Here is a 115,343-nt window from a genome sequence, read left to right as displayed (position 1 = left end):
AGCATACCGGGGTGATCTGATTCAGTATTTTTCCTTTCTTCTGCACCATTTCAGGCTTGATGACCTGAACGGTTTTGCCCTCGAACAGGTTAAGGCTGTAGATGTGAGGCTTTTTATGGGAGCTCTGATAGAGAGAGGAGTCAAGCCCCGATCAATTGCACGAAAACTTGCTTCGGTCAAAAGTTTCTATCGCTATCAGCAGGAGAGGGGTGAGATAACGGGCTCGGTCTTTTCCTTTATAGCAACACCCCGTTATCCGAAGCGTGTTCCGGCCTTTTTAACCGAACAGCAGACAGAGAAGCTTTTTAATGAAGAGCTCTCTTCCGGAGCCGCACCATTCCGGCAGAGTGAAAAGAGCCCGATCGAGGAGGCGTTTGTCTCGGAGCGTGACCGGAGCATTCTTGAGCTGCTTTACAGTTGTGGCCTCCGGGTCTCGGAACTTACCGGGCTGACAACCGACCGGCTTGATCTTGACGGTGGATATGTGAAACTCACTGGCAAAGGGCGCAAGCAGCGGATTGTTCCCGTCGGGGGAGCTGCGCTTCAGGCACTCAAAAAATATTTTGAAGTCCGGCGAAACTTCTTTAGAATATCTCTGAAGGGGAGAGCTGAATCGATAAACTATGTATTTGTAACAAAAAAGGGTAAACAGCTGTATCCCATGCTTGTCCAGCGATTGACCAGAAAATATCTTGTTTCGGTCACAGAGCAGAAACAGAAAAATCCACATATACTGCGTCACAGTTTTGCCACACACCTGCTGAACAGCGGGGCTGACCTTACCAGCGTCAGTGAAATGCTCGGTCACAGTAATCTTTCGACAACTGAGATATATACGCATGTTACCTTTGATCGCCTGAAGGAGGTATACCGCAAAGCGCATCCCAGGGCATAGATTATTCCAGCTCCGGTTTACTCCAGAAACCAGGGGCGTGTTCCTTCTTTACGTTCACCATATATTTAACGGAGGTTGTTATGACAAAAGTTGTTGCCAATGAACCGCTCAATGTTAAGGTTACCCTGCGCCATTCCAATAATCACACGACTATAGAGGAGTATGCCCGCAATGCCGTGCTTCCGCTTTCCCGGATTTTCCCCGGAATAATCAGCTGTCATGTTATTCTGGATCATCAGAAGAATGACTTTGAAAAGAACAAGCTTGCTGAGATAACGGTGAATGTTCCGCAGCATGTGCTTGTTGCCAAGGATGCGGGAGTTGCCTACGAACAGTGTATCGATAACTGCGTTGAAGCAATGAGCCGTCAGCTGCTCAAATACAAGGAAAAACAGTCATAACACGCTCTTATTGACTATTGCGGGGTCTTTTATGGATTGGCCCCGCAGTTTTTTTTCACACCTCCATTGCCAAACCCATGAATCTTGATCAGAAAGGATTAAAAAAGCGATCGATAACGGTCGCCTATTTTTTTAATACGATCGGCAAGAAGCACGATATCAAGTTGCGGCGTCTGAACAATGTTGATGAGGAGAAGCGCCGGATTTTTGAGCGCGATCTTCACCGTCCAGGACTTGCTCTTGCCGGATTTACCAATCTCTTTACCTACAAGCGGGTACAGATTCTGGGAAATACGGAGACGAGGTTTCTCAATCATCTGGATGAGGATGAGCGCAAGCGGGTGTTTGAAAATCTTGTGCGATTCAAGATGCCCTGCATTATTTTAACCAGCAACAACAAACTGCCTCCGGAGCTGCTCAACATGGCAACCAGGGCGGGAATTCCGGTTTACATTACCCGCCACTCTTCAACGAAAACCGTCTATCTTGTTACCGGCTTTCTTGATGAACAGTTTTCACTCTATCAGCAGTATCACGGCTCGATGGTTGATGTATACGGGGTCGGTGTTCTGTTGACCGGCAAGAGCGGCCTCGGAAAGTCCGAAATAGCCCTTGATCTTGTTGAACGTGGTCACGGGCTGGTGGCCGACGATGTTGTTGTTATTCATCGAAAGGGTGAATCCATGGTGCTGAGTGCCAAACGAAACAATATTGTTGATCATTTCATGGAAATTCGCGGGCTCGGAGTCGTTGATGTCAAGGCGACCTTCGGTATTCGCGCTATTCGTGATGTCAAGGAGGTGCTGGTGGTGGTTGAGCTGCTGGAGTGGAACAAGGAGATGGGCTACGAACGGCTGGGGCTTGATACCAAATTCACTAAAATTCTCGGTGTCGATGTTCCGCTTGTACAATTGCCTATATTTCCGGGTAAAAATATTACGGTTATCATTGAGGTTGTTGCCCTTAATTTCCTGCTGAAGCGATACTCGAATTATGTTGCAGCTGAAGCCCTGACCGAGCGGATAAAACAAGTAATCAATAATGACAGAATACAGGAAAATTTTGAAGAGTGAGCTCCCCTGCGGGCGCTCTTTGCCTTTGTCAGGGTTGGTGTTTAGCCTGCTCCTGGCCCTCTCTGTTTTCGCCATGAGTGGCTGCAACCGGAGTAACGGGGGTACCGAGCATTCAGCAATGGGACAGGCGGCAATGGATTCTACCCTTGTCATTGCCATGCTTGGCGATGCTGATTATCTGAATCCCGTACTCGGCAGTACGGTCACATCCGGCAATATCATGGGTTTGATCTATCCTTCGCTCCTTCAGACAGAGTTTGATACGTCGACCGGACTGCTCAACTACATGGCGCTCGAAAAAAAGCTGCGTGAGGTTGCATCGGGTCAGGCAAAAAAAACACCCCGGGCCGCAGTTGCCAGGAGCTGGCAGATGTCTGCGGATCATAAATCCATAACCTATACGCTCAGAAATGATGCATTCTGGAATGACGGCAAGCGGATTGTATCGGGCGATTTCAAGTTTTCCTATAAACTCTATGGCAATCCGGTCATTGCCAGTGCCCGTCAGCAGTATCTTGCAGAACTGGTCGGAGCTGACAAAGGCCGGATAGATTTTGACAGGGCAATAGAGACCCCGGATGATACAACACTGATTTTCAGGTTTTACAAACCAGTTGCGGAGCATCTTGCCCTTTATCATACCTCGCTGACACCTCTGCCCATGCACCTCTGGAAAGATGTCAAACCTGAAGAGTTCCGTCACTCACCGCTCAATCTGGAACCGCTTGGTGCCGGTCCCTACAAGCTGAAGAGATGGCAGCAGCAGCAGCAGATGATTCTGGTTTCAAGCCGGAACTCCAATCTTCCCAAACCGGGAAATATTCCTGCTCTTGCGTTCAGAGTGGTGCCGGATTATACGGTGCGACTGACGCAGCTGCAGACCGGTGCGGTTGATGTTGTTGAAAATATCAAACCCGAGGATTTTACCGCCCTCATGAAGGCAAACAGGCAGATTGATATCAAAACAGTCGGACTCAGAGCCTATGACTATGTCGGATGGTCCAATATTGATCAGGAGGAGTACCGCAGAAGCGGAAAAGTGAAACCTCATCCGCTCTTCGGCTCGCCAAAGGTAAGGCTTGCCCTGACTCTTGCAATAGATCGTGAGTCAATCATTGACGGCTATCTCAAAGCATATGGTGTGATCTGCAATAACGATATTTCTCCATCCCTGAAATGGGCATACAATAACCGGATAACACCGCATCCAATGGATCCTGCCAGAGCCTCCGCTCTCCTCAGGGCTGAAGGGTGGCTTCCAGGGCCTGACGGTATACTGCAGAAGCAGGGCCGGAAATTCAGTTTTGTGCTCTATACCAATGCGGGCAATGCACGCAGAAACTACGCCAGTACGATCATTCAGCAGAACCTGCGTGCGATCGGCATTGACTGCAAGCTTGACGTCCAGGAGAGTAATGTCTTTTTCGAGAATCTTCAGGAGAGAAAGCTTGATGCATGGATGGCCGGATGGTCGATAGGTCTGGAGATCGATCCTCTTGATGTCTGGGGTTCGGATCTCAAAAAGAGCCGGTTTAATTTTACCGGATATGTCAATCCGCGAATTGATCAGCTCTGTGAACTTGCCAAACAGAAAATGGATCCGACAGGAGCAAAAGCTTACTGGCAGGAGTATCAGGAGATTCTGCACAGGGATCAGCCTATCACCTTCCTTTACTGGATCAAGGAGACCCAGGGGTTCAGCAAGAGGATTGAGGGCGAGGAGCTCAATATTTCCGGAACTTTTTACAATCTTGACGACTGGAAGCTTCGGCCTTCAGCTGCAGTTACCCAATAGGATGTCATGCTGATCTATATTCTCAAACGCATTCTGATAGCTGTACCGCTTATTTTCGGCGTGCTGACCCTGACTTTTTTCATTATCAGGCTTGCTCCCGGTGATCCGGCGGCCTTTTTTATACAACCGGGAATCAGCCCGAATGTTGCCGAGCAGATCAGGGCGCAGTATGGCCTTAACGATCCCCTTCCGGTGCAGTATGTCAAGTGGCTTGCCAATGTATTGCAGGGTGATTTCGGTCGCAGTTTCAGCCGTGCCCAGCAGCCTGTTTTTGATGTCATTGCCGAGGCGCTGCCGATTACGGTAACCATCGCGGCTCTTACGCTTGTTGCGAATTTTACCTTTGGCATTCTTATCGGTATTATTTCGGCAGTTCGCCAGAACAGTTTTATTGATCGCTTTCTGACGGTGACCGCACTCTTTTTTTATTCCATGCCGGAGTTCTGGTTTGCCCTCATGATGATTATACTCTTTGCTCTGAAGTTTCCTCTTTTTCCCGCTTCGGGGCTGAACGAGATCGGGGCGGAGAGTTTTGGCCCGCTGGGCTTTCTCATGGATCGTTTCTGGCATCTGGTTCTGCCGGTAACCGTCCTCAGCATTAACGGGGCGGCAGGTATCGCACGCTATGTCAGGGGCAGCATGCTTGAGGTGATCCGTCAGGACTATATCCGAACCGCAAGAGCGAAGGGATTGCCGGAAAATGTGGTTATTTTCAAACATGCGCTTCGCAACGCCCTGCTACCGGTCGTTACCCTTATGGGGAGTTCACTCCCCTTTATTTTCAGCGGAGCTCTCTTTATCGAAGTGATTTTTGCATTCCCCGGTATGGGAAGGGTGACGGTAGAGGCGATCTTTGCCAGGGATTATCCGCTGATCATCGCCAATACCTTCATTTCAGGCTCCCTGATCGTACTTGGCAATCTTGTTTCTGATGTGCTCTATGCAGTTGTGGATCCACGCATAAAGCTCTGAAGGTGCTCATCAACCTGAAACGCTCTCTGCTGTGAGAATAGAACTGCTCAATACACCACCCGATGCCGTTGAAACAAGGTTTGAGGAGCAGATACGTCCGCTTCGGATGGGTGATTTTGCCGGGCAGCAACGATTGACCGATAACCTGAAGGTATTTATATCCGCGGCCAAAATCCGGGGAGATGCACTCGACCATGTTTTGCTGTCAGGACCTCCGGGTCTTGGTAAAACAACACTTGCCTATATTATTGCCTCTGAAATGGGGGGAAGCATCAAGGCTACCTCCGGGCCTCTGCTCGACAAGGCGGGCAATCTTGCCGGTCTGCTGACCGGTCTGCAGAAGGGTGATGTCCTCTTTATTGATGAGATCCATCGCATGCCGCCGGCGGTTGAGGAGTATCTCTATTCGGCGATGGAGGATTTCCGCATCGATATCATGCTTGACAGCGGCCCCTCTGCACGTGCCGTACAGCTTCGCATTGAACCCTTTACCCTTGTCGGAGCCACAACCCGTTCCGGTCTTCTGACCTCACCGCTCAGGGCACGCTTCGGCATCAACAGCCGTTTTGACTACTATTCGCCGGATCTTCTTGAAAAAATCATTGTCAGGGCCTCTGGTATTCTCGGTATCGGTATTGATGGTGAAGCGGCAAAGGAGATTGCCGGTCGCTCCCGGGGTACTCCCCGTATAGCCAACAGACTGCTCCGGCGGGCGAGGGATTTTGCCCAGGTTGATTCCGAAGCGCTCATTAACCGCTCCATAGCCATGAAGACCCTTGAATGTCTCGAAATAGACGAGGAGGGACTTGATGATATGGATAAAAAAATCATGGAGACCATTGTCAACAAATTTAACGGCGGCCCCGTCGGTATAGCCTCTCTGGCCGTGTCAGTGGGGGAGGAGCAGAATACCATTGAAGAGGTTTATGAGCCCTACCTGATTCAGGCGGGCTATCTGACAAGAACGCCGAGGGGAAGGGTAGCGACCCTGCAGGCGCATCTGCGATTTTCAACAGGAGTGGAGAGGAGTGAAGGTCCTCTTTTCAATGCGTAGCCTGTGCGGAGCTATACCGGCGGTGCGGCATGCTGTGCATTTCATGCTGCTGTTTTCGGCTTTTTTGGCGATCACCCTTTCAGGCTGTTCTTCAGAGCCGGTTGTTGCGGGAAGGAGCCTCAAGGCTGACTCTCTTTCCGAATCGAAGAGAAGGGAGTTTGTAGCAGCACTGCTGTTAAATGTAAAAGGGGAGCACAGGGCGGCTGTTGATCGCTATAGGGCTCTTCTGCAGAGCGATGCTTCATCTCCTGCTATCAATTATGCCCTTTCACGATCATTTTACGGTATTGGTGTTTCCGATTCCGCCCGATTTTACAGCGAAAAGAGCGTAAAGCTCGATCCCTCCAATACCTATTACCTGCGATATCTTGCAGAGCTTTCCCATCAGATGACTGATTACACCTATGCGGCCGGGCTCTACCAGCGCCTTGTCACGCTTGAACCCGGTCGTCCGGAGAACCTCTCTCTGCTTGCCCTCGAATATCTTTCTGCCGATCAACCGGAAAAAGCTCTTGCCGTCTTTCAGGAGATTCTTCGTATTGATCCGAAGAATGAAACAACCCAGGCCCAGGTGCTGCTGCTTGAAATAAAGCTTCGTCACTATCAGAATGCAATCGGTACCCTTAACGAGCTGGTTGAACAGGGAAATGGTAAAGAGAAGCTGCGCCTGACCCTTGGCGAGCTCTATCTGCAGACCGGTCAATATGAATCGGCATTCAAGTCGTTTCGGGACGTTATCAATGACAATCCTCTCTATGTTCCGGCCTGGCTCGCGCTGTTTGAAGTCTCTGTACAGTCGGGAAACCGGGAGACTTTTTTGAACGATCTTCACCGGTTTCACCTGCTCGGTCGTATTGGTGCTGATCAGAAGATTGCGGTTGCCCGTCTCTTTCTTATCCGATCATTGAAGGACAGCGCCTACGAGGCACCTGCCCAGGTTATGATTTCAGAACTGAACAGGCATTATCCCCGCAATGGCAGTGTTTATCTGCTCAGAGGGCAGTCTCTGCTTCAGCGGCAGGATGCACAGGGAGCGGAGCGTTATTTTCGCAAGGCACGCTCTTTTGTGCCGGGGAATCCGGTTATTGATGAGGCTCTGGTTTCCGCCTATATCATGCAGAAAGCGTATCATAAAGCGTCATCGATCATCGTGCGGGCAAAAAAACGATATCCCGTTCTGGCGATGAGATTCCGGGTTATGGAAGGGGATCTTCTCTATCAGGAGGGAAAGCTCGACCGTGCTGTTTTGCTGCTTGAAAACGTGATGCAGTCGATCAATGTTAAAACAGAGAAAGACCTTTACCTTCAGGCTGCAGGTATTCTTGCCTTATGCTATGACAGGCAGGGTTTATCCGTCAAAAGCATCAGACTTTATGAGGAGGTTTTGCAGCTTGATCCCGGAAATGCGCTTGCCATGAACAATATTGCCTACATGCTTGCCGAGCAGGGCAAAGATCTGTCGAGAGCCAAAACGCTTGCCATGAAAGCGGTAGCAGCGGAGCCGCTCAGTGCAAGTTATCTTGATACGCTCGGCTGGATACTCTACAGGATGGGCGAATATGACAAATCGAGGGAGTTACTGGAAAAAGCCGCAGGGCTCAATGCACAGGAAGCTGAAATATTCGACCATCTTGCCCAGGTATATGACAAACTCGGAAACATGCAGAAGGCCGCTGAAACTCGTGACAAGCTGCGGAAGCTGAAGGGGAAGCCTTGAAGAGATTCTGAATTATGGATTGAGCTCCAGAGGAAAGCGATATTGGTAGAAAGTGATTGATGTTTCTCTTCGTCCTTGATGTCCTTTCACTCAAACAAAAAACGGCGGGTGTTATACCGCCGTTTTTTATTGCTTTCTTTTACTCAGGCTGACTTCTCTTTCAGCTCATCAAAGGTTCTGGCTGCAAGGTATTCGTAATGGGCCCACCGTGCGTCCACCTCTTTCTGGATTGCGGTAAAATAGCCCTCTGCAAGAGCCGGATGGCTCTTCTTGAGCATTCTGAAGCGGTTCTCCATGTTGAGGAACTGGGCAACCGGGATTTTCGGTTTTTTCGAATCAAGAATAAGCGGATTTTTACCCTCTTTCAATCTGTCCGGATTGAAGCGGTAGAGCAGCCAGTGTCCGGAATCCACAGCGGCTTTCTGGTTGTCCAGCGCTGTCCCCATGTCGATACCATGAGCGATACAGTGCGAGTAGGCAATGATGATCGATGGGCCATCGTAAGCTTCAGCTTCAAGGAACGCCTTGAGTGTCTGCTCATCACGCGCTCCAAAAGCCACCGAGGCGACATAGGCATTGTTATAGCTCATGGAGATCATGCCGAGATCCTTTTTCGTTACCGTGCGGCCGGCAGCGGCAAATTTTGCAACCGCGGCTTTCGGGGTTGCCTTCGATGCCTGACCACCGGTGTTTGAATAGACCTCGGTATCAAGTACCAGAAGGTTGATGTTCTTGTCACCTGCCGTGATATGGTCAACGCCGCCGTAACCGATATCATAGGCCCAGCCATCGCCGCCCACGCCCCATACACTCTTTTTGACCAGCATATCGGCTATCGAGAGCAGGTTTTTTGCGTCGGGTGAATCCAGTTGGCGAAGTTTCTCCTTGAGTATCGCCACCCGTTTTCTCTGCTCGAAGATCTCAGGTTCAGTGAGCTCTTTTGCTTCAAGGATCTCCCGTGTCAGGGTCTCACCGATCTGGGAGCCGATTCTCAGCAGAATCTCGCTGGCGTATTCACGCTGCTTGTCAATTGATATCCTGAAACCGAGAGCAAACTCTGCGGTATCCTCGAAAAGAGAGTTTGACCATGTCGGCCCGAGACCCTGAGCATTGGTGGTGTAAGGTGTTGTCGGAAGATTACCGCCATAAATCGATGAACATCCGGTGGCATTGCCTATAACAAGGCGGTCTCCGAAGAGCTGTGTCATGAGTTTGATGTAGGGTGTTTCACCGCACCCTGCGCAGGCTCCCGAAAATTCGAAGAGAGGCTCCTGAAGCTGCTGTTCCTTGATCAGCTTGGTATTGATTTTGTTGCGATCAAACTCCGGAATGTTGAGATAGTAGTTCCAGTTGTCAATCTCGGTCTCTCGAAGCGGAAGCTGCGGCTCCATGTTGAGTGCATGGCGTTCCGGATTGCTCTTGTCCCTTCCGGGGCATACATGAGCGCAGACGATACATCCGGTACAATCCTCAGGCGCTACCTGGATGGTATAGTTCATCCCCTCCCAGCTTGCACCCTTTGCCTGTATGGATTTGAAGGTACGGGGTGCGTTTTCAATGTATTTGGGGTCATAGACCTTGGCGCGGATAGCCGCATGAGGGCAGACCATGGCGCATTTGCCGCACTGGATGCAGAGATGGGGTTCCCATACCGGGATTTCGTCAGCAAGATTGCGTTTTTCGAATTTAGCTGTGCCGGTTGGATAGGTGCCGTCATCGGGAAGATCGCTGACAGGAATGTCGTCACCGTCACCGGCAATAACTTTTGCCAGTACATTACAGAAGAATCCGCTTGCCTCTCCGACAATACAGGAGCGCAGATCCTGTTTGCTGTCGGCAACCGTGCCGATCGTTACCTGGTGCAGATTGGTAAGGGTATTATCTACAGCCTGTATGTTCTGCTTGACGACCTCATCACCCTTTTTACCATAGGTATATTTTATAGCACTCTTGATTTTTTCAATCGCCTCTTCACGTGGAAGTACTCCGGAGATGGCAAAAAAGCAGGCCTGCATGATGGTGTTGATGCGCTGGCCCATCCCGCTTGCACTGGCGACCTTGTATGCATCTATGGTGTAGAGTTTTGCCTCTTTGCGGATCAGGTGTTCCTGGACGGTTTTCGGAAGTTTATCCCATATCTCTTCCGGAGTGAATTGAGAGTTCAGGAGCAGTGTTCCGCCCTTTTTCAGATTTTTAACCAGATCAATCATGTCAAGGAAGATCCAGTGGTGACAGCCGATGAACTGGGCTTCGGTAATCAGGTATTGTGAACGAATCTCATGAGGACCGAACCGCAAGTGTGAAGTGGTGATTGATCCTGATTTTTTGGAGTCATAGACAAAATAGCCCTGGGCGAAGTTCGGCGTGTTTTCACCGATGATCTTGATGCTGTTTTTGTTGGCACCAACCGTACCGTCGGAACCAAGGCCGTAAAAGAGGGCGCGGAACATTTCGTCCGGCTCAATCGAGAAGGTCCGGTCATAGTCGAGGCTCAGGTGGGTGACATCATCATTGATGCCGATCGTGAAATGGTTTTTCGGTGCGGCTGTTGCCATATTGTCGTAAATGGCTTTAACCATTGCCGGCGTAAACTCCTTGGAGGAAAGACCGTATCTTCCGCCGGTAATGTTCGGCAGCCCTTTCAAGAGCCCTTTCTGCACACCTTCAAAGAGAGCGTTGACGATATCAAGGTAGAGCGGTTCTCCGGCGCTTCCTGGCTCCTTCATCCGGTCAAGAATGGAGATCGATTTGATTGTGGAGGGCAGTGCCCTGACAAGACGCTCAACATCGAACGGACGGAAGAGGCGGGCATTGATAACGCCGACTTTTTCACCGCTGTTGTTGAGATATTCAACGGTTTCACGGACGGTTTCAACGCCGGAGCCCATCATGATGATAACCCTCTCTGCATCAGGAGCACCGTAGTACTGGTAGAGTTTATAGTGCCGTCCGGTAAGCTCACCGAATTGTGCCATCACCTTTTCTGTGATATCCGCACAGGCATTGTAGTAGCTGTTGACGGTCTCGCGAGCCTGGAAATAGACATCCGGATTCTGTGATGTTCCCCGGATAATCGGGGCATCAGGGCTCATGCGCCGGTTGCGGTGCGCAATGACAAGATCATCGCTGATCAGTGCTTTTATGGTTGTATCGGGAATGACCTCGATTTTTGCTATTTCATGCGATGTCCTGAATCCATCAAAGAAGTGAAGGAATGGAATTCTTGATTCAAGGGTTGCCGCTGCCGAGATAAGCGCCATATCCATGGCTTCCTGAACAGAACTGGATGCAAGCATGGCAAAACCTGTTCCCCGAACCGACATGACGTCACCATGGTCGCCGAAGATCGAAAGTGCCTGACCGGCAAGGGCACGAGCCGATACGTGAATCACGCAGGGGGTGAGTTCACCGGCAATTTTATACATATTCGGAATCATCAGGAGAAGACCCTGTGATGCCGTAAAAGTGGTTGTCAGAGAACCGGTCTGCAGCGCGCCGTGGACCGCTGCAGCTGCACCAGCCTCACTCTGCAGTTCATCAATTTTGGGAACGGTGCCCCAGATATTCTTTTTTCCTTCGGCAGACCAGGCATCGGAATACTCGCCCATCGGGGAGGCCGGAGTAATCGGGTATATACAGATAACTTCACTTGTACGATAAGAGATATGAGCAACAGCTTCATTTCCCTCCATGGTTTTAAATATCCGGCTCATACTGGCAGTCCATGAATTTGTATTGATGAAAGGTATGTACAGGGGGAGCACGATCCAGGAACCCCGAAGGAGCTGAAAACGTTATGATCGTAATTAATTCGAGACGATTGGAAAGATATTAAAAAAATCGATTTTTGATAAATTTAATTACATTCTGCTTTGCTCCCCGCAACAGGCTGCCGGTCTCTCTTTACCGGGATCCGGAGCTTACCTTATTAATCTGCAAGAGAGGGTATGAACGTTTATGGATGTTGAACATTCAGAAAATATTGTTTACGGCCGAAATGCTGTACTTGAGCTGCTCCAGCAGAAGCCCGAGAGCATCGAGAAGATCTATTTCCAGTTCAATACTACGCACCCCAAGCTCAAGGAGATCATCATTGGCGCAAGGCGGCAGAAGATTGTTACCGGCAAGGCCAGACTCGAAAAACTCTCCCTGATTGCAGGAACAACGAAGCACCAGGGTGTGTGCGCACTCATCAGCACGGTTACCTACTACTCGCTGGACGAGGTTCTGGCCTCCCCCCGCAACAGCTCTCCGCTTCTGGTCGTTCTGCAGGGTCTGGATGATCCGCATAATATCGGAGCCATTATAAGGACAGCTGAGGCCGTGGCGGCTGACGCTGTTGTGCTTGTGGAAGGAAAGGGTTCTCCGGTCAACGCCGTGGTTCACAAGGCATCCGCCGGAGCGCTCTCCCATATGCGGATCTGCAAGGTGAAGAGCCTTGTTCGAGCTCTTGAATATCTGCACGAAAAGGATATTCAGGTGATTGCGGCCGATATGGATGCGGAACTCAACTATACCGACGCCGATATGAAGCGAGCGACAGCCATAGTGCTTGGCATGGAGGGGAGCGGGATTGCCCCGGAAGCGCTCAAATTCTGTGATCATGTTGTCCGTATTCCCATGGCCGGTTGTGTGGAATCCCTGAATGTCAGTGTGACGGCAGGGGTACTGCTTTATGAGTCGATGCGGCAGCGTCTTTCATAGGGGCACCTCTATTAATTTGTTCCGAAACCCGATTACTGCGTTGGGCGGTGCTCGAAATCTTCATGAACTCTCGTGTACACTCCGGTTTCTCTGGCTCCGTCCGCCTCGCCCATAAACCGCATATGACGATGTACTAGAAGTGCCATACAAGCTGATTGTCCCGATCCTGCCGGAATTGAAAACATTTCTCATATATCTTTTTTTGATTGATTTAACCGGGATTCTTTTTCCGCGTTCTTTCAGCACTTTCAAAAAAATATTACCTTGCCTGTCATATACAGTTACTGCTCCGGAAAACTCCAACAACACTCATACGCGCTATCATGACTATTCCTGAAGATCTTCTTTATACCAAAGACCATGAATGGATCAAACTGCTTGCAGACGGCAGCACCGCCCTGGTCGGCATTACTGATTTCGCCCAGCACGAACTTGGTGATATTGTTTTTGTGGAGCTGAAGTCTGCCGGAACGGTACTCAAGCAGCATGAGGTGTTCGGTACCGTTGAGGCGGTCAAGACGGTTGCCGATCTTTTTGCTCCGGTTGCCGGCGAGATTCTTGAACTCAACCCGTCGCTCGACAGTGCCGAAATTGTCAATCAGGATGCCTATGGCGAAGGGTGGCTGATCAAGCTGAACGTTGCAGGCCCTTCAGCTCTTGAGGGACTTCTTGACGCTGCGGCATACCGTCAGTTGACAGGAGAGTAACCTATGCCCTTCATTATCAATACTCCGGAAGAGAGGGAGGAGATGCTCCGGGCGATAGGTGCAGCTTCCTTTGAGGATCTTATCAAGGATATTCCTGAAGAGATCCGGCTTAAAAAAACCCTTGATCTTTTTGCAGCTTCGGATGAACCGCAGGCGCGGAAACTGCTCGAAACCCTTGCTTCTGCGAACCGGAGCACTTCCGATTATGTGAGTTTTCTTGGCGGAGGAGCATACGATCACTTTATTCCCGCCGCGATCAAGACTATTGTCTCACGCAGCGAATTCTATACAGCCTATACCCCCTACCAGGCGGAGGTTTCCCAGGGTACCCTGCAGGCGATTTACGAATACCAGAGCCTGATTTGCCGTCTCTATGAGATGGATGTAGCCAATGCCTCCATGTATGACGGAGCTACAGCACTTGCCGAAGCGGTTCTGATGGCCATGAACGTCACCGGCCGCTCACAGGTTGTGGTTGCCGGCAAGCTGCATCCCTACAACAGCGCTGTTCTGAAAACCTATCTTGAAGCATCCGGTCATAATGCGGTCATCCAGAATGAACTTGCAGATGGTGCCGGATCTCTCGCTTCACTTGAGACACTGGTCAATGAGAGTGTCGCGGCCGTTGTTGTTCAACAGCCGAATTTTTACGGCTCTCTTGAAGATGTTGAAGCGATACGCGACAGCGCACATGCAAAAGGAGCTCTCTTTATTGTTTCAGCCGATCCGCTCTCGCTCGGCGTGCTTGCAGCACCCGGAAGTTACGGTGCCGATATCGCAGTCGGAGAGGGCCAGCCGCTTGGTAACCCGCAGAATTTCGGCGGTCCCTATCTTGGTATCTTTACGGTCAGGCAGGAGCTTGTCCGCAAGATTCCCGGCCGACTGGTCGGTATGACCAAAGACCGCGATGGCGAGGATGGCTTTATTCTTACCCTGCAGACCCGCGAGCAGCATATCCGCCGGGAAAAAGCAACATCCAATATCTGCAGCAACCAGGCGCTCAATGCATTGCAGGCCGCCGTTTACCTTTCGCTGCTCGGCAAAGAGGGTATCCGGCAGGTTGCCGCACAATCCACCCGGAATGCGCACTATCTGGCAGCAAAAATTGATGCACTGCCGGGGTTCTCACTGAAGTATCAGACTCCGTTTTTCAAGGAGTTTGTTGTTGAAACTCCGCTTCCAGCAGCGGAAATTATCAACGCCATGCTTGAAAAGAGGGTGTTTGCCGGTTACGACCTTGCTGCTCACCACGATACCGGCCTGTTGATAGCCGTAACCGAAAAGAGGACAAAGGAGGAGCTTGACAGCTTTGCGGAGAGCCTTGAGGCTTTTATTGCGTAAACTGGAAGAAGGGAGTTATAAATCAAAAGGGCTGCATGTGATCATCATGCAGCCCTTTTGATTTGAAGAGAGAGCTAAATGAGGCCGAGTGAAGCCAGTTCCGCATCCATGATCAGCTTGTTTTCTGCTGTCATCGGCACAAGCGGCAGCCGGTAGATCTCCTCAATCATTCCCATCCGTGCGAGGGCATATTTTACCGGCACCGGGTTGCTCTCAATAAAGTTCAGTTTAAAGAGCTTTCTGTAGGTACTGTTCAATGAGCGTGCTTCATCAAGATTACCCTCCTTGACCGCATTGACCAGGCTTTTGACCTGTGAAGGCACCTGGTTTGCCGCTACGGAAATCACTCCGTCTCCTCCCATGGCAATAAAGGGGAGTATCATGGAGTCCTCTCCCGTGAGAACCGACAGATGTTCCGGGCGCTCCTCTATAAGCTCCATGATCTGACCGATATTTTCCGAAGCCTCCTTGACTGCTGTGATGTTGCCAAACTCACGTGCAAGCCTGAGTATGGTTGACGCAGCCACATTGCATCCGGTTCTTCCGGGAACATTGTAGATAATGACCGGCACAGAGACAGCTTGAGCTATATGGCGGTAGTGCTGGTAGATACCCTCCTGCGAAGGTTTGTTGTAATAGGGTGCAACGGAAAGAATTGCTTCAGCACCGGCCTTTTCGGCGTGCTGTGCAAGTTCAACAGCGTGCTCGGTTGAGTTGGTGCCAGCACCGGCGGCCACAATGATCTTGCGATCAGCTTCTTCCTTTACGGTGCGGATGATGGCAAACTGCTCTGCTCCGGAGAGGGTCGGTGACTCACCGGTTGTTCCGCAGGGTATGATAATATCGGTTCCCGCCGCGATATGAAACTGCACAAGCCGCCTTAACGCATCGGTATCGACGGATCTGTCGTGCCGGAAAGGAGTGACCAGCGCAACGGCAGATCCTGAAAGGTATCGTGTGGACATACTCGTTAAAATCCTCTTGTTATTACTAATGGTTTTATTCCGCTAAAACTATAAGATAAAATAGTATAGCCGAAAAAGAACTGCCTGAAAACACCCTCTGTTTTAACAGGTTTTCCGGGAACTTCAGTTTCCGGTTCTTCCCTGGTTTCACTCTTCAGAAAGATAGAAGATAAATAAAGAAACCAAATTTGCTCTTTCAGAAATATTTTCACTCTCCGGTACTCTTGATGCACGCTCTTTTTTGCACTCATTCAGTGCCGCTTCCGGAGCGGCTACTTCTGTTTCCATTCTGCGGGGTCAACCGTCATCAGCCATTTGAGAGTCCTTCTGATCCCTTCGTCCAGAGCGATCTGTGGCGACCATCCAAGGATCCTGCGGGCTTTTGATGCATCAATAACTGCACGGGAGGCAAGCAAAACAACTGCCTGACGGGTAAGGAGGGGCCGTTTTGCGTGTTTGATCATCCGGTAGAGCGACTCCATTGCTCCTGCAAGCAGATAGACAAAGCGGTAGGGCAGATAGCGTGATGGCGGTGGAGCATGAATTCCTTTGGCTATCCTTGTGCACAACTCCTCGAGGGTTATCCGGTCGCCATCACTTGCCAGAAACCCTTCATTGCAGGCATCGGGGTGGAGTGCTGCAAGCATCAGGAGATCAACAAGGTTATCAATATAGATAAGGCTCATACGGGCATTACGAGCCCAGTAAAAGAGCTGACGGCGACGAATACTATCAGCCAGTAACGGGAACAGGGTTCGGTCATCAGGCCCGTAAACCCAAACGGGATAAACAATAGTGGCATTCAATCCCATACCGGCATATTCCAGTACCGTTCTGGTTCCCCCTATTTTTGTATCGGCATAGCTCTGATTTCTGATGGCGAAGGGAGTCTGTTCATCAATCCGCTCAAATCGGGAATGATTGAAGCATTCAAATGAACTGATGTACACCACTCTTTTTACATGCTCCCTGAGCGCCGCTTCGCAGAGGTGCCGTGTACCGCCGACATTGATATTCCTGAACTCGCGGAGATCGCCCCAGTCAGAGGTGAGGGCTGCTGCATGAAAAACGAGATCACACCCGTTAACCGCTCTTTTTACCGCTTCGGCGTCACGGATATCACCTTCGACCACATCGACGCCATCGCTCTCTAACCCGGCAATCGCGCCATTGCCTTTACGAACGAGAGCTCTGACGGGATATCCCTCCCGGATGCATCTCCTGACCAGATGAGAGCCGATAAATCCCGATGCACCGGTGACCAGAACTACTGTCATTGCAGGATGATGAATGATGGTAACTGTTTTTTCGACCAGGTCATATAATGGATGTGCAGGAGCACTTCAGTGACGAACCATTGATTCCGCTCCGGCAACCAGCTCGGCGGCAAGCGTGAGTGACGATACTGAAATCCGGTTTCCGCTGATGAGTGCGGCAATGGCCTGAATACGGCTTTCCCGGTCGAGAACGGTTACCTCGGTTACCGTTCTCTCTGCCAGCACAGATTTCTCTACAGAGAGGTGCAGATCGGCCATAGCGGCTATCTGCGGGAGGTGGGTGATGGCGATAATCTGGTGAAGCCGGGAGAGGGTTTTCAGGCTTTTTCCGACGGCATCGGCAATCCGACCGCTGATACCGGTATCAATTTCATCAAAAACAAGAATCGGCAGATCAGCGGATGCAGCGAGCGCACTTTTCAGGGCGAGCATGATTCTTGAGATCTCGCCACCGGATGCCACCTTAACGAGAGGTCTTGGTTTTTCACCCGGATTGGTAGAGATCAGGAACTCTATACGGTCATAACCGTTCGGCAGTGCGGTATATGTTTTCCCTTCAAGTGCAATCTCGCCATTCTCCTGCTCCTCATGCACCATGCTCACGATGAAGGTGGCATTCGGTATGCCGAGATCTGCGAGTTGCCGCTGAATGATGCTTTCAAGGCGGAAGGCCTCCTTCTGCCGTTTGAGGGAGAGTCTCTCTGCATCAACGGAGAGTCTCTCTTTCTGCTGCATGATCTCACCTTCAATTCGGGAGATCTCCTCTTCAAGATTGTTTTCAAGAGCTATTCTTGTGTCAAGTTCATCCCTCAGTTCGATAAGCTCCTGCAGCGTTCGACCATATTTTTTGCTGATACGCTGGAGCTGGAGCTGGCGTTCACGAAGTTCTTCCAGTCGCGAGGGATTGAAATCAATAGCAGCAGCGTAGCTGCGGCTGAACCGGGCAAGTTCGTCAACAATGCTTTTTGCCGTGCGGGTCTCCTCAAGATGAATAGCAAACTGTTTGTCAATAGCAGAAAGCTTCTCAAGGGTATGGATAGCCGTGCTCAGGACGGAGTAAGCCGAATGCTCACACTCATAGAGCAGATCGCTGAGTGCTGTACTGAGGGTAAAGAGGGTTTCTGCGTTTTCCAGAAGTGTGATTTCAGTTTCGGCAGACTCTTCTTCACCCCGTTTAAGGTTGAGCATATTGAGCTCGTTGAGCTGGAAGTCAAGCAGCTCTTTTTTATCGCGAATTTCAGCCACCTCTTTATTGAGTCGTGCTATCTCAAGCTGGAAATTCCGGAGCCTTGTGCGGGTTGTTCTGTAGGCGGTCACTTCCGGCAGGGTCCCTGCAAAGTCATCAAGAAGCGTTTCGTGGGTTTCGGCGCGCAAAAGGAGCTGGTGTTCATGCTGGCCGTGCAGATCAATCAGCAGCTCCCCGATCTGCTTGAGGAGCCCTGCAGTGCAGGGTGTATCATTGATGAAGCAGCGCGATTGACCGGTTGAAGAGAGCTCCCTGCGGAGAATAAGCTCCCCGGCCGGTTCGATATCAGCGTCATGCAGAAGGGTGTCAATTTTCTCACTTCCTGCCTCTTTCAGAACCGCTTCTATAACAGCTTTGTTAGCGCCCGAGCGGACAAGGTCACTGCTTGCCCGTTCTCCGAGAACAATGTTCAGGGCACCCATCAGAATCGATTTCCCTGCACCTGTTTCACCGGTGATAATAGTCAGTCCGGGCCTGAACTCAACCGTTAGCTCCTGGATCAGAGCGAAATTTCTGATATAAAGGCTGAATAGCATATCCGGGGTTTCTTGATCTGTGCAGTCAACTGCAAAGATAACGCTAAAAAAAGAAAAAGGTACTATCCTGTCCATTTTACAGCAGTGCTCATGCCGTGCCGTTTTGACAGATCAAGGGAGTGAAGGCTCTTGTGGATGTTCAAAAAGCCCTGGCAAGGGCTTTTTGAAATGAGGGTTATGGCTTGCAGCGAGTCAAACGGTTGTCGATTTATCCTTTTTCGGGGTTTCATCGGCAGCTTTGTTGAACTCCTCTTCGATATCATTCTGGGCCTTCTTGAACTCTCTCATCCCCTTTCCCAGACCTTTTGCCAGCTCGGGAAGTTTTTTTGCACCGAACAACAGCAGAATGATCAGCAGAATAAGAATGAGTTCCTGTCCACCTAATCCAAACATCGCAACTCCTCCGGAGATGATAAAATGATATAATGCTACTCAATGATAATTATATAAGGAATAAGCATTCCGAAACCAACATTTTTCAGTATCTCGCCAGGATGGTCCGGCCTGCGACTGATTTCTGGCCAACCTGAACCTCAACGGTTGCCCCGGGAGGAAGGGTGAGATCCACTCTTGAGCCGAACTTTATCATGCCGAACCGGTTGCCTATGGTAACCTGCTCATCTTTTTGAAGCGGACAGACAATTCTCCGGGCCAGAAATCCTGAGACCTGGCTGAAGAGCACCCTGATCTCACCATTGTCAATACCGATCTCCATTTTTTCATTACTCTCCATACTCCGGTTGTCAAATGCCATAAGGAACTGACCGGGTTTGTAGTTTACTTTTGTGACTCTGCCGCTGATGGGGATCCGGTTGACATGAACATTGAAGGGTGACATGAATATGCTGACCAGCGTACTCTCTTCCTGCTTCTGAACCAGAAGGATGCTGCCGTCTGCCGGTGCAAGGATTATACGCTGTTCATTCGGGACTTTTCGTTCAGGGTCACGGAAAAAGTAGAGGGTAAAGAGGCTGAAGGAGGCTGTGGCAATGAGCAGTGCAATTTTGACTCCCGGTGGAAAAAATAGGGCGGCACCGCTGCAGAGCATACAGATCAGTAAAGCTTTTATCATGGTGCTGTAACCGTAGGGAGTAAACATAGGTTTTTGTCGAGGAGCGGTTTGTGATGGTAAGCGTACCAAACATGATAATTATTTATCTTGTACCTGAAAAAACAGGGTAAAGATTTTCGGTTTGTTTTGCAACTATTGTTCGTTGTAATGGTTAGCGAGTCTGATCAGGAACACTCTCTTCCCGTTGTTGTGAAAACGAAGCAGGGGTTGCTTCTTGCGGGAAAAACGATAATGAGCGGGGAACAGTGAATGCTTTAGAGAAAAAGTTTCTCAGTCAGATAAAGGCAAGGAGGCTTGTTGACAAAGGTGAAAGGGTTCTTGTTGCTCTTTCCGGAGGTCCGGATTCAATGGCCATGCTCTCCCTTTTCACGGCACTGCGTCCGGTGCTGCATCTTCAGCTTGCTGTAGCTCACTGCAACTTCCTGCTCCGTGGCAGAGAGAGTGACGGTGATGAGGATTTCGTGCGTGAGGCGGCTCTCAGGCTCGGTATGGAGTGCTTTGTGGAGCGATTTGATACCCGGCTTCATGCCTTGAAGCTGAAAAAGTCTCTTGAAGAAACCGCACGAATTCTCCGTTACGGTTTTTTTGACAAGGTGCTTGAGGAGCAAGGATTCTCGAAGGTTGCCACTGCTCATCATGTCAGCGATAATGCCGAGACTATTCTTTTTAATCTCTTCAGGGGAACTTCTCTTCCTGCTCTCAAGGGGATCAGAGCCCGAAATGACCGGATCATCCGGCCGATGCTGCTGCTTCATAAGACCGAAATCAAAGACTACCTGAAAGAGAAGGGCATTGCGAGCCGGATTGACAGCAGTAACAGTTCCGATGACTACGACCGGAATTTTATCAGGAACCGCGTCATTCCGCTGATCGAGGAGCGGTTTGCCCATAAACTGATGCCATCGCTCCAGAGAGTGTCGGAACAGGCAGGGGAGCTTGAAGAGTTTCTTGAACTCTATTTTGAAAACCTTGCTGAATGCGAACCTGGACTTTCACTTGTTGATGGCAGGCTTGAGATCGGTGCGCTCAGGAAGCTGACGGTTTTCGAACAGAAAGAGATTTTCAAAAGAGCTCTGCGCGAAATGGATGCGCCGGTTGACGGCCAGGCACTTCAGAAGCTGGTTGATCTACTGAACTCCCGGCCGGGAAAAGTGGTGATGGCCGGCAGAGGGCTGCAGGTTATCTGGAAAGGCAGAGTGCTCTGTTTTCTGCGGGATCCGCTCTCTTCTCCTGGCAGCCCGGACTCTGTGGAGAGGTAACCGGGCAGTTACTTTTTCTCTTTGGCCTGCTGGAAGAGTTCGATGGGAAGCTTCGTATGAATAATCACTGATTCATAGTTCTGCTGAATATCAAGCTTTTCAAGCAGTTTTTTCGCCTGGTCGGATGTTCTTGTACCGGCGAGCTCCGAAAGCTTGATTGCCCCCCAGAGAAAGGTTGAGGAGAAATAGGCTGCCCGTCTGGTTGTATAGACCCATTCGCTCTCTGCTTCAATCCCGTCATTGAGTTTCAGGGAGAGAGCCATACTCCGGATACGGTTCAGGTTTCCGAGGGTTTTCATGTCCCGGTTAGCCGACGTGAGGCTTTGCAGTGCGCCTGTGGTCCATGATGCGGAAGGAAGAGCAAACCAGAGATGTGATTTGTATACAGCCTTGTCAATAAGGGTTGTTGTGAGTGAGTCCCGCGTGTAAAAGCTTCCGGTTGGAACGAGGAACTCCTGAAGCATACTCCTGCTGTTGGCAAAAGCTATACGTTTCGGATCAAGCTGACAGATCCAGAGTGTACTGTCGAGAGCGTAACATTGCCGGCCCCCTATTTTTTCAGAGAGGCTGCTGTTTGATTTGAGAAATGATTCGGGAAGCTTTTTTGAAAATGGGCCCCAGGCAACGCCTATAAAGTGCTGCTCTTTGTATCCCCTTCGCCTGAAACTGATCAAGAGGGTGTCAATATCCTCAGTGGGGTTGATCCGTGAAGCTTTTATGATTGCCTCGACCCTTCCTTTTGGCTGGAAGAGCGGTGCCTTTTTCAGCGAATCAGGAATGATCTCCTTCCAGATACGGCTCTGGCGGATATCTTTCAGTCCAATGTAGATAAGGGCATCTGATTTCCCGGGAATCCTGTCAACCAGACCCTTGATCTCCGGGTTTAACGGTTCCGGCTGCACTCTTGTTTTCGGCCAGTTGATCCAGACTACTATGGCAAGAAAGCAGATCATGCTGAATGTGCTGATCAACAGGAGGAGCCCCGCCCCCTTTTTGAAGGAGCGTTTTTTCTCTCTTGTGTCAGGTCCGGTTTTCCTCGGCATACAGCAACTGGTTATGGATGTTTTTTTATGGCTTCCCGTGCCAACACGTCGCAGCGATTGTTGTAGGGATTGTCGCTGTGGCCCTTCACCTTATGAAAGGTAACCTCATGCAATCTAATCAACTTCAGGATTTTTTGCCACAGATCCGGATTCTCGACATTTTTTTTTGCTGCCGTTTTCCAGTTATTGACAACCCATCGTTTCAGCCACCCCTCATTGATGGCGTTGACGAGATAGCTTGAGTCGCTGTAGAGATCAACCTTGCAGGGCTCCTTGAGTGCTTCGAGCGCTTCTATTGCCGCAGTAAGCTCCATACGGTTATTGGTTGTCGCCGGAGAGTATCCTGATAGTTCGCGGGTTGAAGGACCGTACATCAACAGTGCTCCCCAGCCACCGGGCCCCGGATTTCCGCTGCACGCGCCGTCAGTGTATATGATCAGTTTTTTTTGCATAGACAAAAAAAGGCTCAACCGTTGATGATTGAGCCTTTATAAAACATTGAAAATCTTGAGTGCCCTTATGGATCCGGACGCTCTTATACCAGTTTGGCGAGCTCTGCGGTACCGGTTTTAGCGATAATTCTCATGGCTTTTGCAGAAAGCTTGACTTTGACAAACCGCTTTTCCTCTTCAATCCAGACTTTTTTTGTGTGGAGGTTCGGCTCAAAACGGGTACGGACATGGTTGTTCGCATGGGATACCGTATTACCATATATAGGCTTTTTACCGGTCAGAAGACAAACTTTTGGCATGGTGCAATCAATTGGTGTTAAAAAAACGAAATTGAATATAACAATAGTTTTGTAAACCCGAAACCGATTATTGTCGCTAAGGCAGGTCAATACATCGTCGGAACAACGAAGCAATCAAATTGCGGAACAGAGTTATCAAACGCTCGTTATGGGCGGATGCCGACGGCGCACACCATCATCGACAGTACATAGAGCAGGGTTCCGAATGCGTTGTACCATACCGCTTTTTCGAGGGGTTTGGCAATCAGGATTTTCTGCATCGGCAACTGGGCAACAAGCAAAAAAAGAGCAATCACGGTTGTTGTCATGGAGCCTTTGTAGACAAGAATGGCAATGGCGGCAAGCTGGGCAAGATCCATAAGAATTGCGGCCAGAACTGCTGCTTTTTTCTCTCCGAGCTGGACCGGGATGGAGGCAACCTTGCGGATACGGTCACCGACAACCGATTTGAAGTCGTTGAGCGTCATGATGCCGTGTGCACCGATTGAAAAAATAATTGCAAGTGCAATGGTCTCCATTGATGGAACGCCCTGGGTAATGGCAAAACTGCCGGTCAGCCATGCAACACCCTCATAGGCCAGACCGACGATGAGATTGCCGAACCAGCCGTTTCGTTTAGCCCTGATTGGCGGGCCGGAATAGGCGTGTGACATCAGTACCCCGACAAAGGCGATGGCGACGACATAGGGGTGGATGGAGAGGGCTACGAGAAAGCCGCTGACAATCAGGCCGAAGGTAATCAGCCAGCTTGCAGATTTTGATATTTTCCCTGCCGGGATAGGTCTGTCGGGCTCATTGATAGCGTCAACTTCGCGGTCGAAGTAGTCGTTCATGGTCTGCGACATGGCGCACATAAGCGGACCGGCAAGGAGAACTCCCCGAAGAAGTATGTCCCAGTTGGCAGCTACACCTTCACCGGTTGATACCACACCACAGGCAAAGGCCCACATCGGGGGGAACCAGGTGACCGGCTTCATGAGCGGCAGGATAGCTGAAGGGTCGATCCTGAAGCCGGGCTTGTTGACATTTTCAAGTGCCTGCCGGATGATCTTCTGACGGTCGTCGCTCACTCCTGACTGACGAAGCTTTTCATTGATGCTGTGCTGCATCTCAGGATTTAGCGTTTCGCTTCCGTTCATGGGTGTAATGATTCTCGCTTCGGCTTAAAAACAAGGGAAACAGTATACAAGTTTTTTGGCATAAAGATAAGCATTTAGTTTACGCCCGACCTGTATTTCTCGGTGAGCTGAGTGTTTATTTTCAGAATCTCATTGAATTTTTTCTCTGCACGGCCACTTTTAAGAGCATCTGCAGCTGCACTGAACCCTTCATTAATGGATGATGCTTTTCCTGAAACAAAACAGGCCATGGCAGCGGTGAAGATGCTTGCATCAAGATGAGCCTGCGGAGCGGAACCGTCAAGGATGTTGCGGATAATGGATGCGTTTTCATCTTTGGTTCCTCCCTTGATATCCGACAGGGCATGGCGGCCAAGGCCGAAATCTTCAGGATAGATGGTTTTGCGCCGCACTGAGTGGTGCAGAATCTCGATAACATACGTTGGCCCGTTAAGGCTCGGTTCATCAAGAGCAATACCCTCTTCAGTCATGGAGTGAACCACAAGCGCATGCCGCGCCCCGGTCTGCAGGAGAACCTCGGTATAGAGCTCCATGAGCTCCTGGTTGAATACGCCGACAAGCTGCCTTTTTGCCCGAGCCGGGTTGATAAGGGGGCCGAGAATGTTGAATATTGTTCTGATACCCATCTCCCTGCGGATACCGGCTACCCGTTTCATCGACGGGTGGTAGAGGGGGGCAAAGAGAAAGGCAAACCCTGTTGCTTCAAACAGCTCCTTTGTCGCATCAGGAGGAAGATCAATCGTAAATCCGAGGGCTTCGAGCACATCGGCACTGCCACAACTGCTCGTTACCGAACGGTTTCCGTGCTTGGCGATGGGGACTCCCGCACTGTTGGCAATAATTGATGCAGTGGTCGAAATGTTGAAGGTGCCGGCATGATCTCCGCCGGTACCGCAGGTATCAACAGCATCTTCATCAAGGGATATGCAGTTGGCTTTTGCCATCAGGCTCTGATAGGCTCCGACAGCCTCCGCAGCCTTCACCCCTTTCTTTTGCAGGAGCGCAAGCAGTGCCGCGATGACAACATCGGAAAACACCCCGTCCATGATGCTGTTCATGCAGTAGGTCATCTCTTCCTGTGAAAAATCCTCCCCTGTGAGCAGCTTTTGCAGTAACTTCTTTTGCGGCATATATCGGATTGGTTGGCAAATGAGTTCGAATATTCGTAAATGTAAATAATAATGAGAATTGATATAAATCTAAATAATCAGAGCTGATTCAGAGCTTATGGATAACGTATACCGGGAAGCTGCCCTGAAGATGGTTCTTGGCAAAATGATGGCCCAGGCTCTTGATGCCTGTATTGTTACCGATCTTTCGGTTATCCGGTGGCTTACCGGTTTCAGCGGCTCCAGCGCCAGAATGATTGTTACCAGGGAAAAAAGCTGGCTTTTTACCGATTTTCGCTATAAGGAGCAGGCGGCCCGTGAGGTGGTTGTGGCTGAAACGGTGATTTCAACCGAAGGGTTTGATGCCGAGCTTGCTTCGGGCCGATACGCCCTTGGAGAGAGCGTTGCCCTGCAGTCGGATAATATTACCTGGCACGAAGCAACACGACTGATCGAACGGCTTCACGGACGGCAGCGGGTTATTCCTGTTCATGCTTTTTTTGATGAGTTCAGGATGGTCAAACATGAGACCGAACTGATGAAGATGCGCCGTGCGGCAGAGATCAGTGAAGCGGTACTGGAAGCTGTGCTTCCCCTCATCACGCCTGTGGCTACGGAGCTTGATATTGCGGCTGAGATTTCATACCAGCATAAAAAACTCGGAGCAGAAAAAGACTCTTTTGACCCGATTGTTGCCGGAGGTCCCCGTTCTGCCATGCCTCATGCAAAACCTTCATCAAACCCGTTCAAGCCCGGAGAGCTGATTGTTATCGATATGGGTTGTGTCTATGAGGGGTACGCCTCCGACCAGACAAGAACCCTCTCACTTGGTACGGCTTCAGAGGAGGCCCGCACTGTTTACCGTATTGTCCGGGAGGCTCAGGAGCTCGGCATAGCCTCGGCGACGTGCGGCATGACCGGCAAGGAGCTTGACAGGATAGTGCGTGGATATATTGCCGGTCACGGCTACTCGGATGAGTTTGGTCATGGTCTCGGCCACGGTGTTGGTTTCGAAGTGCATGAAGAGCCGAGAATCAGCCCGAAAGGGGAGCTGGTGCTTCGGGAGAATATGGTTTTTACCATTGAACCGGGAATTTACCTGCCCGGCAGATTCGGCGTGCGCATTGAGGATACGGTGGTACTCGGAGCGCACGGCGCCGAGCCTTTGCAGCGTTTCAGCAAGGAACTTATTGAACTGTAATCTTATTGCCCCGGAGATCATGAAAAGCGATTATTGCATGGTTATCACCACGGCCCCTGACCGGATGGAAGCCGAAAATCTTGCCGAGGGTATTCTGGAAAACCATCTTGCTGCCTGTGTACAGATGGCTGATATCCGGAGCTTTTTTATCTGGGAGGGAGCGCTGCAGAAAGAGGATGAAGTTGCGCTCTCCATCAAAACCACCGAAGCCCGCTACACTGCCCTTGAGGCCTATATTTTGGAGTATCATCCCTACGATGTGCCGGAAATTATCAAGCTTCCCGTAACCGGAGGTCTTCCCGGTTATCTCAACTGGCTTGACTCCACGACCGGGGATAGGAAAAATATAGACTCCGAGGGCCCAAAGGACCAGGAGATGCTGTAGTACCTCTTTTTACGTTTCCTTGCGGTCCCTGTTGTCCTTTTGGTCCTTTTCGGAAATTCTCCTCAAAGCCTTTCAGGCCCGTTGCAGCAGGCGGCGGATTTCGGAGGTATAGGAGGCCATGACGAGGAGCGGACTGGCGTTGCGTTCGATGGTGCGGATCGCCTCTTCGGTGAGGGTTGAGATGGTGAAGAAATCCGCATGGGGGAAGTTCCGGGCAAAACGGTCAATCGAGTCGGTAATGTCGGGGTTGTTGAGTTCCGCGAACTCCGGCACAATTTTGCGGTGGTTGATGTCCTGAAAGAAGAGCAGGAGCGCGCCAAGAAAGAGCGTCAGCTCACTGCGCGTCAGGTTTCGGGCACACTCTTCAGCGGCCATAATAGCTTCATGGAAGCGGTTCGGCGTGAGCACCTTGCGCAAATAGTCGAGCGCCTGGTTGCGCAGGAGCATGGTTGGCGTCTCAGCTCCATTGCTGTTACGGTTGTTGATCAGCTCCCATGCAAGCCTGAGGTTTCCCCTTGAAAAACTGATAATAAAGCTCAGTTCGGGCTCCACAATTTCGGGGCGGTTTTCCATCAGCCAGAGGCGCAGTTCCCGGGCGGTTACTTTTGAGAAGCGGAGAGCCTGGCATCGTGAGCGTATGGTCGGAAGGAGCCCGTCCGGCCTTGAGGTTACCAGAATAAACAGCACATGAGCAGGCGGTTCCTCAAGCAGTTTCAGCAGCTTGTTTGCTGCCGAGGGGTGCAGGCGGTCAGCCTGCGAAATAATGAAGATCTTTTTGCTTCCCTCACCCGGCATAAAGGAGGCTTTATGCTGAAGCGCGATAATCTGTTCGGTCAGAATGCCCATGGAGCGCTCCATGGCGGGAGAGAAGTAGGGATTCTCTTTTTTTTGTTCAAGCAGCGCTTCGTAGCGTTCCCTGGCCTCGGTAAACTTTTTGTTCTCTTTTTTTGCCCCCTCCCCGGTGTCAAGCAGGGCTGATTCGACAGGAAAGAGATACTCAATATTCTGGTGCATGAAGGAGCGAACCTGCATACAGTCAGGGCAGGTTTCGCATGAGCCCTCCCCGTTCTGAAGTGACGCTGTGCGGCAGTTGAGAATTGAGGCGAGTTCAAAGGCAACGGACTCTTTTCCCGACCCTTCCGGGCCGGTAAAAAGGTAGGCATGAGCAAAGCGGTCTGTTTCAAGAGCTTTCTGCAGAACACGGATCTGCTGTTTCTGACCGATAATGTTTTTCCAGCTCATGCCTTCTCTGTCACCGTCATATAAAGGTCAGCCAGTTGTAGGGATCTTCGCCGGTCTGAACGATTTTCAGGTAGTGGTGCTGCAGTGCTTCGGTAATCGGACCGCGCCGTTCATTGCCGATCGGATATTTGTCGATGCTTCTGACCGGGGTGATCTCTGCCGCCGTACCGGTCAGAAAGACCTCATCGGCAACATAGAGCGCTTCGCGGGGAATAAGGGTTTCACGAACCTCGTAACCAAGCTCTTTTGCGATGTGCATCACGGCGAAGCGGGTAAAGCCGGGCAGAATTGACTGACCGGACATGGGGGTATAGATAATGCCATCCCGGACGACGAAAATATTCTCGCCGCTCCCTTCGGAAACATAACCGTTGACGTCAAGCGCAACGCCTTCGGCATAGTCGTCCATCAGGGCTTCCATTTTGATGAGCTGCGAATTCAGATAGTTTCCTCCGGCCTTGGCCCATGAGGGCAGAGTGTTCGGCGCCGGACGGGTCCAGGATGAGATCCGGACGTCAACACCGGTTTCAAGAACATCCTCTCCAAGATAGGTGCCCCACTCCCAGGTGGCAATGGCAACTTCGATGGATGCACGGTGAGGGTTTACTCCGACTGCCCCCTGTCCGCGGTAGACCAGCGGACGGATGTAGCAGGCTTTCTGACTGTTGGCGTGGATGGTGGTGATGACCGCATCTTTCAGCTCCTTTTCGGAGTATGGAATTTCAATACGGTATATTTTCGACGAGTCCCTGAGCCGTTTGATATGTTCGTCAAGAAAGAGCACCGCCGAGCCTTTGAGGGTCTCATAGCAACGGATCCCTTCAAATGTGGATGAACCGTAGTGGACAACATGTGACAGGATGTGGATTTTGGCGTCATTCCAGTCAATCAGTTCGCCGTTCATCCAGATTTTAGCAGACTTGTTCATGATGCGGGTATTGGATGTTAAATCGTTACCGGTCTAAAACTCAAAGATATATTGTTTTGAGTTTTTTGAAAGTAAATGGAGCTGTTTTTCTGTAGTGTACGGGTAGATAATCTACTTTATCATCCGGTTCATGCAGCCGGATGTAATGCGGAAGAGGTGCGAGAGGAAACAGCAAACCCGCATGGTATTGCGGGTCTGCTGATCTTGAATTGGTAACGCTCAGTAGATTCTTTCGTAAACGCCGTCCACTTCACGAAGTATCGGCTCATAGAGGCTGGCTTTTCGTCCGAAGCAGATGCCGAGCGCTTCATACATGGCGACATGGTCAAGATCGACATGGCGCTGGACAATAGCTTTGCTCGATTCAATGTATTCAATTTTACGACCCCTGACTTTGGATATTGTCACTCCTGTTTTGCCGTCAAGAAGGAGCAGTATCGCCGCCGCTCCGGCTTCGAAGCCGAAGTTGACATCGTAAGCCGAAGAGCTGCCTGAACGGACAAGGTGGCCGGGATGGACTTCACGCACTTCGGGAATCTCGTAGATTCCTTCAACGAACATACCGGTCTCTTTCATAAAAATCGGCATGGCCGGGTCGGTTTTCATTCTTTTCTGGATCTGCTGGCAGGTGAATTTGCCTGCACCGGCCAGTTTCTTGTGGCCGAAAGCATCAACGCCGGCTGATTCATCAACAATGTCGCTGCCATCTGCATTTTTAATGCCTTCGGCAACCACAATGGTATAGGTTCCGCTGTTGACATCGCTCTCCCTGATTCTGCGGGTAAAGCGCTCCTTAAGGTGTTCGTAGACGACATCCCAGTCTGCCGGAATTTCCGGAATGAGAATACAGTCGGCTTCGGCCGCGACGCCACTGCGGAAAGCGGTATGTCCGGCATACCGGCCGAATACCTCGGTTACGAGTACACGGTTGTGGGTTCTGCCGGTGGTTTTCAGGTCATGGACAAACTGCGCAATGCGGTTGATCGTGGAGTCTCCGCCAACCGAGTAGGTCTGGAGGTCCAGATCCATGGTTTTCGGCGCATGGATGCACTGTATGCCATTCTGGTTGAGGTCAACCATAACGCTTCCGGAGTCGTCACCGCCGCTGATGACAAGAGCGTCAAGGTCAAATTTTTTCATGCCGGCCTTGATGCGGTTGTACTTTTCCGGATTGCTTATTGCCTTGATTTTAACTCTCGAATGACCGGCTTCGGATCCCGCAAAACTGGCATCGAACAGGTCAAGTCGACTCTGGTCAAGACGGACGATAGATGGCTGATCAATGAGGTTGTAGAGTCCGGCGTAGCCGTTTGGAATGATATAGAGTTCGAGGTCTTTTGACAGAGCCATCATTGCTGCGCCCTTAAGCACTGCATTGAGTCCACCACAATCTCCTCCGCTGGTCAGTATGCCTATTTTTTTCACGGTACTCTTCTCCTTGAATGCTCGGGTTAGTTTTTAATGGCCGAATTTAGTTATTTAACTGAGGAACTTGTTGCTCCTGCTTCTGGCAATCAAGATAGATTTTTTGTCTGATTTTTCAACGCAAAGCTGCAAAATTTAAATAGGTGAGGATGCTTCCCTTAATGCCAGAATTGCTCATTATTTCATGAATTATCTGGACCAGGCAAGGATTGCTTTCGTGCATCTCAGGGAGAGAAAGCGCCAGACACTCCTGACCGCTCTTGGTGTTGCTGTCGGTTCAGCCATGCTTGTGACTACTATTTCGGTGGCTCGGGGTTCTTCGTCGAATGTCATAGCCAAGGTCATTGATACCATGCCGCATGTTATGGTGACAGCCGAGAGAGTGGTGCCGCTTATTCCGGACAATATCATCGGTCAGAACTCCCGGCGGATTGCCATGGTGACGAAAAATATCACACCGGACAAGCAGGAGGTTATCAAGAATTATGCCGGGGTTGTTGAGAGTATTCGTTCAGTCAAGGAGCTGCAGAGTATTTCACCGTATGTTCTCAGCAAACTCCTTGCCCGCAACAAAACACGATTTACACCCTGCGTTGCCCGCGGGGTTGTACCGCAGCTTGAAGGGGAGATTGCCGGTCTTAAAAAGAATCTGATTGAAAAAAATGCTCTTGAAGAGCTCTCCTATACTCCGAATGGTATTCTTGTTGGAGATCTTCTGGCGAAAAAACTCAATGCAGGCTATCACTCAAGAGTTGTGCTGGTGACAAAAAACAGCGAGGAGTTCCCGGTAACGCTGGTGGGCCGCTTCAGCAGCGGCTTCAATGCCAAGGATGAGCGGGAAGCCTATGTCAATCTTGCCCTTGCCCAGAGAATGGAGGGAATTGCCTCGAACTCGGTGACCGGAATCGGGATGAGAACGGAGCATGTTGAGCGTGCTGCAGAGACGGCTGCAGAGGTGCAGAGACTGAGCGGTTATAAAAGTGAGAGCTGGGATGAGACCAACCGGAATGTCATTGAGTTCTATAACCGGAATGCCCTGATTACCCTTGTGCTTGTCGGTTTTGTCTTTATTGTTGCAGGCCTCGGTGTCTCTTCGGTTATGACCACTGTGGTACTGCAGAAGGTGAAGGATATTGCCATCATGCGCTCAATGGGTATGCCTGCGGGGAACATAACCCGGATATTCATGCTTGAAGGGTTGATGATCGGGATTCTCGGGGTGCTCATCGGAAGCCCGATGGGCCATGTGATATGCCACTTTGTCTCTTCCATCCGCTTTGAGGCCAGTACGGCAGGCGTGCTGAAAAGTGACCGGATCAATCTGATAGAAACGCCGGACGCGCACCTTATTGTGATTGTTTTCGGCATCCTGATTGCCGTGCTCTCCTCCATGAGCCCGGCGCGAAAGGCAACACGCTATCAGCCGGTCCGTATTCTCAGGGGCGAGGTAGGCGCTTAGGGTTATGACCGGGAGTCCGGATGCTCAGGAGCAGTGTACTCAGATTTTTTTGATGATGCAGACAGCATGTGCGGCCGCACCCTCTTCGCGTCCGATATAGCCGAGTTTTTCGTTTGTTGTGGCTTTGACCGAGACCGTTCCGATCTCCATATTGAGACAGCGGGCAATGTTTTTACGCATGACGGTGATGTAGGGAGCTATTTTCGGCGCTTCAAGCAGCAGCATGGCATCAACATTGACCGTCCGGTAGCCGTTTTTCTCAAGCAGTTTTCCCACATGCTTCAACAGGATCATGCTGTCGATATCCTTGAATTCCATGCTGGTGTTGGGGAAGTGCAGACCGATATCTCCCAGTGCCGCAGCACCAAGCAGTGCGTCACTGACCGCATGGAGTAAAACATCGGCATCGCTGTGGCCTTCAAGTCCTTTTTCAGCAGCAATTTCAACACCGCCGATAACCAGTTTCCGGCCCTCTGCAAAAGGGTGTACATCAATACCGATTCCAATACGCATGGTCATAGAGAGTTTAAAGGGTTATGTCAGCAGGGTCTAAAGATAGAATAAATCATGAATATTTGGAACTGGGAGGCTTGTTGATGGGCAGTAACGCCTGAAAACAGCGTTGATTTTGCCTGATTTGAACTTTTACCGCCCCCTTTTCTATGAAATGAAGAAGATATTCCGGAAATTTCCTTAACAAGTGGCGCCAGAGAGATCAATGAGCGTGCATAGGAGTACCATGACCTTTTCCCGATTACAGCGTTTTTTCTGGATCTGCTCCGGAACTCCGGTTTCAGTGATTGAAAAATATCCGACCGAGCACAGCAAATATATCGGTATAGGGGCAACCATATTTTTCACTGCGTTTTTTGCCGGTCTTTCCGGTGGATACGCGCTCTATTTTGTTTTTGCCGGTTCTGCTTTTGCCTGGTTGTGGGCTCTCCTTTTCGGCTTTATCTGGGGGCTGGCGATTTTCAATCTCGACCGGTACATTGTTTCAGGCATCAACAAAAGCTCCAAAGGGCTGAAACAGTTCTACCAGGCATCCCCCCGTCTGATATTTGCCGTACTGATAGCCCTGGTCATTGCCCGACCCCTCGAACTGAAAATATTTGACAAGGAGATCCGCGAGCAGCTTCGTCTTCGTTATCTCTCGGATCAAAGGGAGATGATAGGAAAGGTCCAGAGCTCATTCAGGGAGAAATATGCTCTTGAACTCGGCCAGATTGCTGCCTATCAGAAAGAGTATGACACTCTGAGCAGCGAAGTGAACCGGTTGCGGGAGGAGCTTAAAGCAGAGGTGTTCGGTTCCCATACCGCCACGACTTCCGGTGTGGAGGGGTATGGTACCTATGCGAGAAACAAGGAGCTTGTTGTGAAGGCTAAACAGACAAGACTTGAATTTCTTGCGGCTCAGCTTGCCGGACTTCAGGAGTATATGAACCGCCAGAAAGCCGCAGAGGGGATCAACTCTCAATCGATACAGAATGAAAAAGAGATGGATCAGGCCATCGCTGTTGCCGGTTTTGCCGACAGAAACTGGGCACTTGGCGAGTTGACCCACTCGGCAAACGATGTGAGCCGCTCTTCGGCAAATGCGGTTACCTTTATCACTCTGCTCTTTATTGCCTTCGAATGTGCGCCGCTCATTGTCAAGCTACTCTCCGATATCGGACCTTCTGATGTGGATATCAGGGAGTCGGAGTCCAGAATTATTTCGCAGTTGACCAGCAGCACATTTCTCTCACGCACCCGGATTGTCCGCGAGTACCGGACTCCAGGCTCCAAAAAAGGGGGGCGGCGGGCAAAGCGGTATCTCTCGAACAAGAGGTGGTAGAACGAGAGCGCTGGCTAACCGGTAACAAGACTTCCGCTGTACTCTCTGATGGGTATCGCTCCCGGCGCAGAGAAATGCTGTTCTATGGCTGCCGCCACCTTTTCGCTGATGTCCGGGTAGACAAAGTTCATGGTGCCGATCTGAATCGCCCGCGCTCCGGTGACGAGAAATTCCATCGCGTCTTCAAATCCGGCAATACCACCCATACCGACCACCGGAATTTTGACGGCATTATAGACCTCCCAAACCTTTGCGAGTGCGATCGGCTTGATAGCCGGTCCGGAGAGTCCTCCGGTGATGTTTTTCAACAGCGGCTTGCGGGTTTTGTAGTCCACCGCCATGCCGACAACGGTATTGATGAGTGAAACCGAGTCTGCACCGGCCTCTTCAGCAGCAAGTGCGATTGAGCTGATCGAGGTGACATTTGGTGTCAGCTTGATCATGAGGTGACGGTGGGTTATTTTTCGCAGTTCCGAAACGATTTCAAAGGTCGCGTTCGGGCTGACACCCATAATCATGCACTCCCCCTTGACGTTGGGGCATGAAAGATTAATTTCATAGCCGTCAAGTCCGTCAACCCGGTCCAGTTTCGAGACAACTTCACCGTACTCATCGATCGAGCGGCCGGCAATATTGACAATAACGGCCGTATCAAGGGTTCTGAGAAACGGAACCTTCTCCTCTATGAAGCGTTCAATGCCGACATTGGCCAGTCCGATGGCGTTGATCATGCCCGAAGGGGTCTCTGCAATCCGTCGCGGGCGGTTGCCTGCCCGGGGTTCGAGGGAGATTGCCTTGGTAACGATGCCGCCTATTGTAGAGAGGTCACAGAGCCGGCTGAGCTCTTCGCCATAGGATACGGTACCTGATGCAAGGAGCACCGGAGATTTCAACTCCAGTCCCCGGCCAAGGGAGACCGATGCGCATGTGGCCGGTTTGGCGCTACCGTGTTGGCTCATGATGGTCAGTGCTTGTTTCGGCACTCTCCTGAACCGGACTTGATGATGATGCAATCAGTCCGGTTCAGGATGCGCAGAGTGAGTATCGTTTACTTTTACGTTACTTGTTCAGATAGTAGCGGGTTGCGTAATCCCTGACCATTCTGTGGGTGTTGTATTCCGGTGCAATGGTGGCAATGGCGTTCCGGATTTTTTTGATCCACTCGGTCGGAATATTCTCTGCGTTTCGATTGTAGTATGCAGGAATGATCTGGTTTTCCAGTGTCGAGTACATCTTTTCGGCATCGAAACGGTCCTGTTCCTCATGATTTTCGAAGAATTCACCGTTGCCTATTGCAAAGCCGTTCTCGCCGTTATAGGCTTCAGGCCACCAGCCGTCCAGCACACTGAAATTCAGCCCGCCATGCAGTACGGTTTTCTCGCCCGATGTTCCGCTTGCCTCCATCGGCCTGACCGGGGTGTTCAGCCAGATATCAACGCCGGAAACCATCCGTTTTGCCACACCGAGATTGTAGTTCTCCAGGAAGATAACCTTGCCGGTAAACTGCGGACGGCGCGAGTGATGAACAATCTGGCGGATATAGTCCTTTCCTGCATCGTCATGCGGATGGGCTTTTCCTGCAAAGACAATCTGCAACGGCATATCCGCATGATTGATGATCCGGTCGAGACGGTCAAGATCACTGAAAATTAGCGGTGCCCGCTTGTACGTAGCAAATCGTCTTGCAAAACCTATGGTCAGCACGTCCGGAGAGAAGGTGTTTTTCGGAGAGCGCATCACATCGTACTCGTTGTAGAAGGTATTGGAGTGCTGGTGAAACAGCTGGTTAGCCAGGTAGCGGTCGATAAAGTCGAACAGATTGCGCTTCAGGCTGTAACGCAGAGACCAGAGTTCGGAATCGGAGACTGTTGCAAGAGCAGCTTCAGCCGCTTCACGTGAAAGGGTCATCTCGTCGATACTGCCGGCATGGTTTTTCCAGAAACTGTCGGTCAAACCGCATGTCCAGCTGCTGGCGTGCACGCCGTTGGTGATATGACCGATCGGCACATCCGCAACCGCTTTGTCTTTATAGAGGTGCTGCCACATGGTGCGAGAGACCTCTCCATGCAGTTTTGATACTCCGTTTGCCGCCCTCGACAGATTGAGTGCAAGCACCGTCATGGTGAAGAGGCCATAGATATTATTCCGGTCTTCGGAGCCGAGCAGCATTAGATCATCGAACGTAATGCCTGTAGTGGCCAGGTACTTGTCGAAGGTGTAGTGCATCATCTCTCTTGAGAATCGGTCATGACCGGCAGGAACCGGTGTGTGCGTAGTGAAAACGCAACGCGAACGGACACTTGCCTTTGCCTCCTCTTGTGTAGCTCCTTTTGCATGCTCCATGGCCAGCAGCTCAAGGGTGAGAAATGCCGAGTGCCCTTCGTTCATGTGATAGACTGCGGGTTTTTCACCAAGCTCTTCAAGCAGCTTGACGCCGCCGATTCCGAGGACGATCTCCTGGTTGATACGCATGTTCTGGTCACCGCCATAGACACGGCAGCAGATATCGCGGTAGTGGGATTCATTTTCCGCAATATTGGTGTCAAGCAGGTAGAGTGTTGCCCGGCCGACCTTTAAACGCCATGCCTGTGCAAAAACTTCGCTTTGTGCTATATTAACGGAGATGACAAGATCACTGCCGTCAGCCCGTTTTACTTTTTCAACCGGAAGATGTTCAGGGTGCTGAAGCGGGTAGTCTTCCATCTGCCATCCATCGTGATTGAGGTACTGGCGGAAGTATCCCTCCCTGTAGAACAGGGTGATGCCGATAAAGTTGATGCCAAGGTCACTGGCCGATTTGATGTGATCTCCGGCAAGAACCCCGAGTCCTCCTGAATAGATCCTGACACTTTCATGGATACCGAACTCCGCGCTGAAGTAGGCTACAGGACGCTCAACAAGTTCCGGAGCGTTTTTTGCCGCCCAGGTCTCTTTATCGTTCATGTAGGCAGTAAAGCGGTCGTGTGCGGCATCTATTTTTTTGCCGAAATCGCCATAACTGCGAGCTTCCAGTTCATCCTGGGAGATATGCCGAAGCAGTTCTACCGGATTGTGGTTGTTCCGTTCCCAGAGCAGAGGAGAGAGTTCCTCAAAAATCTGTTTTGCTTCTGTATCCCAGGACCACCAGAGATTTCTTGTGAGTTCGTTAAGAGAGACTATTTTTTTTTGCATAATGAATTATGAAATGCTTTGCTTTGCTGTAGCAGGTTGAATGAGAGGCAGAATCTTACAGCATTAAGAGACTTTTGCGGCTTTTGACGTTTGCCCTTGTGAATGAAAATATGGCTCAATTTACTGTTTTAGAATAAAAAACCGCAAACATAACGATTTGAATACAGGAGAGGTGAAAATAGCGCACCTGTCGGACCTTCATGTTTCCGGCAGGAGGGATCGCCGCCAGCTCGAAGATCTTGATCGTATGTTCGATCATCTCAATACCGCAGGCTTTGATCATCTGGTCATTTCCGGGGACCTCAGCAATACAGCAAATTCCGGTGACTGGGGGGTGGTGAAAGAGAAACTGGAGAAGCATGGTCGCTACCATTGGGAGAAGACCACTGTTATTGCCGGTAACCATGATTTGATCAATCTTGAAGAGGAGATGCGTTTTTATAACGCCCTGAATCCCTTGCCGCTTCTCAGAAAAAAAGCATTTGATCGCAAGCTCGCTAATTTCTGCCGGTATTTCCGGGAGTTGATTACCGGAGAAGAGGGCGGATCTCCGATCTATCCGTTTGTCAAGATCATCAACTATCCTTCGGTCAGAATTGCCATTGCCGCATTCAATTCAGTTTTCCCCTGGTATCCGGCTGATAATCCTTTAGGGGCAAGAGGTGAAGTTGATCAGAAGCAGCTTGATGCATTTTCCTCGGAGAGCCTTCTCTCGACGCTCCGGGAGTGTTTTGTGATCGGGCTCTGCCATCATGCCTACAGGGTATACGGTACCGATTCGCTGATTGATCAGGCTTTTGACTGGACCATGGAGCTGAAAAACCGGGATGAGTTTCTCGATCTGATGATGGCCCTGCATGCAAAACTGGTACTGCACGGCCATTTTCACCGTTTTCAGTCCTATATGGTTAAAGATCTGACCTTTATTAACGGGGGAAGTTTTCGCATCATGCCAAAGCAGTACAGTGAGCTGATCGTGGACGGGCAGGGGGGATTCACTCAGCGCTTTATCATGCTGCCGTGATACCGTTCTTAACGGCACTACCGTTTATTCCGGGTTCTGCTGCTGTTCCCGCAGATTCGCAATCGCGGTGATCAGCCTATCCGGTTTGTTTTCATGTAGCTGCGGATTCTTTCGGCATGATCGCGATCCTCCTGGTTGAGCTGCTTGAAAATATTTGAGGAGTAGGAGTGTGTCGGGCTGTCGAGAAAGTGCTGAAAATGGGACTCTCCGGCGGCCAGTTCAATGTCAAGTGCGGCCTGAAATGCTGCTGTTCTTGAAGGCGGTACGGACGAATAGGCTGCTATGAGAGCCGAAATTTTTTCGTTGGTATCAATAAGGGACTGAAGGTCTTTGGAGAGCAGATTGTCCGGAAAGAACTCCATCGGCTGAGGCTGTTTTTTTTCCTGCTGAAGGAGTGATGCGTGCCCTCTCTCCTCCATGGCGAGCTGCCACCAGAAATCCTCGTCTTCGGAGAGCTGGTCATGCAACAGCGTGTAGAGTTTTGCCAGGCTCAGCTCAAGTTTTATTGACTCGTCAAGGTGTTTCAGAAGTGTAGCGGGCATGGGTAAAAACGTTTGGTTTTGGTTCAGTGCAGGCGAACGGCTGCTCCGGCATCGGGACAATCTTCTGACCGTAAATATAACCGAGATATTATTTCCTTCAGGCCATTATTTTCATGAAGAGGGAAAAAGTTCTCTGCTTACCTGATCCCATTGAGCTTTTTAGTGCTTGTGCTTGCCATTGATGAACACGATTAAACCGGAAAAAGTTTGTGGCAATGGGAGGAGAATTCGACAGAGCCTATGCTCTTCACATGCAGGGCCGTTTTGAGGATGCATTCGCTCTTTACCAGAGTGTACTGAGTCGGAATCCCCTTCATTTCGATGCGTTGCATCTTTCGGGAGTGATTGCCGCCCAGACCGGTGACCTCCTTCGGGCAGCAGAGTTGATCAAACGGGCATTGGAAATAGATCCCCGGCATATCGATGCCTTGAACAACCTCGGCTATGTATTCAGGGGGCTTGGTCGCATGGAATCGGCGATCGAAATGCATGACAGGGCACTTCTGCTCGAACCTGCACATGCAGATCACTGGTATAACCGCGCTCTTGCCCTTCATGATCTTGCCCGCTTTGAAGAGGCTGTCGGGAGCTTCCGGAAGGCACTCTCCCTGAAGCCGGACTTCGCCGATGCATGGAATATGCTCGGGGCGACTCTCAATGCTCTGAAGAGTCATGAGGCAGCTCTGGAGTGTTATGAGCGGTCGATTGCACTGAACCCGTCAACTCCGGCAGCCCATAACAACAGGGGGGTTGCATTGAACGATCTCGAACGGTTTGCCGAAGGGCTGAGAAGTTGTGAGCAGGCTCTTGCTCTGCATGCAGGGGATGTTACCGCCTGGAATAACAGGGCAATCTCCCTGATGGGCCTTGATCGTCATGAGGAGGCACTTGCAAGTTGCATGAAGGCTATTGAACTGGATCAGGGGAGTGCTGAAGCGTGGACGCTTCTTGGCGTGGCGTTGAACTATCTGAAGCGCTACGGGGAGGCGATTGAGGCTCATGACCGTGCCTTGCGGTTGAAACCGGGAAATGCAAAGGTATACAACAATTTGTCGGTGGCATTGAATGGCCTGAACCGTTTCCCGGAAGCCCTTTCAAGCTGCACGAAGGCTATTGCACTTAACCCGGACTACAGCGGGGCATATATCAACAGCGGTAACGCATTGAATGGGCTCGGACGCTATAACGAAGCGATTGCATGCTATAGCAGGGCACTTGAAAAAGAGCCTGACAGTATTGATGCCCGCTGGAACATCGGTTTCAATCAGCTTCTTGTCGGTAATTTCCGGGAGGGTTGGCAGAACTATGAGTGGCGATGGAAAAAGAGAGAGATGAAGGGTAATGTCAGGGAGTTTTCTCGGCCCGAATGGAATGGAAAGGATTCACTGGATGGCCGAACCATTCTTCTCTACAGTGAGCAGGGTCTTGGCGATACGATCCAGTTCTGTCGCTATGCAGGAGTTGTCAGGGATATGGGGGCAACGGTCACTCTTCAGGTGCAGGATGCACTTGCAGTGCTGTTAGCAGGCACTCTTGAAGGGGTAACGATTATCAGTGAAGATGCGGAAGTTCCTCCCTGTGACTTTCATCTTTCACTTATGAGTCTTCCCGGGGTTTTCAATACCGTTGAGCAAACCATTCCTGCCGATAAAAACGGTTATATCAATGCTGATCAAATAAAAGTTAAGAAATGGCAGGAAGTTCTTGGCCCTCGTTCAATACCACGTGTTGGTATTGTCTGGAGTGGATGCTTAACCCATGGCAATGATCATAACCGGAGCATTCCGCTCTCTGAATTCGTCAGCCTGCTGCCGGAAGGATTCGAATATATAAGCCTCCAGAAAGAGGTGCGCGAGAGTGATAGAGAGGTGCTGCGCGAGCATCCAGGAATAGTGCATTTTGGTGAACAGCTTGCTGATTTTGCTGATACAGCGGCTCTCTGTGAGCTGGTCGATCTGGTGGTGAGTGTTGATACAAGTGTGGCGCATCTGGCAGGAGCGATGGGCCGACCGGTCTGGATTCTTCTGCCGTTCAATCCCGACTGGCGATGGCTGCTTAAGCGAGATGACAGCCCGTGGTACCCCACCGCCCGTCTTTTCCGTCAGGAGTCTCCCGGTGAATGGGAGCGTGTGATGATTGCTGTCAGGGAGGAGCTGCTTAAAAGATTTTCCGGATGCTGAAACAAAGAAGCCCGCGATGTGCGGGCTTCTTTGCGTATAACGTGGTGTTACTTGTTGCGGTAGGCGGCGTACTCCTGGAGGCTTTTGACGCCGAACTCCTGATGACGGATACAATCTATCGCCTGTACCGATGCTTCGGCTGCCTCAATGGTTGTGACAAACGGAACATTGTTCAAAACTGATGCAGCGCCGATAGCCTCCTCATCATGCAGGGCTTTTTCGCCTCTCGGTGTGTTGATGACAAAGTTGATCTTGCCGTGCTTGATAATGTCGAAGATGTTCGGTCGTCCCTCTTCTCCCACCTTGAACACCTTTTTGCACTCAATGCCGTTCTCTCTCAGGAAGCTGTAGGTTCCGGCAGTGGCAACAAGATCGAAATCCATGCGGTAGAGCGCTTTGGCAATAGCGATGATCCTCTGGTTTTTATCCTGGTCATTGACGCTGATGAAGACTGCTCCGGAGAGGGGCAGGTGCATGTTTGCCGCCTGATAGGCCTTTGCAAAGGCTTCAGGGAAGTTGTCGGCAAGGCTCATGGCTTCACCGGTTGAACGCATTTCAGGGCCGAGATAAACCCCTGATTTTGCAAACTTTGAGAAAGGAAAAACCGGTTCCTTGATCGAAATGTGGGTCATACCGAGTTCATCGCAATCTTTCAGGTCATACTCCTTGCGCAGATCGCTGAGCTTTTCTCCGAGCATAACACGTGTTGCAATTTTTACAACCGGAATTGCTGTAGCCTTGCCGACAAAAGGAACCGTACGGCTTGCTCTCGGATTCACCTCAATGACATAGACACTCTCATTCTGAACGGCATACTGTATGTTCATCAGTCCCACAACCTTGAGGTTTTTTGCAAGGGTGCGCGTATATCCCTTCATGGTCTCTATGGCCTTCGGACTGATGTTGTGATAGGGCAGAATTGAGGTGGAGTCACCGCTGTGTATGCCTGCTGCTTCAACATGCTGCATGATACCGCTGATGACGCAGTCCGAGCTGTCGGCAATGGCATCTATGTCGAACTCAACCGCTGTTTCCAGAAAACGGTCGATCAGGAGCGGATATTTTTCGGTAATGAAGAGCGCCTGATCGATATACTCCTTGAGCGAGTCGTCATTGTAGACAATCTTCATTGCCCGTCCGCCGAGAACGTAACTCGGGCGAACCAGTGCAGGGTAGCCTATTCTGCGGGTAATCTCCTTTGCCTCCTCAAAGCTGATGGCTGTGCCGTATTCGGGATGGGGAATCTCAAGCTCTTCGAGAAGCGCTCCGAATTTTTTACGGTCTTCAGCAAGGTCTATCCCTTTTGAAGAGGTTCCGAGAATGGTGACGCCGGCTTCATGCAGCTTGGTCGAGAGTTTGAGGGGTGTCTGGCCGCCAAAGCTGACAATAACGCCGAGCGGCTTTTCATGCTCTATGATACGGATGGTATCTTCAAAGGTGAGCGGCTCAAAGTAGAGTTTATCGGCAATATCGTAGTCTGTCGAAACGGTTTCAGGGTTACAGTTCACCATGATGGTCTCATAACCGGCCTCCCTGAGAGCAAAAACAGCCTGGACACAACAGTAGTCAAACTCGATACCCTGGCCGATCCGGTTGGGGCCGCCTCCGAGGATTATGACTTTCTTCCTGTCAGAGGAGATTGATTCGTTTTCCTCCTCGTAAGTTGAGTAGTGGTAGGGTGTTTTTGCATCGAATTCAGCCGCGCAGGTATCGACGGTTTTGAAGACGGATTCAACACGGTAATGTTTTCTGAGAGCCCGGATTGCGGGTTCGGAACTGTTGAAGATATTGGCAAGTTGAAAATCGGAAAAGCCGTGCTGTTTTGCTTTCAGAAGCTGCTCTTTCGGGAATTTCCGGGAAAGGTCAGTAACCTCCTGCGGCAGGTCGGAAGCTTGAGTGGTCATGCAGTCTCAGTAGTTTTGAAAAAGCTTCAGGATTCGACAGTGTAAAGGTAATAATTCACCTCTTTATATAAAAACCGGTGCATTATACAAAAATGCCCATGCTTCTCAAAGCCGCCCGTTTGAGCTTCCCTCTCTTCTTTTTCTGCAGCCTGAAAATGGAACGGGAATTTTTTTACATTACAATGTTTTCGTGTAATATCTGCTTTCGAAAAAAGGTGTAACAAAACGTATGGATAAGTCGAATTTTGACTCAATTGAAGCTGCTCTTGAGGATATCCGCCAGGGCAAACTGGTGATTGTTATTGATGACGAGGATCGTGAGGATGAAGGCGATTTTATTGCTGCGGCTGATCTGGTGACCACCGAGATGGTCAATTTTATCACCAGAGAGGCGCGGGGCCTGCTTTGCGTGGCCATAACCATGGCGAGGGCAAAGGAGCTGCAGCTTGATCCGATGGTTCAGAGAAATACCTCCCAGCACGAAACCAATTTTACCGTCTCTGTCGATGCCATTGCCGAAGGTGTGACGACCGGTATTTCGGTTTTTGACCGGGCAACAACGATCAAAATGCTTGGAGATCCATCCTCGAGCGCCGATGATTTTTCCCGTCCCGGCCATATTTTCCCTCTCCGGGCCATGGATGGAGGAGTGCTTCGCCGGGTAGGTCATACCGAGGCCGCCGTTGATCTTGCCCGTCTTGCCGGGTGCAGCCCTGTCGGTCTGCTCTGTGAAATCCTGCATGAAGACGGCAGCATGGCGCGGCTTCCCGAGCTGATCAAGCTGAAGAAAAAATTCGGACTGAAACTTATTACCATCAAGGAGCTTGTTGCCTATCAGATGCAGCGCAACAAGCTGGTGAACCGGGCGGTTGAATCAAGACTTCCGACGGCATACGGCGAGTTCAGGTTGATCGCCTATGAAACGTTTGCCGACCAGCAGAACCATATGGCGATTGTGAAAGGGGATATCACCAGTGACGAACCGGTGCTGGTCAGGGTTCATTCGCAGTGCGCTACCGGTGATACCTTTGCCTCTCTTCGCTGCGACTGCGGCAACCAGCTTGCATCAGCCCTTTCCAAGATTGAAAAAGAGGGACGCGGTGTACTGATCTATCTGATGCAGGAGGGTCGGGGTATCGGTCTTATCAATAAGCTCAAAGCCTATAATCTTCAGGATGAGGGGTTTGATACGGTCGAAGCCAATGAGAAGCTCGGTTTCAAGGCTGACCTGCGTGACTATGGTATCGGAGCCCAGATTCTGAAGGATCTTGGGGTCAGGAAAATGAAGCTCATGACCAACAATCCCAAAAAAGTGGTTGGTCTTGAAGGGTACGGCCTGGAAATTGTCGAACGTATTCCGCTTGAAATCGCTCCGAATCCCATGAATCAGAGCTATCTGGATACCAAGCGTGACAAGCTCGGTCATATGATCGGATGTTCATGCGGCTCCGAGGGGCGTACGAACCGCTGAGAGAAGAGAGAGAACAAAATCACAACAAGTAAACTTCCATAAGGAAAAGGAACGACTCGCGATGGATACCGACATTCTTCAACTGCAGGATAGAGAGGTCTTTGAGGCTATAGCCAATGAGACGACCCGGCAGACTGAAACACTTGAACTCATTGCTTCGGAGAATTTTACCAGCCGTGCCGTCATGCAGGCATGCGGCTCGGTGATGACCAATAAATATGCCGAGGGCTATCCCGGCAAGCGCTACTATGGCGGGTGCGAATTTGTTGATGTTGCCGAGAATCTTGCCCGCGATCGGGCTAAAAAGCTTTTTAAATGCGACTATGTCAATGTACAGCCGCACTCCGGTTCAAGCGCCAACATGGCGGTTCTTTTTTCAGTGCTGAAGCCCGGCGACACCATCATGGGGCTCGACCTCTCGCATGGCGGTCACTTGACACACGGCAGCTCGGTCAACTTTTCCGGCCAGATGTATGATGCGCACTCCTATGGTGTGAATCGCGAGAGCGGTTGTATTGATATGAACAAGGTTGAGGAGCTTGCCCTCAAGGTCCGTCCCCGACTGATTATTGCCGGAGCAAGCGCCTATTCGCAGGGATTTGATCTGAAGGCATTCAGAGCGATTGCCGACAAGGTCGGCGCCTTTTTGATGGCCGATATCGCTCATCCTGCAGGACTCATTGCCGCAGGTCTTCTGGGCGATCCCATGCCGCACTGTCATTTTGTGACCACCACGACGCATAAAACCCTTCGCGGACCCAGAGGCGGTATGATCATGATGGGGAGTGACTTTGAGAATCCCATGGGAATTACCATCAAAACCAAAACCGGCTCGCGCGTGAAAATGATGTCCGAAGTGATGGATGCAGAGGTTATGCCCGGTATCCAGGGCGGACCGCTTATGCATGTCATTGCAGGCAAGGCTGTGGCTTTCGGTGAGGCACTGAAGCCGGAGTTCAGGGAGTATGCCATTCAGGTCAGAAAGAATGCTGCTGCGATGGCGGACAAGTTCACATCACTCGGTTATAATATTGTCAGCGGCGGTACCAAAAACCACCTCATGCTGCTTGATTTGCGCAACAAGAACGTTACCGGCAAGGTTGCCGAGAACCTGCTGCACGATGCCGGTATTACGGTCAACAAGAACATGGTTCCTTTTGATGACAAGTCACCCTTTGTCACCAGCGGCATCCGTATCGGTACACCGGCCATGACGACCAGAGGTATGGTTGAAGCGGACAGTATCGCTGTCGCTGAACTGATTGACCGGGTTATTACTGCGGCTGAAAAGCCTGATGTGGCGAAGGTTTGTCAGGGTGTCAGAGAGGAGATCAAGGCACTCTGCCTTCGCAACCCGCTTGTCGGGTATGTGTAAGATTTCCTGAGTCGGTTTATCTTTTTTTCAAGCCCGTCAAAACCATCTGACGGGCTTTTTTATTGAATGGGGTGAGGCGCTCAGAGGTTTTCGAGAATATTCTTTTTTGTTGCTTTTAAATCTTTAGTGGTTTTACTGATTTTAGTAGTCAGAGCCTTATGTTCTTCCTGAAGAGCAATCTCTTTATCTGTGTCGATTTCATGCAGAATTTTTTCCGTTATTTTGGTTTTCTGGCGGAGCAGAGGATCAAGAATAAGGTTTGTGAACGCATCAATGAACATCTCCAGGCACTGTTTTGCGCGTTCGGCATGTATGTCGGTCTGTTCGTGCCATTTATTGCTGACCGGCTGGTCCATCATCAGTCCGGAAGCAAGATCTCTGGACTCGGGAGTGCTGAACTGACTGATCTCGGATGCGATATCGATCCGCTCTTCCGGATTCCCTGAGATCTCGTGGTAGCGGCGGATCATATGGGTGAAGATCTGCTGCGCTGCCGGATGTGAAAGCTCAAGCATCTCTTCATGAGAAGCGGCAAATTCCAGAACCGCATTGCCATAGCCGGTGCTTTCAAGCAATGCTTTTAAAAAAGTTTTTTCAAGCACGGAGAGCTCTTTATTCACCCTTTTCGGTACGTTTACCTCTGTTCGCCGTTCTTGTGAAACGCTTTTTTTTCCTTCCGCTTCGAGTTGCTTTCCGAGCAGTTCAAGGAGTGCCGAGTGACTGATGGAGAGTTTTTCTGCTAACTCCTGAAGGTAGAGCTCCTGCTGTATACGGTCTGGAATCAGCGCTATCGTATGCACCATTGAGCGTATGGACCTTGATTTTTCCTCCGGTTGTTCGAAATCGCCGGATTCCGAGAAAAAACGGATTTGAAACTCCAGAAATTGCAGTTTTTCCGCTTCAGTAAATTGCAGGAACTTTTCCCGCCCTTCCCGGCGAATAAAGCTGTCGGGATCGTCTCCCGAAGGAAGCATGACAACAAAAGGAGTGATACCCTCTGCAAGAAGGGTTTCGATACCCGTTATCATTGACTTCAGGCCTGCAGGATCAGCATCATAGATAAAGAGTACCCGCCGGGTGTAGCGTTGCAGGATTTTTGCCTGATAGCGTGTCAGTGAGGTGCCACATGAAGCGACAGCATTGGTTATACCGGCCTGGTGAAGGGCAAGGACATCCATGTAGCCTTCAACAAGGATGGCACTCTCCATCCGGCGGATCTCGTTTTTGGCGGCGTGAAGACCATAGAGCAGTTTTGACTTTTCAAACAGCGCACTCTCCGGAGAGTTCAGGTATTTTGGCGCATGCGGATCATTGCCGAGCGTGCGTCCTCCGAAACCGACAACCTGCCCTCCAACCGAAAAGACCGGAAAGATCACCCGGTTACGGAAGGTGTCATACCATGAGTTTCTCTGCTTGTTGTGGGTTATGAGTCCGAGATCAACCAGGTGCTCCTGGGGAATTGCCGAACGTTTGGCTGCGTTGAAGAGATGCTCCCAGGATTCAGGCGCATAACCCAGGCCGAAGCTCCGGATGGTTTTTTCCGATAGCCCTCTCTCTGTTCCGAGATAGGCAGAGGCGGTTTTTCCTTCGCTGCCCTGAAGCGTCTGGTGAAAAAACTTTGCCGCCCAGCGGAGAGTTTCAGTCCGGCTCTCTTCTCCCGGCGTTTCACGCTCTTTCTTTTCGGTAAATCGGCTGATATCCACTCCGGCTCGCTTGGCAACCAGTTCGACCGCTTCGGGAAATGAGACTTTTTCCATCTCCATGATGAAGGAGAAGACATTGCCGCCCTTGCCGGTTGAAAAACACTTGTAGATCTGTTTTTCGGGTGAAACCACAAATGAGGGAGTTTTCTCCCTGGTAAAAGGGGAGAGGGCCTTGTAGTTTCGTCCCGAAGGCTGAAGGGTAAGGTAATCGGAGATAATATCGACAATGTCTGCAGCCTGACGGACATCATCAATGGCTGTATGAGGGATCATCTATCGGTACCCGGTTATAAAAATTATTGCTGGAATACGTCTATTTCTCTTTTTCGGATCGATTAGTATTTAAAAATCGCAAGCTTATTTACTAAATTCAGCTCTACTGTAGTAGGTTTTTTGCATCGATTTCCACCACAGTATAGCAAATTACAAAGTGCTTTATCACACCGGTGTTATTTGCCGGAGAGACAAAAATAAAAAACAGTCTATGAAACAGGGTTTATTTACGGGTTTACTCATTGTCGTAACCTACTTGGTTTCTTTAGGGTTTTATGTCTGGATGGGCACGAACCCTCCTGAGTCGATGTTTCATGCCGTATGGAAGGGCGGACCGGTTGTGTCGGTGCTTATGGCGCTGATTCTTATGGTTATTGCCTACGTTGTAGAACGGATCATTGCCCTCAACAAGGCTTCCGGAAAAGGCAATATTCCCGAGTTTGTGCATCTGCTTAAACAGGATATTGACAACGGGGATATTGATCAGGCAATTCTGAAATGTGATGATCATCAAAGCTCACTGGCGGCTGTGCTTCGTTCAGTGCTTGAGCGCTATAAAAAACTCGCCCAGTTCAATGTGACTGATCGTGAGAAAAAGATCAGCGAGATGGAGAAGGCGGTGGAGGAGGCTACGATTATGGAGATGCCGCTTCTGGAGAAAAATCTTGTCGCGATCTCCACGATTGCATCGATTTCCACCATGGTCGGACTTCTTGGAACAACGCTTGGCATGATTCGCGCTTTTGCCGCCATGGCTACAAGCGGAGCTCCTGACGCGGTCCAGCTCTCTCTTGGTATCTCCGAGGCACTCTTCAATACCGCGCTTGGTATTTGTGGCGGTATCATGGGTATTGTTGCCTACAATATCTTTACCAGCAGGGTGGATCGTTTCAACTATACGATTGATGAAGCGGCCTTTTATATCATTCATACTCTCGGAACCGGAAAATCGGATAACTGATGTCGAGAATCAAGGCTAAACGGGTTGGTTTTCGACTTGATATGACGCCGATGGTGGATGTTGCGTTTCTCCTCCTGACGTTTTTTATGCTGACAACCAAATTCCGTCCTCCGGAAGTTGTCCGGATTGACCTCCCCTCTTCTCATTCGGACCTGAAGCTTCCCGAGTCGGATGTGCTGACGGTGACCGTGAGCGGAGATAATACATTTTTTATGGGGGTCTCATCCCAGCAGTCGAGGGAGAAAATTTTTAACTCCGTTGTGAAGCAGAAGCTGATAGCTGCAAAGTTTTCATCAGCGGCTGTACAGGATTCACTGAAACACTTCAAACTTGCCGACAGCTTTCCTGTCGAGCGCGATGAGCTTGACCGGTTTGTGGTTATGGCTCGATTTGCCGACCAGAAACTTCGACCGGTTGTCCGGGCGGATTCAGATGCGAGTTTTGATGCGGTAAACCATGTGATCAAGGTTTATAAAAAGGCAAATCTTCTCACCTTCAATCTGGTTACGGTATTTGAAAAGGAGGGTCGCTGACAATGGGTGTTGTTGATTCTCCAAATGGCCGCCGGGGTCCCGGTAAAAAGAAACGGCATTCAAAAAGAATAGGGTTTCATCTCGATATGACCCCGATGGTGGACGTGGCATTTCTGCTGTTGACCTTTTTCATGCTGACAACGACCTTTTCGAAATCAAATACGATGGAGATCAACCTTCCTCCGGAAATGACCGAAGTGAAGGTTGCCGAAAATAATGTCATGACACTCAGAATTGCTGATGACGCTATGGCATACTGTTCTCTGGGCAATGAGGCACCCCGGCGTATTCCCCTTTACGATACCCAGGACAGCCATCGGCATGTACTGAGCACGCCGTTGCGTCAACTGATCAGGCAGCAGGCGAAAGCCAACGAGAAGACGGTCATTGTCGTTAAAATCAGCGACAAAGCCAGGTACAAGCAGCTTGTTGATATTATCGATGAGCTGAACCTTATGAAAATAGACCGGTTCAGTCTTGATGACTTTACCGAGCAGGATGCGCTGGAAATTAAAAGAGCTGTTTAAGCTTGTAATCAGCAAAGGAGTTCATTCAGGTGTCTTCAAAGTTAAAAAAAGTCCATCAGGAAACCTATCAGCGTAAAGCGCTCACCTGGTCTTTCGGTGATGAGTTTCTTGATACTGAAACTCTGCGCAAGCTGCATTACGGCAATCTTGTTCTCCGCCGGCAGGCCCATCTTTTTCTGAGCCACGGAGTTATTACCGCTGTCGTGCTTCTCTCTCTGTTCTGGCTTGTGACGGCCAACTGGAAGCTTATCTCTTCATTGACCGGCTTGTTTGCCGATGACAAGGCCCCGATGGTTGAGTGCTATGAAGTTGTGACCAGTGTTACGCAGCTTCCTCCTCCGCCACCGCTCAATGCTCCCGAGCCGGTTCCCGTGACCCCTTCAGCGGCGGTTCCAGCGCCTCCGAATGTCGGTAAAATCAAACAGGTGAGTCAGGCGGAAGTGCCTCTTCAGCAGACAGTTGCTACCCAGAAGGAGCTTAAACAGGCAATACAGACCACCGGTGCAGGTTCGGGATCGGGAACCGGTTCAGGTGATGAGGTTCCGATGTATGTTCCCTGTGAGAAGCTGCCCGGTTTTCTTGACCAGAAAAAACCGCTCTATCCGGAAATGGCAAAAATTGCCGGAATTACGGGGAAGGTATTTGTCAGTGTGCTGATCGGTGAAGATGGCCGGCCCATCAAGGCGAAGGTTATGAAGCGTATTCCGGCGGACTGCACCGTCTTTGATGCCGTGACCATCAAGTCTTTGATGGAGTCGAAATACTACCCTGCGATGCAGAACGGCAGCCCGATAAAGGTGTGGTTTACCGTGCCGGTTAAGTTCCAGCTCGACTGATTTTTCAGCTGTTTTTTTTTGGTTTCGGTCGATAGAGCACGGCAAAGGCAATGCCTGCATAGGCCGCCGTCAGGGTGACGGGGCTGACGAAGAGTGCGAAAACCCCGTCCACATCCTTCTCAAGGAACATTATTCCAAAACTGGCAGCTATGACAAGCGTCCCGAGAGCAATCAGGATATAATTGACTCTCCCGAGGGGCATTGCGGCTGTTTTTGCGGCAGGGGGTTTACCCTGCGCTCTCTTCGCTGAAGATTTCATCAAGGGTATCGATACAGTGTTGAGCCTCCTCTCTGGTGATGCAGAGCGGGGGGAGAAGCCTTATGACGTTCACGCTGGTGGCGTTGACAAGCACCCCTTTCTGCAGGGCCTGTTCAACATAATATTTGGCCTCCTTGTCCACGGTAATGCCGATCATCAGCCCATACTGCCGAATCTCAAGGATTTGCGGGTGTTTTGCGGCCAGTAGCTGAAGCTTGTCGTGAATATAGCTGCCGATTGCTGAAGCATTTTCCATGAGCTTGTCCTCATCAATGGCATTGATCATGGCAATTCCCGCAGCACAGGCGACCGGATTGCCACCGAAGGTAGTGCCGTGATTGCCGTAGGAGAGAACATCAGCTACCTTTTCGCTGCCGATCACGGCAGAGAGCGGTAGTCCGCCGCCGAGAGGTTTGGCCAGACAGACCAGATCAGGATCGGCATTGAGCTGGGTATAGCTGAAAAACGTTCCGGTCCTGCCGCATCCCGCCTGAATTTCATCGGCAACAATCAAAAAGTTGTACTGCTGCCGCAGCTCTTTCAAGCGGTCAATAAATGGCTGGGAAATCCGGTGAATTCCGCCTTCGCCCTGTACCACTTCAATGAACACGGCGGCGGTTTTTACGGAAACTTTTGTTTCGAGATCTGCAATGTCATTGAAGGTTATCATCCCTGTTTCGGGGAGCAGCGGTTCAAAACCATCACTGTATTTGGCTTTTGCCGTGAGCGACAGTGCGCCGTAGGTTCTGCCGTGAAAACAGTTGCTCAGCGAGAGCACCTCTTTTTTATGCTGGTCGCCCGATTGGGCAGCCCATTTTCTTGCCATCTTGATGGCCGCCTCAATGGCTTCCGTGCCGCTATTGGCAAAAAAGAGCTTCGAGAGCCCGGAGAGTTCAAGCAGCTTTTCGGCCAGTTCAAACTGAGGCTGCATCATGAAGAGGTTCGAAGCATGGATAAGCTTTGCAGCCTGCGTGCTTATGGCTTCAACAAGCCGTTTGTCGCCATATCCGAGTGCATTGACACCGATTCCTGAAAGCATATCGAGATAACGGGTGCCGTCATCACCGACCAGCCACATCCCTTCGCCATGCGACACGGCAATCGGCAGCCGGGCGTAGTTATGAAAAAAAAGTTGCTGTTCGGTTTCCCGTGTGATGGGCAGGTGTTTCATGTGTACTCAAAAGATGGTAGTTCAAATGGGCATCCGGCGGTACCCTTATAATTCATTGGTTGATTATAATGATCAAATCCGATGCTTTCAAACATTTTCTTCGGCATCCTTCCATGCCAGCCAGACCCGTACAAGCCGCCAGATGCCGTAAGCACCGGTCAGGAGCGCATAAAGCCGGAGATCATCCCTGGATGCCGCAGGAATAGTGCCGGGAAAGAAGAGAAGATAGAGGGCAATACCGATAAAGCACAGCGCCAGCAGTGTGCCGATGATCATCGCCACAGAGATGCGCCTGCTCACTCCTCTTCATCGTTAACGGAGCTGCTTGAACATGCTTCCGGATAGAAGCGCCACTCCCGGTTGACGATCAGACGTGCGCCATAGCTGAAGGTGAAGTATGACCATCCCCACTGCATGAGCACAAAGACCCGGTGACGGAAGCTGGTGAGAAAGTAGATATGAACCAGCAGCCAGGTAAACCAGGCAAAAATGCCGTCAAATTTCAGACTGCCGAATTCAACGATCGCCTTGTTTTTGCCGATGGTCGCCATCTGGCCTTTGTCGTGATAGCGGAAGAGCTTTCTTGTTTTACCCTTCAGGTCGAGCAGAATATTTTTGCCTATGGCGCGTCCCTGCTGCAGGGCAACGGGAGCAAGCCCCGGAAGCGTTTTGCCATCCTCAAGCTGAAAATGGGCAAGGTCACCGCCGACAAATATTTCGGGATGCTGCGGAATGCTGAGGTCTTCATCAACAATGATCCTTCCTATGCGGTCGGTATCGACATCCATGGTCTTTCCGATGCCGGTAGCCGTAACGCCTGCGGCCCAAAGCACGGTAGCCGCTTCTATGCGTTCATTGCCGATCTGTACGCCGTTTTCATCAACGTTGCTTACCATGCTGTTTGTCCAGACCTGCACGCCGAGTTTCTCAAGGGAGCGGGTTGCCTTGCTGGCCAGATCAGGGGAAAAAGAGCCGAGAATGCGCGGCGCGGCTTCAACGATGAAAATCCGGGTAAGCTTCGGATCGATGTTACGGTAAAATTTAGAGAGGGTGTAGCGGCTCATCTCACCGATGGAACCGGCAAGTTCAACTCCGGTGGGACCTCCTCCAACTATGATGAAGGTGAGCAGTTTTTTTCGTTCAACGAAATCGGTTGTCCGTTCGGCACGTTCATAGGCCTCCATAACCCGGCGCCGGATCTCTTTTGCCTGCGCAAGGGTTTTCAGCCCCGGTGCAAACTCCTCCCACTGGTTGTTGCCGAAATAGTGGTGCTGTACACCGCAGGCAAGAATGAGGTAGTCGTAGGTAATCTCCCGGAAGTCAGTGACGATGGTTTTCTTCCCTATATCGACGCTTCTGACGATGCCCTTGAAGACGGTTATGTTGCTGTAGTTCGCCAGCATGTTCCGAAGAGGTGCGGCAATATCCCCCTCTCCAAGCGCGGCCATGGCCACCTGGTAGAGGAGCGGCTGGAAGAGGTGGTAGTTTTTCCGGTCAATGATGGTGATCTCGATATCCGGTTTGTTGCCAAGCACCTTGGCTGCATTGATCCCGGCAAATCCTCCGCCTACTATAACAACATGCTTTTTCATGAACACCAATCTCTTCTGTTAGTCTCTCTTCGCTTCATTCTATAACCCGTTTGAAAGTAATAAAAAAGAGATAAAATTCCACGATTTCCCGATTTCGCCGTGAGTTACGGCAGATAATGGACTCTTTGCATCTGCACAGAGATTGCCTGAATCGATGGTATTACGCAAAATATTCGGTTTTCTGTGCCTGTTTTTGTGATAAATAGCGTAAAATATAAGTGAAAAACAGTATATCTCTCTGCGAGCCTGTTGTTCGGGGAGCGCAAACCTTTTCGGCAGAGCGGCACACCCATGAACAAGCGAAACTTGTCAATTATACTGCTTCTTGCTGTGATCTCCGATAAGAGCGCTGACGGGGCGGTTTTTACGGTCAGCAATTCCGGTGACAGCGGATACGGAACCTTTAACCAGGCGATTCTTAATCTGAACAGTGCCGGGGCCGGAGCGAATGCAATCGAATTTACTGCAACTGATCCTGAAATAACTCTTTTTTCAACGCCGGAATTCATAAAAAAACCGGCGGTGATCATGACCAATAATGGCGGGGCTCCCTTACAGGTAAACCACGTGACGGCGACAGCAAATGCCAGGACCCTGAAGGTGACTACGAACGTGCAGGTTTCTCTATCGGATGAGATGCTGACACTTGGTATGCAGAGCAGTAATACCGGAAGTGTCACACTCTACTCTGCCGACAATCTCATCATTTCAGGAAATCTTGGCAGTAATCTGCTCAACACGTCAACCAGCAGTTCGGCTTATGGAGTATATGCCGGTGGATCACTCTCTGTATCAGGGGAGGTTTCAAGAGGAACAACGATCTCTTCACAAGCTACCGGAAGTGTCTACGCGCTCTATTCGGTTGGAAATATTTCAGTAAGTGGCGAGCTGTCCGGTTCTGTTTCGGCAAACGCAACGAGCGGCGGAACCGCTTACGGGATCAGGAGCGGAATGTCGAAAACAACGACACTGAATCTCGGCGGCGGAGTCACGTCATCAGCCACTATCACGGCAACGGCAGTCAATACCGTAAATAATTCGGATAGCACTGTTTATGGTATCTATTCCGGTGGCACGATCATTATCGGTCAACGTGGCCAAACAACAGGTATCAGTGGTACAATATCTGCAACAGCGGGATATGATACGGTTTATGGCGTTCGGGGTAATACCGTTACCGTTCATGGAGGAGTCACCCGGACGGGGAGAATAACCGCATCGGCAGGCCGGAATAATGCTTTTGCTCTGGATGCTACCACAACGCTTGATATTGTCGGTAATCTGTGGGGCGATATCAGTGCTACGGCCATGACCGGTGGAACAGCTTATGCCCTGAATGCCGGGAGTGCGCTCACCATTACCGGCGATATTGCTGCATCATCTACTATTACAGCCTCAGCAGGGAGTTCAAAAGCGTATGCGATCTTTGCTGAGGATGGTCCAGTTGTCATAAACGGATCCGTGAGCGGTAGCCTCTCTGCTACAACAGGGACGACAAGTGCTTATGGTATCTCTGCGGGCTCTTCACTCGATATCACGGGAGATATATCGGAAGGTTCGACAGTGACGGCGAGTGCAGGAACCGGTATCGCGTATGGTATGCATGGCTGGACAGGGTTGACTATTGGTGGTAGAATCGGCGGGGAGGTTATTGCGAAAACAACGAAGAGCGGCGGCCGGGTATATGGATTGTATGGGGGGAGTGATGAGGGGAGCAGCCTCACCATAACTGGGGGAATAGCTGAAAGCGGAAGTATCATGGCGGAGGGTGTCAGCGGATCGACAGCCTGTGGTATTTATTCAGCAGGAAGCGTGACGATAGGACGGAGTGGCGGTACGACAGGGATCAGTGGATTGATAGTTGCGGATGCGGGCCTGGACGATGCGTACGGAATCAGCGGGAATGCGGTTACACTCTACGGAGGAGTAAGAGCGACAGGAAGTATAAGAGCTGAGGCGGCAGAGTCGGGCGCCTGGGGTATCTATTCCGCCTCCACCCTTGAAGTCACAGGTGACATTGCTGCTTCATCCTCAATTTCAGCATCATCAGGGACAACGAAAGCGGCTGCTCTGTATGCTGAGGGAGGAGATCTGACAATCAGGGGCTCAGTCGGAGGAGAGCTGCTTGCCACAGCAGGCACCTCCGGAGCCTATGGTATCTATTCCGGCTCATCGCTCACCCTTGTCGGTGATCTTTCCGGCAGGATCGATGTTTCTTCAAGGAAAGGATCAAAAGCTCATGCCCTGCATGCAGGTTCATCACTGATCATTACCGGCAATATCGCCGAATCTGCAAAGATCATTGCTTCAGCAGCCACGACAGAAGCCTATGCTCTTTACGCCGGGAGCGGCGTAATTTCAGTCAGAGGAGAGCTTTCAGGCGAAGTGAGTGCGACAACCGGAAGTAATAACGCCGCCGGGATCTATGCAAAAGCAGGTATTCATGGAACAACAGAAAGAGATGCATTGACCGTTTCAGGGATGGTTACGGCTGTGGCAAAAGGAGCTGCTGCGGGTATTATGAGTGAAGGCCCGATGAATATTTTTGTTTCCGGTACACTCTCCGGTGTCGATAACAAAAACGGAACTCTTGGGTATGCCATCTATTCAGGAGGGTTTGCCGGAAGCGGGGAGTTTTCGGACTCTCTTGCTTCTGACGACAGCGTTGTTGTGGCTGAAAGCGGGATGCTTTTTGGTAACGTCTCTCTTGGAGCGGGCAGTGATATGATGACGATGCGTGATTCGGGAAGTGTAACGGGTGATCTGGATTTCGGGGAGAACAATGATGCTTTGTGGATGAGCGGCTTCTCCTCAGTAACGGGGAGTATTGTTATGGGGTCAGGCAGTGATTCCCTGATCATGACGGGAGGCTCAATGGTAAACGGATCGATCAATTTCGGCGAAGGCAGTGATCTGCTGCATCTTATGGAGAACGCAAGGGTAACGGGCGATATTGATTTCGGGACAGGAGATGATACGCTGAGTCTGGACAACGGCACTGTTCTGGCTTCAACGGTCAGGTTCGACAAAGGGGATGACCGGATTGAGCTGAGCGGTGATGTTGATATTTCCCGATCGCCACTCATCGATGGCGGGAGCGGAGATGAGTCGGCAGGTGACAGGATTGTGCTCTCCTCCTGGAACGGGGTTATCACTGATGCGTTTAAAGGATGGGAACGGATTGAAGTGGCTGGAGCATCCTGCGTCAATCTGGATCTTGATGATCTTCTGCGTCTTGCACCCTCTTACGGTCAGCAGCTTACCTTTATGATCGAAGCCGGATCAACCGTAATGGCTACCGGAAACTCGCCGGGAAGGTATGAGATTACCGGTAATCTTGAAAACAGCGGACTGCTCGATCTGCGCGATGGTGAAGCTAATGACCGGGTGACGGTAAGTGCAACCTATACTGGAGGTGGCGGTTCGCTTGGGCTTGATCTGGCATTGGGAGGCGGAAGCCAGAACAACCAGGATGCGCTTGATCTCCTTTCGGTTGGCCGGGTCAGTGTGGCTGGAAGCGGGACTGTACTTGGTTCAACCGCTCTTCTGGTGAGAAATATCTCCGAGAAAGGAAAAATTAAAATGACAACAGGAGGCAATGGTATTCTTGTTGCAAAGGTCTATGGAACAAGCAGTTCGAATGCCTTCTCCGTGGATGGTTCATCCCCGGTTTTTCGCGGTGCCAATGTAAGAGTGGTTAAGGTCGGAAGAGACTGGTATCTGCAGATTCTGAGCGCTCCGAATGTTGATACGACCACCGATCTTTCAGATGAAGAGTTATCAGATTATTCCATTGACACTTCTGTTGAGGCTATCGAGAGTTCAGGGATTCCGGAAGAGCACCGGGTAATACAGGCGATTGTCCCGATGCTTGAGCGTCATGGAGCGGAGTCGGTTCCACGGTTCCGTGACCGTCAGATCTATTACTGGTCTCGGGGGGATCATGGAGGGCAGGAATCATGGTGGATTCGCACAACCGGAAGCCGATTTCTCTTTCGTGCAGAGAGTGGCGGTCAGCCAGCAGAGACGGGAGGCTATCGCAGTGCCATGCAGATAGGCAGCGATCTTAAGGCGTTCAGATTCAGTAACGGTATGCTTCGACACGGTCTTTATGCCGGAACCGGGTATGTGAAGTCTGATATCATGGAAGAGGGTGGGGTGAGTGCCGGAAAAGTCGATGCGTTTACGATGAATATTGGCGGGTATTCGAGTGTTGAACTCTCCGGAACAACTTTTCTTGAAGGGGTTGTGCAGGCGACCAGATATGATATTGATGCGTCGTTCAAAGGGGGAGCAAAGAGCAGCGGGAGATTCTGGGGGTTTAGTGCCTCGCTTGAAAGCGGGTCAAGGATTGGAATTGCCGGATCATTTTTTCTTGAACCCCGGGCTCAGCTGATCTTGATGCGTCTTGGCGGGTTCGGGATGGAAACTCCGGCAGGAGGAGTAGATCTGCATGAAAAGAGTACTTTACTTGGTCGTGCAGGTCTGATCGGGAAATTCGAGCCTGAAGGGCTCTCATTCTCACCTTTTTTCGAAGTCAATACCGAGAGGGATTCAGGCGCATCATCACAAGTTACCTATAAAGAGAGTGGCCGAAGCCTGAGGGTTGATGCGGATCGGATTCATGTCGGGGGAGCTGTAGGGATCATCAGCCGGAATGTAAAGCGGAGCGGCATGGAGTACTCAGTCAGGACAGGTGTCAATTTAGGCCTGAGCGGTTATGGGTCGCGGGAGTATCAGCTCGGCGTTGCATTGCGCAAAAGCTGGTAGAGCGGTCAGGTGAGGCGCTCAATGACCGGTTTTTTGCCGGGGAACTGCTTCAGCAACAGTGACCGGTTGGCAAATGAAAAGTCACGGAAATCAAATCCGGGTGCTACAACGCAGCTTACCAGCGCATAGCTTTCGCTCTCGGGGTTGGCAAGTTCGGCTCCGAACCAGCTCATAGCCGGAACAAACTCCTGAAATACCTGACCTTCATCAGCAGAAGTGCCAAGCGTAAACGAAGAGGGTTCTCCGGTTTCAGGAAAAACATGCACCGTGAGCGGATCACCGGCATGGAAGAACCAGAGCTCATCGGAGTGAATCCTGTGCAGCTTTGAGCAATCGCTGTTTCTCAGGAGATAGTAGATTGCCGTTGCACAGGAGCGGGAGCCCTCGAATGGGGCGTTACCGGTGAAGGAGTAAGAGGCGCTGCTCCGGTAGGTTTCGCGGTAGAAGCCGCCTTCAGGGTGGGGGAGAAGCTGAAGGTGATCTATCCAGTACTCAGCCTTTTGCATGCAGTTTTTCCCTGATTTTCGCGGTTTTCTGGCGCGAAGCATCAGCAAGTTTATTGCGGAACTCAATGAGTGCGGCCATCAGTGGTTCATCGGAGAGCGCAAGAATCTGGATGGCAAGCAGTGCCGCGTTACGGGCATTGTCGATCCCGACGGTCGCAACCGGAATGCCTGCAGGCATCTGGACGATAGAGTAGAGTGAGTCCTGCCCGTTAAGTTTTTTGCTGAAAATCGGTACGCCGATTACCGGAAGTACGGTCATGGCTGCCGTAACGCCGGGAAGGTGCGCTGCACCGCCGGCTCCGGCAATAATGACTTTAAGGCCGCGCTCTATGGCAGACGTTGCATACTCTTCGAGGTCGTGGGGAGTGCGGTGGGCTGAAATGACGGAGATCTCCGAAGAGATTCCGAACTCATCAAAAACCAGTGAGGCCTCCCTCATGATTTCGAAATCGGAGTCCGAACCCATCAGTATGCCGACAACCGGTGAGGAGGAGTGCAGTGCTGTTTCTTTTGTCATAAAAAAAGGATAGTTGACGACCGGTCCTGTGCCGCCTGTTTTATAGGCCAAATGATGGCTATTGATTTATGAAATTGCCGAGTTTTATGTATTTTCACGAGAGTGAATTTAAAAAAATAATACTTGTTGAGGAAGATAACAATGGCAACTAATCTCGCAGTAAAGTACAGTAATCCCGGTCCCCGTTACACCAGTTATCCCACAATTCCCTCATGGAGCACCGACGGTGTAACCCAGGAAGAGTGGAAAGAGGCTATGGTCAAAGGGTTCAATGACAGCAACGAGACCACAGGAATCAGTCTGTACATTCATATTCCCTACTGTGAGAACCACTGTTACTTCTGCGGCTGCAATGCTCACCGCACCCAGGATCACTCCTACGAGACCCCCTATCTTGAGGCTCTGCTTAAAGAGTGGAAGATGTACACCGATGTTTTTCCGGGCCGTCTCAATGTCAAGGAGATGCACATTGGCGGCGGTACGCCAACCTTTTTCAGTCCCGAGAATCTTACCCGCCTTATTGACGGTATCTGTAAAAACGTCAACAAGATGGATAATTATATGTTCAGCTTTGAGACCAACCCGAAGTCAACCTCAAGGGAGCACCTTGAGGCGCTCTACAGCGTCGGCTTCCGCCGCATGAGCTTCGGAATTCAGGATTTTGACCCGATTGTACAGCAGGAGATCAACCGTATCCAGTCATTTGAGCTGGTCAAGGAGAAGATTGACCTGGCTCGTGAGATTGGATTCACCTCAATCAATTTTGACCTTGTCTACGGTTTGCCGAAGCAGACGCTTGCCACCATTACCGATACCATCCAGAAGGTTATGGAGCTGAAGCCCGATCGTCTGGCTTTTTATGCCTATGGCCACAACCCGCACATGTACGAAGGTCAGCGGAAGTTCAAGGAGGAGGATCTGCCGGTTGGGGACGTGAAGCAGGAGCTCTACGACAAGGGAAGCGCCATGCTTGAGTCCATCGGTTATCATGAAATCGGCATGGACCACTTCGCCATTGAAGGAGATGCGCTCTACATTGCCGCCAAAAATGGCACCCTGCACCGTAACTTCATGGGCTATACGGAAAATACCACCCAGATGATGCTTGCTCTCGGCTCATCATCCATCAGCGACACCTGGTACGCTTTTGCTCAGAACGAGCGTGACGATACCTCCTACATCAAGGCAGTGAACGAAGATCGTTTCCCGCTTCATCGCGGTCATCTTTTGACTGACGAAGATCTGGTGCTTCGCCGTCACATTCTTAACCTGATGTGCAAACAGGAGACCTCATGGGCTGATCCGAAGCTCTACACCGAAGAGCTTGATATTGCGCTCTACCGCCTTGAAGATATGGAGAATGACGGTCTGGTTGTGCTGGGTGACAAAAGTGTGCGTGTTACCGAGGTTGGCATACCCTTCCTCCGCAACATCTGCATGGCCTTTGACGCAAGGCTCTGGAGCTCCGACAGCCTCTCGAAGGCATACAATGTCTCCCGCGATATCCAGAAAACCTACATCGAAAAAGCCCGCCTCGCAAAAGAAGCGCAGCAGGTTAGCTGAGCTGCATTTTTCAGTTTGAACAGCAATACAAAAGGGTGACCGCGGTCACCCTTTTTTTATCTCCCCCATTCTTTTCATGTCATTGCCGAATCCCTTCTGAACTCCGGCCAAGTTTTGTAATCGGCCAGCCCCTCAATTTGAATGTTACCACATGCAAATACAAGTTGTGTGCCATTGCCACACTGCACACATTGTGATAAATTGTCGAGATGAAAAGAATCACAATTGGAACACGGAAAAGAGCTTGGCACTCAAAGCATCACGGGGAATCTGTTTCGAAGATGTGGTTTTTTTGTTGAAAGGGGTGAGATATTGGACGATTATCTACATCCCAACCAGGAGGTATACCCTGGACAACGAATCATGGTCATTGGTATGGCCAATTACGCATATCTCGTACAAAACCATTATCCCGAGCAGGAAGGCCACTCAGCAATATTTTGGAGAAAAACATGAAAGCTAAACTGACCAAAGAAGAGAAGGACATACTGGATAGTTTTGAAAAAGGTGAATGGGTTCCTGTTACCGACCTTTCAAAAAGAAGAAAAGAGTTGGCCGAGTACGCTGGTCATTCTTTAAAAAAGGGTAAGAGGCTGAATATTCGAATTTCTGAAAGAGACCTCACTGAGTTACAAAGCAAGGCCATCAAAGAAGGTTTGCCATACCAGACTTATGTAGCAAGTATTATTCACAAGTTCATTAATGGAACACTGGTTGATGGAGCCGCAAAACAGTGACACACCAGAGGATGATGATTTACCCGGCGGAGCTTCGATGATGTTCGCAATTTCAGCGCCAGCATCCAGTCGGACTAAGAAAGGGATATGGTTGCCACAAACGCTTGAACACTAATAGCTGAAAATACGCCATAAAACGTGGATTCCTCAAAATCCCTGCGTACATTAAATCTTATACCTATTTTTCTGAACAGGGCATAAAGATGTACTGACCTCTTCCGGAGGTAGCCCCTTAAAGCTGTAATACTTGGATGTAGAAAAAATGATCCACAAACTGCTCAACGAATTTCGTCGAACTGATCGAGACATTGATAGACTGTCATATGTATTGTTGAGTCTTCTTGTAGTTTTGGCATGTCGTGTAACATTCCTTGTGTACGGAGGTCAGTTCGACCAGCTTTGGTCGCCACTTGCGTTATCCATTCCAGTGATTGCAGCCCTCCTTGTTGCACGAGTCGCTAATCGACTTATCATTAACGACAATATTGTTCGCGAAGAAAAGCGAAGAACGGATATTGTTCGGACTACGCACCACCTTATTGCGATAACCAAAGATCTAAAGGGCCGAGTTGAGTATGTGAAAAAACTGTTGAGTGAAGATAGTGTTCCTTTGCTACCACTCTTGCAAATTGCTCCAACTATTGAAGGCCGTTACGAAGCTTTGCTCGATCGGGAGGCATACAATCTACTACCGGGAAAATGCGTTGATCTCATAGTTAAGATGTCCGGAAGAATTTTCGGCATTAGTCGTCTCCTCCCCGCAGGAACACAAATAGCAGCTAACCCACCGTTCGCTCTTCAAAGCCTGCCAAACAAGGTCTCGAACTTACCAGCTCTCGGCCTAGCTGAGTTGATTACCGACATCCAGGAGCTGATTGACGAGCTATTTCTATTACGCGATTCACTCGACGAAGGAGGTAAGCGTTCATGAGCCCTAACCATTCGTTCAAGAGGGGCGCTACGCAGGCCAACTGGCTTCGCACCACTCAAATCAAACGTTAGCCAGACACGATTAACGCGATGATCATGAATGAACTTGAATCGGTCAAGTTGTACTGCGGCTTGATGGAGGACGTGAAAAGTCGAGTCGCCTTGATTCGGCGTTTCACTTCTGGTGAAGTCCAAGTTGGTTCGGAGCAATTCGCATACGAGTGCGTCTCAGTGCAGCTTCGCAAGGTGTTGGAACTGATCGCGTTTGCATCCTTGTGCGCCAACAAGGAGAAATACTCCGAGGCTTACTCGGGTTTCGCAAAGCACTGGAGAGCGAAGGCCCTTCTTGACGCGATCGGGCACCTTCATCCGGGGTTCTATCCGCAGCCAATGCGGCCTCCAGTCGCCAGTCCAGACGGAACGAAGCACCTCGATCGGGTAGCGGACGGATTCTTGACACAGCCAGAGTTCGTTGTACTGTACGACAAGTGCAGCGAAGTCATTCACACGCGCAACCCATTCTCGACGTCCGAGCCCAGGATCGATTTTGTTCACTCCGTCGACAACTGGCTATATAAGATAACGAGCTTGCTTAATCTGCACCTGATGGTGCTCGCAGGGCGTTCCCAGGTATGGTTGGTGTCGATGCACGAGCCGTCAGATGGCCGGGTGCACGCCTATATTGCAAATCCAAATGCTGGCTAACCTCCGCTAGCGGGATGAGGGGACAACATATTCATTGCTGTCAGTTCGAGCTTGATCTACTGCTGAACACCTATACCCCATTCTGGACTCCGGGTTGTTGTTCCGAAAGTGAAGAGGAATGCATCCGAAGCGGAAATTATTGACTATCACTGAAATGAAAGAACTGAGAAATATTCATCCGGGAGAGGTTTTGATGGAAGAGTTTTTAATTCCGTTGGAGATCTCGGCATACAGACTTTCAAAAGATATCGGGATCCCTCAGACCCGGATATCCGAAATCGTAAAGGGAAGCGGGGAGTAACGGCAGACACGGCATTGCGCCTTTCGCAATATTTCGGAAACTCCGCAAAATTCTGGTTAGGCATGCAGGATGACTATGATATTGAAGAAGGCTTGCAGATCAAGAGCACAGAAATAAAATCCATTCTTCGCCATACGAGCCACGTCTTATAATCTCCGTTACAGCGTACCATATCCTCCGCTCCACCTCGACTCGTCGGAGTGCCCTTCTGCTTTGTTATGCCGATTTCCCGATACCGTTAAAAACCCGCCTTTTCGTCAGGCTTATCTGTGCTTGACATGCAGGGATGTGCCTTTTTAGTTAAAACAATATAATCGCCTTATATATTATGAATAACTATGCTATTTTGCCTTAAAATTTCAGAAGTACGCGTGCGCAGGAGAGGTGTTCAACGGCTGGAAATGCAGAAAACGCTTTACCCTGAAAAAACAGAATTTTGCATTTGAGTTGTGAAGTTGTTCCTTTGTCTGGCGGCTTGTTATCTTTGCAAAGGATTGAAAAATATGAATATAGTTTGAGGGAATGGAGCAGAAAAAAATAAAAATAGGGTTTATCGGAAGCGGATGGGCGAGAATTGCACAGGCACCGGCCTTTTCAATGCTGGGTGATGTGGAGCTTGCCGCTGTGGCGAGTCCTACCGAGCTGCATCGTCAGAAGTTTATGAAGATGTTTGGCATGACCCGGGGCTTTGCGGACTGGCGTGACATGCTGCAATGTGATCTTGATCTTGTCTGTGTTACTACACCGACGTACCTGCACAGGGAGATGGTGACCGGAGTACTTGAGAGCGGCAAGAGCGTGCTCTGCGAGAAGCCCTTTGCGCTTGATGTTGCCGATGCAACCGGCATGGTGGAAGCTGTCGCAGCAGCCCCAGGGTTTGCGCTCATTGATCATCAGCTCCGGTTTCATCCTGCGGTCCGATGCATGAAGCAGATGATTGACGGCGGTGAAATTGGTAAAGTGTATGAAGTTCGTGCGGTGGTTAATCTTGCTACCCGGAACAGGCCCGATATGCCGTGGTCGTGGTGGTGCGATGCAGAGCAAGGCGGAGGCGCGCTTTACGCTATAGGTTCCCATCTTATTGACCTGAACCGGTTTCTGGTCGGCGAAATTTCGTCGGTCTCCTGCAATCTTGCTACCAGTATTCCCTATCGTCCCGACAGAACGGGGAAACCATGCAGGGTTACTTCTGACGACCATTTTGCCATGATGATGAAGTTTGGCGCCTCATCCGTTGCCCTTGGCAGCTCCTCCCTGATGCATGTTACCACGGTTGGCGCCTATACATGGTTCTCCTTTGAAGTTGTCGGCAGTCATAAAACCATTCGTCTTGACGGTGCAGGGCGGCTGTGGGAGGTTGAAAATGACAATGCAAAAGTGGGACGCAGTCTTATTGATGCTCCCCGATGGAAACTGGTTGAACCGATGCTTGCGTGGGACGAACTGGTGCTTCAGGAGCAGATTCGGCACTCATCATTGGCTGTTCATGGTATATTTGCTGTAGGGTTCGCCTTTTATGCCTACCGGATGGTCAAGGCACTCAAAAATGGTGAGAAGCGGTTGCATGATGCCGCTGGATTTAACGATGGTCTTATGATCCAGAGAGTCTTGCAGGCAGCCAGAAAATCGGATAAGATGCAGCGATGGGCTAAAATATAACAGGGGCATCCAAATTTTTGACAATCGGGCGCCGCCCAACGAAGTAATCGGGTTTCGGAACAAATAAACAGAGGTGACCAATCCTTTATCTCATTACTTATGGCATGGATCTATCTTGTTATTGCCGGTTGTCTGGAGTGCGGCTGGGCCATTGGCATCAAATACACCCAGGGCTTTTCCCGGCCGATCCCTTCGCTCCTGACGGCTGTGGCCATGATCGCAAGTTTCTGGCTTCTCTCGCTTGCCATGAAAACCATTCCGGTCGGAACGGCCTATGCGGTCTGGACCGGTATCGGTGCGGCGGGGGTTGCCATCATGGGGATGCTGCTGTTTGATGAATCCGCTGATCTTGCCCGCATCATCTCTCTCCTGCTCATCATTTCCGGTGTTGTCGGACTCCGGGTGTTTTCCGGCGGAATTCATCCATAAGGCGGTCTGCAATCCAAGTCACACCTGCGTATTTTCTTTTCCTCCAGCATATACATTACCTCTGGTCAGCCATATTTGAAGGCGGGGGAAAAAGTGGTAGATTATAATGCAATGCGCCCTTAATGCTTCAGGTTACCGATACCTGAACCTGTTTTTGGCGGTAATGGAAAGAGTGCACTCCTCCTTGACCATTCAGAACAGGTTATTGGAGAGGGAGAGTTGCTGGGCCATTATCCCGGATCGGATGATTATTTTGTTTGGTATGCAAGGAGATCAACCTCGTTATTGAACAGTTCATGGAGGCTCTGAATACACAGTCACCCGGTTCAACGAAAAAAAGCTATATCCCGATACTGCTTTTAGGCCTCCTTTTTCTGTGCGGCTCTTTTTTTGCGTGGAGGGCAGTTGTGCACGCTGATCGTCAGATGCATGACCAGCTGCTCCGGCAGGTGCTTATAGCTGCCCAGGGCATCGATATGGAGCAGCTCAAAGCGCTTGAAGGTTCGCCGTCCGACATGGAAAAAACGGCCTATGTGAAACTTAAGGAACAGCTTTCCAGAACCAGAGGTGCCGTTTCAAAGTCCCGTTTTGTCTATTTGCTGGGCAGGACCGGCAGCGGAACGGTTTTCTTTTATGTCGATTCCGAACCTTCAAGTTCACCGGAATCCTCTCCTGCGGGTCAGGTATATGGTGAGGCGACCGATATTCTTCAGAATGTCTTCCTGAGAAACGCACCGGATACCGAAGGACCTGTTGCCGACCGCTGGGGAACATGGGTCAGTGGTTTTGTTCCCCTTGTTGACCCCCAGAGCGGCAAGGCCATTGCAGTAATTGGCATGGATATTGATGCTTCCGAGTGGACATGGGATCTTGTCGCCCGCTCAGCAATTCCTGTCGGCTTTATCATGGTAAGCCTTATTGTGCTTACCAGTATTTATCTCGTTTCGCGCAGGGAGGAAGCCCGCCCGGGTCTGGTACTGCGACGTCTCATGCCTCCGCTTGCTGCGCTGATCTCCATACTTATCATCACACTCGGCCTCCTGCTCTGGTGGCAGCAGCAGCAGCGTCTGGAGGAGGATGTTCACCGTTCTGAAGATGAGGTTGCCGAGGCGTTGCGCCAAAGCATTGATGTGTCAAAGGAGGGCTTTATTGTTACGCTTGAGGCAATAAGCCACAACAGCTCGCTCTATGATGCATTGCGCAACCACGACAAAAACCGCCTCTACTCACTCAGTGCACCGCTCTACAAAAGGCTTGAGCGTTACTATGGCATAACACACTTCAATTTCATTGACACTGCTCGCAACTGCATTCTTCGGGTGCATAATCCCTCAAGGAGCGGAGACAGGATCAACCGGTTTACTGCACGTGAGGCACAACGCACCGGAAAGCTTTCATGCGGTATCGAGCTTGGTCCGCAGGGTACCCTGATTCTGAGTGCGGTCATTCCTGTTGAGGATAACGGCAGGCTGATCGGGTACATTGAAATCGGCCGAGAGGTTGACAGTATTCTTAAGGGATTGCATCTTGAGTCGGGGCGGGGAGTGGCGGTCTTCATCAACAAGAAGCTGCTCCAGCAATCAGGATGGGAAGAGGGGATCAAAATCTTCAAGCGGTACCGTGACTGGAATCGATTCAGCAGTGATGTGCTGGTATTCTCTTCTTTCGGTCGTTTTCCCGGGGAGTTCAATGCCGTGCTCTCCAGGGGTTTATCGGAAAGCATGCAGACCGACTGGGAGGGGAGACCCTGGCGGGTTACGGCTAAATCCTTCAAGGAGGTTTCAGGCCGCATTACCGGGAAGATCATCATCATGCAGGATATTTCGGCTTACAATGACCGAGTTTACCGTCTTGTCTCGATTGCCGTTATCTCTGTTATCGTCATTTTCACCTTTCTCTACAGCTTTCTTGTTGTTGTTCTCAGTCGGACGGACAGGAGTGTGAGGCGTCGTGAACAGGAGCTGATTCTGAGCCGCGAGCAGTATATGCTTGCTGTCAACGGCAGTAATGATGGCATCTGGGACTGGAATATCCGGGATAACAGCCTCTATCTCTCTCCACGGTGGAAAAAGATGATCGGTTATGAAGACCATGAACTTCCCAATATCTACGCCACGTTTGAAGATCGGGTGCATCCTGATGATCTGCCGGAGTATAAAATCTGTCTGGAGCGATACCTTAAAGGTGAGGTTCCGGTTTTCAGTGTTGAATTCCGCTTCAGGCACCGAAACGGCGAGTATCTGTGGCTACTTGCGAAAGGGGAAGCTCTTCGGGACAAAGATGGTCTTCCCTACCGGATGGCCGGTTCTCACAGCGACATCTCCGGAAGCAAAAAGATAGAAGAGGAGCTCAAACGACGGTCGGCTTTCCAGCTTGTGCTTATGGATCTCGCAATCGGATTTATCAATAACCCGATTGAAGATCTTGATAACTCTATAAACAGTGCTCTTGCGCTGGTTGGTGAGTTTGCCCGGGTTGACCGTGTGTATCTGTTCAGCTATGACTTTGAAAAGAGATCAATGAGCAATACCCATGAGTGGTGTGCTCCGGGTATCAATGCTGAAATTCAGAACCTTCAGAATCTGCCCAATGCAGCAATGCCGGAACTGGTTGATTCTCACCGGCAGGGGAGGATTGTGCACATTCCGGATGTGAAGGAGTTGCCGGAAAAGAGTGCTTTTCGTGCCCTGCTTGAGCCTCAGGGGATTCAGTCGCTTATTACCATCCCATTGAATTATGGTGAACAGTGCTTCGGCTTTGTCGGCTTTGATGCCGTGCGCACCCTGAAAATCTGGGCGGATGATGATCTCTCCCTGCTCAGGGTCCTTGCCGAACTGTTTACCAATGCAGAGGTTCGTCACCGCCATGAAACCGCTCTTGTTGAAGCCCGCTTTACCTCTGAATCGGCCAACAGGGCGAAGAGCGAATTTCTGGCAAATATGAGCCATGAAATCCGTACTCCCATGAACGGTGTTATTGGTATGACCGGGCTTCTTCTTGACACGCCACTCAGTGATGAACAGCGTGGATATGCCCAGGCAGTCATGGAAAGCGCGGATTTTCTGCTGGGTCTAATCAACGATATTCTTGATTTTTCAAAGATTGAGGCTGGCAAATTTGAACTTGAAACTCTTGATTTTGATCTGCGAAATGTGCTGGATGATGTCTCCTCAATCATGGCTGTGCGGGCGCGGGATAAGGAGCTTGAGTTTATCTGTGCGGCATCTCCTGATGTCACTCCTTTTCTTCGTGGTGATCCGGGGCGGCTCTATCAGGTACTGAGCAATCTTGCCGGTAATGCCATCAAGTTTACGCATCAGGGTGAGGTTTCGGTCTCGGTCGCGCTTGTTTCAACTTCAGATCATGAGGATTTGCTGCGTTTTTCGGTCAGGGATACAGGCATAGGAATTCCTGAACAGAAAATTCCCATCCTTTTTTCGAGCTTTACCCAGGTTGACGCTTCGACAACACGGAGGTTCGGAGGGACAGGTCTGGGGCTGGCAATTTCCCGTCAGCTTGTGGAGCTGATGGGAGGAGAGATAGGCATGAACAGCCGGGAAAACGAAGGCTCCGAGTTCTGGTTCTCCATTCCATTCAAAAAGCAGCAGCCGAAGCTAAACGGCGGAAGGTATTCAAAGGATGCGATTGCCGGAACCCGCATACTTATTGTTGATGACAATGCCACCAACCGCACCGTTCTGCGACGGCAGTTTTTGTCATGGGGAGCCGTTGTTAAGGAGCTGTCGGGTGGAGCGCAGGTTGTTGAGGAGCTCAAACGCGCAATTGAAAGCGGGGAGCCCTATCGCCTTGCCCTGATCGATATGCAGATGCCCGATATGGATGGAGCAACGCTTTGCCGATCGATAAAGGATGATGAAAAACTCGCGGCGACTGTTCTTGTTATGATGAGCGCCCTTGGCAGCAAGTGCTCCCAGGAGGATCTCAAGCGTATGGGGTGCACCGCATGCCTTTCGAAACCGATTCTCCAGTCCGACCTGTTTGATACGTTTGCGGCTATTATTTTTGCCGATACCGAACCGGGAGGGAGCTCAATGACTGCCGGTGAGAGCCTGCAGGAGAGTCAGCCGCAAAAAAAAGATGGTCGGGGAGAAGGAGTCCGGTTACTGCTTGCTGAAGACACCAGCATCAACCAGAAGGTTGTGATCGGTATTCTGGGCAAGCTCGGTTATCATATCGACGTGGTCGTCAATGGCGCCGAAGCGGTCAGGGCACTTGAGACTACCTCTTATGATCTTGTCATCATGGATCTCCAGATGCCTGAAATGGATGGTCTGGAGGCTACCCGTATCATCCGCAGTCCTGATTCCGCAGTACTCAATCACCGTATCCCGGTGATTGCTCTTACCGCACATACCATGCAGGGCGATCGTGAGCTCTGTATGCATGCAGGGATGACCGATTACGTTTCGAAACCGATTGACCCTGCCATTCTGGTTGAAACCATCAGGAAGTGGCTGTAGAGCATCGCTGATGATCCCGATACGTTCGGGGCTCACGACAATTTATAGCGGTGACCTTAAGCAGAGATCACTTCCCACTCGGCAAACAGCAGATTCAGTTCTGCGCAGAGTTTATGGTAGCCGTCAAGGATGCTGTCGGTCTCCTTCTGACTCTTTTTATAGAAATCCTCGGTTGCCATAACAGTTTCAATCGACTCTTTCTGCTGCTCCAGCCGGTTGATTTTCTGCTCAATCTCTTCGATTCTCTTTTTGTCCTTTTTTGCTGCGGCACTCTTTTTCGCCTGCTCTTTATCCTTTTCGGAGATTGTTTGTGTGGAGGTCTGGCTTTTCTGACGTCCGGCGGCTTCCAGTTTGCGTTCGGCTTCAATGGCTTTTTCCGCTTTCTCAAGATATTCAGCGTAGGTGCCGAGGTGAAGCTGCATGTTGCCGTTTTTGATCTCTATCACCTTGTTGACCAGGCTGTCGAGAAAATAGCGGTCGTGACTGACGAGCAGAAGGGTTCCGCTGTAGTTTTCAAGCGACTCGATCAGCATCTCTTTTGAACGCATGTCAAGATGGTTGGTCGGTTCATCCATGATCAGCAGGTTAGAGGCCTGCAGGAGGATTTTGGCCAACGCTACCCTTGATTTTTCCCCTCCCGAGAGCACCCTGATTTTTTTATTGATGGCATCTCCGCTGAAGAGAAAACAGCCGAGAATATCCCGAACCCTTTTCTGGGCTTCAGAATTGGGTGCGGAGTCGAGCATTTCGTTATAGATGCTTTTTTCCGGCGAAAGGCTTTCCGTCTGATGCTGTCCGAAGTAGTTCAGTGAGACATTGTGACCCATGGTGAGCTTGCCTTCAAAATCGAGCTGTCCGGCAATGATTTTGCAGAAGGTGCTTTTTCCTGCGCCGTTAGAGCCGACAATAGCGATCCGGTCTCCTCGCATCACCTCCAGATCAAGTCCCTTAAGAACCGGCTTTATTGTTCCGTCCGGCAGGGTGTAAGCTTTTTTTACGCCTTCAAGCCGCATCACCTCTCGACCGGATGGCATAGCTTTCGGAAAGCGGAAGGAGATTCGCGAGAGGTCCTCCTCGGGAGACTCTATCTGGCTTTCAAGCTTCTCCATCTGCTTCAGACGACTCTGTGCCTGGCGTGCCTTGGTTGCCTTGTAGCGGAATCGGTCGACAAAGGCGCGGAGCTCCTCCATTTTTTTGAGATCATTGGCATATTTGCCCATCATCAGTTCATAGCGCTCTGCCTTCTCCTTTTCGTAATAGGAGTAGTTCCCCTTGTACTCATGAATGCGTGCAAATGCAATTTCAAGGGTCTTTTTTGTGAGTTTGTCAAGAAAAAACCGGTCATGGGAGACGATGATATAGCTGTGCTCGTAGTTTACCAGATAGTTCTCCAGCCACCGGAGTGAATCTATATCAAGGTGGTTGGTCGGCTCGTCAAGCAACAGGAGTGTAGGGTTCTGCAGGAGCAGTTTGGTGAGATGGAGGCGCATCTGCCATCCACCGGAAAAAGCCTTGACTTTTTTGTGGAAATCTATCTCGCTGAAGCCGAGTCCTGCCAGCACCTTTTCGGCATCGGACTGCATGGTGTAGCCTCCCAGATGTTCAAACTCATGCATGGCATCGGAAAAGCGTTCTATAAGCTGGTGGTAGGATTCACTCTCATAATCCTGTTCCGGAAGGGCGAGCTCGTGCTCCATGCGGGTGATTTTTTCCGATAGAACGCAAAGCCGTTCGTTCGCCAGGAGAGCATACTGCAGGGCGGTTTTTTCCAGATCCGCATCAAAGTTGATCTCCTGCGGCAGGTAGCCGATGGTTGTTTCCGCTGATTTGAGCAGCTGCCCGCTGGTCATGAGCCCGCTGTCATAGGTCGTTCCGCTGATATGGCGGAGAAGGGTCGATTTGCCAGTACCGTTAAGGCCTACAAGTGCGACATGGTCAGTGTCGCCGACCCGGAACGATGTGTCGACGAGGAGCTCTTTGGTTCCGACGGTAAGAGAGAGGTTTCTGGCTTCAAGCATGATTGACTGGACTTATAGAGATGATCGGCATCAGGGCACCACGAATACCCTCTTCTGCAGGTTGATTGCTTCGCTTGGCGGTGCTCATCATTGAATAATAATTTTTATACGGTGGAAAATACAATATTTCATGAAAGCATCATGACCGGAATGCATCTCTGCGGTCAACCATCCGTTTTTCCGGTTTGGAGGGCATCCGTCAAGAGCTTCAGGGCAGTTGCGATAGCGGGCTGCTTGCCCGATCGGTCTGAATTTCACTAACTTACAGGGGGTCTGCCTCCTCTACTGTTAACAGATTGTTTTATGAAACATATTGTCATAACCGGGAGTACCCGTGGTATCGGCTTCGGACTTGCCGAGCGGTTTCTTCAAAAAGGGCACAGGGTTACGCTTAACGGATCTCATCAGGAGCGTCTTGATGAAGCGTTATGCCGTTTGAACAAGTACAGGGAGCGGGTGTATGGTGTTGAGGGAGATGTTGCCGACAGGGAGAGCATGGAACGGTTGTTTCATTCGGCAGCAAACCGCTTCGGCAAGGTTGATATCTGGGTGAACAATGCCGGTATCGGTCAGCAGCAGAAAAGGCTTTGGGAACTTGATGATAGAGCGGTAAAACAGCTGCTTGCGGTCAACCTGCTCGGGGTGATCAACGGTACCGTTGCGGCATTCAACGGTATGAAGCTGCAGGGGTACGGCAGGATATTCAATATGGAGGGTCATGGAAGCAAAGGCGCAATTATTGACGGAATGAGTATGTATGGAACGTCAAAAAGTGCCGTGCACTATTTTACCAGAGCATTTGCCCATGAGGCCGGAAAGTCCGGTATTCAGTTCGGAGAGGTGAGTCCAGGTATGGTAATAACCGCTCTTCTCCTCGACACGGTGAGCGAACCATCCGAAGAGAGCCGGAAATGGAAAGGATTTTATAATCTTCTGGCTGATGAAGTTGACTCTGTTACGGAATTTCTGGTGAAGAGAATGCTTGCAGCGACAAGAACCTATGAGCGTATTGAGTGGCTGACAAAGAGAAAAGTCCTGTTCAGACTGCTCTTCGGTGTTTTTCGGAAGCGGGATTTTTTTGCATCATGAACAATATGCTGTCAATTTTCTTCTCTCTGCCTGAATTAATTATCGTTATAAACCGAAAGGTTTTAATGAAATGAACGTCAAACTTGAAAGTGGTGTTAAGAGTACATTGTTCATAGTATCGCAAGCAACAGAAACAGGTTTCAATGAGAGCAAAATTTTATCATTTTCTGATATTAGTGCTGCTTTTCACCGCATCTCCGCTTCAGGCAGCAGAAACGTTGACATGGCAGCAGTGTGTAAGTGAAGCCAGGCAAGCTCATCCTGACCTCTATTCCGCTCTTGCAGTTATCCAGCAGGCTGAAGCTGACAAGCAGATTGCTGCAGGTTCCTGTTTTCCCCAGCTCAGTGTAACCGTAAGCTCCCAGGAGAGAACCGGCACCGCAAAAGCAACACGCACCGCTTCATCGTTCAGCTACTCTCTGGCTGCACAGCAACTGCTTTTCGACGGTCACAAGACATCGAAACAGATCAGGAGTGCTCTTGAATCGATCAATGCCGCAAAATACAATTACAGTTCCGTGTCGGCCGATCTGCGCTTTGCTCTCCGGTCGGCCTATACTGAACTGCTCAAAGCACAGGATTTTGTAGCTCTTGCCCGGGAGATAGCCGAGAGGCGCCGCAATAATGTCCGGTTGATCAATTTGCGTTATCAGGGCGGCAGGGAGCATATCGGATCGTTTCGACAAGCTGAAGCCGATCAGGCACAGGCGAATTTTGAGGTATCCCAGTCAGAACGGGCGCTTCTTGTTGCCCAGGCAAAACTCGCCTCTGCGCTTGGACGGGATCAGCATAACCCGATAAGGGTTGTGGGGGCATTTACTGTGGCGTTGTCAGCTTCCGGCAAGCCGGATATGGCAATCCTGGCCAGAAATAATCCGCTCTTTCAGCAGCTTGATGCCCAAAGCAAAGCTGCCCGCTATGATCTTGATGCCGCCCGGAGTGCTTTTTTTCCACAAATCTATCTCACCTCAACCATAGGGCGAAGTGCCACTGACCGGTTGCCGATGGATGCTGTAGACTGGAATTCCGGTGTTACCGTTTCAATCCCGATCTATGAGGGCGGAAGTGGCCGTGCGAGGGTGTCGCGTGCGATGGCGGTGGTGAGCGGGCACAATGCGGCACAGAAAAGTGGTTATTTGCAGCTTTACGATAACCTTGAAGAGAGCTGGAAGAGCTTTCAGGATGCGCGGCAACTGGTTACCGTACGCAAGAAGTTTCTTGATGCGGCAATGGAGCGCTCCTCGATTGCCAATGCGCAGTACTCGAATGGTCTGGTGACCTTCAACGAGTGGGTGATTATTGAAAACAATCTTGTCAGTGCAAAAAAAGAGTTTCTTAATGCCGGGGCAGATCTCCTGATTGCCGAGGCTAAATGGATACAGGCAAAAGGGGGAGGAGTTGATGGTGAAGAGAAATAAGATCATTGCAGCGGTTCTTGCTGTTGTTATTGTTGCCGGGGTCACCGGGTTTCTGTTGTTCAGGGGCGCCAAAAGTTCCGGTCAGCGATTTGAAGAGATTCGTCCCACACGAGGCAGCATAAGTTCATCGGTATCGACTACCGGTGCGGTTGAGCCCGAGAACCGGGTTAAAATCAAGTCTTCGGTCGGCGGAAGAGTCGAGGAGGTTCTTGTTGATGAAGGTCAGTTTGTCAGCAAAGGGACGGTACTTGCCATGCTCAGTTCGACCGAGAGAGCAGCTCTGCTTGATGCCGCCAGGCTTCAGGGCAAAAGCGAACAGAGTTACTGGAACAATGTCTATAAAAAAACTGCTGTTATAGCTCCGATGGATGGTCAGGTTATTGTGCGGAGCGTCAATCCCGGACAGACCGTTACAACAAGTGACTCGTTGTTTGTGCTCTCCGACCATCTTATTGTCAAAGCCTACGTTGATGAAACCGATATCGGACGGGTAAAAACAGGCCAGAAGGCGGTTATCGGCCTGGATGCCTATCCTGAAATCAGGGTGAACGGGGTGGTTGAACACATTTACTATGAGTCCCGTTTGCAGAACAATGTGAGTATCTACAATGTTGATGTGATTCCGGATCGTATACCGGAAGTGTTCCGTTCCGGTATGAGTGCCAACATCCGGATTATTGTACAGGAGAACAGTCGTGCGCTGCTCTTGCCACTGAGGGCGGTGCAGAGCAGGAACAGCAGTCAGGTAGTGATGCAGAAAAAAAGAGGCCAGGATGGCGGGCAGCGCTATACAAGGGTGAAAACCGGGTTGCAGGATGACGGCAAAATAGAGATTCTTTCCGGCATTACTGACAGCTCTGTTGTTCTTCTGCCGGACTCCTCGTTTGTACTGCCGAAAAACAACGGCGGGACCAATCCCTTTACCCCGCAAAGGAGCCGGAGGTGAGTGTGCAACATCTGCTTGAACTTGTCGATGTTCACCGGACCTACCAGATCGGGGAGAGCACCGTTCAGGCACTGCGCGGAGTTTCAGTGACCATAGAGCAGGGTGAGTTTGTTGCCATTATGGGTGCTTCCGGATCGGGCAAATCCTCCCTGATGCAGATACTTGGTCTGCTTGACACTCCCGACAAGGGCAACTACCTGCTGCTCGGCCAGAATGTCAATACCCTGAGTGAAGATGAGCTGTCAGGGCTCCGCAACAATGTTGCCGGGTTTGTTTTTCAGCAGTTTCACCTGCTCAAGCGCATGAGCATTGTGGAGAATGTGCGCCTGCCGCACATCTACAGCGGCATAAAAGGGGATTTCCGTAAAGAGGCCATAGAGCGGCTCCGTCAGGTTGGTCTTGCCGAGCGAGTTGATCACACACCCAATCAGCTCTCCGGCGGTGAGCAGCAGCGGGTAGCTATTGCACGGGCGCTGGTGCGCGATCCATTGATTATTTTTGCCGATGAACCGACCGGAAATCTTGATACGAAAAACTCGGCCGAGATCATGAAGATCTTCAAAGGACTTCATGAAGAGGGTAAAACCATTGTTATGGTGACCCATGAAAAAGAGATAGCCGACTATGCAGGGAGGGTCATCACCATGAGAGATGGTGTTATCATATCCGATGAACAGCGGACGGGGAGTGTGCCGGTAAGCTCTGCTGAGCGTCTCGCGGGTTTTGAGATCCATGGATCCGCAAAGGTCTCGTTATGGCAGGACGGGCGCTTTATCGGTTTTATGGCACAGGCTTTCCAGGCGATTCTTGCCAACAAGATGCGCTCATTTCTTTCAGTACTCGGAATATTTGTCGGGGTAGCCTCTGTGATTGCCATGATGGCACTTGGCGAGGGTGCCAAGGCCGCCATGCAGGAGCAGCTTAAATCCATGGGCTCCAACATGCTCTCAATCAGGGGTGGATCGGCCAAGATCCGCGGTGCTGCCCAGGGTGCAGGTGCTGTTGCCCGTTTTACCGCCATTGATGTGGAAGATATTGCCGAGCTTACCACACTGGTAAAAAATGCCACCGGTGTCGTCAACGGCAGCGCACGAATGGTCTACGGCAACAAAAACTGGAGCTCAAGCCTGACCGGTGTCGGCTATGATTACGGAACCATGCGGGCCTCAACGCCAACTGTCGGCAGGTGGTTTACGCGGGAGGAGATACAGAAGCGTGAAAAAGTGGCCATTATCGGTGTTACGGTGGTCAAGGAGCTATTCGGAAACACCAACCCGATAGGAGGTACCATAAAGATTAACAGGATTAATTTTACGGTCATAGGGATCGCTCCGGCAAAAGGGTTTTCAGGTCCGCAGGATGAGGATGATGTGGTGCTTATTCCGGTGACGACGGCCATGTACCGGGTGCTCGGCAAGGATTATCTCAGCGGTATTTTTGTTGAAGTTACCTCTCCAACCCTTATTGAGCAGGCAAAGAGTACGATCAGTGAACTTATCCGGAAAAGGCACCGGCTTCAAGCCGATGACGACTCCTTCAATATCCGGGATATGACCGAGATACAGAAGATGCTCAGCAGTACAACCCAGACCATGAGTGTTCTGCTTGGTTCCATAGCTGCTATTTCGCTTGTCGTAGGCGGTATCGGCATCATGAATATCATGCTGGTCTCGGTAACCGAGCGCACCAGGGAGATCGGGTTGCGCAAGGCGATCGGGGCACGAAAGGGAGACATCATGCTGCAGTTTCTCGTAGAGTCTGTCGGGTTAACCATAAGCGGAGGTTTGATCGGGATAGTTGCCGGTATCGGGGTCTCTTTTATGCTTGCCATTTTTGCCGGATGGGCCGTTAAAACCTCTGTTGTTTCGGTTGTTGTGGCTACCGTGTTCTCTGCCCTTATCGGTATTTTTTTCGGACTCTGGCCCGCCCGAAAAGCTGCGGAACTCAAGCCTCTCGAGGCGCTCCGTTACGAGTAGCATCTGCCCGGGATGGATCTATTGTTTAAAAGTTTTTTCCGCCGACTGAGCTTACTTTACATTTTTTTGTGCAGGATTCTGCCTCAAAGCGCGTCATACTTTGTGAGGGGAGTTACCTGTCTCTCCGGAATGGTTTCAACAACAGGTCCGCTCTTGAGTCAGTTGCATGATGATGATGATGCAGGAACGCAAAGATGAGTGATGATTGAGATGACAGGGACGGGCAGGTTGTTGCTTTGGACAGCGGAGGGGAAGTTGTTTCTCTTCGCTGTTTTTTTTTTCAGGTTTCAGGCTTCAAGGCCGTACTCCTCAAGAATGGTGTATACATGGCGGGGAACCAGTCGTTCAAGGTGCTGCGGATAGTTGAATTTTACAAAGTAGTAGTGTTTTATAAGGTGATGGTCCACAGAAAAATGTGCGAATCCAATGCCCCTTGGTCCTGTACGGAACAGGAGTTCCGAGATCAGGTGGCCTGCTGCAACCGGGATTTTACGGGTTGTGCTGAACTCCTTTTTTTGGCATTTCATACTTTCGGCAGAACTTTTTGCCGCAGCCGCTACAAATTTAAAGCACTCCCACTCTCCTGATTCCGGAAAGGTTTCCAGTTCATCAGCGATCAGATTGTTAAGCACAGCGCCTTTTTCTGTGCGGACCAGTACCCACTGTAACGTGCCTCTTTTTTTGAACGGCGCGGCCAGATATCCCACCGTTATATCAGCAAGTCCATTCAGGTAATCGAAACAGCTCAGGCATGAGTGCGGAAAGATTTCCGGGTTGGTCAACTCTTCCGGCAGGCTGAAAAAAGGGATTTTCTCAAGGTGACCGTCGAGATGTTTGACGTGTACCCGGTAGTCCGGCATGAATTCAATATGGCGGGCTGTTGCCGGTGATTTTGAAATTCTTTCAAGAATCCACGGCCACTTTTTTTCGTTTGCATTATCGACGCAGGGAATGCCGATGGTATAGATTTCCATATTGCGCAGATAGTCGAATCGCCGATGAAAGTCACGCAGTGCATGAATATGACATGCGGCACCTATAACGAGGAGTCGTTTCAGCCCTTTGGTGTGAGCCTCTTCAAGGGAACGGAGCACGGGCGAAAGGACGGGAATACTTCCCTTTGCCTTGTAGATGGATGGTTCAGACTCAGCAAGAACCGGTATTGGTTTGAAATAATTGTTTTCATCACGGTGCAGGGTTACCACACCCTCAACAAGTTTGCTGTTTAAAGCTTTTTCAGCTAATCGGGTTATGATGCCTGACCATTGGGCGCCCGGAAGCGCTGTCCGGAGCCGTGCTACAAAGCGTGAACGGGTTATTCCGAAGCGTGATTCTTCCGGATCGAGAGGGTCTCTTTGGCGCCCGAAAAGGGCGGTTTCATGCTCTCCGAGCCATCCGGTATTGAAAACACAGCTTTGCAGGCTTTCGGAGGAGGGCCATTTTTTTATCGAGCAGAGCCCGCATGAACTGCAAAGAGGTTTCGGCATAGATGCACTGAAAAAAAACACCCCGCAGATTGAATATGCGGGGTGAATGGTTTTTACCTTACAGAGAGCTCTTCATGAGTCAGGCCATGGAGAGTGCCTTGTTGACCTTCTGGGCCGCATCGCGAAGGCCGTTGGCTGAAATGAGATTCAGCCCCGAGTCATCAAGCATTTTCTGGGCTATTGGGGCGTTGGTGCCCTCAAGGCGCACAATGACCGGCAGATGCAGGCCGATTTTTGTTGCGGCTTCAATAATGCCGCCCGCTACACGGTCGCAACGGACAATGCCGCCGAAAATATTGACGAGTATTGCTTTGACATTTTTGTCGCTCAGAATGATCTTGAACCCCTCTTCTACCGTCTGGGGGCTTGCCGAACCACCTACATCAAGGAAGTTTGCAGGTTTTCCTCCGGCAAGCTGGATCATGTCCATGGTTGCCATGGCAAGGCCTGCGCCGTTGACCATACAGCCTACATTGCCGTCAAGGCGTACATAGTTGAGATTGGATTTTGAAGCTTCAACTTCAAACGGATCCTCTTCGCTGATATCGCGCAGTTCAATAAACTCTTTATGGCGGTAGAGTGCATTGTCATCAAAATTGATCTTTGCGTCAAGTGCGAGTACCTTACCCTCTTTGGTAACAACGAGCGGGTTTATTTCAGCAATTGCCGCATCAATCGAGGTGTAGGCCTTGTAGAGTGCCGATATAAAGTTGACCGCATTGCGGAACTGCTCGCCTTCAAGTCCAAGGAAAAATGCAGCCTCACGTGCCTGGAATCCCTGCATACCGTAAAGCGGGTCAATCTGGATTTTCAGGAGTTTTTCAGGGGTCTCTTCGGCAACTTTCTCGATCTCCATACCACCCTCGGTTGAAACCATCAGAACATTCTGCGATGTTGCGCGGTCAAGGGTAATGCCGACATAAAACTCCTTTTCAATATTCATACCCTCTTCAACAAGCAGCCTTCTGACCTCTTTTCCCTCGGGTCCGGTCTGATGGGTGACCAGTGTCAGTCCGATCAGCTGCTGTGCTATGTCAAATGCCTCTTCTGCTGACTTGGCAAGTTTGACTCCTCCGGCCTTACCTCTTCCGCCTGCATGAATCTGTGCTTTTACAACAACCACCGGACAACTCAACTCCTCAAAGAGCTGCTCGGCAGCGGTTTTTGCTTCTTCCGGGGAATAGGCAACAATTCCTTTCGGTACGGCAACCCCGAATTTTCTCAGGATATCCTTGCCTTGATATTCATGAATGTTCATATTTTTAGGTCTTGGGTTACGGACAATAGTTCACACGAGTAATGCAGGGAAATCGAAAATTGCGCAAAGAGCAATAGTATAACGAAAATTACGTTTACGGTAAAACCTGTGAACGCTCAACACATCAATATTTACACAAATAGTATGCTCGATTTTACCTGGTGTATGGAACTTGCGTTCCGTGAGGCGATCAAAGCGTTTGAAAAGAAGGAAGTTCCTGTCGGAGCGGTGATCATTGACAGTAACGGTCACATTATCGGAAGGGGATACAATCAGGTGGAATCACTTTGTGATGCAACCGCGCATGCTGAAATGATTGCCCTGACCTCGGCTATGGCTACGATAGGAAACAAGTACCTTGAAGATTGTACTCTTGCCGTTACCATGGAGCCCTGCCCCATGTGTGCGGGAGCTATTGTCAATGCAAAGGTAGGGAGAGTTGTTTTCGGGGCCTATGACCCGAAAATGGGTGCATCCGGTACGGTGATGAATATAACAGGATGTCAGCAACTTAATCATCAACCGGAAGTTTACGGCGGGATTATGGAGAACAAGTGCCGAACCCTCCTGCAGGATTTTTTCAGGGAGCTGCGTAAAAAGCCCTAATCATCATCATGATCCTGCGAAATATTCTCCCTGATGATGTTTTTCAGGGAGCTTGCAAGGTGGGAAACAATATCCTGGGCTATACCACTTCCGCTTGATGGCTGAACGGTGTCAAGGCTTTCGATTCCTGCCTGTTTGACCGCTTTGCTGATGGTAACCGATAACAGGGGGTTGCACTCCCTGACGATCTCCTTGAGCATGAATGAAGCTTCAAACATGCTCTGCTGAATAACCTCTTTTTCGTCTTCTTCAGTTATAACCTGACAATGACGGGTGGCGATGATTCCGGCAAGACAGGTAAGGTAGGTGTTGGTTGCACCGGCAAGGAAAAGGTTCATAAAAAAAGGGGTCAGCAGGTTGCCTGCAGGCAGCAGTGAAGAGAGGGTGTTGCTGAACGCGGACTGGATAATCGGCTTGATATGGGCAGGGATCTCCTCTTTTTTAAAGTCGGCAAGCGGGAGATACTCATAGACGGAACGGACCAGCAGAATAAACTCTCTGAGATGCTGTTCGCGGTTGTGAAGAATATAAATGGCCCAGACCATTTTAATGTTATTCAAAAGGGTGGTCGTTGTGCCGTAAGAGGTGTTCTGGGCGAGGGCACCTACAAAAAAATTTTTGGTCGCAAACTGCTTGATATCGTTGAGCGAGTCGACTTCAAGGAATTTGAGATTGGTGCGGACCCATCGAAGGTCTTTCAGCTTCTTTGAAGCATCAGGATGCTTTGAGTGAACAGGCATCCGTTTTGCCAGATAACCGGAGTAGGCGGCCATCTGCCTGGAATTTTCATTATCCGGCAGATCGGGTTTGATTGGAAGCGAAAAGAGCCGGATCCCGCTGTACAGCGCAGTGGCGAGAAGCGCACAGCTGAACAAAAGAAAAAGCGTTCCTGTATTGGGATAGAGCGCATCGAGCAGCGTTGCCGCACTGCTCAACTGATTGACCGTAAAGACAACCAGAAGGAGTATGACCGCAAGAAGGGCGGTAAAGAAGAAAAATGAGGCTTTTCTTTTCATGGCAGCTGCATGTTCTACTCTTATTCAGGCCTTCGCAGGAAATTGTGAACACACCGGATGCGGCTCTCTTTTTGCAACAGCTTCTTTATGCCAAAGGTTCCGGTTCCGGCAGCCTTATGGAGTGGTCACGACTGAACTGATAGTCGAGAAAAATATCCTCAGCTTTTGGAATCTGCCACTTGCCATTATCGAGGCGGTTTGTTGTCTCCTTCAGCCGGTAGGTGGTGTGCCCGCAGGTCCAGCAGTCATAGTTGGCCATGCCGGTACAGAGGCAGGTTTTCTCTTTGACAACTATCGGTTCACCGGGCTTTCTTTCGGCAAGAGCGTGGTAGTAAGCATCGATATAGCTGCATTTTCCGCCGTTTTCAAGCAGGTATCCGAGTCCCTCGCAGTTCGGTTTTATGGCATAGCGAAGGGTTGGAGAGTTAATGAGCATCCTCATCGGATAACCTGTGGTTGAGGCCATATTGATGACAATATCCTCTTCTCGCGCGTTGAGATAGTGTTGTTTTACCTCATTTGGCAGGCCGGACTCTTTGGTAATGGTAAACCGTGTGGCAACCTGTACGGCACCGGCACCCATCCTGAGGTAATCGACGGCATCGGTACCGGTAAAGATTCCTCCTGCAGGGATAACCGGAATGTTCAGCTCCTCTTTTTTCATGAAGTCGAGTACTTCAATGAAAATTGTCTTGAGATCAAAGGTATGCCAGTCATCGGGTCCAAAGCCGAGGTGACCTCCGGCAAGCGGACCTTCAACAATAATATAATCCGGCAGTCGGTTAAGGCGAACCGCCCGTTTCAGGAAAATGGAGAGTGCCCTTACCGAGGAGATGATCAGGCCGATTTTAACATCCCGGAACCGGGGATGATCCTGGATCAGATCAAGCGTTCGGAGATTAAGGCCGGCAGCGAGGGTCAAACCGTCGATTCCGGCATCCATAGCAGCAGAAAGTCTGACCTTCAGTGTCTCGGAGGCGTTGTTCATGGTCAATTTTTCCATGCAATTAAGAAAAATCGCCCCTTTGCCGGTTTTTTTTGAGACCGTATGTTCGATATATAATTTTTGCGCTTTGGCTACCTCTTCAAGATCGAAGAGGACTTCCGATTTGTCAGGATTGTTGATGAATCCGGCGTATTTTTTGCGTTTCTGACTGACAAATGAAGTTTTCAATATCCTGTCGCAGACATAGCCGTTTTCAGCATCGGAAATATGTCCGATGCCGCCGAGTTTCTCAGCCACAAGCGCAAGTTCGGTTGTGGAAATATTGACCCCCATGCCACCGATAATGATTGGCACATACTCTTTTCCGCCTAACTGTAATCTGAAATTGTCTACGTTCATTGTCTTTTTATCGGTATAAATAGCATTTACAGATCCTCTTTGCCCCTGAGGTCAGGGGGTCGGCAATACGAAACCCACAAACAGCCGCAAAAATTAAAATTATTTAAGATATCATATTTCGTTTTATAAATCTACTGACAATTCTCTAAATCACTCCTTCTCCGGTAACTATCATACGCCTTCCCTGCTATTCTTTCCTTCCCGGAGCGGATGAAGTTTGAGAAAAGAGGTGGAGAATATTAAATTGCAGGCCATAACAGAGAGCACCTCGGATTTCCGGCATCAAAAAATATTCTGAAAGGGGGAAAGAGCAATATGATTAAACTCGTCTTGTTACGTCATGGTGAGAGCCAGTGGAACCGTGAAAATCGCTTTACCGGCTGGTATGATATTGATCTTTCCGAACAGGGAAGAAAAGAGGCGGCCAATGCCGGAAAATTGCTCCGGGAAGCAGGATTTGTTTTTGATGTTGCCTATACCTCTGTTTTGAAGCGTGCCATAAGGACGCTCTGGACAGTACTTGATGAGATGGATCTGATGTGGATTCCTGTGTTCAAGAGCTGGAGGCTCAACGAACGGCACTACGGTGCCCTGCAGGGTCTTAACAAGTCGGAGACCTCCCAGAAGTATGGTGATGAACAGGTTCTTGTATGGCGTCGGAGCTATGATACCCCTCCTCCAATGCTTGAAAAAAGTGATGAGCGTTATCCTGGATCAGATCCCCGTTATGCAGCTCTTGCTGAAGAACAGATTCCTTTGAGTGAATGTCTGAAGGATACGGTGGAGAGGTTTCTGCCGTTGTGGCATGACACAATAGCTCCTGAAATTCGTAAAGGGAAAAACGTGATCATTGCAGCGCATGGAAACTCCCTGCGAGCCCTGGTCAAATACCTTGACCACATCTCTGAAGAGGATATTGTCGGCTTGAATATTCCGACCGGGATTCCTCTGGTCTACGAACTCGATGATGAGCTCAAGCCCCTGAAAAGCTACTACCTCGGTGACCAGGAAGCCTTGAAGAAGGCTGTAGAGGCGGTTGCCGGTCAGGCAAAAGCATAGCCTTTCCGGGAGTGATGCGATCGTGGAATATTTTGTTAAATAACTTATATTCTGCACTCTGAATTGTTGATCGCCTTTTTTTTGAAACTATTTGAAAAGTTGTGCCTGAAAATATGAATGTTACAAGAAAAGCGGGGCTCTATGATCCTCAGTTTGAGCATGACGCCTGCGGTGTTGGATTTGTTGCCAATATCAAGGGTGTCAAGTCCCATAATATTGTAGAGCAGGGACTGCAAATCAACGAGAATCTGAAACATCGCGGAGCCTGCGGGTGTGAAAAGAATACCGGTGATGGTGCGGGAATTCTTATCCAGGTTCCCGACAAGTTTCTGCGCAGGGTCTGTGCGGAAAAAAATATTGAACTTCCGGCGGCAAGCCAGTACGGAGTGGGGATGGTTTTTCTTCCTCCGGATATATCGCAGCGTCGTGCTATAGAGGATATCTGTCGTTTGATGATACAGGCTGAAGGGCAGAAGTTTCTTGGTTTCAGAAAAGTCCCGACCGTCAATGACACCCTCGGCGCGACCGCCCGCTCTGAAGAGCCTGTGGTCAAGCAGCTTTTTGTCGGCTGGGGCAAGGATATCTCCTCCGAGCTTGAATTTGAAAGAAAGCTCTATATCATCCGCCGCCGCATTACCAAGAGGGTTAAATACACCGCAGGGCTTCTCGGCAGCAGTTATTTCTATATATCAAGTCTCTCCTGCCGCACGATTGTCTACAAGGGGATGTTGCTTCCCGAACAGGTCGGGGAGTTCTATCCCGAGTTGCACGATCCCGACATGGAGAGCGCTATAGCAATGGTACACTCCCGTTTCAGTACCAATACTTTCCCGAGCTGGGATCGCGCGCATCCCTACCGCTATCTGAGTCATAATGGCGAAATCAATACCCTGAAGGGAAACGTCAACTGGATGAAGGCCAGGGAGAAGAATGTGCAATCGAAGGTGTTTGGTGATGCCCTTGAAGATATAAAGCCGGTTATTCTTGAGGACGGCAGCGACTCTGCCATTCTTGATAATTCATTTGAGTTTCTTGTTCTTTCAGGCCGTTCGCTTGCTCATGCGGCGATGATGTTCATTCCTGAACCATGGTCAGGAAACCAGACCATGTCTGAAGAGAAAAAAGCTTTCTACGAATACCACAGCTGCCTTATGGAGCCGTGGGACGGACCTGCCTCTGTAGTCTTTACCGACGGTGTACAGATCGGAGCGGTGCTTGATCGTAACGGACTTCGCCCTTCACGCTACTATATTACCAGGGATGACCTCGTTATCATGGCCTCCGAGGTTGGTGTGCTTGATATTGCTCCCGAAAGGATTCTCAGGAAAGACCGTCTTCAGCCGGGTAGAATGTTTCTCGTTGATACTGCCGAGGGCCGTATTATTTCTGATGAAGAGATCAAGAGTACCATTGCCTCCGAGCAGCCTTATGGCAAGTGGATTGAGCGGAATGTTATTGATCTTGATGCCCTTCCGGATCATCCCCAGTTAAAAAATCCCGATGAAGAGAAGTACAGTCTTACCGCCCGTCAGAAGGTGTTCGGCTATACCCAGGAGGATATCGCCCTTCAGATAAAGGCGATGAGTGAAAAAGGGGTGGAGCTTGTCGGATCGATGGGTAACGATACCCCGCTTGCAGCGCTTTCCAATAAGCCGAAGATGCTCTATGATTATTTCAAACAGCTCTTTGCCCAGGTGACCAATCCTCCTATTGACTCGCTCAGGGAGGAGCTTATCACCTCGACGACGGTCATGCTTGGAACCGAAGGGGACCTGCTTGAGCCAACAGAGGTTAATTGCCGTCGCATAAGGTTGCCGCATCCTATCTTGACCAATCAGGCTCTCGAAAAGATCCGTGGTATTGATAAACCCGGTTTCCGTGCCATTACGCTCCCTATTTTTTACAATGTGGAGCGAGGAGGAAAGGGTATAGAGGTTGCCATGCAGGATCTCTACCGTCAGGCTGAAAAGGCTGCCGGCAAGGGCGTCAATATTATTATTCTCTCCGACAAGGGTGAGATTGAGCAGAACCGCGCACCGATTCCTGCACTTCTTGCCGTTTCAGGTCTGCACAACTTTCTTATCAATGCCGGTATAAGAACTAATATCGGCCTGGTACTTGAATCAGCCGAGCCGAGAGCCGTTCATCATTTTGCCATGCTCATCAGTTATGGCGCCGGTGCAATCAATCCCTACATGGCCTTTGAAACAATTCGTTCAGAGGTTTCGATGGGCCATATCAAACTTGAGGAGAAGGTTGCTACCAAAAACTATGTCAAGGCAGCCGTCAAGGGCGTGGTGAAAACCATGGCTAAAATGGGTATCTCCACTATCCAGAGCTATCGTGGCGCCCAGATATTTGAGGCGGTCGGTCTCAATACCCAGCTTGTTGATGCCTATTTTACCCGTACACCTACCCGAATTGAAGGTATCGGGCTTGATACGGTTGCCGAAGAGGTCCGCAGGCGTCATGAAACGGTTTTTCCGCCAACCGGGAACAAGGTTGATCGTGGTCTCGAAGCCGGAGGAGAGCGGAAATGGCGTTATAACGGCGAGTATCACCTTTTCAGTCCCGAAGCGATCCATGTTCTGCAGCACTCCTGCAGGACGGGAAACTATGAGCTCTTTAAAAAATACGAAAACCTTATTGATGACCAGAGCGAGCATCTTTGCACGATCCGGAGTCTGATGGATATCCGCTTCAGCAAGAGCCCTGTTCCTCTCGAAGAGGTCGAACCGGTTGAAGCCATACTCAAAAGGTTCAAGACCGGCGCCATGTCCTTCGGCTCCATCAGTCAGGAGGCTCATGAAACCCTTGCTATTGCCATGAACAGGCTTGGAGGCAGAAGCAACACCGGAGAGGGCGGAGAAGATCCGCTGCGTTTTAAAAAGGACGCCAATGGCGACTCCAGAATGTCCGCCATCAAGCAGGTCGCTTCCGGAAGGTTTGGTGTTACCAGTGAATATCTTGCCAGTGCCAATGAGATCCAGATCAAGATGGCACAGGGCGCAAAGCCCGGAGAGGGCGGCCAGCTTCCCGGTTCTAAAGTCTATCCCTGGGTGGCAAAGGTTCGTCACTCAACCCCCGGTGTCGGTCTTATATCTCCGCCGCCTCATCATGATATCTACTCGATCGAGGATCTTGCCCAGCTTATCCATGACCTGAAAAATGCCAATCCCGAGGCGCGTATCAATGTCAAGCTCGTTTCGACGGTAGGTGTCGGCACGATTGCTGCCGGTGTTGCAAAGGCTCATGCCGATGTGGTGCTCATCAGCGGTCACGATGGAGGAACCGGTGCCTCGCCTGTTTCAAGCATCATGCATGCAGGTATGCCCTGGGAGCTCGGTCTTGCCGAGGCTCATCAGACCCTTGTACTCAACAACCTGCGAAGCCGTATCGTTGTCGAGACAGACGGTCAGCTGAAAACCGCAAGGGATATCGTTATTGCCGCCATGCTTGGCGCAGAGGAGTTCGGTTTTGCCACAACAACGCTTGTGGTGATGGGGTGTATTATGATGCGCTGCTGTCAGGATGACTCCTGTCCGGTTGGTGTTGCCACCCAGAATCCTGAACTTCGCAAGCATTTCAAGGGGAAGCCCGAACATGTCGAAAACTTTATGCGTTTCCTTGCCGAGGGAGTACGGGAGTATATGTCGCGTCTCGGTGTACGCTCCCTTAATGAGCTTGTCGGACGCACCGAACTGCTCAGCATGAATAAAACGGTCGATCACTGGAAAGCACAAGGGATAGATCTGTCCAGGATGTTCTATCAGGCAGAGATCGGCGAGAATGAAACCCGCTACTGTACTATTGATCAGGAGCACGGCCTTGATGAGAGTCTCGACCGGACCACCCTGCTCTCGCTTTGCGAACCGGCGATCAAAAGAAAGGAGAAGGTCTCTGCTGTGCTGCCGATACGCAACACCAACAGGGTTGTGGGCACCATTGTCGGCTATGAGGTAACTAAAGCTCACGGCTCAAAGGGACTTCCTGACGATACGATTCATCTGAAATTCACCGGATCCGCAGGCCAGAGTCTTGGTGCATTCATACCCAATGGTATCACCATAGAGCTTGAAGGTGATGCCAATGACTACGTTGGAAAGGGTCTCTCGGGCGGTCGTATTGTGGTTTATCCGTCAAAAGGATCAACGTTTGTTCCGGAAGAGAATATCATTATCGGTAACGTCGGTTTTTACGGGGCGACCTCCGGAGAGGCATTTATCCGGGGTATGGCCGGAGAGCGGTTCTGTGTTCGTAACAGCGGACTGAATGCAGTTGTTGAAGCAATCGGTGATCATGGTTGTGAATATATGACTGGCGGAGTTGTTGTGATTCTCGGAAAAACCGGACGAAACTTTGCCGCCGGAATGTCGGGAGGTCTGGCCTATGTTTATGACGCTGACGATACCTTTGCTGAAAACTGCAATCATGAGATGGTCGGACTCTCCACGGTTGATGACCTGATGGAGCTTGCGGCTCTTCAGAGCATGATTGAGCGGCATGTCGAGTATACGGGCAGCGATCTGGGTCAGTCGATTCTTGATGACTGGCAAACCAGCCGCCAGCGCTTTGTCAAAGTCATGCCGCATGATTACCTGCGGGCGATGGAGGCAATGAAAGAGGTTGAGGCGGCCGGCATTACAGGCGATGCAGCGGTTATGGCGGCATTTGAAAAAAATATTCATGATCCATCGCGCGTTTCAGGCAATTAACAGCGGAAAACGGCGGAACTTGAAAAGATTAAACTATCGATATGGGTAAAGTTAAAGGTTTTATGGAGTACCAGAGAGCGTTGCCTGCCGAGAGGGAGCCTCTGGAGAGAATAAAAGACTGGCAGGAGTTTCACAAGGAGATGCCGGATGGGGAGCTGCAGAAGCAGGGCGCACGCTGTATGGATTGCGGTACCCCTTATTGCCACACCGGAATCATGCTGAGCGGGATGGCGTCAGGATGCCCCATACATAATCTTATCCCCGAGTGGAATGATTATATCTATAACGGTTTCTGGCATGATGCCTATGACCGGCTGATGAAAACCAACAACTTTCCTGAGTTTACCGGAAGAGTCTGTCCGGCTCCCTGTGAAGGGTCCTGTGTGCTTGGCCTTATCGAGCCGCCGGTAACCATCAAGAACATTGAGTATTCAATTATAGAGCATGCATTTGCCGAAGGGTGGGTAGAGCCGAAGAAAATTGCTCACAGAACAGGTAAACGGGTTGCGGTTGTCGGATCAGGTCCTGCCGGACTTGCCTGTGCTGACCAGCTCAACAAGGCAGGCCACAGCGTTACGGTTTTCGAGCGTGACGACCGGTTCGGAGGCCTCATGATGTACGGAATTCCCAATATGAAGCTCGACAAGAAACTGGTTGTTGAGCGTCGTATTGATCTTATGAAGGCGGAGGGAATAGCATTCATGGAGAGCACCGAAGTCGGTGTTGATTATCCTGCAGACAAGCTGCTTGAAGAGTTTGACTCAGTAGTACTCTGTACAGGTGCCACAAGACCCCGTGATCTGAATGCAGAGGGGCGCGAATTTACGGGGATTCATTTTGCCATGGATTTTCTTCGTTCAAGCACCAAAGCCGTGCTTGATGGAAGTGCACCAACCCTTTCGGCGGCAGGAAAAAATGTTGTTGTTATCGGTGGCGGTGATACGGGTACGGACTGTGTTGCCACCTCTCTGCGTCAGGGTTGCAAGAGTGTTATTCAGCTTGAGATCATGCCGAAGCCGTCGCTTGAGCGGCAGCCGGACAATCCCTGGCCGGAGTGGCCTAAAACCTTCAAGGTGGATTACGGACAGGAGGAGGCGGCAAAGGTTCAGGGCGAGGATCCGAGAAAATATGCAATAATGACCAAGAAGTTTCTCTCCGGAGATGGCGGAGCAGTCAAGGCCGTTGAAGTATCCCGGGTTGAGTGGGTAATGCAGGAGGGCCGATTTGTACCGCTTCCGGTTTCGGGAACGGAGCAGATTATTCCCGCCGAGCTGGTACTGCTTGCAATGGGTTTTGTCGGACCTGAAGAGCACCTGCTCCAGCAGCTCCAGGTTGCGCGAGATGAACGTACCAACATCAGGGCCAGTGAAAAAACCTTTCTGACCAATCGGGAGGGGATTTTTGCTGCAGGTGATGCCCGTCGCGGCCAGAGCCTTGTAGTCTGGGCTATTTATGAAGGAAGGGCTGCTGCGCGTGCATGTGATCGTTTTCTGATGGGAACCACAAGCCTGCCGTAAACGATCGGGCGGCTTCTGGTGTTGTATGTGTCATTCCTCTTCTGGATTTAACAAATGTTTTAACGGCTCAGCGATATGGAACAGCAAAAACTCAGGGATCTGCTTGAAACACTTCATCGTGAACTTGAAGGGGTGGACTCTGTTGATGAGACAACACTGAACGTGCTTTCAAATCTCAGGGAGGATATCGGAAAGCTTGTTGATGAAAATGGATCAATCCGGGAGTCCGAATCCCGGGCGGATCGCATGAATGAAGCAATAGAGCATTTCGAAGCCGACCATCCCAAACTGAGTATGACGATTCAGCATGTGCTTGACAGTCTGGCCCGAATGGGATTTTAAAGCACAACCTTATTAATATTCTTGACGGCGCAACTATTCCATGACCAGAGAAAAAGAACCGGGTAGAGGGAAACCGAGAGGCGGAAACGGTGACGGTGAAGTGTTATGTTCATTCTGTGGCCGGAGTGCACATGAGGCAAACAGCATGGTTGCCGGTCCGAGAGCATTCATCTGCGATCGCTGCATAAAAACATCCTATGAGATCCTCCGCAAGGAGCTGAGTGCCATTCAGCAGAGTGAACGGGTGGCGGAGCAGCCCTTCCAGCCGCGTCTTGTAAGCCCGAAAGCGATCATGGACTCTCTTGACAAGTATGTGGTCGGGCAGGAGATCGCCAAAAAATCGCTCTCTGTTGCAGTCTACAATCACTACAAGAGGATTGAGTCACAGGAGTGGATGCACGATGAGGATGATGAGGTTGTCATCGAAAAAAGCAATATCCTGCTCATCGGGCCGACCGGTACAGGAAAAACGCTTCTTGCCCAGACGCTGGCCAACATGCTTGAAGTGCCATTTTCAATTGTTGATGCCACTTCGCTTACCGAAGCCGGATATGTCGGCGACGATGTAGAAACCATTCTTGCCCGTCTGCTTCATGCTTCGGATTTCAATCTTGAAAGGGCTGAGCGGGGTATTATCTATGTTGACGAAATCGATAAAATTGCCCGTAAATCAGCCAACGTCTCCATCACACGGGATGTCTCGGGTGAAGGGGTTCAGCAGGCACTTTTGAAGATTCTCGAAGGTGCGGTTGTCGGTGTTCCGCCAAAAGGGGGACGCAAGCATCCTGAGCAGCAGCTGATCAATATCAATACCAAGAACATCCTCTTCATCTGCGGTGGCGCGTTTGAGGGACTTGACCGGCTGATTGCCAAAAGGGTTTCAAAGTCCTCGATGGGGTTCGGCTCCAAAGTCAAGAGCAAGCAGACCGGATACGATCCTGAAATTCTTCGCTATGTCACCCAGGATGATTTGCATGAGTATGGCCTTATTCCTGAATTTATCGGTCGTCTGCCGGTGATCTCCACTCTTGATCTGCTTGATGAGAAGGCGTTGCGCAATATCCTTGTTGAACCCAAGAATGCCATTGTCAAGCAGTACAAAAAGCTCTTTGAAATGGACGGCGTCGAGCTTGAATTTACCGAAGAGGCGCTTGACAAGGTGGTTTCCATTGCCATTGAACGCGGAACCGGAGCCCGGGCCCTGCGGTCAGTGCTTGAAAATGTCATGATCGATATCATGTTCGATCTTCCCTCGATGAAAAACACCCACAGATGTGTCATCACGGCCGACACCATAGAGAACAATGGTGCTCCGGACTATTTTTCGGATGATAAAAAACAGAAAAAAATCGCATAAAATATTCTGCAGGGCTTTCATTCCCTTTGCAAATGACGAATGAAAGCCTATATTTACAGCCTTTCAAAGAGGACGATTAGCTCAGTTGGTTAGAGCGCTACATTGACACTGTAGAGGTCAGAAGTTCGAATCTTCTATCGTCCACCCCCATAACATTCTGTAAGTAAATGACTTGCAGGATTTTTGCCTCCCGCTCTTACGCCACTGAAATACTCCGATTTTATCCGATTTAACGCCGTTTACCCATGGTTTTGTTACGCCATTGTGATGCGAGTTTTTTTACTTCTCCTGAAAAAACCTGATAACTCATTGCATAATTGAGTATTGCGCTTGTATGCGTAATGCCTGCGCTACCTCTACAATCTTTTTGTTCAGGTTTCTGGCATTTTTCGGTGCCAAATTATCACTTGGCTCTTTTTTGTCTACCAGATGGGGTCCGCTAAAAAGTTCAAGCATTATGAGTATTGTTTGAATGCGTTGGACAGTCTTGACTTGATAGTGTCCAATAGGTGTTTAGGCTGAACCACGGTCACGCTATCGGCATAGGAGAGGATTAGACGTTCGAGTTCATAGTTGATAATGAGTTGAAGTGATATTTCCAGTGTCCCATCGCTAAGCCATTTCGACTTCTGTGAACCATGAAGAGGTTTGGTTTGCATGTACATGGCAGACTTTCCTGAAAAGTGTAGCACGATACCCTCAACTTCAACATTCTCAGGCTTTGTCACGCCGATAATGTCTTCAAAATATTCTTCCCAGTCGATGATTGAGTTCTCATGGTACATGCCGGTAATTTCTTTCAATGAGACAATTCTGTCGATGGCTAGGTTCCAATTATGCTTTTGCATCTCCGGGTTATAGCCGAACAGGAACCATCGGTTGTTGTACTGTTTCAGAACGTAGGGGTGGAGAATCAACTCGTAGGGAGCATTGCTTTCATAGGGCTGGTACTGGATGGAAAGAATCTTTTTGTAGTAAATAGCATTATACAGCTCTCCGAGTTGCTCAATCCCCTTTAAGAAGGGGTTACTTTCGAATTGCATGACTGTCCCTTTGTTCACCTTATCTACGCGCCTTAGCTGCAGTTTCGGCAACAAGGCACTGACCCACTCGAACTGCGGCATCCCTTCAAACTGGGACAGGATGCCAATAGCCGCTTGTAACTGATTGATCTCAAGTTCATTCAAAGGCATGTTGTTGATTGAAAAGGACGTGTTGGTATACCGGTAATACACTCTTTTTCCCTCCCGATTCCGGACAAGTTCAACACACCACCCCTCGTTGCTCTCCATGAAGGCAATATCCGCAAGGATTTGCCTCCGGCTTATGCCTCTTGATAATGGATCGATCTCTAGTAAAATCGATTCACATTCAGTGATCAGATCCTCAATGAAGTACCGTTTTCCCGGATTTGCGAAGCATTTATCGAGAAGCTTGTAACGGATCAAGGCATTTTTGTTGATAGCCATAGCATTCTAATTGAAGAAAAAAGTATAGAAGAGGATACGAAGGCTTAACTTGAAGAACGATGAACAGCCAAAAGAGTCCCTGAAGTCCAACACACTTGGATATTGTGACCTATTGGGTCTTTGTGAATAATGTAACAATAGTATCTCATACCTAACCCTATGTTTTTTTGTAGAATAGACGTACTATTGTGGAGATAACCGTTTACTCAACATGCTGTTTGATGAAAGCTTCCATATATGGCTGCCTTATTTGAGAATTTAGCCGTATGAAGAACCATCAACTGTGCAGATACGCTGCACAGGATGTGTTTTCTTTAGGGTATTGTTCCTTGAAAGCCTGCCGCAAGATATTGACTAGTGCCAGCTGGGGTTAATCGAAAGATGTATCCAGATCGGCTGGTGTCCCGAAGCAATTCGGGATGAAGGTTCCCGGGTTATTAGTTGGATCTCAGATTGTAATGATTTTTTTTTACGATTTGATTTCTACCTACTAAACCCCGTATCTAATTTGAATTCTTTTCAAAGTCATACACGAAGAATATGCGGCAGGTATTTCGGGATTATTCAATATGAACCCATTATGAAAATCGAACAATCACATATCCTGGAGGTCCGGAGCGTTTTTGAGAAAATGCATTCAAGGGAAGATTTCCTGAATTTATTGAATCAAGTAAAACCCCTTGTCTATGGAGTAAAGACCGTTCCTATTGAGCTAAAACAGCTCACATGGTATGCAAATCCTAATCTTGGAGGAAAACGTTACTCAGACTTCTCTATAAAAAAGAAGTCCGGTGCTGATCGGCTCATCCACGCCCCCGTTTCAGGAATGAAGTCTATCCAGAAGGCATTGAGCTTTATTCTGCAATGTGTCTTCGAACCCCACAAGGCTGCCACAGGATTTGTTATCGGTCGTTCGATAGTAGATAACGCGAGGATCCATCAAGGATGCAACTATGTTTTCAACATTGACTTGAAAGACTTTTTTCCAAGCATCAATCAGTCAAGGGTTTGGGCATGCCTGCAGATGGAACCGTTCAATCTCAACGAAAAAAAATCGATAGCCCCTACGGAATCCGCAGATAAATACTTTATGGTGAGGAGCCGGACTATAGCAGGTCGAAAGCAAATTGCGAATATGATTGCAGCGATTTGCTGCACCGAAATGACCGTCGAGCGTCAGGATGAAAAGGGTGAATGGGTTCAGGTGAAGCAGAATGTTCTGCCACAAGGGGCCCCGACCTCTCCGGTCATAACTAATATTGTTTGTAAAAAACTTGATCATCGATTGACTGGCGTGGCCAATCGATTTGGGCTCAGATATAGCCGGTATGCGGATGACATCACGTTCAGCTCGATGCACAACGTCTATCAGAAAGACGGAGAATTCCTGAAAGAGTTGCATCGCATCATTACTGATCAAGGCTTTCATATAAACGAAAAGAAAACCCGTCTCCAGAAAACCGGACATCGCCAGGAAGTAACCGGTCTCGTTGTAAATGAAAAGGTCAATGTGCAAAAACGGTATATCAAGCAGCTGCGCATGTGGCTTTACTATTGGGAGCGATATGGATATGAGAAAGCCGAAAGAATATTTCTAGAGCAATATATGGATGACAGGGGGCACTTGCTGGATGGTGGAAAACCGAATATGATAAACGTCTTGGCAGGCAAGCTGGATTATTTGAGGATGGTCAAGGGTGCTGATAATTCTGCTTACAAAAAAATGAAAAAGCATTTCGATAACTTGATTATTGAGAATCGATCTAATGTCATCACAGATCCATTAAGAGTGAAAGAACTTGATGATGTACTTAATACATTTTTTGAGAGTGGTTTTGATGTCGCGATGAACAAGTATTCTATGAATTAGGATTTCTGTTCTAAAAAAATAACTAAAAGCTCCTAGGATGGCTCAAGATAAAGTCAAGCTCAGAAAATTTATAAATTTGATATCAGAGATAGCCTCATTGCGGGGAAATGAGTGGTTTATCAGGGAGTTGCTTTGTGAAATTAGTGAACAAGAGGCGCAAAAAATCACTGGTAAAACTGTGAATGAAGTTTATGAATACTGTTTAAAAAATGTTATTCGAGAACAGGCTGAAGGGTTTTATTCAGATTTTGTAATGATCAATATTAAGCAGAAGTTAATAGATGATTTTGTTCAGATGGAGAGATTTAGAAGAGAAAATAATTTTGAGGAATTTTGTGAAGCACTGTTTGAGCAGGTAGAGGGTATCGTTAGGGTGTTGTTTACAGAAGAGATTAAGTCTTTGATAATAGAGAGATGTGATTATCTGTTTTGTGGGTCAGGCGGTTCTGCTGATGTGCAAAAACAAAAGTATCTATGGCAGTTGGTTTTTGGTGATTCATATAAAAAGGAATGGCTGGCTGATACATTTAATAAGAATGCATCACAGTGGGGTATTGAATATCAGCTCTCATCAATATTGTATGCTTATTATTATGGAGCTCCGTCTAGTGGAGTGCTGAATTGTGTTGGTTTTGATATAATAAAAAAAACAGCCGAAGGATTGCTGGTGGTGCGTGACATGAACTCTCATAGGAGTGCGTCATTTAAGGATTATAAGTTAAAATTGTACAAAAAGGTTCTTGCGGGTCGATACAGGCTCTTTTTTGTGTATTTAAGTTTTCTTGAAGATTTTACGAAAACGATAAATAAAAATATTTCTCGGTTATGAAGTGACTTCACATGATAAGTGTTTTTAAGGTTTTCTATTAGGTTTGTGTGTGAGTTTTTATGACAATTATTCTCTTGTGATCTCGTATGTCGAAATACATTTATGACTATTGTTGAACATTTTCTGGATCCCGCACTTAGTTCCAGCCAAAGGGAGGTATTGGCTCGAGTAGAAGAATTTTTAAGCTCCCCTGTAAATGTATTCATTCTCAAGGGCTACGCTGGCAGTGGTAAGACAACACTTCTTAAAGGCCTTGTAAAAAATCTTGTTACCTCCAAGAAACGATATGCTCTTATGGCTCCGACCGGAAGAGCCGCAAAGATACTTTCTGACAAAACAGGCAATCAAGCGACTACCATCCATAAAGGCATCTATACTTATCACGAATTGGATGACAAGGAGGAAAAAGAAACCTTCAGGTATTATTATGGGATTAATACCGATGCCGATATCGCAAATACTATTTTCATCGTCGATGAAGCATCCATGATCTCAGATGCAATAGCCGAGGATGAGTTTTTCCGCTTTGGGACTGGGCGACTGCTTTCCGATCTGATAACATTCACGAGGGTACAGCATAAGAATGCAGGGACCAAGATCATCTTTGTCGGTGATCCCTGCCAACTTCCTCCGGTTGGTGACAATGCCTCGAATGCGCTTGATGCGAAATATTTGAAAGATAATTTCGGCCTTGACTCAGAGGAGGCTGTTTTGACAGAGGTGCTACGCCATTCTGCCGGGAGTGGGGTGCTGGATTCTGCGGTCTTGGTCAGGAAGGCGATAACGTCAGGTCATTTCAATTATTTCAATCTCAATGGAAACGGCACTGATGTTATCCGCTCTTCAGCTGAACATTTCATAGACTCCTGGCAAAGTGCTGAAGGTACCAAGGTCATCGTGACATATCAAAACAAGACTGCTTATGATCTCAATGTGCAGATAAGAAGCGGTTTGCATGGCTCGGACGAACTTCCTCCGAGGCAGGGCGATATCGTGATCATTGGTGCCAACAGCTATACCCTCGGGGTACTCAATGGCGAGTTTGCCGTTATTAATTATGCCGATACTGTTGCTGAATCGCGAACAATCGCAATGAAAGGACTTCCACCTGTCACGCTTACTTGGAGAAAGGTTGAACTTGTCTTGCCGGACTTGGAAGGTAAAGAAAGAATTGTTTCAGGGCGTCTCCTTGAGAATTTCCTGTACGGCGGTAACAAGCTGAGTCCAGATGAAATGCGGGCACTGTATATCGATTTCAAGGTTAGGCATAAAAATTTAAAGCCGAAAACCAGGGAATTCAATGAAGCAATCCGTCAAGATGAATATTTCAATTGCTTGAAGGTCAAGTACGGTTATGCGGTTACCTGTCATAAGGCTCAAGGCGGTGAGTGGGACAACGTTTTCATCGTTTGGGACTATGGCCAAGGATTTCAAAATCAGGGGTTTTACCGATGGGCGTATACTGCGATCACGAGAGCATCTTCTTTGTTGTATAATCTGACCCCCCCGTATTTCACTCCATACTCGAATATGATCTTGGTCGAACTACCCGTTCAGAATGTGCTGGTTCAGTTGATAGGAACAACACGTCCTGCCGAAGAGGTGGCATTCGATGACGAGATGGCCGGCTTGCTAGACCAGATTGGTCTCAAGGATGCTATGATTCCACTTCAAGACCATTGCTTGCGGGTTCATATAGCAGTTGAAGAGTGTGGGATTGACTTGACCGGCTGGCAGCGAATGAACTACGAAATCCGGTATGCTTTTCGGAGAGATGCGGATACGGCGGTTTTCAAGACATTCGTTAACGGCAAGAACGAGCTCAAGAATGCATTCACGACTCTTCCTGCACTGTCACCGAACACTAATTTCAACACCGAGATTGCGCAGATTCTGGATAACCTGCCGAACATTCGGATCGTTCGGAATGAGAATAAGCAAACAGATGCGCAGGGCGTTGAGGCTTCTGCTGAGATCGACTTTGATTCAACAAAACCCTTTACCGAGGCGCTCTATCGGGATATGCTCAGCGCGTTGACATATATCGGCATCATAATCCGGAACGTAGAGCATTTGCAGTACAAGGAGCGGTATACGTTTATCAGAGGTGTGGAAACGTGCGTTCTTGATTTCAATTACAATCAGGAAGGATTTTTCGGCAGTGTGATGCCATTGGCCTCAAGGTCGACCAGTCCGGCGCTGTTGTCCTTAATCAAGAACGGGATTCATTCATTGAAGGATAATAACTATGTCAGCCAGCGAAATTAAAACACTGCGCAAAGACGGTCGTCTGAAGGAGGCTTTTGCCATGGCGAATGCCGAACTGCAGGCTGATCCTGATAATATTTGGAGCAAGCGGAATATTAGCTGGGTGTACTATGAATACGCTAAGCAATTTGCGGAAAAGGGCGATTTAACCAGCTTTATAAAGTGCTTGGAGAGTGTCAAGGCGTTGGAGTTACCACCAGAGGATGTGATGCTTTTCGATACCGTGGCATGGCAAATCGGGAAAATCGTGTACAGGAGTATCGACGAGCAAAACTCTCATATGAACGAGTTGCTCCAGATATTCCATATCACAGAGAAGTTTTCATTCACCAAACCATCACCCGCATACAGTTTCTTGTTCAAGGCTTTTAATAAAGCTTTCAAGAATCATGGGAGTTATCTGCAAGTTGCCGACTGGTGGGGCCTGGACAATTTCGGCCCGGAAGATTACCAGCCCGAGGTAATGCCTGACGGGAAAAGAATAATGACATTGGCTGAACAAGCCTATATCATCTATGCCAAGCATTTGTTGCCGCACACGGATTATTTTGGCCAATTGACATTCAACAAGGCTCGTGTCGAGTCGTTCTTGCCGCGCCTAACAGCCTTGATAGAAAGTCATCCCGAATACCTGTATCCGCCATATTTCAATGCAAAACTTCTTTTGGCTCTTGGTGACAAAGAGCACATGCATGCTAAACTGCTTCCATTCGCAAGGCAGAAGTCAGGTGACTTCTGGGTATGGGATATTCTTGCTGAGGCCTTTTCTGAGGATAAAGAATCCGTATTTGCTTGCTATTGCCGTGCGTTGTTGTGCAGAAGTTCGGAGGAAATGCTGGTCAATTTACGGGAGAAGATGGCGGCATTACTCATCGATAGAAAGATGTTCGATGAAGCAAGGGGAGAAATAGACAAACTCGTCGATGCCAGAAACAAGAAGGGGTGGAAAGTTCCGAAATCCGTACAGGACTGGATGGCGTCTGAATGGTACCAAGTTGCCCAGCCATTGAAGTCAAACGTGGAGTTGTACAAGCGCCACGAATCACATGCGGATGCCTTACTCTATGCGGATATCCCGGAAGAGGCCGTGATCGTGGAATTTGTTAACACTAACAAGAAAATGCTGAGCTATCTGGCTACTGACGATCGGTTGGGTTTTTTCAAGTATGAGCGCTTCCTTGATAGAGTGACTATCGGCGAAATTCTCAAAGTCAGGTTTCAAGACTATGGTGGCGAAGCCCCTTCCCGAGTCTTCACAGTAATCAAAGTTGATGACAAAGAGATCAGGAGCCAGTTCATCAAGCCGATTGATGATATAGTTAAAATTCGGGCAGACCAACCCTTCGGATTTGTTGATGATGTTTTTATCCCGCCCGACGTAGTGTCCGACCTGAAATTGGTTAACGGTATGCATGTAAAGGGAAATGCCATAAAGACATACGACCATAAAAGGGAGCGCTGGGGCTGGAAGTATCTGGAAGCATAACACATTTTCATTCATTAGAACAGAGTATTATGGATATCAGTGGGTCAATCAAGACAGTTTTGCCAGAACAGATGGGGACTGGAAAAAACGGCACTTGGAAGAAACAGAACATCATCATTCAAACAGAGGGGCAATATCCCAAGGATGTCTGTATCACAGTCTGGGGCGAAAAGGTTGACAAAGCATTGCTTCAGACAGGTGTTGCTGTGCGCGTGCATTTTGACCTTGAGAGCCGCGAATTCAACGGAAAATGGTATACGGATGTAAAGGGTTGGAAAGTCGAACCTATTGCAGGAACATCATTGGCAGGAAATGCATCTGCAGATTCTGATTATTATTCTGAGTCTGATTTGCTTATCGATAATCTACCACCGTTCTAATTTTAATATTGATTGCAATGAATAAGAATGTTTTTGTTGTGAAAGGAGGAATTGATGATGTGGGATACTCAAACTCAAACAGCTTCCACTTAATTTGTCTGAACTTATCGTCGAATAGGGGATATTTTGATAAGTATGGCAATGGGTGGAAAATGTATTTGAGCGCTTCTTGTTTCTCCGGTGAGTCACTACGACGTTTAAGTTTAAAAGGTGGGGAAAAATACTACACATATCCAGATACATTTGAAGAATGTATAAGGCAGTTAGAGGAATTACTGGAAAAAAAGGCGGTCATATTATCTCGTGACGAAGTGCGTATTTATTCTAAGATTAATAAACTTCTCAATGAATGATTTTGATAAAAACGCGGGGCCCCTCGTCGATGAATTCCATATCTAGCAATTATATATGAAAAAGGTTTTTTTGTTCGACCTAGAGACGACCGGGACGGATCCAGTCAGTCATAGCATTATCCAATTCGCCGCACTTGTCGAGGTTGACGTTCCGGCGTGCCTCAGAACAGGGGATCCCTGAGGCTCAATACAATATGGGGGTCGCATTTAAACGGTAAAGGCGAACAAAAGAGCATTGCGGGGGCAAAGGAATCGTTCAGAAAGTCATGTAATGGTGGTCTCGAGGTGGTGTGTTCTGTATATCTAGAACTTGTTGATCTGGAATGAAAGAAGCACTCGAAAGAGAATAAGTCAGGCGGTATAACAATTCATTCAATGTCATTTCAAATAATCCGTCATGATGCATACGAAAATCTCACATTAAAAGCCGAACTCAGAATCCAATGAACCCAAATAACCTTAATAAAATACGCTATAAAACGGCAAAGATCGGCGATCAAGTTTGGATGGCAGAAGACCTTCACGTTACAACTTATCGTAATGGTGAACCGATCTTTCAGGCCTTCGACGATGGCGAATGGCTTTATCTCTGCCAGTGCGAAATAGGTGCTTATTACTGTTATGAGATCAACAATTCGACGCGGATTATGTATAATGGCTATGCTGTCAACGATGCGAGAGAACTCGCACCAGAAGGTTGGCTGATTCCGACGGTTGATGACTGGGAGACATTGATTATAAATCTTGGTGGCCAGGAAGAAGCAGGTGGCAAACTGAAAGACACGGGACTGGAAAATTGGATATCACCGAACGTAGGGGCTACCAACAGTTCAGGGTTCACGGCAGTCGGGGCTGGTTGGAAGGAAATTTTCTGCGGTGGCAACTATACAAAGGGCATTGTTACTGGATACTGGACGAAAACACCATCGCAAGTGGGTGATGTGGTGAACAACCATGTATTTTTGCTGAGGCATGACTCACCCAGTGTATCGTGCCTTGAAGGATATATGGATTGCGGCGAATCTGTGAGATGCATAAAAAAATAGCATCCACAGGTTTCAATAGTCGATATCGTAGATATCTGGGTATCCTGATCAATTGGGGGTGGAAAAAAATCATTATGCATGAATATCAGTACAGGCTGAATATGCGGCATATGAAGAGATGAAAATCAAGCAGAAGGGAAGTAATTGTTTTTTATTTTTATTCATAGATTTTGATAAAAATTTTGTTACGCATATGTTACGCGAAAATTTTTATAGGCAAGTAACTCCTTTTATATTAATAGCATATAGCCTCAGTATGATATTTACACTGTAGAGGTCAGAAGTTCGAATCTTCTATCGTCCACATATCACCCCTCAAAGCCTGCCAACCGCAGGCTTTTTTTATTCCCCCTTCAGCAGCTCCTGTTTTGAAGCTCATCTGTCCGCCTAATGAAAAAGCTTGCAGGTAGTTACCATAAACGCTAACTTGCGCTTTATGGGTTACGATATCGAATATTTTCATTCCCGGATCAAAGAGGATATTTCCCGTTGGCCGTCAACTATTCGGGCAGACTATGCTCGACTGATAGAGTTGTTGATGGAGTTCGGGCCCGACCTGAGAATGCCCCATTCAAAAGCCATGGGCAGTGGTCTTTTTGAACTCAGGGCACGGGAAATGATGGAATCGGCAGATCCTTTTACTGTTTCTTGAAGGATAAACGTATCGTGATTCTTCACGCATTTATCAAAAAGACGCAGGCTACACCAAAACGAGAACTAACTATAGCTTTGAAACGCATGAAAGATGTTGATCATGGATAAACTGACCTATAAACCGGTTTCTCACAACCACAAGGAGTTCCTTCGTGAAGCTAACAAGGATGAGGAGTTCCGGAAGGAATACGAGGCTTTGGCTCCTACCTATGCCCTTGTAAGGGAGCTGCTTCTTGCGCGCCAGCAATCGGGGTTGACTCAGGAGTCGATTGCTAAAAAAATCGGAACAACAAAAAGCGCGGTGTCCCGGCTGGAGTCAGGAGGAAAACATATTCCCTCAATAACCACGCTCAGGAAATATGCAGAAGCAGTTGGTTGCGAGCTTGAGATCAAACTCGTCCCCAAAAAAACAGGATAAGAGCACCCCTTGATTCTTGAATAATCTTATCCTGCTCCGTTTTTTTGTTCATATCATTTGTAGCTACACTATTAAACCTTCACGTTTTGCGCTACCAAAGCGCCGGTTCTGCTCCAGCGACAGCATTTTCGCAATGAATCAATTGGTTATAGTAACGAAATGTGTTGCTTTATTAGACTGATTCATGGATGTTAGCCCGGAATACTCAATCCATCTGCTTCTGGAAAAGCAGTTTTGCATAGATAATCGATTATTAGTCGATTATCTATGCAAAAAAAATGACTTCATCATGCAACTCGAAAAGAAGCTCAAGGTGTTCGGTGGTGTGCCGTTAACCCATAGCACACTGCTTTCGATTCTTGGTGAATATCGTTCTCCGAACGACAAGATTGTCCGTCTGATTGCCGATGGGTTGCTGTTGCCCATCAAGAAGGGGCTGTATGCCGTTTCACCGGAAATTACCGGAATTCCTCTGCATTGCCGTTGGTGGCTGATCTTATAAAAGGGGTCGATAACTGCTACAATCTCCAAATGCTAAATCACTGAACGTTAAGAGTTTTGAGCGGATCGAAACCGTTGCCGTATTCGTGAGGATATCCTTTGGGGTTGCAGATCACTCTGGTCTCGCCAATTGAATACTCCATTGCGGTATGGCAGTGACCACAGATCCAGTAGTCTATTTTATGGGAGAACACCTCTTTTTCAAGGTCTGACACATATGCCGCATTCAGGAGATCATTCCTGTAACAAGGGGCAATGCCTTGCAGCGACGGGTGGTGATGGGTTACCACAATCACGGTGTATCCGAGTCCTGTATAGTGATCGACATCTTCAAAAAGCCTTTTTTTTTGCTTGTGATGAAGAGCGAGAAGGTACTCCGGCCCTAACCGGTGATAATCGGCTCCGACTTTTATCAGCCGATAGTCATTCAGGCCCTGACTGACATCGAACATGGTGATGGGGTTGCCGCCAAAAAAGTCTGTCCAGAGAGTGGTACCGATGATGGCGATTTTCTCTTCCTCCAAAATGAGCGTCCCTGTCTGTACGTTGTGAAATCCATGCTCGGCGATGACGTTCTGCCAGGAGTGCTTCTCGATGTTGCCGTGATACCATTCATGATTGCCCTCAATGACGAAAACGTCTCTGAACTGCTTTGAGCACTGCGAAAGAAAACCGAACCATGTCTGTTTTCTGCTCAGCAGCCCGATATCTCCAGCAAGGATGAGCACGGATTCATTGTCTTCGGCAAGTTCCGGAACCTGCCAGTCCTCGCTGCTCTCTTCTCGACAGAATTCGTTATGGATGTCGGACATGACTCTGAAAAGCATCAGTACTTAAAGTTGAGGTTGATGATACTGTGACGGGAGACCTTGGCTCCACTTGTAACGATACGGGTTCGCAATAACAACACAATGTTGTTCAGCCAGTTCAGGCAATTTGCAGTGAATAGCTCAAAAGTCGCTGAAAGCTCGAGGAACGAGTGGTAAAAATTTTCCTCAGCCTTTTTCGATACTTCTCTGGTCTATTGTTGGTTAGGATAAATATACCTATACTTATGCATAATGTATGGTATTTCTATCCGCATGAAAAATGTCACAACAAAGTACAGTTGCAGATAAGGCCAAAGCTCTTATTCTTGCCCAGGGAGGCCTCATCCGGACCCGGGAAGCGATCAATCTTGGTATTCATCCCCGGACGCTTTACAGTCTTCGTGACAGCGGTGAGCTTGAAGAGCTTTCTCGAGGGCTTTACCAGCTCAAAGGGTGGAAGAAGCTCGAATATCCTGATCTTGTCACCGTTGCACTGAGGGTTCCGAATGGTGTACTTTGCCTGGTTTCGGCACTCTCCTTCCACGAGATGACCACCCAGGTTCCGCACAGCGTATCTCTTGCGCTTGAAAAAGGTGCCGAACAACCAAGAATCGAGTATCCTCCGGTTACGGTTTTCCGGTTTTCACCCTCTTGTTTCAAGATCGGTATTGAAACGCATCAGCTCGATGGTGTTTCGGTGAAGATCTACAGTCCGGAAAAAACGCTTGTAGACTGCTTCAAATTCCGTAACAGGATCGGGATGGATATCGTGCTCGAAGCGCTCAAACGGTATCAGCAGAGAAAGCACAAGGATCTGCATGCACTCATGCAGTATGCAGAGGTGTGCCGTGTTGCCTCGGTCATGAAACCATATCTGGAGGCAACGCTGTGAGCGCAAAAGCGATCAAAAATATCGGAGCCTCGGTCAGGAAAAGGCTGTTGAACAAGGCGCGACAGGAAAACAGGCCTTTTCAGGAGCTGTTGCAATACTATGCCATGGAGCGCTTTCTCTACCGTCTGTCGGTTTCCTCATTCGCAGATCGTTTCATTCTCAAGGGGGCATTGTTGCTCAGGGTCTGGCATGCTCCCTTGGCAAGACCGACAATGGATATCGATATGCTCGGCAAAACAGGAAACGCCCCGGAGAGTATCACGACCATTATCCATCAGGTTTTAGCCGTTGAAAAACAAGGAGACGGGATCGTTTTCGATCCGGAATCAATCACCGTTGAGCCGATAACGGAAGATGCGGACTATGAAGGATTGCGCATACGATTTCGCGGTGATCTCGATACCGCCCGACTGACTATCCAGCTTGATATTGGATTTGGAGACAAGGTCTACCCTGATCCAGTACAGGAATCGTTACCATCATTGCTGAATTTCCCTCAGGCTGAACTTTACTGTTACAGCAGGGAAAGCATGATTGCCGAAAAGTTTGAGGTGATGGCCAAGCTGGGCATCCTCAACAGCAGGATGAAAGATTTCTATGATATCTGGATGCTCTCACGCCAGTATGATTTCGAAGGTGCCAGTCTCGCAGAAGCCATCAGGCAGACGTTTGCGCAACGGGGAACAACGCTCGTCCAGATGAAAGAAATCTTTTCCGGAGATTTCATTGAGGAGAAGCAGGTGCAATGGAATACCTTCAGAAAACGTATTGGTCTTGAATACCTGCCGGCCTCGTTTGCTGATGTGGTGAAGCAGGTGCAGGTATTTCTATCTCCAGCTTTGGAAGCACTCAGGGCAAAGCGATTTTTTCAGGACAATTGGATTGCTCCGGATTCATGGCGGAGTAGTCATGAAAAACCAGAGGTGGGAGCATAATCGTTGTTTATATTTCTTGATCGATAGTGATAAAATTTTTGTTACACGTATGTTACGCGAAAATTTTAATAGGCTTGTGACTCTTTTTACATCAATGGCATATAGCCTCGTTATGAGATTTACACTGTAGAGGTCAGAAGTTCGAATCTTCTATCGTCCACATCATACCCCAAAAAGCCTGCCACCCGCAGGTTTTTTTTATTTCCCCTTCAGCACACCTTTTGTTTCCCTGTGCACACCGAGCCCCAGCTCGGTAAAGAGAAAAAACGATGTGATGGCAGTGTGTTATGTGCCTTCCGGACTGTTTTTCCTGGGCGCAAGGTCCCGGGCATTCGATACAATTGTTCGATTGACGCTGTGGCAGCAAGGGAGCGATCTCCAACAGTGAGTGACCCGCAAACGAGAGGATAGAGATCAACATCTGTATTATGGATGCAGCATGAACTGTTCATTTCTCAAGTAAATACTTGCATAAAAGAACGATCGTATTTAAATTGATGCCAACCATTACAGGGAGAAGGTATCATGGCCAGAACAAAGAGAGTCGCCACGCACGATATTTTGGATGCCATTGAGCGAGTTGTCGTCAAACTCGGGGTATCGCGATTGTCTATTGACGCAGTTGCCAGGGAGGCGGGAATAAGCAAATCCCGGGTTGTGTATGACTACAAATCCAAGACAGCCCTCCTTGAGGCCCTGCTTGATCGCCAGTTTCAACGCGATAGAGAGCGTATTGAAAAGCTTGTCAGGGAATGTGCCGAAACGCCCCATCCTGAGCTGTTCGCACGTATCAGGCTTGCGGAGCAAGCTCCGGATGACATTGAACGGGCTGTTGCAATGGCGGTATCCTCCTCAATGTCAAGTGAAGTCGCTCTGCGGGAGAAGATGCGGGAGTGGACCATTCATGATCTGAAAGCCATGACCGCCGGAGAGAAGCCCGAAGCCGCCCGCATAGTCTATTTCGCCCTTATCGGATTCAATTGCCATGAATGGTTCGGTCTGGTCAACTGGAGCAGCGCGGAGCGTTTTTCGTTCCTGGAGGGTATCCGGGCGATGTATGCAAGTCATCCAGAGAGTCAAACTCCAACAAAACACAATTCACATAAAGGAATAGCTCCATCATGAAAAGGTCATATATCATAGCCGGCTTGATCGTTGCCGCATTTGCCGCCTGGTACCTCTGGCAGAAAGGTTCGACCGGTGAGAACCCTGCATCCGGCTTTAAACCGGAGGTCAGTGTTCTCACCATGAAGAGCGAACCTGTGGTATTGACCAAAGACCTGCCGGGACGAACCTCGGCCGTGCGTGTGGCGGAGATACGCCCTCAGGTCGGCGGCATCATCACAAAGAGGCTCTTCGCGGAAGGCAGTATGGTCATGCAGGGACAGCAGCTCTATCAGATTGACCCCGCACCCTATCAGGCCCTCTATAACAGCGCCCGGGCCAACCTCGGCAAAGCCGAGGCAACCGTGAAGTCGGTCCAGGCGAAGGCTGCCCGTTATGGTGAGCTGGTGAAAATCGGCGGGGTGAGTAAACAGGAGTATGATGATGCAAGGGCAGGTCTTGCCCAGGCCAAAGCCGATGTGGCTATTGCAAAGTCTGACGTTTCGACAGCAAAAATCAATCTTGACTATACCAGGGTCATGTCACCGATTTCCGGACGCATCGGGCAATCGAAGGTGACGGAAGGAGCGCTGGTCAATGCCAATCAGGCTGAGGCTTTGGCTGTTGTACAGCAGCTTGACCAGATCTATGTAGACGTTTTCCAGTCCAGTGAAGAGCTGATGCTGCTGCGCAGGCAGCATCAGGAGATGAAGGGCGGGGTATCGGGTAGTTTAACTGCTCCCGTCCGCCTTCTGGTTAACGGAAAACCTGTTGGCCAGCCCGGTACGCTGAAATTTTCGGATGTTACGATCAATCCGAGCACCGGAACGGTTCTATTGCGGGTGCTGTTTCCCAATCTTGACCACGAGCTTCTCCCTGGCATGTTTGTCCATGCCCGTCTGGAGCAATGGAAAGATGATCAGGTTATTCTTGTATCACAGAAATCGGTGAGCCGGAATGTTGACGGTTCGGTTTCGGTCTGGGTCGTCGGAACAGACGGCACGGTGAATCAGCGTCCGATCGGCGTAACGGAAATCATCGGCGACAAGTGGCTTGTCAGCAACGGGCTCAGGGCTGGCGAGAAGGTGGTTTATGAAGGTATCATGAAAATTCAGCCGGGTATGAAGGTCAAGACAGTAGAGGCTGTCGAGCCGGCAGTTCCTGCCAGATAATTTTTTCATTCAAGCAATCAATCTCATGTCCGGATTTTTCATTGAACGACCAGTGTTTGCGTGGGTTATCTCCATCTGCATCATGCTGGCAGGGTTCATTGCCATACAGACCCTTCCTGTTGAACAGTATCCCCGTATCGCAGCGCCTACCATCAACATTAGCGCCTCCTATCCGGGAGCTTCTGCCAAAGCGGTCGAAAACAGCGTGACGCAGGTTATTGAGCAGGCGCTGACCGGCCTCGACCACCTCCGTTATTTCAGCGCAGGCAGCGACTCCAACGGTAATGTCTCCATTACCTTGACCTTCGAGCCTGAAGTCGACCCCGATATTGCCCAGGTTCAGGTACAGAACAAGTTGCAATCCGTCATGTCGAACCTGCCGCAACAGGTCCAGCAACAGGGGATCAATGTTACCAAGGGGGACACCGGCTTCCTGATGGTTGTCGGCGTCTACTCGGATGATGGTCGCGTTGATGAATTCACCATGAACGATTTTCTCAACTCCAAAATACTCGATCCGCTGAGCCGCGTTCCCGGCGTAGGAAACATCCAGGTGTTTGGTCAACCATACTCCATGCGCATCTGGCTTGAGCCCTACAAACTGACCAGTTACAATCTTACGATCGCCGAGGTTAAGGCGGCAATAAGCGCCCAGAACGCTGACGTTTCTGCCGGTCAGCTGGGAGGAACGCCTTCGGTTCCCGGCCAACAGCTGAACGCAACGATTACCGTCCAGTCCCGCCTGAAAAGCGTTGAGGATTTCGAGAAAATCATGCTCAAGGTCAATACTGATGGCTCCCAGGTTCGCCTCCGCGATGTCGCCCGCATCGAGCTGGGGGTGCAAAACTATGACATGACTTCACGATTCAACGGAAAACCCGCAGGCGGTATGGCCATCACGCTGGCGACCGGTGCCAATGCCCTGAAAACGGCCGGCCTGGTTAAAACGAGGATGGAAGAGCTCAAGCGATTGCTGCCGCCGGGCGTTAAAATCGTTTATCCGTTCGATACGACGCCCTTTGTCAAAACCTCGATCGAAGGAGTTGTTCATACCCTGTTCGAAGCCATTATTCTTGTATTTCTTGTGATGTACCTGTTTCTGCAGAACTTCCGGGCAACTCTGGTTCCGACAATTGCCGTACCTGTCGTACTTTTGGGGACTTTTGGAGTCATGTCGGCCTTCGGGTTCACCATAAACACCCTCACCATGTTCGCCATGGTGCTTGCTATCGGATTGCTGGTTGATGATGCCATTGTCGTAGTAGAAAACGTCGAGCGTATTATGGAAGAGGAGCAACTCTCACCTCTGGAGGCCACCAGAAAATCGATGCAGCAGATCTCCAGTGCACTGATCGGAATAGCCCTTGTGCTTTCGGCAGTATTTGTGCCGATGGCTTTTTTTAAAGGCTCAACCGGGACGATTTACCGCCAGTTTTCGATCACCATCGTTTCGGCCATGCTTCTTTCGGTTCTGGTTGCCCTGATTCTGACTCCGGCTCTTTGTGCCAGCCTCCTCAAGCCGCTGAAAAAGGACGAGCATCATTACGGCAGTGGTATCCTGGGACGTTTTTTTGCATGGTTTAACGGCTTGTTCAACAGCAACCGCGAACGCTATATCAGCGGAGCGAGGTTCATGACCGGCAATGTCAAACGCTCTGTGATGGCATTCATGCTGATTGTGATGCTGCTGGGCGTTGTTTTCATGCGTATTCCGACCTCGTTTTTGCCCGAAGAAGACCAGGGGTTCATGTTCGTTCAGCTATCCACGCCATCCGGAGCGACGAAGGAACGGACACTCCAAAGTGTGAAAGTCATGGAAAATTACCTGCTCAACAAGGAAAAAGATGTCGTTGAAAGCGTTTTCAGCGTGACAGGCTTCAGCTTTGCTGGTCAGGGACAAAACTCGGCCATGGGCTTCGTACAATTGAAAGATTGGAGTGAGCGCAAAAATAAGGAGCAAGCTGTCGCCTCAATAGCAGGACGCACCATGGCGGCCCTTTCAAGTGTCAAGGATGCCATGATCTTTGCCTTTTATCCTCCCGCTGTCATGGAGCTTGGCAATGCTTCCGGTTTTGATTTCCAGCTTCTTGACCGCAATGGCAAAGGCCATGAAGCGCTGATCAATGCCCGTAATCAGTTACTGGGCATGGCTGCAAAAAATCCCGCACTGAGCGGCGTGCGACCTAACGGACTTGAAGATGTACCTCAATACAGGATTGATATCGACCACGAAAAGGCCAGCGCCTTTGGCATCTCAATTGCCGATATCAATTCTACGCTGCAAACCGCATGGGGATCTTCCTATGTCAATGATTTTATTCATGAGGGCCGCATCAAAAGAGTGTTCATGCAGGGCGACGCCCCTTTTCGCATGAACCCTGCAGATGTCAACATCTGGCATGTCAGGAACACCAATGGCGATATGGTTCCCTTTTCGGCATTTGCCACTGGCAGCTGGAGCTTCGGTTCGCCCAAGCTGGAGCGTTTCAATGGCATATCGTCGGTAAATATCCAGGGAGCCTCAGCTCCCGGTGTGAGTTCAGGTGATGCCATGGCTGAATTGACGCAAATGGCATTAAAGCTTCCTGAAGGCTTTGGTATCGAATGGACAGGTCTTTCCTATGAAGAGCGGGCAGCCGGCAGCCAGACCCTGCTGCTCTATACTTTCTCACTGCTCTTTGTTTTTCTCTGTCTTGCAGCTCTTTATGAAAGCTGGACCGTGCCGCTGGCCGTCATGATGGTGGTTCCGCTTGGTGTTCTGGGAACAGTTCTTGCAACCTCCCTGGCAGGTCTTTCCAATGATGTCTACTTTAAAGTTGGCCTGCTGACTACGGTAGGGCTTACAGCTAAAAATGCCATCCTCATCGTGGAGTTCGCCAAATCTCTCAATGAAAAAGGGATGAACCTGAAGGATGCAGCCCTTGCCGCTGCCAGACAACGTTTGCGCCCGATTGTCATGACCTCCATGGCCTTTATTCTCGGTGTAACCCCTCTGGCATTCTCCTCCGGAGCAGGCTCGGCAAGTCAGCATGCCATCGGCATCGGGGTCATCGGAGGGATGCTTTCGGGAACGGTGCTGGCAATCTTCTTCGTGCCGCTTTTTTACATCCTCGTGCAATCCCGTTTTGCCCGGAAGTCTGCCGGCGAACCGGACGTAAACCAAAAAGATATGGGATCAAACCATGACCAATAAGCTGCTGCTCCCTGTTTGCCTTGCAGCCACAACGCTGACGGCCTGTTCACTGGCTCCTCGTTATGACCGCCCCATGGCGCCTGTAGCCGCGCAATGGTCGACCTCTTCGGGGAGCGGGTCTGTGCCTGCCGTGGAAGCAGGAGGAGAAGCGCATGTTGCTGATATCGGATGGCGGAGCATGTTCAAATCACCAAAGCTTTTGAGTCTTATTGAAGGAGCCCTTGCAAATAACCGCGATCTCCGGATAGCGACGCTCAAAATCGAGGCTGCCCGCAGTACCTATCGCATACAACGATCAGATCTTTTCCCTTCGGTTGACGCGACGGGTAGTGCTACTCGACAACAGTTATCGGGAAGTTCCAGTGGTTCCGGACACTCGGAAACAGTCTCTGCATATACTTCCGGTATCGGTTTCACGGCATATGAACTGGATCTGTTCGGGCGCGTCCGAAGCCTCGGTAGCCGCGCCATGAACCAGTACCTTGCGACGGAGGAAGGACGTAAGGCTGCCCAAACGAGCCTGATCGCGGAGGTGGCAAATGCTTATCTCACCTATCTTGCTGATACAGAGCTGCTGCTGCTGACTGAAAACACGCTCAGGACCCAGCAGGACTCCTTTGACCTTATCAAACGAAGTTTCGATTTGGGTGCGAAGTCCCGGCTGGAGGTGTCACAGGCTGCCACTCTGGTTGAAACATCCCGAACCAACTGCGCCATATATAAACGTCAGGTTGAGCAGGACAAGAATGCCCTTACTCTTTTGGTTGGAAAGGAGATCGATTCCGAACTGCTCAAGCCCGAAAGCCTCAGCTCTGTTCAGTTGATGGAAATGCTTCCTGCGGGAATTCCGTCCACAGTTCTGCTGGAGCGTCCGGATGTCCGTCAGGCGGAATATCTTCTCAAGGCTGAAAACGCCAATATCGGGGCAGCACGCGGAGCTTTCTTCCCGATCATCAGCCTTACCGGTTCCGCAGGTTTTGCCAGTAACAGCCTTTCCGATCTCTTTGTTACCGGATCGAGCGGAGTCTGGAGCTTCAGCCCGCAGGTGATTTTGCCGATTTTCCAGGGAGAGCGTCTTTTCTCCAACCTCAAACTGGCAAAAACCAACCGGGATATTGCCGTTGCCCAATACGAGAAAACCATTCAGATCGCCTTCAGGGAAGTAGCGGATGCTTTGGCGGCCAATGCAACCAACAACGAACAGTTGCACGCGCAGCAGGCTCTTGTCAGAGCCAGTGAAGAGGCCTTTACCATCATGAAGGCCCGTTACTCCCAGGGTATCGACAGTTACTTTGCCCTGCTTGATACCCAGCGATCGTTCTATGCGGCAGAGCAAAACGAGATTCTGGTTCGCCAGCAGAGTCTCTCCGGCCGGATTGCCCTGTACAAGGCATTGGGAGGCGGATGGAAATAGGCAATAGCCCTCGGTAACGAGAGGATTTATTTCCGGACAGTTTTGATGGTGCGCCAACACTTTTGACTACCCAGGCGAAAGGCAGTGGCATCCGCCCTTGTTGCGTCAAACCCGGTTTATCGGATTTCCTGAATTGGGCTCACGTGCCCCGGATGACTCATTGTATAATACGGTACGAGTCCGGTGTTATCCCGCCTCAGCGTTTCGACTCTCCGTCGTGCATTCTCCTTCAAGGCCCCTTTCTTTTTCAGACTTTGTCGGAAGATGACGCTTCCGACAAATTTGAAACAATTGCGAAAGTCAGACAGCGGAGCACGATTATCAGCCGACTCCGGGTGTCTCCTTAACGATATGAGGAGTTTTCTCTCCTTTTTATCGAATTCCGGCTATCTGAAATAATTTATTTACGTTTTTAAACTATAAATGCTACCTTTTTGTTGGGTTGATAAACGGCTGTAAAGTGTTATATATAAACAGCATATGGATATATATTCCTATATATAAGAAATATATAAAACGACGAAAAAAGAGTAGATGACGAGGCAGTAAAGTATTGTTTTCAGTATTGAAAAATCACGCATTGAATCCGAAAAGAGCACTATCGCGACGATGAAAAAGCGTGAGCATTCCTGCGGATTGTCTGAACCCAAACTTGTATGATGGTTTATAGTCGCAGTAATTCGTGTTCACGGTTCAAAGAAAGTATGTCCCTCTTTTTTGGTTGTATGGTGAGTTCTTTGTGAAATATGATAGGGGTTGGTTGTACAGCACGATGTGTAGAAGATCAGGTCAGATGAATTCGTACAGATTACATGTTTTCCGGCAAGGAAAGCATCTCAAGTCAGTCATGCTTACCGGCATGTTTTGTGCGATCGCCGCTCTTTCTGATGTTTTTTCATTCGGGAAGCTGTCCAGATTATGTGTTTCTCTCCTGCTTTTTATAGGCCTCACCGGAAACTCTGTCGAGGCCAAAACTGCTGCAGAGGTGTTTGCGCAAGTATCAGCGTGTGTTGTGGTAATTCACAACTATGATAACAGCAACAAATTGCAAAGCCTTGGCAGTGGTATTGTAATCTCTTCCGGTCATGTTGTTACCAATTATCATGTTGTTGAAAAAGCCGGTCGCCTGACGGTTCTCTATCAGGGAAAAGAGTACCCGGCAAAGACGGGTTACATTGATCGATTCAGGGATGTCTGTTCGCTTGATGTATCAGGTCTTGAAGCATCAAAACTCAGTCTGGGTGATACCAATCAGCTCAAGGTTGGCTCAATAGTCTATGCCATAGGCGCACCCCAGGGCTTGGAGCTGACTTTTTCTGACGGCATTATTTCCGGATTGCGCGATGTTGACAAGGGCCACTATATTCAGACTACTGCTCCGATATCACTTGGTTCCAGCGGGGGAGGCCTCTTTGATGAAGAGGGACGACTGATAGGTATTCCGACCTATTTTTTCAAGCAGGGTCAGCAGTTGAATTTCGCACTGCCGGTTGAGTGGATTACAGACCTGCCTAACCGTCATGTTGTTTCATCCCGGGTTAATGCAGTGGATTCCGACTGGCTCTATCAACTCAATGCGCTTGAAGAAAAGCAGGATTGGGGCGGAATGATTGTCTTCTGCACAAAGTGGACAGCGCAGGTACCCTCAAGCAGCGACGCATGGGGGTATTTGGGGTTTGCCCATCTCCAGAAAGGGGATTTGACCCTGGCTATAGATGCTCTGCAGAATGCGATAAGGATTCGTCCTGATTATGCGCACTACTGGGCTGATCTCGGGATTGCCTATGGGCGGGAAGGTGAGACCGTCAGGAAGATTAATGCCTATCGTCAGGCAGTACGAATAAACAACAACTTTGCTCTCGGCTGGATCAATCTTGGTATTGCCTATGTCCAGAGCGGGGATTTTGACAAGGCTGTCGATGCTTACCGGCAGGCGGTGCGTATTAACCCAGATGATGCATCTGTCTGGTTCAATACGGGGCTTGTCTGTCGTGATGCAGGTCAGGCAGCAAAGGCTGTTGATGCTTTTCAGCATGCTGTACGCATAACTCCTGAAAATGCGCAATACTGGCTGAAATTAGGCGAAGCCTTCGGACTTGCAGATCAACGGGCCAAACAGATTGAGGCATACAATGAGGCTTTGCGCGTTAAGCCGGAATATGATGATGCACTGGTCAGCCTTGGTATTGCCTATGGCATTGCAGGCAGAGAGGCTGAAGAGCGGGAGGCCTTTCTGAAAGCTCTGCGCATCAATCCGGACAACAACAGTGCGTTATTCAACCTCGGAAAGGATTACCTGGAGCACAACAACAGGGAAGAGGCCCGGGAGGTCTATTCCCGCCTCAAGCGCCTCAATCCCGAGCTTGCCCAACTGTTTTTTACTGACTTCAACAAGCTTATGTTTCTGAAAACAGCCCTGTAAAGCCCGCTGTTTTTTTTAGGCTGTTGCTGCCCGGATCATGGATGTGCAAGTAATAAAAATGTGAATTTGTTGCTTTTCTTTGTTACTTTTATTTATAAAGTAATTTGATACGAATCTGAGTGGCTAATCTCCTTTTTCAGATGAATGCGCACTTAAAACCATATTTTTATTGCGCAGGTTTTCGGGAAACCGGAACTGCTTCTGATCACCCTCACTTGATAAACCACCTGAAACAGCTCAGCTGTCTCTGGCTTTTTGCATCGCTTTTCATCGTTTTTACAACGCTCCCGACAGAGGCAAAAAGCGCAGCCGAGGTGTTTGCGGAT

General features: G+C 49.6%; 94 protein-coding genes, 1 tRNA gene and 2 pseudogenes (2 of these 97 only partly in view). 61 read left to right on the top strand and 36 right to left on the bottom strand.

Features of this window, described 5'->3' with window-relative positions; translation table 11 throughout:
- The 7 genes from G9409_RS00750 to G9409_RS00720 all read left to right on the top strand — a co-directional run.
- Window positions 1-895: the 3' portion of a tyrosine-type recombinase/integrase gene (locus tag G9409_RS00750; protein WP_166806983.1), read on the top strand. It extends 116 nt beyond the left edge of the window; the window shows 895 of its 1,011 coding nt (coding positions 117-1,011); the start codon falls outside the window, past its left edge; it ends in the stop codon at window positions 893-895.
- 80 nt (window positions 896-975) lie between these two features.
- The gene (locus G9409_RS00745; RefSeq protein ID WP_166806982.1) at window positions 976-1,296 is read left to right on the top strand and encodes an HPF/RaiA family ribosome-associated protein; all 321 of its coding nucleotides are present in this window, start codon (window positions 976-978) and stop codon (window positions 1,294-1,296) included.
- Between the two features lie 77 nt (window positions 1,297-1,373).
- The gene (hprK, locus tag G9409_RS00740; protein ID WP_166806981.1) at window positions 1,374-2,369 is read left to right on the top strand and encodes an HPr(Ser) kinase/phosphatase; all 996 of its coding nucleotides are present in this window, start codon (window positions 1,374-1,376) and stop codon (window positions 2,367-2,369) included.
- 73 nt (window positions 2,370-2,442) lie between these two features.
- Window positions 2,443-4,164 (top strand): peptide-binding protein, encoded by a 1,722-nt coding sequence (locus tag G9409_RS00735; protein WP_235923224.1) that lies wholly within the window; start codon window positions 2,443-2,445, stop codon window positions 4,162-4,164.
- Window positions 4,165-4,170: 6 nt separating this feature from the next.
- Window positions 4,171-5,136, top strand: a complete 966-nt coding sequence (locus G9409_RS00730) for an ABC transporter permease (protein ID WP_166806979.1) — start codon at window positions 4,171-4,173, stop codon at window positions 5,134-5,136.
- Window positions 5,137-5,167: 31 nt separating this feature from the next.
- Window positions 5,168-6,190: a Holliday junction branch migration DNA helicase RuvB gene (gene ruvB / locus G9409_RS00725; RefSeq protein ID WP_166806978.1), complete on the top strand. Its 1,023-nt coding sequence runs from the start codon at window positions 5,168-5,170 to the stop codon at window positions 6,188-6,190.
- Window positions 6,183-7,907 (top strand): tetratricopeptide repeat protein, encoded by a 1,725-nt coding sequence (locus tag G9409_RS00720; protein WP_166806977.1) that lies wholly within the window; start codon window positions 6,183-6,185, stop codon window positions 7,905-7,907. The genes ruvB and G9409_RS00720 overlap by 8 nt, the downstream gene beginning before the upstream one ends.
- Window positions 7,908-8,050: 143 nt before the next feature.
- Here G9409_RS00720 and nifJ read toward each other — a convergent pair whose 3' ends face one another.
- Window positions 8,051-11,620 (bottom strand): pyruvate:ferredoxin (flavodoxin) oxidoreductase, encoded by a 3,570-nt coding sequence (nifJ, locus tag G9409_RS00715; protein WP_166806976.1) that lies wholly within the window; start codon window positions 11,618-11,620, stop codon window positions 8,051-8,053.
- Between the two features lie 244 nt (window positions 11,621-11,864).
- Between nifJ and rlmB the strand changes: the two genes are divergently transcribed.
- From rlmB to gcvPA, 3 genes are all read left to right on the top strand, one after another.
- Window positions 11,865-12,611 carry a 23S rRNA (guanosine(2251)-2'-O)-methyltransferase RlmB gene (gene rlmB, locus G9409_RS00710; protein WP_166806975.1) on the top strand — a complete coding sequence of 249 codons (747 nt, stop codon included), beginning with the start codon at window positions 11,865-11,867 and terminating at the stop codon, window positions 12,609-12,611.
- 323 nt (window positions 12,612-12,934) lie between these two features.
- Window positions 12,935-13,318, top strand: a complete 384-nt coding sequence (gcvH, locus tag G9409_RS00705; protein WP_166806974.1) for a glycine cleavage system protein GcvH — start codon at window positions 12,935-12,937, stop codon at window positions 13,316-13,318.
- A gap of 3 nt (window positions 13,319-13,321) precedes the next feature.
- Window positions 13,322-14,659, top strand: a complete 1,338-nt coding sequence (gene gcvPA, locus G9409_RS00700; RefSeq protein WP_166806973.1) for an aminomethyl-transferring glycine dehydrogenase subunit GcvPA — start codon at window positions 13,322-13,324, stop codon at window positions 14,657-14,659.
- Between the two features lie 74 nt (window positions 14,660-14,733).
- Here gcvPA and dapA read toward each other — a convergent pair whose 3' ends face one another.
- From dapA to G9409_RS00670, 6 genes are all read right to left on the bottom strand, one after another.
- Window positions 14,734-15,624: a 4-hydroxy-tetrahydrodipicolinate synthase gene (gene dapA, locus G9409_RS00695; protein WP_166806972.1), complete on the bottom strand. Its 891-nt coding sequence runs from the start codon at window positions 15,622-15,624 to the stop codon at window positions 14,734-14,736.
- Between the two features lie 147 nt (window positions 15,625-15,771).
- Window positions 15,772-15,912, bottom strand: a complete 141-nt coding sequence (locus G9409_RS00690) for a hypothetical protein (protein WP_166806971.1) — start codon at window positions 15,910-15,912, stop codon at window positions 15,772-15,774.
- Window positions 15,897-16,901, bottom strand: a complete 1,005-nt coding sequence (locus G9409_RS00685) for an SDR family NAD(P)-dependent oxidoreductase (protein WP_166806970.1) — start codon at window positions 16,899-16,901, stop codon at window positions 15,897-15,899. The genes G9409_RS00690 and G9409_RS00685 overlap by 16 nt, the downstream gene beginning before the upstream one ends.
- A gap of 66 nt (window positions 16,902-16,967) precedes the next feature.
- Window positions 16,968-18,683, bottom strand: a complete 1,716-nt coding sequence (gene recN, locus G9409_RS00680; protein ID WP_166806969.1) for a DNA repair protein RecN — start codon at window positions 18,681-18,683, stop codon at window positions 16,968-16,970.
- Window positions 18,684-18,875: 192 nt separating this feature from the next.
- Window positions 18,876-19,076 (bottom strand): Sec-independent protein translocase subunit TatA/TatB, encoded by a 201-nt coding sequence (locus tag G9409_RS00675; RefSeq protein ID WP_166806968.1) that lies wholly within the window; start codon window positions 19,074-19,076, stop codon window positions 18,876-18,878.
- A gap of 85 nt (window positions 19,077-19,161) precedes the next feature.
- A complete protein-coding gene (locus tag G9409_RS00670; protein ID WP_166806967.1) occupies window positions 19,162-19,782 on the bottom strand; it encodes a phosphatidylserine decarboxylase in 621 nt (206 codons plus the stop codon).
- Window positions 19,783-20,000: 218 nt separating this feature from the next.
- Between G9409_RS00670 and tilS the strand changes: the two genes are divergently transcribed.
- Entirely contained in the window at window positions 20,001-21,014 is a 1,014-nt protein-coding gene (tilS, locus tag G9409_RS00665; RefSeq protein WP_166806966.1) for a tRNA lysidine(34) synthetase TilS, read from the top strand.
- Window positions 21,015-21,022: 8 nt separating this feature from the next.
- Here the strand turns inward: tilS and G9409_RS00660 are convergent, their stop codons facing one another.
- The 5 genes from G9409_RS00660 to trpD form a co-directional block, all read right to left on the bottom strand.
- The gene (locus G9409_RS00660) at window positions 21,023-22,057 is read right to left on the bottom strand and encodes a hypothetical protein (protein WP_166806965.1); all 1,035 of its coding nucleotides are present in this window, start codon (window positions 22,055-22,057) and stop codon (window positions 21,023-21,025) included.
- Window positions 22,058-22,068: 11 nt separating this feature from the next.
- Window positions 22,069-22,509, bottom strand: coding sequence for a ribonuclease HI (rnhA, locus tag G9409_RS00655; protein WP_076791748.1), 441 nt, complete (start codon window positions 22,507-22,509; stop codon window positions 22,069-22,071).
- 83 nt (window positions 22,510-22,592) lie between these two features.
- On the bottom strand, window positions 22,593-22,808 hold the full coding sequence (gene rpmB, locus G9409_RS00650; protein WP_006365473.1) for a 50S ribosomal protein L28: 216 nt from the start codon (window positions 22,806-22,808) through the stop codon (window positions 22,593-22,595).
- Between the two features lie 146 nt (window positions 22,809-22,954).
- Window positions 22,955-23,947, bottom strand: coding sequence for a chlorophyll synthase ChlG (gene chlG / locus G9409_RS00645; protein ID WP_166806964.1), 993 nt, complete (start codon window positions 23,945-23,947; stop codon window positions 22,955-22,957).
- A gap of 74 nt (window positions 23,948-24,021) precedes the next feature.
- Window positions 24,022-25,077 (bottom strand): anthranilate phosphoribosyltransferase, encoded by a 1,056-nt coding sequence (gene trpD / locus G9409_RS00640; RefSeq protein WP_166806963.1) that lies wholly within the window; start codon window positions 25,075-25,077, stop codon window positions 24,022-24,024.
- Between the two features lie 97 nt (window positions 25,078-25,174).
- Between trpD and G9409_RS00635 the strand changes: the two genes are divergently transcribed.
- Both G9409_RS00635 and cutA read left to right on the top strand, forming a co-directional pair.
- Window positions 25,175-26,257: a M24 family metallopeptidase gene (locus G9409_RS00635; RefSeq protein WP_166806962.1), complete on the top strand. Its 1,083-nt coding sequence runs from the start codon at window positions 25,175-25,177 to the stop codon at window positions 26,255-26,257.
- Between the two features lie 19 nt (window positions 26,258-26,276).
- Complete coding sequence (gene cutA, locus G9409_RS00630; protein ID WP_166806961.1) at window positions 26,277-26,642, top strand: divalent-cation tolerance protein CutA; 366 nt, start codon at window positions 26,277-26,279, stop codon at window positions 26,640-26,642.
- A 72-nt stretch (window positions 26,643-26,714) separates the two neighbouring features.
- Here cutA and G9409_RS00625 read toward each other — a convergent pair whose 3' ends face one another.
- The 3 genes from G9409_RS00625 to G9409_RS00615 form a co-directional block, all read right to left on the bottom strand.
- Window positions 26,715-27,884, bottom strand: a complete 1,170-nt coding sequence (locus G9409_RS00625; RefSeq protein ID WP_166806960.1) for a DNA polymerase III subunit — start codon at window positions 27,882-27,884, stop codon at window positions 26,715-26,717.
- A gap of 16 nt (window positions 27,885-27,900) precedes the next feature.
- Entirely contained in the window at window positions 27,901-28,812 is a 912-nt protein-coding gene (locus G9409_RS00620) for a branched-chain amino acid transaminase (RefSeq protein WP_166806959.1), read from the bottom strand.
- 219 nt (window positions 28,813-29,031) lie between these two features.
- Window positions 29,032-30,237 (bottom strand): 6-phosphofructokinase, encoded by a 1,206-nt coding sequence (locus G9409_RS00615; RefSeq protein WP_006365461.1) that lies wholly within the window; start codon window positions 30,235-30,237, stop codon window positions 29,032-29,034.
- Window positions 30,238-30,421: 184 nt separating this feature from the next.
- Here G9409_RS00615 and G9409_RS00610 point away from each other — a divergent pair, with 184 nt between their 5' ends.
- The gene (locus G9409_RS00610; RefSeq protein WP_166806958.1) at window positions 30,422-31,696 is read left to right on the top strand and encodes an ABC transporter permease; all 1,275 of its coding nucleotides are present in this window, start codon (window positions 30,422-30,424) and stop codon (window positions 31,694-31,696) included.
- A 39-nt stretch (window positions 31,697-31,735) separates the two neighbouring features.
- Here G9409_RS00610 and ispF read toward each other — a convergent pair whose 3' ends face one another.
- Window positions 31,736-32,209 carry a 2-C-methyl-D-erythritol 2,4-cyclodiphosphate synthase gene (gene ispF / locus G9409_RS00605; protein WP_166807428.1) on the bottom strand — a complete coding sequence of 158 codons (474 nt, stop codon included), beginning with the start codon at window positions 32,207-32,209 and terminating at the stop codon, window positions 31,736-31,738.
- A 205-nt stretch (window positions 32,210-32,414) separates the two neighbouring features.
- On the opposite strand from ispF, the gene G9409_RS00600 reads away from it, so the two are divergent.
- Window positions 32,415-33,533 carry a DUF4407 domain-containing protein gene (locus G9409_RS00600; RefSeq protein ID WP_235923201.1) on the top strand — a complete coding sequence of 373 codons (1,119 nt, stop codon included), beginning with the start codon at window positions 32,415-32,417 and terminating at the stop codon, window positions 33,531-33,533.
- A 14-nt stretch (window positions 33,534-33,547) separates the two neighbouring features.
- Here G9409_RS00600 and G9409_RS00595 read toward each other — a convergent pair whose 3' ends face one another.
- Both G9409_RS00595 and glgP read right to left on the bottom strand, forming a co-directional pair.
- Window positions 33,548-34,492, bottom strand: a complete 945-nt coding sequence (locus tag G9409_RS00595; RefSeq protein WP_166806957.1) for a dihydroorotate dehydrogenase — start codon at window positions 34,490-34,492, stop codon at window positions 33,548-33,550.
- A 100-nt stretch (window positions 34,493-34,592) separates the two neighbouring features.
- Window positions 34,593-36,704: an alpha-glucan family phosphorylase gene (gene glgP / locus G9409_RS00590; protein WP_166806956.1), complete on the bottom strand. Its 2,112-nt coding sequence runs from the start codon at window positions 36,702-36,704 to the stop codon at window positions 34,593-34,595.
- Window positions 36,705-36,876: 172 nt separating this feature from the next.
- Between glgP and G9409_RS00585 the strand changes: the two genes are divergently transcribed.
- Window positions 36,877-37,728, top strand: a complete 852-nt coding sequence (locus tag G9409_RS00585; RefSeq protein WP_407926787.1) for a metallophosphoesterase family protein — start codon at window positions 36,877-36,879, stop codon at window positions 37,726-37,728.
- A 71-nt stretch (window positions 37,729-37,799) separates the two neighbouring features.
- Here G9409_RS00585 and G9409_RS00580 read toward each other — a convergent pair whose 3' ends face one another.
- Window positions 37,800-38,270, bottom strand: a complete 471-nt coding sequence (locus G9409_RS00580; RefSeq protein ID WP_166806954.1) for a rubrerythrin family protein — start codon at window positions 38,268-38,270, stop codon at window positions 37,800-37,802.
- Between the two features lie 215 nt (window positions 38,271-38,485).
- Between G9409_RS00580 and G9409_RS00575 the strand changes: the two genes are divergently transcribed.
- On the top strand, window positions 38,486-40,450 hold the full coding sequence (locus tag G9409_RS00575) for a tetratricopeptide repeat protein (protein ID WP_166806953.1): 1,965 nt from the start codon (window positions 38,486-38,488) through the stop codon (window positions 40,448-40,450).
- Window positions 40,451-40,497: 47 nt separating this feature from the next.
- Here G9409_RS00575 and carB read toward each other — a convergent pair whose 3' ends face one another.
- Window positions 40,498-42,354: a carbamoyl-phosphate synthase large subunit gene (carB, locus tag G9409_RS00570; protein ID WP_166806952.1), complete on the bottom strand. Its 1,857-nt coding sequence runs from the start codon at window positions 42,352-42,354 to the stop codon at window positions 40,498-40,500.
- 229 nt (window positions 42,355-42,583) lie between these two features.
- Here carB and G9409_RS00565 point away from each other — a divergent pair, with 229 nt between their 5' ends.
- Both G9409_RS00565 and glyA read left to right on the top strand, forming a co-directional pair.
- Window positions 42,584-43,825 carry a bifunctional 3,4-dihydroxy-2-butanone-4-phosphate synthase/GTP cyclohydrolase II gene (locus tag G9409_RS00565; protein WP_006365451.1) on the top strand — a complete coding sequence of 414 codons (1,242 nt, stop codon included), beginning with the start codon at window positions 42,584-42,586 and terminating at the stop codon, window positions 43,823-43,825.
- Between the two features lie 61 nt (window positions 43,826-43,886).
- On the top strand, window positions 43,887-45,200 hold the full coding sequence (gene glyA / locus G9409_RS00560; protein WP_166806951.1) for a serine hydroxymethyltransferase: 1,314 nt from the start codon (window positions 43,887-43,889) through the stop codon (window positions 45,198-45,200).
- Window positions 45,201-45,280: 80 nt separating this feature from the next.
- Here the strand turns inward: glyA and dnaG are convergent, their stop codons facing one another.
- On the bottom strand, window positions 45,281-47,176 hold the full coding sequence (dnaG, locus tag G9409_RS00555; RefSeq protein WP_166806950.1) for a DNA primase: 1,896 nt from the start codon (window positions 47,174-47,176) through the stop codon (window positions 45,281-45,283).
- Window positions 47,177-47,387: 211 nt separating this feature from the next.
- Between dnaG and G9409_RS00550 the strand changes: the two genes are divergently transcribed.
- Genes G9409_RS00550 through G9409_RS00535 form a run of 4 tightly spaced genes read left to right on the top strand, consistent with a single transcriptional unit; the run spans window position 47,388 to window position 50,033 of the window.
- On the top strand, window positions 47,388-48,137 hold the full coding sequence (locus G9409_RS00550; protein WP_006365448.1) for a MotA/TolQ/ExbB proton channel family protein: 750 nt from the start codon (window positions 47,388-47,390) through the stop codon (window positions 48,135-48,137).
- The gene (locus G9409_RS00545) at window positions 48,137-48,670 is read left to right on the top strand and encodes an ExbD/TolR family protein (protein ID WP_166806949.1); all 534 of its coding nucleotides are present in this window, start codon (window positions 48,137-48,139) and stop codon (window positions 48,668-48,670) included. Before G9409_RS00550 ends, G9409_RS00545 begins: the two co-directional genes overlap by 1 nt.
- Window positions 48,671-48,672: 2 nt before the next feature.
- Window positions 48,673-49,197: an ExbD/TolR family protein gene (locus G9409_RS00540; protein WP_166806948.1), complete on the top strand. Its 525-nt coding sequence runs from the start codon at window positions 48,673-48,675 to the stop codon at window positions 49,195-49,197.
- Window positions 49,198-49,226: 29 nt separating this feature from the next.
- On the top strand, window positions 49,227-50,033 hold the full coding sequence (locus G9409_RS00535; RefSeq protein ID WP_166806947.1) for an energy transducer TonB: 807 nt from the start codon (window positions 49,227-49,229) through the stop codon (window positions 50,031-50,033).
- Between the two features lie 4 nt (window positions 50,034-50,037).
- Here the strand turns inward: G9409_RS00535 and G9409_RS00530 are convergent, their stop codons facing one another.
- The 4 genes from G9409_RS00530 to G9409_RS00515 form a co-directional block, all read right to left on the bottom strand.
- Window positions 50,038-50,235, bottom strand: coding sequence for a hypothetical protein (locus G9409_RS00530; protein WP_235923200.1), 198 nt, complete (start codon window positions 50,233-50,235; stop codon window positions 50,038-50,040).
- 25 nt (window positions 50,236-50,260) lie between these two features.
- On the bottom strand, window positions 50,261-51,463 hold the full coding sequence (locus G9409_RS00525) for an aspartate aminotransferase family protein (RefSeq protein ID WP_166806945.1): 1,203 nt from the start codon (window positions 51,461-51,463) through the stop codon (window positions 50,261-50,263).
- Between the two features lie 87 nt (window positions 51,464-51,550).
- A complete protein-coding gene (locus G9409_RS00520; RefSeq protein ID WP_328700103.1) occupies window positions 51,551-51,763 on the bottom strand; it encodes a hypothetical protein in 213 nt (70 codons plus the stop codon).
- Complete coding sequence (locus tag G9409_RS00515; protein ID WP_166806944.1) at window positions 51,760-53,055, bottom strand: NAD(P)/FAD-dependent oxidoreductase; 1,296 nt, start codon at window positions 53,053-53,055, stop codon at window positions 51,760-51,762. The genes G9409_RS00520 and G9409_RS00515 overlap by 4 nt, the downstream gene beginning before the upstream one ends.
- 306 nt (window positions 53,056-53,361) lie before the next feature.
- Between G9409_RS00515 and G9409_RS00510 the strand changes: the two genes are divergently transcribed.
- Window positions 53,362-57,825: an autotransporter domain-containing protein gene (locus G9409_RS00510; RefSeq protein WP_166806943.1), complete on the top strand. Its 4,464-nt coding sequence runs from the start codon at window positions 53,362-53,364 to the stop codon at window positions 57,823-57,825.
- A 5-nt stretch (window positions 57,826-57,830) separates the two neighbouring features.
- Here the strand turns inward: G9409_RS00510 and G9409_RS00505 are convergent, their stop codons facing one another.
- Together G9409_RS00505 and purE are read right to left on the bottom strand one after the other, a co-directional pair.
- Window positions 57,831-58,331, bottom strand: coding sequence for a cupin domain-containing protein (locus G9409_RS00505; RefSeq protein ID WP_166806942.1), 501 nt, complete (start codon window positions 58,329-58,331; stop codon window positions 57,831-57,833).
- Window positions 58,318-58,848 (bottom strand): 5-(carboxyamino)imidazole ribonucleotide mutase, encoded by a 531-nt coding sequence (purE, locus tag G9409_RS00500; RefSeq protein WP_166806941.1) that lies wholly within the window; start codon window positions 58,846-58,848, stop codon window positions 58,318-58,320. The genes G9409_RS00505 and purE overlap by 14 nt, the downstream gene beginning before the upstream one ends.
- Window positions 58,849-58,989: 141 nt before the next feature.
- Between purE and hemN the strand changes: the two genes are divergently transcribed.
- The 8 genes and pseudogenes from hemN (at window position 58,990) to G9409_RS00460 (ending at window position 69,653) form a co-directional block, all read left to right on the top strand.
- A complete protein-coding gene (gene hemN, locus G9409_RS00495) occupies window positions 58,990-60,411 on the top strand; it encodes an oxygen-independent coproporphyrinogen III oxidase (protein WP_166806940.1) in 1,422 nt (473 codons plus the stop codon).
- A gap of 452 nt (window positions 60,412-60,863) precedes the next feature.
- Complete coding sequence (locus G9409_RS00490; RefSeq protein WP_166806939.1) at window positions 60,864-61,148, top strand: antitoxin; 285 nt, start codon at window positions 60,864-60,866, stop codon at window positions 61,146-61,148.
- A 247-nt stretch (window positions 61,149-61,395) separates the two neighbouring features.
- On the top strand, window positions 61,396-62,079 hold the full coding sequence (locus G9409_RS00485) for a hypothetical protein (RefSeq protein ID WP_166806938.1): 684 nt from the start codon (window positions 61,396-61,398) through the stop codon (window positions 62,077-62,079).
- 95 nt (window positions 62,080-62,174) lie between these two features.
- The gene (locus tag G9409_RS00480; RefSeq protein ID WP_166806937.1) at window positions 62,175-62,783 is read left to right on the top strand and encodes a hypothetical protein; all 609 of its coding nucleotides are present in this window, start codon (window positions 62,175-62,177) and stop codon (window positions 62,781-62,783) included.
- 154 nt (window positions 62,784-62,937) lie between these two features.
- Window positions 62,938-63,236, top strand: a pseudogene (locus G9409_RS12180) (HigA family addiction module antitoxin).
- Between the two features lie 370 nt (window positions 63,237-63,606).
- Complete coding sequence (locus G9409_RS00470) at window positions 63,607-64,743, top strand: Gfo/Idh/MocA family protein (protein WP_166806936.1); 1,137 nt, start codon at window positions 63,607-63,609, stop codon at window positions 64,741-64,743.
- 99 nt (window positions 64,744-64,842) lie between these two features.
- A complete protein-coding gene (gene sugE, locus G9409_RS00465; RefSeq protein WP_166806935.1) occupies window positions 64,843-65,172 on the top strand; it encodes a quaternary ammonium compound efflux SMR transporter SugE in 330 nt (109 codons plus the stop codon).
- A 257-nt stretch (window positions 65,173-65,429) separates the two neighbouring features.
- On the top strand, window positions 65,430-69,653 hold the full coding sequence (locus tag G9409_RS00460) for a response regulator (RefSeq protein WP_166806934.1): 4,224 nt from the start codon (window positions 65,430-65,432) through the stop codon (window positions 69,651-69,653).
- A gap of 56 nt (window positions 69,654-69,709) precedes the next feature.
- On the opposite strand, the gene G9409_RS00455 is transcribed toward G9409_RS00460, so the two are convergent.
- A complete protein-coding gene (locus G9409_RS00455; RefSeq protein ID WP_166806933.1) occupies window positions 69,710-71,671 on the bottom strand; it encodes an ABC-F family ATP-binding cassette domain-containing protein in 1,962 nt (653 codons plus the stop codon).
- A 303-nt stretch (window positions 71,672-71,974) separates the two neighbouring features.
- Between G9409_RS00455 and G9409_RS00450 the strand changes: the two genes are divergently transcribed.
- The 4 genes from G9409_RS00450 to G9409_RS00435 all read left to right on the top strand — a co-directional run bounded on the left by G9409_RS00450 (window position 71,975) and on the right by G9409_RS00435 (window position 77,100).
- Entirely contained in the window at window positions 71,975-72,760 is a 786-nt protein-coding gene (locus G9409_RS00450; RefSeq protein WP_166806932.1) for an SDR family oxidoreductase, read from the top strand.
- Between the two features lie 143 nt (window positions 72,761-72,903).
- A complete protein-coding gene (locus G9409_RS00445; RefSeq protein WP_166806931.1) occupies window positions 72,904-74,178 on the top strand; it encodes a TolC family protein in 1,275 nt (424 codons plus the stop codon).
- Entirely contained in the window at window positions 74,162-75,124 is a 963-nt protein-coding gene (locus tag G9409_RS00440) for an efflux RND transporter periplasmic adaptor subunit (protein WP_166806930.1), read from the top strand. The genes G9409_RS00445 and G9409_RS00440 overlap by 17 nt, the downstream gene beginning before the upstream one ends.
- A 2-nt stretch (window positions 75,125-75,126) precedes the next feature.
- On the top strand, window positions 75,127-77,100 hold the full coding sequence (locus G9409_RS00435) for an ABC transporter permease (protein WP_328700113.1): 1,974 nt from the start codon (window positions 75,127-75,129) through the stop codon (window positions 77,098-77,100).
- 287 nt (window positions 77,101-77,387) lie between these two features.
- Here the strand turns inward: G9409_RS00435 and G9409_RS00430 are convergent, their stop codons facing one another.
- Both G9409_RS00430 and sucC read right to left on the bottom strand, forming a co-directional pair.
- Complete coding sequence (locus G9409_RS00430) at window positions 77,388-78,587, bottom strand: Coenzyme F420 hydrogenase/dehydrogenase, beta subunit C-terminal domain (RefSeq protein WP_166806929.1); 1,200 nt, start codon at window positions 78,585-78,587, stop codon at window positions 77,388-77,390.
- Window positions 78,588-78,666: 79 nt separating this feature from the next.
- Window positions 78,667-79,845: an ADP-forming succinate--CoA ligase subunit beta gene (sucC, locus tag G9409_RS00425; RefSeq protein WP_166806928.1), complete on the bottom strand. Its 1,179-nt coding sequence runs from the start codon at window positions 79,843-79,845 to the stop codon at window positions 78,667-78,669.
- Window positions 79,846-79,989: 144 nt separating this feature from the next.
- Here sucC and G9409_RS00420 point away from each other — a divergent pair, with 144 nt between their 5' ends.
- On the top strand, window positions 79,990-80,451 hold the full coding sequence (locus tag G9409_RS00420) for a nucleoside deaminase (RefSeq protein ID WP_166806927.1): 462 nt from the start codon (window positions 79,990-79,992) through the stop codon (window positions 80,449-80,451).
- Here the strand turns inward: G9409_RS00420 and G9409_RS00415 are convergent.
- Together G9409_RS00415 and G9409_RS00410 are read right to left on the bottom strand one after the other, a co-directional pair.
- Window positions 80,448-81,467: a hypothetical protein gene (locus tag G9409_RS00415; RefSeq protein WP_166806926.1), complete on the bottom strand. Its 1,020-nt coding sequence runs from the start codon at window positions 81,465-81,467 to the stop codon at window positions 80,448-80,450. The two genes, G9409_RS00420 and G9409_RS00415, sit on opposite strands and share 4 nt — an antisense overlap.
- A gap of 85 nt (window positions 81,468-81,552) precedes the next feature.
- Window positions 81,553-82,812: a nitronate monooxygenase gene (locus G9409_RS00410; RefSeq protein ID WP_166806925.1), complete on the bottom strand. Its 1,260-nt coding sequence runs from the start codon at window positions 82,810-82,812 to the stop codon at window positions 81,553-81,555.
- A 315-nt stretch (window positions 82,813-83,127) separates the two neighbouring features.
- Here G9409_RS00410 and gpmA point away from each other — a divergent pair, with 315 nt between their 5' ends.
- The 6 genes from gpmA to G9409_RS00380 all read left to right on the top strand — a co-directional run bounded on the left by gpmA (window position 83,128) and on the right by G9409_RS00380 (window position 91,946).
- Complete coding sequence (gene gpmA, locus G9409_RS00405; protein ID WP_166806924.1) at window positions 83,128-83,871, top strand: 2,3-diphosphoglycerate-dependent phosphoglycerate mutase; 744 nt, start codon at window positions 83,128-83,130, stop codon at window positions 83,869-83,871.
- 113 nt (window positions 83,872-83,984) lie between these two features.
- Entirely contained in the window at window positions 83,985-88,586 is a 4,602-nt protein-coding gene (gltB, locus tag G9409_RS00400) for a glutamate synthase large subunit (protein WP_166806923.1), read from the top strand.
- Window positions 88,587-88,627: 41 nt separating this feature from the next.
- Window positions 88,628-90,103, top strand: coding sequence for a glutamate synthase subunit beta (locus tag G9409_RS00395; protein ID WP_166806922.1), 1,476 nt, complete (start codon window positions 88,628-88,630; stop codon window positions 90,101-90,103).
- 75 nt (window positions 90,104-90,178) lie between these two features.
- On the top strand, window positions 90,179-90,445 hold the full coding sequence (locus tag G9409_RS00390; RefSeq protein WP_006366226.1) for a DUF4404 family protein: 267 nt from the start codon (window positions 90,179-90,181) through the stop codon (window positions 90,443-90,445).
- Window positions 90,446-90,485: 40 nt separating this feature from the next.
- On the top strand, window positions 90,486-91,802 hold the full coding sequence (gene clpX / locus G9409_RS00385) for an ATP-dependent Clp protease ATP-binding subunit ClpX (RefSeq protein WP_166806921.1): 1,317 nt from the start codon (window positions 90,486-90,488) through the stop codon (window positions 91,800-91,802).
- A gap of 70 nt (window positions 91,803-91,872) precedes the next feature.
- Window positions 91,873-91,946, top strand: a tRNA-Val gene (locus tag G9409_RS00380).
- A gap of 162 nt (window positions 91,947-92,108) precedes the next feature.
- Here G9409_RS00380 and G9409_RS00375 read toward each other — a convergent pair.
- The gene (locus G9409_RS00375) at window positions 92,109-92,258 is read right to left on the bottom strand and encodes a hypothetical protein (protein WP_166806920.1); all 150 of its coding nucleotides are present in this window, start codon (window positions 92,256-92,258) and stop codon (window positions 92,109-92,111) included.
- Entirely contained in the window at window positions 92,258-93,271 is a 1,014-nt protein-coding gene (locus G9409_RS00370) for a helix-turn-helix transcriptional regulator (RefSeq protein WP_166806919.1), read from the bottom strand. The genes G9409_RS00375 and G9409_RS00370 overlap by 1 nt, the downstream gene beginning before the upstream one ends.
- A 580-nt stretch (window positions 93,272-93,851) precedes the next feature.
- Here G9409_RS00370 and G9409_RS00365 point away from each other — a divergent pair.
- The 7 genes from G9409_RS00365 to G9409_RS00335 all read left to right on the top strand — a co-directional run bounded on the left by G9409_RS00365 (window position 93,852) and on the right by G9409_RS00335 (window position 101,503).
- Window positions 93,852-95,141, top strand: a complete 1,290-nt coding sequence (locus tag G9409_RS00365) for a reverse transcriptase domain-containing protein (RefSeq protein WP_166806918.1) — start codon at window positions 93,852-93,854, stop codon at window positions 95,139-95,141.
- A gap of 37 nt (window positions 95,142-95,178) precedes the next feature.
- Window positions 95,179-95,970 (top strand): hypothetical protein, encoded by a 792-nt coding sequence (locus G9409_RS00360; RefSeq protein WP_166806917.1) that lies wholly within the window; start codon window positions 95,179-95,181, stop codon window positions 95,968-95,970.
- A 102-nt stretch (window positions 95,971-96,072) separates the two neighbouring features.
- Window positions 96,073-98,238, top strand: a complete 2,166-nt coding sequence (locus G9409_RS00355) for an ATP-dependent DNA helicase (protein ID WP_166806916.1) — start codon at window positions 96,073-96,075, stop codon at window positions 98,236-98,238.
- Entirely contained in the window at window positions 98,219-99,724 is a 1,506-nt protein-coding gene (locus tag G9409_RS00350) for a DUF7017 domain-containing protein (RefSeq protein WP_166806915.1), read from the top strand. The genes G9409_RS00355 and G9409_RS00350 overlap by 20 nt, the downstream gene beginning before the upstream one ends.
- 29 nt (window positions 99,725-99,753) lie before the next feature.
- Window positions 99,754-100,104: a DUF3127 domain-containing protein gene (locus G9409_RS00345; protein WP_166806914.1), complete on the top strand. Its 351-nt coding sequence runs from the start codon at window positions 99,754-99,756 to the stop codon at window positions 100,102-100,104.
- A gap of 17 nt (window positions 100,105-100,121) precedes the next feature.
- The gene (locus tag G9409_RS00340; protein WP_166806913.1) at window positions 100,122-100,457 is read left to right on the top strand and encodes a hypothetical protein; all 336 of its coding nucleotides are present in this window, start codon (window positions 100,122-100,124) and stop codon (window positions 100,455-100,457) included.
- 443 nt (window positions 100,458-100,900) lie between these two features.
- Window positions 100,901-101,503 carry a fibrobacter succinogenes major paralogous domain-containing protein gene (locus G9409_RS00335; protein ID WP_166806912.1) on the top strand — a complete coding sequence of 201 codons (603 nt, stop codon included), beginning with the start codon at window positions 100,901-100,903 and terminating at the stop codon, window positions 101,501-101,503.
- A gap of 277 nt (window positions 101,504-101,780) precedes the next feature.
- Here the strand turns inward: G9409_RS00335 and G9409_RS00330 are convergent, their stop codons facing one another.
- Window positions 101,781-101,966: a hypothetical protein gene (locus G9409_RS00330; RefSeq protein WP_166806856.1), complete on the bottom strand. Its 186-nt coding sequence runs from the start codon at window positions 101,964-101,966 to the stop codon at window positions 101,781-101,783.
- Here G9409_RS00330 and G9409_RS00325 point away from each other — a divergent pair.
- The 3 genes and pseudogenes from G9409_RS00325 to G9409_RS00315 all read left to right on the top strand — a co-directional run bounded on the left by G9409_RS00325 (window position 101,940) and on the right by G9409_RS00315 (window position 103,077).
- Window positions 101,940-102,265: pseudogene (locus G9409_RS00325) on the top strand (type II toxin-antitoxin system RelE/ParE family toxin). The gene G9409_RS00330 and the pseudogene G9409_RS00325 sit on opposite strands and share 27 nt — an antisense overlap.
- The gene (locus tag G9409_RS00320; protein ID WP_166806911.1) at window positions 102,258-102,575 is read left to right on the top strand and encodes a helix-turn-helix domain-containing protein; all 318 of its coding nucleotides are present in this window, start codon (window positions 102,258-102,260) and stop codon (window positions 102,573-102,575) included. The pseudogene G9409_RS00325 and the gene G9409_RS00320 overlap by 8 nt, the downstream one beginning before the upstream one ends.
- Window positions 102,576-102,759: 184 nt before the next feature.
- The gene (locus G9409_RS00315) at window positions 102,760-103,077 is read left to right on the top strand and encodes a hypothetical protein (protein WP_166806910.1); all 318 of its coding nucleotides are present in this window, start codon (window positions 102,760-102,762) and stop codon (window positions 103,075-103,077) included.
- A 37-nt stretch (window positions 103,078-103,114) separates the two neighbouring features.
- Here the strand turns inward: G9409_RS00315 and G9409_RS00310 are convergent, their stop codons facing one another.
- On the bottom strand, window positions 103,115-103,903 hold the full coding sequence (locus tag G9409_RS00310; protein ID WP_166806909.1) for a metallophosphoesterase: 789 nt from the start codon (window positions 103,901-103,903) through the stop codon (window positions 103,115-103,117).
- Between the two features lie 262 nt (window positions 103,904-104,165).
- On the opposite strand from G9409_RS00310, the gene G9409_RS00305 reads away from it, so the two are divergent.
- The 8 genes from G9409_RS00305 to G9409_RS00270 form a co-directional block, all read left to right on the top strand.
- Window positions 104,166-104,777 (top strand): type IV toxin-antitoxin system AbiEi family antitoxin domain-containing protein, encoded by a 612-nt coding sequence (locus G9409_RS00305; protein WP_166806908.1) that lies wholly within the window; start codon window positions 104,166-104,168, stop codon window positions 104,775-104,777.
- Window positions 104,774-105,712, top strand: coding sequence for a nucleotidyl transferase AbiEii/AbiGii toxin family protein (locus G9409_RS00300; RefSeq protein ID WP_166806907.1), 939 nt, complete (start codon window positions 104,774-104,776; stop codon window positions 105,710-105,712). Before G9409_RS00305 ends, G9409_RS00300 begins: the two co-directional genes overlap by 4 nt.
- Before the next feature lie 525 nt (window positions 105,713-106,237).
- Window positions 106,238-106,837 (top strand): TetR/AcrR family transcriptional regulator, encoded by a 600-nt coding sequence (locus tag G9409_RS00295; RefSeq protein ID WP_166806906.1) that lies wholly within the window; start codon window positions 106,238-106,240, stop codon window positions 106,835-106,837.
- A complete protein-coding gene (locus tag G9409_RS00290) occupies window positions 106,834-107,988 on the top strand; it encodes an efflux RND transporter periplasmic adaptor subunit (RefSeq protein WP_166806905.1) in 1,155 nt (384 codons plus the stop codon). The genes G9409_RS00295 and G9409_RS00290 overlap by 4 nt, the downstream gene beginning before the upstream one ends.
- Window positions 107,989-108,013: 25 nt before the next feature.
- Window positions 108,014-111,181, top strand: a complete 3,168-nt coding sequence (locus tag G9409_RS00285; protein WP_166806904.1) for an efflux RND transporter permease subunit — start codon at window positions 108,014-108,016, stop codon at window positions 111,179-111,181.
- Window positions 111,171-112,595, top strand: a complete 1,425-nt coding sequence (locus G9409_RS00280; protein ID WP_166806903.1) for an efflux transporter outer membrane subunit — start codon at window positions 111,171-111,173, stop codon at window positions 112,593-112,595. Before G9409_RS00285 ends, G9409_RS00280 begins: the two co-directional genes overlap by 11 nt.
- Before the next feature lie 793 nt (window positions 112,596-113,388).
- Entirely contained in the window at window positions 113,389-115,017 is a 1,629-nt protein-coding gene (locus G9409_RS00275) for a tetratricopeptide repeat protein (protein ID WP_166806902.1), read from the top strand.
- A 140-nt stretch (window positions 115,018-115,157) separates the two neighbouring features.
- A protein-coding gene (locus G9409_RS00270; RefSeq protein WP_166806901.1) for a tetratricopeptide repeat protein crosses the window boundary here: on the top strand, window positions 115,158-115,343 show its 5' end (the start). It continues 1,425 nt past the right edge of the window; only the first 186 of its 1,611 coding nucleotides appear in the window; the start codon lies at window positions 115,158-115,160; its stop codon lies off the right edge, out of view.

It is taken from the genome of Candidatus Chlorobium masyuteum (assembly GCF_011601315.1).
In the GTDB taxonomy this organism is placed as follows: domain Bacteria; phylum Bacteroidota; class Chlorobiia; order Chlorobiales; family Chlorobiaceae; genus Chlorobium; species Chlorobium masyuteum.
The sequence above is the reverse complement of the archived record's forward strand: the minus strand, read 5'-3'. Positions and strand labels throughout refer to the sequence as shown.

What these genes read in the sequence shown, in the direction of transcription:
- G9409_RS00340 (WP_166806913.1), top strand. Translation starts at nt 100,122, where the DNA reads ATGAATAAGAATGTTTTTGTTGTGAAAGGAGGAATTGATGATGTGGGA.
- G9409_RS00490 (WP_166806939.1), top strand. Translation starts at nt 60,864, where the DNA reads ATGAAAGCTAAACTGACCAAAGAAGAGAAGGACATACTGGATAGTTTT.
- G9409_RS00285 (WP_166806904.1), top strand. Translation starts at nt 108,014, where the DNA reads ATGTCCGGATTTTTCATTGAACGACCAGTGTTTGCGTGGGTTATCTCC.
- G9409_RS00540 (WP_166806948.1), top strand. Translation starts at nt 48,673, where the DNA reads ATGGGTGTTGTTGATTCTCCAAATGGCCGCCGGGGTCCCGGTAAAAAG.
- G9409_RS00355 (WP_166806916.1), top strand. Translation starts at nt 96,073, where the DNA reads ATGACTATTGTTGAACATTTTCTGGATCCCGCACTTAGTTCCAGCCAA.
- G9409_RS00610 (WP_166806958.1), top strand. Translation starts at nt 30,422, where the DNA reads ATGAATTATCTGGACCAGGCAAGGATTGCTTTCGTGCATCTCAGGGAG.
- G9409_RS00275 (WP_166806902.1), top strand. Translation starts at nt 113,389, where the DNA reads ATGAATTCGTACAGATTACATGTTTTCCGGCAAGGAAAGCATCTCAAG.
- G9409_RS00505 (WP_166806942.1), bottom strand. Translation starts at nt 58,331, where the DNA reads ATGCAAAAGGCTGAGTACTGGATAGATCACCTTCAGCTTCTCCCCCAC.
- G9409_RS00455 (WP_166806933.1), bottom strand. Translation starts at nt 71,671, where the DNA reads ATGCTTGAAGCCAGAAACCTCTCTCTTACCGTCGGAACCAAAGAGCTC.
- G9409_RS00335 (WP_166806912.1), top strand. Translation starts at nt 100,901, where the DNA reads ATGAACCCAAATAACCTTAATAAAATACGCTATAAAACGGCAAAGATC.
- rlmB (WP_166806975.1), top strand. Translation starts at nt 11,865, where the DNA reads ATGGATGTTGAACATTCAGAAAATATTGTTTACGGCCGAAATGCTGTA.
- G9409_RS00410 (WP_166806925.1), bottom strand. Translation starts at nt 82,812, where the DNA reads ATGAACGTAGACAATTTCAGATTACAGTTAGGCGGAAAAGAGTATGTG.
- G9409_RS00670 (WP_166806967.1), bottom strand. Translation starts at nt 19,782, where the DNA reads ATGTTTACTCCCTACGGTTACAGCACCATGATAAAAGCTTTACTGATC.
- G9409_RS00370 (WP_166806919.1), bottom strand. Translation starts at nt 93,271, where the DNA reads ATGGCTATCAACAAAAATGCCTTGATCCGTTACAAGCTTCTCGATAAA.
- G9409_RS00575 (WP_166806953.1), top strand. Translation starts at nt 38,486, where the DNA reads ATGGGAGGAGAATTCGACAGAGCCTATGCTCTTCACATGCAGGGCCGT.
- G9409_RS00390 (WP_006366226.1), top strand. Translation starts at nt 90,179, where the DNA reads ATGGAACAGCAAAAACTCAGGGATCTGCTTGAAACACTTCATCGTGAA.
- G9409_RS00280 (WP_166806903.1), top strand. Translation starts at nt 111,171, where the DNA reads ATGACCAATAAGCTGCTGCTCCCTGTTTGCCTTGCAGCCACAACGCTG.
- G9409_RS00730 (WP_166806979.1), top strand. Translation starts at nt 4,171, where the DNA reads ATGCTGATCTATATTCTCAAACGCATTCTGATAGCTGTACCGCTTATT.
- rpmB (WP_006365473.1), bottom strand. Translation starts at nt 22,808, where the DNA reads ATGCCAAAAGTTTGTCTTCTGACCGGTAAAAAGCCTATATATGGTAAT.
- G9409_RS00675 (WP_166806968.1), bottom strand. Translation starts at nt 19,076, where the DNA reads ATGTTTGGATTAGGTGGACAGGAACTCATTCTTATTCTGCTGATCATT.
- G9409_RS00305 (WP_166806908.1), top strand. Translation starts at nt 104,166, where the DNA reads ATGTCACAACAAAGTACAGTTGCAGATAAGGCCAAAGCTCTTATTCTT.
- glgP (WP_166806956.1), bottom strand. Translation starts at nt 36,704, where the DNA reads ATGCAAAAAAAAATAGTCTCTCTTAACGAACTCACAAGAAATCTCTGG.
- trpD (WP_166806963.1), bottom strand. Translation starts at nt 25,077, where the DNA reads ATGCCGCAAAAGAAGTTACTGCAAAAGCTGCTCACAGGGGAGGATTTT.
- carB (WP_166806952.1), bottom strand. Translation starts at nt 42,354, where the DNA reads ATGACCACTCAAGCTTCCGACCTGCCGCAGGAGGTTACTGACCTTTCC.
- G9409_RS00530 (WP_235923200.1), bottom strand. Translation starts at nt 50,235, where the DNA reads ATGCCCCTCGGGAGAGTCAATTATATCCTGATTGCTCTCGGGACGCTT.
- gcvPA (WP_166806973.1), top strand. Translation starts at nt 13,322, where the DNA reads ATGCCCTTCATTATCAATACTCCGGAAGAGAGGGAGGAGATGCTCCGG.
- G9409_RS00685 (WP_166806970.1), bottom strand. Translation starts at nt 16,901, where the DNA reads ATGACAGTAGTTCTGGTCACCGGTGCATCGGGATTTATCGGCTCTCAT.
- G9409_RS00365 (WP_166806918.1), top strand. Translation starts at nt 93,852, where the DNA reads ATGAAAATCGAACAATCACATATCCTGGAGGTCCGGAGCGTTTTTGAG.
- glyA (WP_166806951.1), top strand. Translation starts at nt 43,887, where the DNA reads ATGGATACCGACATTCTTCAACTGCAGGATAGAGAGGTCTTTGAGGCT.
- rnhA (WP_076791748.1), bottom strand. Translation starts at nt 22,509, where the DNA reads ATGCAAAAAAAACTGATCATATACACTGACGGCGCGTGCAGCGGAAAT.
- G9409_RS00545 (WP_166806949.1), top strand. Translation starts at nt 48,137, where the DNA reads ATGTCGAGAATCAAGGCTAAACGGGTTGGTTTTCGACTTGATATGACG.
- hemN (WP_166806940.1), top strand. Translation starts at nt 58,990, where the DNA reads ATGGCAACTAATCTCGCAGTAAAGTACAGTAATCCCGGTCCCCGTTAC.
- G9409_RS00360 (WP_166806917.1), top strand. Translation starts at nt 95,179, where the DNA reads ATGGCTCAAGATAAAGTCAAGCTCAGAAAATTTATAAATTTGATATCA.
- G9409_RS00430 (WP_166806929.1), bottom strand. Translation starts at nt 78,587, where the DNA reads ATGCCGAAACCTCTTTGCAGTTCATGCGGGCTCTGCTCGATAAAAAAA.
- G9409_RS00310 (WP_166806909.1), bottom strand. Translation starts at nt 103,903, where the DNA reads ATGCTTTTCAGAGTCATGTCCGACATCCATAACGAATTCTGTCGAGAA.
- G9409_RS00595 (WP_166806957.1), bottom strand. Translation starts at nt 34,492, where the DNA reads ATGAGCCAACACGGTAGCGCCAAACCGGCCACATGCGCATCGGTCTCC.
- G9409_RS00290 (WP_166806905.1), top strand. Translation starts at nt 106,834, where the DNA reads ATGAAAAGGTCATATATCATAGCCGGCTTGATCGTTGCCGCATTTGCC.
- nifJ (WP_166806976.1), bottom strand. Translation starts at nt 11,620, where the DNA reads ATGAGCCGGATATTTAAAACCATGGAGGGAAATGAAGCTGTTGCTCAT.
- G9409_RS00450 (WP_166806932.1), top strand. Translation starts at nt 71,975, where the DNA reads ATGAAACATATTGTCATAACCGGGAGTACCCGTGGTATCGGCTTCGGA.
- clpX (WP_166806921.1), top strand. Translation starts at nt 90,486, where the DNA reads ATGACCAGAGAAAAAGAACCGGGTAGAGGGAAACCGAGAGGCGGAAAC.
- gcvH (WP_166806974.1), top strand. Translation starts at nt 12,935, where the DNA reads ATGACTATTCCTGAAGATCTTCTTTATACCAAAGACCATGAATGGATC.
- G9409_RS00480 (WP_166806937.1), top strand. Translation starts at nt 62,175, where the DNA reads ATGAATGAACTTGAATCGGTCAAGTTGTACTGCGGCTTGATGGAGGAC.
- ispF (WP_166807428.1), bottom strand. Translation starts at nt 32,209, where the DNA reads ATGCGTATTGGAATCGGTATTGATGTACACCCTTTTGCAGAGGGCCGG.
- G9409_RS00375 (WP_166806920.1), bottom strand. Translation starts at nt 92,258, where the DNA reads ATGCTTGAACTTTTTAGCGGACCCCATCTGGTAGACAAAAAAGAGCCA.
- G9409_RS00745 (WP_166806982.1), top strand. Translation starts at nt 976, where the DNA reads ATGACAAAAGTTGTTGCCAATGAACCGCTCAATGTTAAGGTTACCCTG.
- dapA (WP_166806972.1), bottom strand. Translation starts at nt 15,624, where the DNA reads ATGTCCACACGATACCTTTCAGGATCTGCCGTTGCGCTGGTCACTCCT.
- G9409_RS00295 (WP_166806906.1), top strand. Translation starts at nt 106,238, where the DNA reads ATGGCCAGAACAAAGAGAGTCGCCACGCACGATATTTTGGATGCCATT.
- G9409_RS00660 (WP_166806965.1), bottom strand. Translation starts at nt 22,057, where the DNA reads ATGCCGAGGAAAACCGGACCTGACACAAGAGAGAAAAAACGCTCCTTC.
- G9409_RS00345 (WP_166806914.1), top strand. Translation starts at nt 99,754, where the DNA reads ATGGATATCAGTGGGTCAATCAAGACAGTTTTGCCAGAACAGATGGGG.
- G9409_RS00625 (WP_166806960.1), bottom strand. Translation starts at nt 27,884, where the DNA reads ATGAGCTGGAAAAACATTATCGGTCAGAAACAGCAGATCCGTGTTCTG.
- G9409_RS00315 (WP_166806910.1), top strand. Translation starts at nt 102,760, where the DNA reads ATGGATGTTAGCCCGGAATACTCAATCCATCTGCTTCTGGAAAAGCAG.
- G9409_RS00525 (WP_166806945.1), bottom strand. Translation starts at nt 51,463, where the DNA reads ATGAAACACCTGCCCATCACACGGGAAACCGAACAGCAACTTTTTTTT.
- hprK (WP_166806981.1), top strand. Translation starts at nt 1,374, where the DNA reads ATGAATCTTGATCAGAAAGGATTAAAAAAGCGATCGATAACGGTCGCC.
- G9409_RS00600 (WP_235923201.1), top strand. Translation starts at nt 32,415, where the DNA reads ATGAGCGTGCATAGGAGTACCATGACCTTTTCCCGATTACAGCGTTTT.
- G9409_RS00690 (WP_166806971.1), bottom strand. Translation starts at nt 15,912, where the DNA reads ATGGAAACAGAAGTAGCCGCTCCGGAAGCGGCACTGAATGAGTGCAAA.
- gpmA (WP_166806924.1), top strand. Translation starts at nt 83,128, where the DNA reads ATGATTAAACTCGTCTTGTTACGTCATGGTGAGAGCCAGTGGAACCGT.
- recN (WP_166806969.1), bottom strand. Translation starts at nt 18,683, where the DNA reads ATGCTATTCAGCCTTTATATCAGAAATTTCGCTCTGATCCAGGAGCTA.
- G9409_RS00515 (WP_166806944.1), bottom strand. Translation starts at nt 53,055, where the DNA reads ATGAAAAAGCATGTTGTTATAGTAGGCGGAGGATTTGCCGGGATCAAT.
- G9409_RS00565 (WP_006365451.1), top strand. Translation starts at nt 42,584, where the DNA reads ATGGATAAGTCGAATTTTGACTCAATTGAAGCTGCTCTTGAGGATATC.
- G9409_RS00580 (WP_166806954.1), bottom strand. Translation starts at nt 38,270, where the DNA reads ATGCCCGCTACACTTCTGAAACACCTTGACGAGTCAATAAAACTTGAG.
- G9409_RS00440 (WP_166806930.1), top strand. Translation starts at nt 74,162, where the DNA reads ATGGTGAAGAGAAATAAGATCATTGCAGCGGTTCTTGCTGTTGTTATT.
- sugE (WP_166806935.1), top strand. Translation starts at nt 64,843, where the DNA reads ATGGCATGGATCTATCTTGTTATTGCCGGTTGTCTGGAGTGCGGCTGG.
- G9409_RS00445 (WP_166806931.1), top strand. Translation starts at nt 72,904, where the DNA reads ATGAGAGCAAAATTTTATCATTTTCTGATATTAGTGCTGCTTTTCACC.
- G9409_RS00395 (WP_166806922.1), top strand. Translation starts at nt 88,628, where the DNA reads ATGGGTAAAGTTAAAGGTTTTATGGAGTACCAGAGAGCGTTGCCTGCC.
- G9409_RS00620 (WP_166806959.1), bottom strand. Translation starts at nt 28,812, where the DNA reads ATGAACAAGTCTGCTAAAATCTGGATGAACGGCGAACTGATTGACTGG.
- purE (WP_166806941.1), bottom strand. Translation starts at nt 58,848, where the DNA reads ATGACAAAAGAAACAGCACTGCACTCCTCCTCACCGGTTGTCGGCATA.
- gltB (WP_166806923.1), top strand. Translation starts at nt 83,985, where the DNA reads ATGAATGTTACAAGAAAAGCGGGGCTCTATGATCCTCAGTTTGAGCAT.
- dnaG (WP_166806950.1), bottom strand. Translation starts at nt 47,176, where the DNA reads ATGATCCCTCATACAGCCATTGATGATGTCCGTCAGGCTGCAGACATT.
- G9409_RS00415 (WP_166806926.1), bottom strand. Translation starts at nt 81,467, where the DNA reads ATGAAAAGAAAAGCCTCATTTTTCTTCTTTACCGCCCTTCTTGCGGTC.
- G9409_RS00550 (WP_006365448.1), top strand. Translation starts at nt 47,388, where the DNA reads ATGAAACAGGGTTTATTTACGGGTTTACTCATTGTCGTAACCTACTTG.
- G9409_RS00720 (WP_166806977.1), top strand. Translation starts at nt 6,183, where the DNA reads ATGCGTAGCCTGTGCGGAGCTATACCGGCGGTGCGGCATGCTGTGCAT.
- G9409_RS00330 (WP_166806856.1), bottom strand. Translation starts at nt 101,966, where the DNA reads ATGAAAATATTCGATATCGTAACCCATAAAGCGCAAGTTAGCGTTTAT.
- sucC (WP_166806928.1), bottom strand. Translation starts at nt 79,845, where the DNA reads ATGAACATTCATGAATATCAAGGCAAGGATATCCTGAGAAAATTCGGG.
- G9409_RS00320 (WP_166806911.1), top strand. Translation starts at nt 102,258, where the DNA reads ATGGATAAACTGACCTATAAACCGGTTTCTCACAACCACAAGGAGTTC.
- G9409_RS00350 (WP_166806915.1), top strand. Translation starts at nt 98,219, where the DNA reads ATGTCAGCCAGCGAAATTAAAACACTGCGCAAAGACGGTCGTCTGAAG.
- G9409_RS00470 (WP_166806936.1), top strand. Translation starts at nt 63,607, where the DNA reads ATGGAGCAGAAAAAAATAAAAATAGGGTTTATCGGAAGCGGATGGGCG.
- G9409_RS00635 (WP_166806962.1), top strand. Translation starts at nt 25,175, where the DNA reads ATGGATAACGTATACCGGGAAGCTGCCCTGAAGATGGTTCTTGGCAAA.
- G9409_RS00420 (WP_166806927.1), top strand. Translation starts at nt 79,990, where the DNA reads ATGCTCGATTTTACCTGGTGTATGGAACTTGCGTTCCGTGAGGCGATC.
- cutA (WP_166806961.1), top strand. Translation starts at nt 26,277, where the DNA reads ATGAAAAGCGATTATTGCATGGTTATCACCACGGCCCCTGACCGGATG.
- chlG (WP_166806964.1), bottom strand. Translation starts at nt 23,947, where the DNA reads ATGAACGGAAGCGAAACGCTAAATCCTGAGATGCAGCACAGCATCAAT.
- G9409_RS00735 (WP_235923224.1), top strand. Translation starts at nt 2,443, where the DNA reads ATGAGTGGCTGCAACCGGAGTAACGGGGGTACCGAGCATTCAGCAATG.